The following is a 97,146-nucleotide window of genomic DNA, read 5'->3' as shown; positions in this document are numbered from 1 at the left end:
GGCCACCCGCTACGACAAACTCGCCCGCCACTACCAGGCCCTGGTCACCATCGCCTGCCTACAACTCTGGCTCCCCTGACATTGCGGACACGACCATGGCCGTCGGGGCTTACATCGCGCAACGCTGGCAGCGTCGCGTCTAGGTGTCCGTCTGTCCCGCCCCCGCCAGCGCCGCGACGCGCTCCACCCCGAACACGTAGCCCTGTACGCCGCAGCCCGCGATGACCCCGTCGGCTCGCAGCGAGACGTAGGAGTGGTGCCGGAACGACTCGCGCTTGTGGATGTTGGAGATGTGGACCTCCAGCACCGGCATGCCGTCACAGGTGTTGAGGGCGTCCAGGATGGCGACGGAGGTGTGCGAGTAGGCACCCGGGTTGATCACGATGCCGCAGTGGTTCAGCCGCGCCTCGTGGATCCAGTCCACCAGCTCGCCCTCGTGGTTGGACTGGCGGAAGTCGACCGTGCCGCCGTGCGCGGCCGCCGCCTTGGCGCACAGGGCCTCCACGTCGGCGAGGGTGTCGGAGCCGTAGATCTCCGGCTGACGCTGGCCGAGCAGGTTCAGATTGGGGCCGTTGAGGATCATGATCGGGGCGTTGGCCAGGGTGCGGGGCACGGTTCCTCCGGTCCGTTCAGGGTCGCGCGGCCCATGACGGACCGCTGCTCGCACCCGGTTTATCACGGTGCGCCGACAGCGCGCCGGGCCGTAGCCTCCCGGCATGACGAGCCTCTCCTATCCGCCCAAGCCGTCGCCCGGCGACCGTATCGCCGTGATCTCGCCCTCCTCCGGGCTGCCGGGGCTCTTCCCGCTCCCCTACGAGCTGGGGCTGGAACGGCTGCGCAAGGAGTTCGGGCTGGAGCCGGTCGAGTACCCGGCGACGCGCAGGATGGGCTCCTCACCCCGGGAACGGGCCGACGACATCCACGCCGCCTTCGCCGACCCGGACATCAAGGCGGTCATCGCGTCGATCGGCGGGGACGACCAGATCACCGTGCTGCCGCTGCTGGACCGGGAGTTGATCCGGGCGAATCCGAAGCCGTTCTTCGGAATGAGTGACAACACCAACCTGCTCGCGTTCCTGCGCAACAGCGGCATCGTCGGCTACCACGGCGGGAGCGTCATGTGCGAGCTGGGCCGTCCCGGTGCCATGCACCCGCAGACCGCCGACTCCCTGCGGGCGGCGCTGTTCACCTCCGGCCCGTACGAACTGAAGCCCGCCGAGCGGTGGCGTGACACCGACCGTGACTGGGCGGATCCGGCGACCTTCGACGCCGAACCGGAGACCCGGCCCGGGACCGGCTGGACCTGGCTCAACGCCGACCGGGTGGTGGAGGGCCGCAGTTGGGGCGGGTGCCTGGAGATCATCGGGTGGCTGCTGATGGCCGACCGCGAGATCGCGCACGACCCGTCCGAGTACGACGGCGGGGTGCTGCTGCTGGAGACCTCGGAGGACATGCCGAGTGCGATGGAGGTTTTCAGCACGCTGCGCAACATGGGCGAGCGGGGGCTGCTCCAACGCTTTCCGGCGCTGCTGATGGGCCGTCCGAAGACGTGGTCCTTCGAGCGGCCCAACACCCCGGAGGAGGCGGCTCGTTACGCCTCCGACCAGCGTGAGGCGGTCCTGCGCGCCATGCGCGCCTACGCTCCCGACACCACGATCGTCTTCGACGTGGACTTCGGGCACACGGATCCGCAACTGGTGATCCCCTACGGGGGCGCCGTGCGCGTGGACGGACCGGACCGGCGCATCACGGTCACCTACTGAGGGCCCCCGAACCTCCGCACGCCCCCGTAACCGGCCGTCACCGTGGGTAGTTGACGCGGCATGCACGACGTACGCACCGTAAGGGCACCCTCCATGCCGCGCCTCGCGGCCGCCTCGCTCGCCGGCACGGCCATCGAGTTCTACGACTTCTTCGTCTACGGGACCGCGGCGGCCCTCATCCTGGGGCCGCTGTTCTTCCCGACCTTCTCGCCGGTGGCGGGGACGCTGGCCGCCTTCGCGACGTTCGGCGTGGGCTTCGTGGCGCGGCCACTCGGGTCGGTGCTGTTCGGGCACATCGGCGACCGGCGCGGACGACGCCCGGTCCTCGTCGCCTCCCTGCTGCTGACCGGCGCCTCCACGGTCGCGGTCGGCTGTGTGCCCACGTACGACACGATCGGCGTGCTCGCTCCCCTGCTGCTCCTGGTGCTGCGCTTCCTGCAAGGGCTGGGGCTCGGCGGGGAGTGGGGCGGGGCGGTGCTGCTGACGGTGGAGCACGCGCCCGCCGGGCGGCGCGGGCTGTGGTCGAGCTTCCCGCAGGTCGGGCCCGCCGTGGGGTTCCTGCTCGCCAACGGTGTGGTGCTGGGGCTGTCGACGACGCTGTCCGAGGCGCAGTTCGCCGCGTGGGGATGGCGGGTGCCGTTCTGGGCGGCGGGGGTGCTGGCGATCGTGGGGCTGTGGCTGCGCTCGTCGCTCGCCGAGAGCCCCAGCTTCCTCGAACTCGACGACCACGCGCGCGTGCCGCTGGTCGAGGTCCTGCGCGACCACTGGCGCCTCCTCCTGCTGACCGGCGGGGCGCTCGCGATCGGCTACGCGATCTTCTACGCCGTGACGACCTGGTCCCTCGCCTACGGCACGGAACGGCTCGGGGTGAGCCGCAGCGTCATGCTGACCTGCATCATGGGCGCGGTGCTCGTGAAGGGCGCGCTCACACCCCTGGTGGCGATGCTCGGGGACCGCTACGGCCGCCGGCCCATGTGCCTGGCCGGGTGTGCGGCGGCCGCCCTGTGGATGTTCCCGATGGTCGCGCTCCTCGCCACCGGCAGACCGCTGCCGATGTTCCTCGGCTTCCTCGGGGCGATGCTCTCGTTCATCACGATGTTCGCCGTGATCGCCGCGTATCTGCCGGAGCTGTACGAGCCGCGGGTGCGCTGCACCGGCGCCGCCGTCGGCTACAACCTCGGCGGTGTCCTCGGGGGCGCGCTCACACCCATCGCGGCGACCGCGCTCGCCGAGCAGGGCGGGCGGGTGCCCTGGGGCGTGGCCGCCTATCTGACGGCGATCGCCCTGTTCAGCCTGGGGTGCTTCGCCCTGCTGCCGGAGACGCGTCCGGTGCCCGTGGAGTCGAAGGCTGGAGCGGAGATGGAGGCTGAGCCGTCTACGGGTTGACCGCCAGTTCCAGGTACGCCGCGAACAGCACCAGATGGACCCCGCCCTGGAGCGGTGTGGCCCGGCCCGGGACCACCGTCAGGGAGGCCACCACCACGGTCAGGGCGAGCAGCACCATGTGCGTGGCGCCGAGACCGAGCACGAGCGGGCCGGACAGCCACACGGACGCGAGCGCGACGGCGGGGATGGTCAGGCCGATGCTGGCCATGGCCGAGCCGAGGGCGAGGTTCAGACTGGTCTGCACACGGTCGCGGCGTGCGGAGCGCAGCGCGGCGATGGTCTCCGGGAGCAGTACCAGCAGCGCGATGATCACACCGACCACGGCCTGGTGCAGCCCGGCGGCCTCCACCCCGGACTCGATGGTGGGCGAGACGCCCTTGGCCAGGCCGACCACGCCGATCAGCGCCAGGCCCAGCAGCCCCAGGCTGATCAGGGCGGTGCGGGCGGTCGGGGCCGCCGCGTGCTCCTCGGCGGTGATCACGTCGCCCTGCCGGGTGATCGGCAGGAAGTAGTCACGGTGCCGCACGGTCTGCGTCGCGACGAAGAGGCCGTACAGGATCAGCGAGGAGAGCGCCGCGAAGGTCAGCTGGACGGTGGAGAACTCCGGGCCGGGCTTGCTCGTGGTGAACGTCGGCAGCACCAGGCTGAGCGTGGCCAGGGTCGCGACGGTCGCGAGTGCGGCGCCGGTGCCCTCGGGGTTGAAGACGGCCGTGCCGTGCCGCAGTGAGGCGGCCAGGAGGCACAGGCCGACGATGCCGTTGCAGGTGATCATCACGGCTGCGAAGACCGTGTCGCGGGCCAGTGTCGCGCTCTTGTCCCCGCCGTCGACCATCAGGGTGACGATGAGGGCGACCTCGATGATCGTGACGGCGACCGCGAGCACGAGGGAGCCGAACGGCTCACCGACCCGGTGTGCCACCACCTCGGCGTGGTGGACGGCGGACAGAACGGCTCCCGCCAGGACCAGCGTCACCAGCGCGACGACAGCGGCAGGCAGATCGCGCCCCCAGGTGAGGGCCAGCAGCACCGCCGCGAGCACGGGCACCAAGGTCGTCCACTGTGCCGTGAGCGGCCTGCGCCGAGCGATCATGCAGTGATCGTCGCAGAGGCACGGGGGCCCCGCACTCCGGTCGCGCGGGGCCCGTCCCGGGGGCTATTTGAGCTCGCTCGCGTCCAGGAGGTCGCAGTTGGTGTAGACCCGCTCGCCGATGCACAGCGCGCCCAGTCGCTCCGCCATCCTTCCGGTCTCCGGGTCCTCACTGTTGCGCATGGCCTCGTCGAACGACTCGAACTCGATCAGCGCGAGATAGCGGCGGGGGTTGTCGCGGTCCTTCAGGAGCGTGCGGTGCGTGGGGCCGCCCGTCCGACCGGCGGAGCGCCGCTCCGCGTCCTTGAAAATCTGCTCCATCTCGTCCAAGCGCTCGGTCTCGAAGTCGATGATCTGCACGAACTTCATGGCACCTCCAGCCGGCCCCGGCGCCCCCAGGCCGGGGAACGCGTTCAGAAACAAGCAAGCACCGTGACCGGCAGTCGGCAATTCGCCGACCACCGGTCCCGGTGATGGTTGTTACTGCGTCCGGCGCGGTCAGACGTCGATGCTGTCCTTCGGAGCACTACCGCTCTGCGCCTGCGCCGCCTCGGCCGCCGCCTGCTTCTTGGAAGCCCGCAGGCTGGTGATCGTGGTGACGATCAGGACGGAGCAGATCACACCGAGCGAGACCGGAATGCTGATCTCGGGGACGTGCACCCCGGACTCGTGCAGGGCGTGCAGCACCAGCTTCACGCCGATGAAGCCCAGGATGATCGACAAGCCGTAGCTCAGGTGGACCAGCTTCTTCAGCAGGCCGCCGATGAGGAAGTACAGCTGGCGCAGACCCATCAGGGCGAACGCGTTGGCCGTGAACACGATGTACGGGTCCTGGGTCAGGCCGAAGATCGCGGGGATGGAGTCGAGGGCGAACAGCACGTCGGTGGAGCCGATCGCGAGCATCACGACCAGCATCGGGGTCATGACCCGCTTGCCGTTCTCCTGGATCCACAGCTTGGTGCCGTGGTAGCGGTCGGCCACACCGAACCGGCGCTCGGCGGCCTTGAGCAGCTTGTTCTCCTCGAACTCCTCGTCCTCCTCGTCGGCCCGGGCCTCCTGGATGAGCTTCCAGGCGGTCCAGATCAGGAAGGCGCCGAAGATGTAGAACACCCACGAGAAGCTGGCGAGGATCGCCGCACCGGCCGCGATGAAGATGGCCCGCAGGACCAGGGCTATGAGGACGCCGATCAGAAGGACGCGCTGCTGGTACTGCGATGGCACCGCGAACTTCGCCATGATCAGGACGAAGACGAAGAGGTTGTCGACGCTCAGCGACTTCTCGGTGATGAACCCCGCGAAGAACTCACCGGCGGGCTGGCCGCCGCCGAACATCAGCAGACCGAGCCCGAAGAGCGCGGCAAGCACGATCCAGACGACCGTCCAGATCCCGGCTTCCTTGATCGACACGTCGTGCGGTTTGCGGCCGATGAAGAAGTCGACCGCGATCAGGGCGGCGAGGCCCACGATCGTCAGGACCCATAGGGTCACGGAAACATCCACTGCGCCTCCGGCAGTCGTTAACGGCAAATGTCAGCGTCGTCGCTGCCGGAGGTCTCTTCCACCCAAGGATGGGCCGACGCCCCGGGATCTGGCCTGATCCGTATTGACGGGTACGTCGCAGCAGACAGGGAGTACTCCCCTCCGTGCCGACAACAGTACCCTCATCACCAAGAAAAGGTAAAGCGCTTGGCAAAATTAGGATCAAAATCCCAGGTCAGAAGGCTTTACATCTACTTGGTACGGGTGGCCGCGACCTGGCTGAGCACCCGCTGGAGGACCTGGCTGCCGGTCGGCACGAGCGACGGCTCGTACGTCCAGGCGTGGCCGACCCACGGGTCGGCGAGGTGGTCGTCGGGCACCGGGGTCAGTCGCAGCAGCGAACGCCACAGCGGGTCGAGCAAAGGCCCGTATCCGGAGGACTCCTCGCGGTCGGCCACCATCATCAGGTGGACGCCGAAGGCGGGGCCCTCGTCGGCGAGGTAGCGCAGCTGGTTCACGGCACGGTCGTCGAAGCCGTGCGGGAAGTCGTTGACGATCAGCAGTTGCTGCGAGGTGTCGAAGCCGGACGGCAGGGAGTCTGCGGCGCCTCCCCGCACCGCCATCTGCACCAGGTCGACCCGCTGGGTGAGCCGCCCCAGCACGTCCGCCACCCCTGCGGCGCCGAGCGCGGGCGGGGCCGCGAGCACACCGCTCCGCACGAGAGGTGCCAGCGGCTGCGCCCCCGAGCCGGCCGGGTCGATGACATGAACGGTGAACTCACCCGCCGGATGGACGGCGAGCAGCCGGGCCGCGTGCCCGACCGCCGCCTCCATGGCGAGAAGTCCCATGGCGTGCGAGTCGGTGAACGAACCGTCGGACGATCCGGTGTGGCCGCTGTCGATCCACAGACCGCGCTCCAGCGGCAGCCGGACCAGCATCGGGATGCGGATCCGGTCGGCCTCCGGGAGATGGAGGTCGCCCAGCCGCAGCGCCATGGGGATCTCCATCGGCGGCCGGTAGGCATGCCACACGGGGTTGTCCCAGCGGGCGTACGCCGGTGGCAGGGCAGGTTCGACGATGTCGGCCTCGGCCGTGAGCTGGGCGATGTCCCGGTCGAGGGCCTCCCTGGCCTGGGCGACGAGCTGTTCGTGCCGGGCACGGGCCGCCTCGCGCGCGGCGTCCCCCTGCCCGCCGAGTCGGCTGCGCGGGTCGGACAGGACCTGCTCGAGCTCCTTGTCCATACGGGACTCGGCGAAGTCCACGGCGCTGCGGTAGGCGGCGGTGGTGCGGGCCAGGTCCTCGAACATGCCCCACACCTGGTTGTAGAGCCGCTCGTCCATGGACCAGCCGGTCGCGTCGCCCGCCACGGGCAAGGCGGGCTGCCCGGGCGCGGCGGGGGGTGCGGTGGGCGGAGGCGGGGGCGGGGCGGCGTTCCGGCGACCGGGGTGGCTGTAGTCGATCGGGCCGGCCGGGGCAGGCGCGGACGGCTGGGTGACGGAGGACGGGTCCGGCGCGGCGCCGGTGTACGCCGACGGCTGCGGTCCGGACTGCCCCGGCCCGCCCGGCGTCTGCCCACCGTACGGGGACATCGGTGGTACCGGCCCGGGCTGAGGCGCGGTGCCGCCCTGGTCCGGGCCCAGGGCCGGGGCCGCCGTCCGGCGGGAACGGTCGCCGTCCGCGCTGCGCGGCGGGGGCGCCTGCACCGAGCGGGCCAGTCCCTGGGACACCGCCTCGTCGATGCCGCCCGCGAGCTGCCGGGCCTGGGGCAGCCCCTGGTCGGTGAGGAGTTCGGCGAGGCCGCCCGCATAGCCCTGGCCGACCGCGCGCACCTTCCAGGCGCCCTGTCGGCGGTAGAGCTCCAGGGCGACCACGGCCGACTCGGTCTCCAGGCCGGTGAGGGTGTAACTGGCGATCTCGCCGCCGTCGAGGCCGGTGACGGCGACGAACGGGGCGGCGACGGCGCCGAAGCGGACCGGGCCCGCCCCTCCTGCGGGCAGGGCGAGCAGCACTCCGACGCGGTGGACGGCCTCCGGCAGGGCGTCCAGGTCCACCGCGAGGCGGTGGTCGGCGGCGGCCTGCCGGGAGACCTCGAGACCGGGCTGGGTGGGTGCGCCCGGATGGGCCACCCAATCCACGCCCTGGATCCTGCCGGTCTCGTCGCTGAGCGCGGCGGCGGCCACGATCGGCGTGCCGGCCGAGACCCGGATCTCGAGACGGGCCTGGGAGAGCGGGTGGTTCTGCCCCCGCACCAGCTCGGCCGTCATCGCCTTCGTCCCCCTGTGTCGTTGTGTGGTGTCGTGTGCCGCTCGCCGGCCCGCCCCGAGCGGTTGCCCTGTGGCCCTAGAGGACGGGCAGGATCGTCGGCATGAGGTCCTGGAAGGTACGGCCGTTGGCCGGGTTGCCCAGGGCCGTCATCGACCAGCCCGAGCCCGAGCGGTGCACCTTCGCCATGATCTGGGCCGTGTACTGGCCGCCGCCGGCCAGGGTGTAGCGGGCGAGTTCCTGGCCGTTGGTCTCGTCGACCAGGCGGCAGAACGCGTTCTGCACCTCCTGGAACGTCTGGCCCGTGAAGGAGTTCACGGTGAAGACGATCTGGTCGATGTGGACCGGGACGCGGGAGAGGTCGACGAGGATGGCCTCGTCGTCGCCGCCCTGGCCGACACCGCCGACGAGGTTGTCGCCGGTGTGGCGCACCGAGCCGTCGTCGCTCACCAGGTGGCGGAAGAAGACGACGTCGACCGGCTGCTTGTCCGCGAACAGGACGGCGGAGGCGTCGAGGTCGACCTCGCGCGTCCGGGAGCCGAACAGGCCGCGCCGGGGAGCCGCCTGCCAGCCGAGACCCATCCGCACCGCGGTCAGGCTGCCGCCGTCGTTCTTCTGCAGACTGATGGCCTGACCCTTGGTCATGTTGACGGTCACGCGCTGATTCCCCTCTCGAACGTCCCCTGTTGCCGCGCATTCGCGGTTGCCCAGAACCCTACGCAGGGGCGCTGACAGGGACGTACCCCCGTCGGCGCTTTGTGTCGGTCTTGCAACACTGCGCATACGCGGTCCGCTGTCAGGCCAGGCCCGCCTCCTTCATCTGGCGCAGTTCCTTCTTCATCTCGGAGACCTCGTCGCGCAGGCGGGCCGCGATCTCGAACTGGAGGTCCGCGGCGGCGGCCCGCATGCGCGTGGTGAGTTCCTCGATCTGCTCGGTGAGTTCGGCCGCGGGACGGTCGGTCGGCACCGTCTCCTTGGCCTTGCCCTTGCCCTTGGCGGGCTTGGCCCCGTCGGCGGCCTTGCCGCCCAGAGAGGGCACGGGCGCCTTGGCGCCCCCGCCGTCCTTGCGCCCCTTCCGGTAGCCCGAGCCGAGCAGCTGCTCGGTGTCGATGTCCTCGCGGGCGATCTGGGCGACGATGTCGTTGATCTTCTTGCGGAGGGGCTGGGGGTCGATGCCCTGTTCCGTGTTGTACGCGATCTGCTTCTCCCGGCGCCGGTTGGTCTCGTCGATGGCCTTCTCCATCGCCGGGGTGATCTTGTCGGCGTACATGTGGACCTGGCCCGAGACGTTTCGCGCGGCGCGGCCGATGGTCTGGATCAGGGAGGTGCCGGAGCGCAGGAAGCCCTCCTTGTCGGCGTCCAGGATCGCCACCAGGGACACCTCGGGCAGGTCGAGGCCCTCCCGCAGGAGGTTGATGCCGACGAGCACGTCGTACTCGCCGGAGCGCAGCTCACGCAGCAGCTCGACGCGGCGCAGGGTGTCGACGTCGCTGTGCAGATAGCGCACCTGGATGCCCAGCTCCAGGAAGTAGTCCGTGAGATCCTCGGCCATCTTCTTGGTGAGCGTGGTGACCAGGACGCGCTCGTCCTTCTCGGTGCGGGTCCGGATCTCGTGGACCAGGTCGTCGATCTGGCCCTCGGTGGGCTTGACGACGACCTCCGGGTCGACGAGGCCGGTGGGGCGGATGATCTGCTCGACGACGCCGTCGCCGCGGGAGAGCTCGTAGTTTCCGGGAGTGGCCGACAGGTAGACCGTCTGGCCGATGCGCTCCTGGAACTCCTCCCACTTCAGGGGGCGGTTGTCCAGGGCGGAGGGCAGCCGGAAGCCGTGGTCGACGAGGGTGCGCTTGCGGGAGGCGTCGCCTTCGTACATGGCGCCGATCTGGGGCACCGTGACGTGCGACTCGTCGATGACGAGGAGGAAGTCGTCCGGGAAGTAGTCCAGCAGGGTGTTGGGCGGGGAGCCGGGCAGGCGGCCGTCGAAGTGCATCGAGTAGTTCTCGACGCCGGAGCAGGAGCCGATCTGGCGGAGCATCTCGATGTCGTAGGTGGTTCGCATCCTGAGGCGCTGGGCCTCCAGGAGCTTGCCCTGCTTTTCCAGTTCCGAGAGGCGCTCGCCCAGCTCCTTCTCGATGTCGTTGACCGCCCGCTCGAGGCGCTCGGGCCCCGCGACGTAGTGGGAGGCCGGGAAGACGTACAGCTGCTGGTCGTCGCTGATGATCTCGCCGGTGAGCGGGTGGAGGGTGGAGAGCGCCTCGATCTCGTCGCCGAACATCTCGATGCGGACGGCCAGCTCCTCGTAGACCGGGAAGATCTCGATGGTGTCTCCGCGGACGCGGAAGGTGCCGCGGGTGAAGGCCATGTCGTTGCGCGTGTACTGGATGTCCACGAAGCGGCGCAGCAGCTCGTCCCGGTCGAACTCGTCGCCGACCCTGAGGGGGACCATGCGGTCCACGTACTCCTGCGGCGTACCGAGGCCGTAGATGCAGGAGACCGAGGCGACCACCACGACGTCGCGGCGGGTGAGCAGCGAGTTGGTCGCGGAGTGGCGCAGCCGCTCGACCTCCTCGTTGATCGAGGAGTCCTTCTCGATGTAGGTGTCCGACTGCGGGACGTACGCCTCGGGCTGGTAGTAGTCGTAGTACGAGACGAAGTACTCGACGGCGTTGTTCGGGAGCAGCTCGCGGAACTCGTTCGCCAGCTGGGCGGCCAGTGTCTTGTTCGGCGCCATCACGAGGGTGGGGCGCTGGAGCTTCTCGATCATCCACGCGGTGGTGGCGGACTTGCCGGTGCCGGTCGCGCCGAGCAGGACGACGTCCTTCTCGCCTGCCTGGACGCGCCGGGCGAGATCGGCGATGGCCGTCGGCTGGTCGCCGTTCGGCTGGTAGGGGCTGACGACCTCGAAGGGCGCCACCGTGCGTTCGATCTGGGAAACGGGCCGCATGGAATCCACCGTACGACCCCGCACTGACAACGGACTCCGATCAGCGATTCTGCGGGGTCCGGGAGCGGCCGTGCTCCACGGGGCGGCGGGGGCGGAACCGCAGCCGATGCGCGGAGTGCTGGACGGCGCTGTGGGTGTGCGCGGGGATGCCGGGCTTGTGCTCGACGGGCGCGACGGTGGGCTTCCCCATGACCATCAGCGGGTCGAACATCACCACGACACCCGCGAGCAGGAGGAAGGCGAGCGGGCCTATCAGCATGGGCGCGAGCAGGGCCGCCGGCGACTCTCCCGAGGTGGGTGCGGCGGTGCCGTGGAGGTGGACGTCGAGGGCGGCCATGCCGGTGTAGTGCATGCCGCTGACGGCAAGCCCCATGACGAGGCTGGCGCCCACGCTCCACAGGAACCCCCGGACCTGGCCGGCCGCCCACAGTGCCGCGGTGGCGGCACACATGGCGATCGCGACGGAGATGCCGACGGTGACGGTGTTGTACTCCAGCTTCCCGTCCAGGCGCATGCTGGCCATGCCGAGGTAGTGCATCGACGCGATGCCCAGACCGGTGATGGTGCCCCCGGTGAACAGGGCCGTTCCCCGGGCTCCCTTGTAGCCCACGATGAAGACGCCGATACCCACCATGACGATGGCCACGGCGAGGCTCGCGAAGGTCATCGACTTGTCGTAGCGGATCGGGGTCTCCTGGACCGTGAACCCCATCATCGCCACGAAGTGCATGGTCCATATGCCGGAGCCGATGGCGGCCGAGCCGAGGGCGAGCCAGCCGGGGCGCCACGACTGGGCGACCAGCATGGATCTGGTGGTGCACCGCAGCCCCAGGGCGCCGCCGAGGCAGGCCATGAGGTAGGCCACCAGGGGTGTGACCAGGCCGTAGCTGAATCCGTCGACCGTGCCCTGCATGCGCGGCTGCCCTTCCCGCCCTTTACGTCCCGGAATTCCCGATGTGCGCCCCCTCCCAGGACCGCACGAGCGGTCAGGGTTGACGCAGAGAGTATGACTCCCACCGGAATGGTCGAACGACTTTCCGGCAAAGAAACACGGCCTTACCCCAGTTGTGCGGCACCAGTGAGCGGAGTTGGGTCATCTGCGTTCAACCTGTGGCCATCCTGCACCCCTCTCGCGTTGACCCTCTGCTGTCACAGTTGATCTGTCTGTGATGACGCCGAACGCTCACGCGAGGAGTACGCATGCACGCGCGCGCTGTTGCCGCCTCCACCACCGCACTCCTGGGGACCGCCGCTCTCCTCGTCCCCGCCTCCCCCGCCGGGGCCGCCGACGCCGGTGTGGCGCCGCTGGTCATCGCCCACCGGGGCGCTTCCGCGTACGCGCCCGAGAACACGCTGGCCGCCGTGGACAAGGCGGCAGAGCTGGGCATCCCCTGGGTGGAGAACGACGTCCAGCAGACCAGGGACGGCGAGCTGGTCGTCGTCCACGACGACAACCTGCGGCGCACCACCGACGCCGAGGAGGTCTTCCCCGACCGGGCCCCCTGGAAGGTGAAGGACTTCACGGCCTCAGAGATCGCCCGCCTCGACGCGGGCAGTTGGTTCGGCGCCGACTACGCGGGTGCGCGCGTGCCGACGCTGGAGCAGTTCGTGGACCGAGTCGAGCGGCACCACCAGAAGCTTCTCCTGGAGATCAAGAACCCGGAGCTGTATCCGGGCATAGAGCGCCAGACGCTCAAGGTGCTCAGCAACGAAGGCTGGCTGGACCAGTCGCATCTGGCGGGCCGGCTGATCGTGCAGAGCTTCAGCGCGGACACCGTCCGGACGGTCCACGAGCTGAAGCCCGGCGTGAAGACCGGCTTCCTGGGGACGCCCCCGGTCCCGGAGCTGTCCGCCTACGCCGGCTTCGCCGACCAGATCAACCCGTCGCACGGCTCGCTCTCCACGGCGTACGTCTCCGCCGTCCAGGCGTTCGACGGACCGCACGGCAGGCCCTTGGAGGTCTTCACCTGGACGGTCGACGACGCGGCCACGGCCCAGCGGGTCGCCCGGTACGGCGTCGACGGGATCATCACGAACAAGCCGGATGTGGTGCGGGAGGCCGTGGGCGGGTGATCCGTCGCCCGAGCGGCGGGAGGGCCGGCAGCCGGTTGCCGCCTGTCGGCCTTCCCGCCGCGGCGGCGTTGTCAGTGGCGGGTCGTACGGTGGGCGCATGGACAGCCATGGGCAGGTCGAGCAGCGGGTCGTGTGGAGCGTCGTCGACAGCGGTATCGGTCCGCTGCTGCTGGCCGCTACCCGCGAGGGCCTGGTCAGCGTCGTGTTCCATGCCACGGACACGGTACGGGACCGGGCGGTCGAGCGGCTGGCGTCGCGCCTCGGCACCGAGCCCGTCGAGGATCCCGGCTCCCCGATGCTCGCCGAGGCGATACGTCAGATCGCGGCGTACTTCGCGGGTGAGCGACGCGACTTCGACCTGCCGCTGGACTGGTCGCTGATCTCCGGCTTCAACCGCGAGGTCCTGCGCGAACTGGCCTCGGGTGTGCCGTACGGCACGGTCGTGGGGTACGGCGATCTGGCCGGGCGGGTCGGCCAGCCGGGCGCCGCCCAGGCCGTGGGCATGGCGATGGGCGCCAACCCGCTGCCGGTGGTGGTGCCCTGCCACCGGGTCGTCGAGAGCGGCGGCGGCATCGGCGGCTTCGGGGGCGGCCTGGAGACCAAGCGGCGGTTGCTCGCCCTGGAAGGGGTGCTGCCCGAGCCTCTCTTCTGAGGTCCCGGGCCTGGTCAGTCGTAGTGCCGCGCCTCGAAGACGTTGCCGTCCGGGTCCCGGAAGTAGAAGCTGCGGGTGGCCTTGCCGCGAGCCCCGAAGGAGTCGTACGAGAGTTCGGACACTGGTACGGCGCGTTCCTCGAGCCGGCCGAGAAGGGCGTCGAAGTCGCCGCGGGGCAGGGACAGGCAGACGTGGTTGACGGGGTGGCCCGCACTGTCCGCGGCGCCGGGCAGCATGGTCATGCGTTCGGCGAAGTTCAGCGGCATGAGGTCGAGGATGGTCTCGTCGTTGACGCGCACGGAGGGGAACGGCACCTGGCCCGCGGCGAACTCGGTGAGCCTGAGCGGCTCCATGCCGACGGCCTTCTCGTAGAAGTCGGCGGCGGCGACCGGGTCGCGCACCCAGAGGACGACGTGGTCGAGACGTGCTGTGTGGTCCGTCATGCACTCCAGGCTCGTGACCTCCGTGACAGCCCGCAAGGGTTTGGCCCGGCGCGCCGCCCGCCAGAGATGAGGGAGGACCGACTGACAGGAGGCAGACGCGTGGTGCTGGTGATGTCGGAAGAGGTACGGACGGCGCTCGAAGCGCGGCAGCCCGTGGTGGCCCTGGAGTCCACGATCATCGCCCACGGGCTGCCTCGGCCGCGCAACCTCCAGGTGGCTCTGGAGCTGGAGGCGGTCGTGCGGCAGGATGGGGCCGTGCCCGCGACGATCGCCGTGCTGGACGGGCGGCCCCATGTCGGACTGGGCAAGGAGCAGCTGGAGCGGGTCGCCAACGAGGACCGGATGCGCAAGCTGGGCCATCGCGATCTGCCGCTCGCGGTGGCCTCCGGGGCCAGCGGGGCGACCACCGTCTCGGCCACCGCGCTGCTGGCGGCGCTGGCGGGGGTCCGGGTGTTCGCGACCGGCGGGCTCGGCGGGGTGCACCGGGAATGGACGGCGACGCAGGACGAGTCGGCCGATCTGGGGCTGCTGGCACGGAAGCGGATCACCGTGGTGTGTGCCGGGGTGAAGTCGATCCTGGATGTACCGGCGACCCTGCAACGGCTGGAGACGCTGGGGGTCGCGGTTGCCGGGTACGACACCGACCGGTTCCCGGGCTTCTATCTGTCCGACTCGGGGCATCCGGTGGACTGGACGCTGCGGACGCCGGAGCAGGTGGCGGACGTCATGCGGGCCCAGGACGCACTCGGCGAGCCGGAGTCGGCGCTGATCGTCGCCAACCCCGTCCCCGAGGAGGAGCAGCTCGATCCGGAGCTGCACGCGCGTGTGCTCGCGGACGCGCTGCACGCGTGCCAGGAGGAGGGGGTCACCGGCCAGGCGGTCACGCCGTTCCTGCTCGACCATCTGGTGCGGCACACCGACGGGGCCTCGCTGAGCGCCAATCTGGCGGCGGTCCGCGGCAATGTGCGCCTGGCGGCGCGGATCGCGACGGCCTGGGCCCGGGGGTGACCGGAGCCGGGGACGGGGCAGGGGCCGGGGGTCACCCCACGGGACGTGAGGAGCGGTCCGTGGAGGGTGCGGCGCTGCTGGTGGTCGGGGATGTCATCACCGATGTCGTCGCGCGGCACCGGGGGTCGCTGGCGGCGGGCACGGACACGGCTGCCTCGATCCGGACGGTGCCCGGCGGGGCGGGCGCCAATGTGGCGTGCTGGGCGGCACACCGGGGCGGGGCCGAGGTTCGGCTGTTCGGGCGCGTGGGCGCGGACGCGGCCGCCTGGCACGAGCGTGAACTGGCGGCCCACGGCGTGCGCCCGCGGCTCGTGATCGACGCACGGGCGCCGACCGGCATGGTGATCTGCCTGGTGGACCGGGACGCCTCGGCGGAGCGGACCTTCCTCACCGACAGCGGCGCCTCGTCGCGGCTCGAACCGGCCGACTGGTCGGACGCGCTGCTCGACGGGGTGGCCCGGCTGCATCTGTCGGGCTACCTCCTGTTCTCCGAGACGAGTCGCGCCCTTGCGGCGGTGGCTCTGAAGGCGGCACGCGCGCGGGGCGTACCGGTGAGTCTGGACCCGGCGTCGGCCGGGTTCCTCCCAGGGCTGGGCGTCGAGCGCTTCCTGACGCTCGTCGAGGGCGTGGATGTACTGCTGCCGAGCCGGGACGAGGCGTGCCTGCTGACGGGGCTGGCCGACGCGGCCGACGCCGCGGCCGAGCTGAGCCTGCGCATCCCGCTGGTCGTCGCCAAGCAGGGGCGCGAGGGGGCACTCGTGGCCCGCTCGGGGAAGGTGTGCGCCCGCGTTCCCGCCGCCCCCGCGACGCCGCGGGACACCACGGGCGCCGGTGACGCCTTCACTGGCACGTTCCTCAGCGCCCTGCTCGCGGGTGCCGGGCCGGAGGAGGCGGCGGAGGAGGGCTGCCGGGCGGGTGCGCTGGCGGTGGAGCGGGTGGGCGGGAGGCCGCCTCTGCCTGGCTGAGGCGGGGCAGACCTCCCTGCCCGGCGGAGGCGCTACTGCTTGCGTCCCCACGCCGAGATCATCGGTGGCGTCGTGAGGTCGAGCGCGCCGGACGTCACGTTCGTGAGGTGCCGCTGGATGTCCTGGTCCGTGGCGAGGCCCGCGGTGACCAGCTGGTCGCGGATCTGGCGGACCGTGGCGGACTCCAGGGCCGCACAGGCCGGTGAGGCGATGGGGAAGTAGGCGTCGGCCTGGACTCGGGTCAGGCCGGCCTCCCGGAGCAGGCGCGGGAGGGTTCGGCCGCAGGGGAGGTCGGTCCCGCGGTCGGCGAGCAGTTTGCGGAAGCTGTGCCGCAGCCGGTTCGCGAGCTGCTGCTCGGGGCCGTGCTCGTCGGGACAGAGCAGGGGCTGCAGGGCGGGGTCGACATCCTCGACGAGGAGGCGCCCACCGGGGCACAGAGAGTCGGCCATGGACCGCAACGCCCGTTTGCGGTCGGTGACATGGACCAGGGCGAGGCGGGCGTGCACCAGGTCGAAGCCCTCCCCCGGCGGGTCCTGGGCGCCGAGGTCGTGGACGCGGACCTCGACGGGCGGCCGGGCGCCCCGGGCGAGCCGTGCGGTGTCGGTGGTGGTCGCGACGACGCGTCCGGTCGGGCCGACCTTCTTGGCCAGCCAGGACACCACCGACGGACCGCCGGCGCCTACCTCCCAGCACCGCCAGCCGGATCCGACGCCGAGTGCTTCGAGATGCCGGAACGTCGTGGGGTCGAAGAGCGCGGCGAAGGCGCTGAAGTGCTCGGCCGCCTCGGTCCGCCGGTTGTCGAGGAGGTGCCCATCGGTTCGCGTCATGCCGCGATCATCCCATTTGTCTTACTTGTTCGTAATCGTCGACGCTCCGGTAAGTCGACGCTCCGGCGGTGAGAACCGCACCCGCGCCGGCCCGCGTCGATGTCTCGGAGCGGCGGCACCGGCGAGTCGTTCGTCCACAGCCGGGAACAAAGTGGAATGGGTCGTTTCCACAGGCTTACCCGCAGCTCACGTGGGCCTGGCAGACTGGCGCGCCAAGGCGCAGGAACGGCGCGAGGAGTTCCATACAAGGAGATCCGGATGTCCATGGCAGGGAATCTGCGGAAGGTCACGAGCCTCGGCGGGGTCGGTGGCCTTCGCAAGGTGGCTCGGCTGGCCAGGCGGCGCCCGCGCGTCGACCTGAGTCACCCGGCCCGCTCCCCGCTGGGCTCCTCGGTGGTGAACTGCGTGACGTACCGGGACGGTGTCCGCACCCCCACGCGCGGCGATCTGGTGGATGTCGTGGAGCGGGTGCGCAAGAGCCGGGAGGGTTTCGTCTGGCTCGGACTGCACGAGCCGACCGACCAGGAGTTCGCGGGCATCGCCGAGCTCTTCGACCTGCACCCGCTGGCCGTCGAGGACGCCGTCGAGGCCCACCAGCGCCCCAAGCTGGAGCGGTACGGAGAGACGCTCTTCGCGGTGTTCAAGACGGTCTGCTACGTCGAGCACGAGGAACTGACCGCCACGAGCGAGGTGGTGAACACCGGCGAGATCATGGTGTTCGTCGGCGGGGACTTCGTGATCACGGTCCGGCACGGCCGGCACGGCTCGCTGGGCCCGCTGCGCGAGGAGCTGGAGTCCGATCCCGGCCAGCTGGCCAAGGGCCCGTCCGCGGTGCTGCACGCGATCGCGGACCACGTGGTCGACGACTACCTGACCGTCACGGACTCGATGCAGGCGGACATCGACCATGTCGAGACCGATGTCTTCGCGGAGACCGGTGCGCGAGCGGACCCGGGACGCATCTACCAGCTCAAGCGCGAACTGCTCGAGCTGAAGCGGGCCGTGGTGCCGCTCAGCCGCCCGCTGGAGGATCTCGCCACCCGGCCGATCCGAGCGGTCGACCCGGAGATACAGGCGTACTTCCGCGACGTCTCGGACCATCTGCTGCGGGCGAAGGAGCAGATCGCCGCCTTCGACGAACTGCTCAACTCCATTCTGCAGGCCCACCTGGCGCAGGTCACGGTCGCGCAGAACGAGGACATGCGGAAGATCACGGCATGGGCCGCGATCATCGCCGTGCCCACGATGGTCTGCGGGGTGTACGGCATGAACTTCGAGCACATGCCGGAGCTGCACTGGCGGTACGGCTACGGCATGGTCCTCGGCGTCATATCCGTCGCGTGCGTGACGCTGTACCGGGCGTTCCGGCGCAGCGGCTGGCTCTGACCCGGGCCGTGACGCGCGGGGAGTGACCCACGGGGGTCAGCGGGTGGTGGTGGAGTAGACGCTCTCGGCCCAGGAGGCGATCTGGTCGTCCGCCAGGTGCCGGGCCAGGTCGGCTTCGCTGATCATGCCGACCAGGCGCTTGTCCTGGATCACGGGCAGCCTGCGGATCTGGTGCTCCCGCATCTCACGGAGCACTTCGCCGACATCGGCGTTCGCGTCGATCCAGCGCGGGGTGCCCTTGGCCATCTCACCCGCGGTGATCCTGGCGGGGTCGTGCCCCATGGCGACGCAGCCGACGACGATGTCGCGGTCGGTGAGGATGCCGCAGAGCCGCTCGTTCTCGTCGCTGATGGGCAGGGCGCCGACGTTCAGTTCGCGCATGAGCTGGGCGGCGCGGTCGAGGGTTTCGTGCGCGGGGATCCACCGGGCGCCGCGGTGCATGATGTCTCCGGCGGTGGTCATGGAGTACCTCCCGATGCCGGACGGCCGGCGCGGCGCGGGACGCACCGCGAGTCCCGACGCCCTTCATTCTCGCCGCGCCGCCGGATGCCCGCACACGGAAGCCCCATCCGCCGGATGCCCGCACACGGAAGCCGAAGCCGTCACGGGATGCCGAACCCGGCACCCTCCGCTCCCACGCAACCGCGAGCAGCCGCTCAACCGCTCCACGCCGGATGGCGCGGATCATCGGCCCGTACCAGGACGTCGGCCGTGCCGGCCGGGTCCGTCTCGTGCTCGTAGCGCTCGAAGGCCGGGAGGGTCCAGTGCTCGGTCTCGGGCGTGCGGCGGCGCAGGGCACCCGGGGAGAGCAGGACGTGAACACTCAGGTCGAAGGGGAACCAGTGCCGAAGGAGGAAGGGTCCGTGCAGCAACAGGGCACCACCGGGCGGGAGTTCGACGTAGGGGCTGCGTGTGGCGCGGTCGGCGGTTGGGTCCCACAGGTCAGGCAGGACGCGGCCGTCGCCGCCGGTTTCGAGAGGGCCGAACACCTCGCGCCACAGTGCGCCGGTGTCGTACCAGCCGTTGTAATAGGCCTCCACGTCCCGGTGGCCGTACTCCAGACGCACCGAGGCGGGGCGCAGGAAGCCCTCCGTACCCACGACGAGCGACGAGCGGCCTCGTACGCGCAGGGCCTCGGAGACACGCTGAGCGAGATCTCCCGGGCGGGCGGCCGGGGCGCCGTCGAAGGCGACGCGCGGCGAGGGAGCGCCGTCGGCGGGCTTCAGGTCGAGGAGGCGCTCGGCGAGCAGGTCGCCGAGCCGGTCCCAGGTGATCGCTTCGAGTCGCACACAGCCCATGATGCGTCAGGCCGGGGCAGGAGCTGTCGCGCCCGCGGGCTCCTCGGACACCGGGGAGGGGCAGGCCTCGGGAAGGCGGCGTCGAGACGGCCGGGGTCGGTCGTGGCGGGCGTAGTTCGTCCCGTCGTCAGGGGGAATGAACCACGTATGGTCCCGCGCGCGATGCTTCCGCCCCTCACCGGGCTCCTCGTCTTCCAGCCTCTCAAGGGCCGGTACTGCGCCGAGTGCCGGCGAGGGCCGCTGCCCCTGCTCACCTTGGAGGACCGTGCCCCGCGCTGCCTCGACTGTGCCGACCTCGGGCATCTGGTGTTCCTGCCGAGCGGCGACACGGCCCTGACGCGCAGATCGCGGGAGGAGAGCACCCTGTCGGCGGTGGTGGTGCGGTTCAACCGGCGCAAGAGCCGTTACGAACGGCAGGGCGTCCTGGTCGAGGAGGAGGCGCTGGTCAAGGCCGAGCAGCGATGTCTCGCGGACGCCGAGGCACGGCGGCGGCGCCGGGCGCGGGACGCGCGGCGGCGGGCGGCCCAGGACGAGCTGCTCGCTCTGGCGTTCACGGCGGAGATACGGCGGCTGTATCCCGGATGCCCCGCCGACCGGGCACAGGCCATCGCCGCACACGCCTCGGAGCGCGGCAGCGGACGGGTGGGCCGCAGTGCGGCGGGACGGGCGCTGACCGAGGGCGCGGTGGCCTCGGCGGTCGTGGCGTCCGTGCGGCATCTGGACACGCCGTACGACCGGCTGCTGATGAGCGGGGTGCCGCGACACGAGGCGCGACGGCGGATCGCGGCGGCGGTGGAGACGGTGCTGAGAGGGTGGGCCGAGGCGGGGCTCGGTTCCGCCGGGTGATCCGGCACCGCCGCGACGGCATGCCGCCACACGGCAGACGGCAGACGGCACTCGGCACTCGGCCCGGTGTCGTCCGGTGGGCACGGCCGTCCGGTGGATCGTGGACGATCGCTTACGGCCCCGCGCCGATCAGCCATGGTCACTGTGCTCGTACGGGAATTCACTTGTGGTGAGGAAGGGTGCCGGGCAGGATCCCGGCTGGACGGGCGGGAGAGGCTGACATGATCGACGGACCGTACTTCGTACTGACGGTGCTGGGTGTGCTCGGGACCGGCCTGGTGGCCGGGGTGTTCTGCGGCTTCTCGACCTTCGTCATGCGGGGCCTGGCCACGCTGCCGCCCATGCAGGGGGTCGCCGCGATGAACGCGATCAACGTGGCCGCTGTGACGCCGCCCTTCATGGTCGTGTTCCTCGGGTCGGCGGTGCTGTGCGCGGTGATCGCCGTGGTGACGTTCGTGCTGTGGCCGGAGGAGGGGACGGTGGAGCTGCTGGTGGGCAGCGCGCTGTATCTGTTCGGCTCGTTCGGGCTCACCATGGTCGCGAACGTGCCGCGCAACGACGCGCTGCTCAAGCTGGACCCGGGCACGTCGGAGGCGGCCGCGTACTGGCCGGCGTATGTGCGCGAGTGGACGATGTGGAACCACGTCCGCACGGCCGCTTCGGCCGGGGCGGCGCTGGCGTACGTGCTGGCGCTCACCTGACGGCCGTGGCGACGGGCAGCGCCCCGGAGGCGGACGTATCGTGGCCGGAGGAAGTACCGCCCGACGACGCACGGCCTGTCACACGCGCACGCAAGGAAGACGGCCATGGCCGATCCCAAGGGTTTCATGACCACCCCCCGCCAGGACTGGCCGCGGCGGCCGGTCGAGGAGCGGGTGCGGGACTGGGACGAGGTCTACGTCCCCGGGGCGCTGCTGCCGATCATCAGCAAGCAGGCGGATCGCTGCATGGACTGCGGCATCCCCTTCTGCCACGAGGCCTGCCCGCTGGGCAATCTGATCCCCGAGTGGAACGACCTGGTGTCGAGGGAGGACTGGCGGGCGGCCGCCGACCGGCTGCACGCCACGAACAATTTCCCGGAGTTCACCGGCCGGTTGTGCCCGGCGCCGTGCGAGGCGGGGTGTGTGCTGGCGATCAACCAGCCGGCCGTCACCATCAAGAACGTCGAGTGCGCGATCGCCGACCGGGTGTGGGAGGAGGGCTTCGCGCCGCCGAGGCCGCCGGAGCGGCTGTCCGGCAAGACGGTCGCGGTGATCGGTTCGGGGCCCACCGGGCTGGCCGCGGCCCAGCAGCTGACCCGGGCCGGGCACACGGTCGCGGTGTACGAGAAGGCCGACCGGCCCGGCGGGCTGATGCGGTACGGCATCCCCGAGTTCAAGATGGAGAAGCACCATCTGGAGCGGCGGCTGGAGCAGATGCGGGCCGAGGGGACCAAGTTCCGTACGTCGACGTCGGTCGGGCAGGACATCGGGGCCGCTGAGCTTCGGACACGCTACGACGCCGTGGTGCTCGCCACGGGGGCGACCGCGTGGCGTGAACTGACGGTACCGGGGCGGGAGCTGACGGGGGTGCACCAGGCGATGGAGTACCTGCCGCTTTCCAACCGGGTGTGCGCGGGCGATCTGGAGGCCTCCCCGCTGTCGGCCGCCGGGAAGCACGTCGTCATCGTCGGCGGCGGCGACACCGGGGCGGACTGCCTGGGCACGGCCGTCCGGGAGGGTGCCGCGTCGGTGACCCAGCTGGACATCTACGCGCTTCCGGAGGCGCAGCGCGACGAGGACGCCGAGCCCTGGCCGACGTATCCGATGCGGATCTACCGGCTGTCCGCCGCGCACGAGGAGGCCCGTGATCTGCGGACCGCTCCGGTCGCCGACGCGGACGCACGGCTGTTCGCGGCGTCCACGCTGCGCTTCGACGGCGACGCGGAGGGACATGTGCGGTCTTTGCACCTGGTCGAGGTGGACACGCGGCGCCGCCCGGTGGAGGGCACCGGGCGGACGCTCCCCGCCGACCTCGTGCTGCTCGCCCTCGGCTTCTCCGGGCCCGACCGGCAGGACGGGCTCGTCGACCAGCTGGGGCTGGCCATGGAGCCCCGCGGGACCGTCGCGCGCGACGCCGGTTTCGCCACGAACGTGCCCGGAGTGTTCGCCGCGGGCGACGCCGCCCGGGGGCAGTCGCTCATCGTCTGGGCGATCGCCGAGGGGCGGGCCGTGGCGGCCGCGGTCGACCGTCATCTGACGGGCAGTTCGCGGCTGCCGTCACCGATCGGGCCGTACGACCGGCCCATGGTGGTCTAGGACGACCGCTCCAGGGTGCTCCGGAACGACGACCGCTCCAGGGTGCTCCGGCAGGACGACCGCTCCAGGGTGGCCCGGAAGGACGACCGCTCGGAAGGCGGTCACCGCTGTCACCGCTCGTCAGTGCCCGCCACCTTCGCCGTGGACAGCGCCACCCGGTTCCAGGTGTTGATGGTGCAGATCAGGGCGATGACCTGGGCCAGTTCCCGTTCCTCGAAGAGGGACGCGGCCTGCGCGTAGACGTCGTCCGGGACGCCGGCGTCGGCGACGAGGGTCATCGCCTCCGTGAGAGCGAGGGCCGCCTGTTCCCGCTCGGTGAAGAAGTGGCGGGCCTCGCGCCAGACGGCGACCATGTGCAGCCGGTCCTCGCTCTCACCGGCCTTGCGGGCGTCGTTGGTGTGCATGTGGAGGCAGTACGCGCAGTGGTTGAGGTGCGAGGCACGGATCTGGATCAGTTCGACGAGGGCCGGGTCCAGGCCCTCGCGGGCGGCGGCGTCGAGGGCGATGAGGGCCCGGAAGGCCTTCGCAGCGGCCTTGGCGAACTCCAGCCGGGCTGTTCCCGTCGAGTGCGCCCGCGTCGTGTTCGTGATCGTGTTCGTCGTCATGTCCCTCAACCTACGAGGCACAAAGACCCGCTGTAGGGTGCATTTCCATGGCGAATTCGTGGGTCAATTCCGCGGAGCGGATCGGGTCCGACCTGCATCTGGAGATGTCCGGGCCGGGCGGCCGGCGCACGGCGCTGATCCGGGCGCTGCGCGAGGCCGTGCGCGACGGGCGGCTCGCTCCGGGCACGCGGCTGCCGCCGTACCGTTCGCTCGCGGCCGACCTCGGTGTCGCCCGCAACACGGTGGCCGACGCGTACGCGGAACTCGTCGCGGAGGGCTGGCTCACCGCCCGTCAGGGCTCGGGCACCCGGGTCGCGGAGCGTGCCGAGCCGCTGCGTCCTGCCGCTCGCGTGCCCAAGAGGGCACCTCCACGCGTGCGTGGCCCCCGGCACAATCTGCTGCAGGGCACGCCGGACGTCTCGGCGTTCCCGCGCGCTGCCTGGCTGGCCTCCTACCGGAGGGCGCTCCAGCAGGCGCCCAACGAGGTGTTCGGCCCAGGCGACCCTGCCGGCCGGGCCGAACTGCGGGAGGCGCTCGGGGAGTACCTGGCCCGCGCGCGGGGCGTGCGGACCGAGCCCGGCCGGATCGTGATCTGCTCCGGCTTCGCGCACGCGCTGCGGCTGCTGTTCGGAGGCGGCGTGTTGCGCGGGCCCCTGGCCGTGGAGGCGTACGGGCTCGGGTTCCACCGGGAGATCCTCGCGGACGCCGGGGTGCGTACCGTGCCGCTCCCCCTCGACGAACACGGCGCCCAAGTCGACCGGCTGGGGCGCGAGCGTGCCGTGCTGCTCACGCCGGCGCACCAGTTCCCGACCGGCGGGCCGCTGCACCCCGCGCGCCGGGCCGCCGTGATCGACTGGGCACGCGCGCGTAACGGGCTGGTTCTGGAGGACGACTACGACGGGGAGTTCCGCTACGACCGCCGGCCGGTCGGCGCCGTCCAGGGGCTCGACCCCGAGCGCGTGATCCACATCGGCTCGGTCAGCAAGAGCCTGTCACCGGCGGTGCGGCTGGGCTGGATGGTGCTACCGGCGCGGTACGTCGAGGACGTACTCGCCGTGAAGGGCGAGCGCGAGGCATGGGTGAGCGTCCTCGACCAGCTGAGCCTCGCCGACTTCATCGTCTCCGGGTCGTACGACCGTCATGTACGGCGGATGCGGCAGCGGTACCGGAGCCGCCGGGACCGGCTCGTCGCGGCGCTCGCCGAGCACGCGCCGCAGGTCGAGGTCACGGGCGTCGCGGCCGGGCTGCACGCGGTGCTGCGGCTGCCGCCGGGCACCGAGGCGTCCGCGGTCAAGGCCGCCGCCTGGCAGGGCATCGCCCTCGACGGCCTGGCCGCGTTCCGGCACCCTGACGCGGACATGGCGGTGAGTGACGGCCTCGTCGTGGGCTACGCGACCCCCTCGGAGCATGCCTACGGTCCCGCGGTGGAGGCGCTGTGCGGTGCGCTGCCGCCGCCGTCGACGGGGGATGCGAGGCCATGAGCGCCGAGCCCGCGTACGGCGACGGGCCCGGGCGCATGCGGCAGCAGGACCCCGTCACTTGGTCATCCGCGATTCCGCGAGCGGGTACGGAGGCGTACTGAGAGTCGTACCGCCGTCGCGGACCGGCCCACGTCCGCCGGCGGGCGGGTCGAGCCGTCAGGCGCTCGGCGGCGGCGAAGCTCGCAGGACATCGCGCCGACGCCCGGTGATTCGGGCGTTCCCCGAGAGTCGTACGCCGGGGAGCACGCAACCCGACCACTCCTGGGAAAGGGAGGATTCGCCTTGTCACGGGTTGCCGGGAACGGGATCCTGCTTGCTGTTCAAAACCGCGGGCCCACGGCGACAAGGGCGTCGGCCTGCGGCGTGTTCGGTCGTGAAGCCGGGGGGAACATCGGTGACGGACTTTGCTTTTGACCCGCCTGACCCGCCTGACCCGCCACCGCCACCGCCACCGCCACCGCCACCACCGCTACCTCCCCCTCCCCTGCCGGATCCTCCTCAGCCGACGCCCGCCCCGCTGCCGGAGCCGCCTCGGATGCCCGATCCGCCGCCCGTCGCGGACATCCCGTCTCCGGTCGGTGAACCGGCCGCCCCGGCCGTCGACACCTGGGAACCTCCGGACGTCTGGGAGCCTCCGGAGCAGGCGAAGGCTCCTGATCCGCCGCAACAGCCGGATCCGGGGGACAAGGCGGCGCTCGACGCGCGGGACGAGGCGCAACGAGTGGAGCAGCAACTGGGCGCGGCCGCAGGGCAGGGGGCCACCGCGGCCAATGAACTGGCCGCCGCGGCCCAGGCGGACAGGGCCGTCATCGAGGCCAACGCGACCGAGGACCTCTTGCAGCGACAGCGGCTGGACGACCAGGCCGCGGACCCGGCGCGCCGGCTGGACCTGGAAGTGGATCGCGCTTTCACCGAGTGGGACCAGAACGGAACGGCGGAGCAGTCCGCGTACGAGACCACTCAGCGGCTCGCCAAGGGACTGGCGGGAGAGAAGGCAGCCGCCGAGGCCTTGGCGTCCCAGGGATACGACGTTCTGTACTACAAACCTGATATCGCGGGCACGAATCAGGGAGGAATCGACATCGTCGTCCAGAAGGACGGACAGCTCTATCTGGTGGACAACAAAGCACTGGAGGGCTGGCGCAATGTCAGTTCCGTGAGCGCCCTGGACAAGAACCTGACGGCGAACACGCAGTCCATGGCCGAGCTTTTCGATACCTACGCGAACGATCCCGCGCGGCCGGCCGTCGAGCAGGAGATGTATGGCGCGGCGGCCGAAAAGCTCCGCAGCGGCGGCTACGAGAAAGTGGTCACGAACGCGAACCTGGCCGCCGTCTCCGGCTTTCCTCAGGATGTCTCCGGCCGGCTGGACGAACTCGGTTTCCAGATGTGGGATCTGATGGGAAAGGCGAGTCCGCACGACCCGGACGGCGGTGCGGCCGAGCCCGGAACGCGGCAATTCTGAAGCCCGGAAGAGGATCATGGCGACACATCGAAAGCACTCGCTGGGCGCTGCCTGGCGGGAAGCGCGCAAGCTGACGAGTGATGCCGTCTCGGCCGGGATGTCCCGTGCGGAGACGGCGAATCCGGAATACGTGCGGCGTGTGAAGGACGCACGCGCCAAGGCCGCTCATCGCGCCAAAGAGCTCGGCCGCACGGCTTCGCGGAAACGGGGCGAGTTGACGCTGCGCTTCGCCGCCACCTCGATGGGTACGGCCACCGGGCGCGGCGCGGCGAAACTGGGCAGCACCATGAGCACGCTTCCCGTGCTCTCTCTGCCCGCGGATGTCTTCAACGAGCGAAACGGCATCAATCGCCTCGCCGAGAGGTTGCAGGAATCTCCCGACGACCCCTTCGTCAATCTGGTCCTCGCTGAATCGATCTCCCGCATGCAGCGGGAGCTGCTGACCCTGACAGCCGTGCGCACCGCGGTCACCATGTCTCCCGTGGCCCTGCTGATGCGAGAAAGCATGAAGACCGCGAGCGCGTTGAACAAGGCGAACGAATTACCCCTGGTCGACAAGCTGCTGAAGCGGGCCTACGGCATGGCGATGACCCGACTGCGCACACACCCAGGCGAGCCGGCGTCGCTCCACATCATCTCCCGCGTCTACCTCGCGAAGCGCAATCCGCGGGGATGCCTGAAGCCGGCCCTGCTGGGAGTATGCCGAGACGACACCCCTGGGGAAAGCGGACCGATCTTCTACACGATGAGCAGGGCCTATCAGTCCCTGGGAGACAAGGAGAACGCGCGGTCCTCCGCCCAGGCCGCGATCGACGACGACTTCTCCCTCGGCTGGCTGACACTCAGCGACCTGATCTACGAGGACCCGGACCTGGCGACCGCCAAAGCACGCCACCATGCGTATCTGGAGGCTCTTTCCCGCGTCGCACAGGAAGACCTCGCCTGTTACGCCGGAATCGACCCGCAGACCAAGGAAATCGCCAAGAGTGTCTATGCGCTGCAGAAGACCAAGGCCCTCACCGCGTACGCCAACGCCAACCAGGCCGTGAAACGCGTCCACGAGAACGTGACGCAGCGTCTCTCGGCTGCCAGGCAGGTGACCGACAAGCCCCGGACCCCACCGTCCCTGCCTCCGGGCGGAGGCACCGATGGATGACATCTTCGCGATGCTCGACGAGCTGCTGCTCGATCTCGGTGACGCTGAATCAGTGTCGCCGGACATCGACTTCGGCCAGGAAGCGCACTGGGCACCTGTGGAGGTTCCCGCGCAACTCCCCACCGAACTCATGGACCTCCTGGAACTGTCCGACTCCCCGCCTCCCGCGGCCCCGGACACCGCTGCCGCCACGGCTGACGGAATCAGGTGGGTGACGTTCCCCAATCCCTTCCGCGACGCCGAGGGGTAGGCGGCCCCGGGCGCCAGGGGCCGGCCAGGAGATGGGGCACACGTCCACGCCGAGAGCTACGGTTTGCGCGCCACCGCCCCGTACCCCGGAATCACCCCGTCGTCCTGCCCCGGCACGGGCTCGCCCAGCTCGGGGTGCCAGTGGTGCGGCACCTCGACACCGGGTTCGACGAGGTCGAGGCCGTCGAAGAAGCGGGTGAACTCTTCGCGGGAGCGCAGGGCCAGGGTGACACCGGCGGCGCGGAGCTTCTCGGTCGCCGCCCTGGACTCCTCCGGTGTGAAGTCGGCCGTGGCGTGGGTGATCACCAGGTAGCTTCCGGAGGGCAGTTCGGCGAGCAGTCGGCGGACCAGCTCGTGCCCGCCGTCCTCGTCCGAGACGAAGTGCAGCAGCGCGATGAGCGACAGCGCGACGGGCCGGCTGAAGTCCAGGACCCTCCGCGCGCCCTCCAGGATGGCGTCCGGGTCGCGGACGTCAGCCTGGAGGTACTCGGTGGCGCCCTCGTCCGTGCCGCGCAGCAGGGCCGCCGCGTGGGCCAGGACGATGGGGTCGTTGTCGCAGTAGACGACCCGGGCGTCCGGGGCGATCTCCTGGGCGACCTGGTGGAGGTTGGGTTCGGTCGGTATGCCGGTGCCGATGTCCAGGAACTGCCGTACGCCGTTCCGGGCCAGCCAGCGGGTGGCCCGGTGCATGAAGGCTCGGTTGACGCGCGCCATCACCGGCACCCTCGGGTCGAGGGCCAGCATCTGACGGCCCATCTCCTCGTCGACCGGGTAGTTGTCCTTGCCGCCGAGGTACCAGTCGTACATCCGCGCGGGGTGGGGTCTGGTCGTGTCCATCTGGACGGACGTCGTGAGGTCCTGCCCGGTCATGAGGCACTCCGTAAGGCGCGAAGGGTGTTCAATTCAACATCAGCGTCAATAAGTGCAGCATCAGGAAGTGGAGCGGCGGAGATTCGAGCGGCAGAGAGCCGAGCAGCGGCAAAGGGCGATCACGTCAGGACAGCAGGAAGTCCGCCTTCCCCGCCTTCGCCCCCTCGATGAAGGCCGTCATCTCGTCGGGGGTGTAGATCAGCGCCGGACCGTCGGGGTCGGTCGACTGGCGGACGGCGATCCGGCCGTCGGCGAGCTTCATCGCCTCCAGGCAGTTTCCGCCGTTCCCGCCGCTCCACGGTTTGTGCCAGCCCTCGCTGCCCAAGTCACGCGCGGGCATGCCGTTGTAGACCTGTTTGCGCGGCTTGATGCGATCCATTCACAGCTCCTTGCGGAGATCCCGGAGGATCTCCTTCGTGCGATGTGCCGTAGCGGCCTGCGCCGCCATGCGGTCCATGACCTCGAGGTGGGTCGCCACCTCGGCGCGCGCGTCGAGATAGACCGCGCCGGTCAGGTACTCGCTGTAGACCATGTCCGGCAGTTCGGGCATGGCGAATCGGAACAGCACGAACGGCCCGTACGTGCCCGGGTGCGGCCCATTGGCGAACGGGGCGACCTGGAGCGTCACGTTGGGCAGCTTCGTGGCCTCGAGCAGCCTGTCGATCTGGGCACGCATCACCTCCGGGCCGCCGACCGGGCGCCGCAGCGCGGTCTCGTCCATCACGACCCACAGCCGGGGCGCGTCCTCGCGGGTGAGCAGGTCCTGGCGCTGCATGCGCAGGGCGACATGGCGCTCGATGTCGTCAGGCCTGGTCTGGCCGATGGCGCCGGAGCGGAGCACTCCGCGCGCGTAGTCCTCGGTCTGCAACAGGCCGGGGACGAAATGGGGTTCGTAGCTGCGGATGACGCCGGCCGCGCCTTCCAGGCTCACGTACATCGAGAACCAGCCGGGCAGGATGTCGTGGAAACGCTGCCACCAGCCGGGTCTGTTCGCGTCCTCGGCCAGCTGGACGAAGGCGTCGGCCTCCTCGTCGGAGATTGCGTAGGCCTTCAGGAGCAGTTGAAGGTACGGGATCTTGAGCGCGACCTCGGCCATCTCCATACGACGGACCGTGGCGGGGGCGACGCGGAGGATGCGGGCGGCCTCCTCGCGCTTCATCCCGGCGCGTTCCCGCAGGTCCAACAGGCGTCGGCCGAGGACGACCTGACCGACCGTCGGCGCGGACCGCGGTTCGCTCACGCTCCACCTCCATGAAGAGTTCTGACGAGCCGGCCATGAAAAGAACGCTGACAGCCCGGCGGCGCCATGCGAAGACCCTTTCGAAGAGCTGATCCGAACCGACGTTTCGAACGAATCTTCGACGATCTCAACTGGCGCCGCGCGGGGTGCTGTTGCGATGCAGTGTGCCACGGCCTTTCAGACCGTCACAGCGCACTCTGCAATTTTCAGAGTGACACTTGCCAAGTGTTCACGGCGGGGCGATAGTGGCAAGCGTGATTCCGTCCGCGCCCTTAGGAACAGACACCGCCGCAGGCCCTCTCGGCCTCGGTACCGCCGGAGTCGGCCCCGACGGGGCCGCTGCCGAGCGCCGGTTCCGTTTCGAGCTGGCCGCACATCCGGGTTCCCCCGCACAGGCCAGACGCCTGACGCGGGCCCGGCTGACCGGCTGGTCGGTGTGCGAGGACACGTGCGACAGCGCGGCCCTGGTGGTTTCCGAACTGGTCACCAACGCCATCGTGCACACGGCGAGCACGCACATAGTGTGCGAGTTGCACGACGGCGACGGCTTGGTGCGGATAGCGGTGCGTGACGAGGGCTGCGCCCCTGGCCAGCCCCACGCGGCCGGCCGGACGCGGCCCGAGGAGGAGCACGGGCGGGGACTGCTTCTCGTCGAGGCCCTCTGCGAAGCCTGGGGTTCCCATGAGCACGGCCCCGGGCTCCTGGTCTGGGCCGAGCTGCCGCGCACGGCGGACACCCCGCCTGCCCCGTCGGACCCCCGGAACGACCTGGGCTGGGGCGCCCGCCCGAAGCCGGGTCCTTCCGACGACTCGGACGACCGGGACGAAGCGCACCAGGCACGTCACACGAGGAGCGCGCCGGAGGTCCCCGCGCAGCGGCGACGCCGAGAGCAGGGGGCGGCATGACGTCCGCGCGCGGTGGCCGCGTCCTGAACCTGGACACCCTGGCCCGCCTCCGGCGCAGGCTGCGTACACCGCCGGGCCCTGCCCTGCGCCTGCCCGTGCCCGACGGCATGACCGCGCCGCTCGGCTGCGACGCGGTCGCGGTTCCCGTCCGTGTCGGCCGGCTGGTCATGCCCCGGCTGCCCCGCGCGGGCTGCGTCTACGCCGACGGGACGCACTGGTGGTGGCTGGTTCCGGCCGACTCCGACCACGCCCTGGAGTGGCCGACCCCCGCGCGGTACGCGCCGGGCGCGGTCCTCGCGGAGGCTCCGGAGCTCCCCGCACTGATCCACCGCCCGGACGGCAAGCTCCCGTACACCCCGCCGATACCTCTGTACCTGGCCCTGTGCCGTGTGACGGGGACGGCTCCGGCGTGGTCGCGGCCGGTCAGCGCGTAGGACTCGTCGAGCAGGGCCCGGACGGGGCCAAGCGGCACTCAGTCGGAGCGCAGCACTCGTCAGGCACGCCCCGGCCGGCGCGCAGGACCCGCCGAGCACGCCCCGGCCACCGCGCACGCCCAGCCCAGCACCCCCCGGCCGCCGCGCACACCCAGCCCAGCACCCCCCGGCCGCCGCGCACACCCAGCCCAGCACCCCCCGGCCGCCGCGCACACCCGGCCCAGCACGCCCGGCCCAGCACGCCCCGCCACCGCGCACGCCCCGGATGCTGCGCACACCCAGCCCAGCACCCCCCGGCCGCCGCGCACACCCGGCCCAGCACGCCCGGCCCAACACGCCCCGGCCACCGCGCACGCCCCGGATGCTGCGCACGCCCAGCCCTTCATGCCCCCTCCGGCGCGCAGGCCCCCCGAGCACATCCGAGCCGAGGCACACGCACCACCCCCGGCACCCCGCGCCGCCCCACACCTCCCCCGGTCCGGTCGTGCGCCCGCGCGCATCCGGCGCCCCGGGCTGCGCCCTGCCCGAGTGGGCTCCGCCCCCGAGATAGTGGCCGTTCGTTCACGAGCGGGCCTGAGCGGGGAGGTCGGTCGACGGTGGGGAAGAAGCGGACCGCGCCGGAGGTGTCCGAGTCGGAGCGGCTGCTCTTCGGCGGGCCGCTGCGCTACGACATGGGCTGGAGCCAGCACGCCGACGCGTTCCTGGAACTGAACTTCCGCGCCATGATCACCCGGTTGCCGTCCCTGCTGGCGTCCAGCCTCCGGCTCGCCCGGCAGGCCGACCGGAGCGCCGCGCGGATCGTACTGGCCTCCGAGGCGGGCCGGGGCGTCGCACAGGCGGTGAGTCTGCTCGCGGTCAACAGCGTCCTGGCCCGGCTGATGGGCGGCGGGCCGATCGACGACCGGCTGCGCGGAGCCGTCCCCGCGCTGGTCACGGTGGCCATCGTGATGCTGCTCGCGGCGCTGCTGCGGGCCGCGAGCACCTACGCCACCGGCCGCCTGGAGCCCAAAGTGGAGCGGGTGGCGACCGAGCGGTACCTGGAGCGGGCGGCGAGCGTGGAACTGGCCGCGATCGAGGACCACGCCTTCCACAAGCTGCTGGACACCGCGCAGTACGGCGCCGCCTCCGCCCGCCGGATGATCATGTACGGGACGCGTGTGATCAACGCGATGATCTCCCTGGTCGCGGCGGCCGGCGTGCTGACCGTGCTGCACCCGGCCCTGCTGCCCCTGCTGGTGACGATGACGCTGCCGAGCGCCTGGAGCGCGCTGACCGTGGCCCGGCGGCGCTACGAGTCCTTCCACGCCTGGGTGCAGCACGCCCGCGCGGGAAGGCTGCTGGGCAATCTGCTGATCGAACCCGAGGCGGCCCCGGAGATCCGGGTGCACGGAGTGGGCGCCTTCCTGCTGCGGCACTTCCGCGCGATGTCGGAGACGGCCGAGGCCGAGCAGGCCCGCCTGGCCGGGCTCGCCGCCCGCACCGGCCTGATCGCGGCGGCGTGGACGGGTCTGGCGACGGCGGCGACGTACGCGACGCTCGGCGGACTCCTGCTGGCGGGATCGATGGCGCTGTCGGTGGCGGGTACGGCCGTGATCGCGATCCGGACCGGTTCGCAGAGCCTCGACACCCTCGTGGTGGAGGTCAACGCACTGCACGAGGAGGCCCTCTTCGTCGGCGACCTGCAACGGCTGTACACGGAGGCGGCACAGCGCGCGATCCCTGCCGGCGGGCAGCCACTGCCGGAGGACCCGCGCGAGATCCGCTTCGAGAACATCACGTTCCGCTACCCGGGCGACTCGGCCCGCCCCGCTCTCGACGACGTGACGCTCGCCCTCCCGCTGGGCCGGATCGTGGCACTGGTCGGCGAGAACGGCTCCGGCAAGACGACCCTGGTCAAGCTGCTCGCCGGGCTGTACACCCCGGAGCGGGGGCGGATCCTGTGGGACGGCGTGGACGCGGCGACCGCCGACCGGCACCTGCTGGCCGAGCGGATCGCGATGGTGGCGCAGGACTTCAAGCGATGGCCGTTCACGGCCCGGGTGAACGTCGCCCTGGGGCGCACGTCGGCGCCCGTGTGCGAGGAGCGGCTGGCCGCGTCGATCGCCGAGGCCGGAGCGGAGACGGTGGTCGCGGATCTGCCGCGCGGCCTCGACACGCTGCTCGCCCGCAACTTCAGCGGCGGGCACGAACTGTCCGGCGGCCAGTGGCAGCGGCTCGGCATCGCCCGGGCGGCCTATCGCAAGGGCCGCATCCTGATCGTGGACGAGCCGACGGCGGCCCTGGACGCACGGGCCGAACTGGAGGTGTTCGAACGGATCCGCGCCCTGGCCGACAGCGGCCAGACGGTCGTACTGATCACGCACCGGCTGGCGTCCGTACGCCATGCCGACCTGGTGCACGTCCTGGACCAGGGCCGGCTCGTGGAGTCCGGGACGCCGGAGGAGTTGCTGGCCAACGGGGGGCTCTACGCCGAGCTGTACGCGCTCCAGGCGGAGCAGTTCACCAAGCCGCCCACGACGGTCGCGCCGCCCACGACGGTCGCGCCGTCCGCGACGGCTCCGCAGGTCGAGCCGGTCGCGAAGGTGCCGGCCCCGAAGGCGGGCTGAGCCACGACTTCCTCGGGGCGTCCGTCAGGCCGTGGCGTCGGCGCTGTCGCCGCTGCGCACGATCACCAGGAACATGTCCGTCGCGAGGTCCATGACAACCTCGGCGGGCAGGCCTTCCAGACGCCGCGCCTGCGCGAACTCCTCCGCAGGCCAGGAGCCACGCGGCCCACCGGCGGGAAAGCGCTCGAGCACCGTTCGCCCGTTCACCACCCTGCACCTCCATGTAGCGCTGTACTCGTAGAGTTAAACGCCAACGATGGGGTGAACGGCTCGCGAAGTGACGGTTCTGAGACGTAGTTGACACGCGTTCACCGCCATGTGTGACCAACCTCTCAGCCTCTTGGCGGATGTGCTCACTTTGCGTGTCAATCGTCGTACTCGTCGTGATAGCGGACCCGCTCGCTTCCCGCAGGCGCCCCAAGAGCCGACGAGCGCCCCTTGGGCTCCTCCCACGCCTCCTGCCTGCCCAGCGCTGTGAGGTCCAGCAGGCTGGTGGTCGAGCCGAGGCCGTCGAGGCCGCGCTCGTATGTCGAGTAGGTGTGGAAGACCCGGTCGCGGTCCCGCAGGAAGCAGCTGAGGCCGGGTCGCTCGGAGAGCTCCCCCTCATGCTCGAGCGTGACCTCGAAGTCGCGGTTGAAGTCGCTGCCGTAGGACGAGTACCAAGGCACCGTCCAGCCCATCCGGGCCTTGAAGGGCAGGATCTTCGGGAAAGGCGCCCGGGAGACGGCCGCGAACGACGTGTCACGGGCCTTGAGATGGGCGAGATGCCCTATTTGATCCAGGAATCCCGAGCAGCTTCGGCAGCCGGCGTCCCACTCGGGCGCGAACATGAAGTGGTAGACGACGAGCTGGAGCCGCCCCTCGAACAGGTCGAGCAGGGTGGCCTTGCCGTCCCCGCCCTCGAACACGTACTCCGCGTCGACCGCCACCATGGGCAGTCCGCGCCGCTCGGCGCTCAGCGCGTCCCGCGCGCGGGTGGCGGCCTTCTCCTTGACCAGCAGTTCCGCGCGCGCCGCGCGCCACTGCTCGCGCGAGGCGATCTCCGGTAGCGACATGAACCCCTCCTGTACAACGGTCCAACGGTCCCGTTCGAGTGGTGACCTCAGGGAGGGGCGGAACTCATCGGCGGCTCGCGAAGTTTTCCTGGGACTCAGGTGTCGTACTCCTGGATGCGCCGGCCGTGGCCGCGGTCCACCAGCGCGGGCAGGCGCTCTTCCAATTCCCCCGCCACCGCGGGCACATCGATGGTCAGCAGTTCCCGGTCGCGCATCAGGATCCGTCCGTCGACGATCGTGGTGCGGACATCGGCGGAGCGGGCGCTGTGCACGAGGGTGGCGGCGAGGTCGTGGACGGGCCGGGTGTGCGGGCCGGTGAGATCGACCAGGACGATGTCCGCCCTGCGGCCCGGCGCGATGCTGCCGACGCTGTCCCCCAGCCCCACGGCACGGGCGCTCTGCAGGGTGGCGTGGTGCAGGGCCTGGCGGGAGGTCAGCCGGCGGGGGTCGCCCTCGGCCTGCTTCTGGACGAGTGAGGTGAGGGCCATGGACTCCCACACGTCGAGGGAGTTGTTGGAGGCGGCGCCGTCGGTGGCGAGCCCGACGTCGACGCCGATGTCGCCCAGGGCGCGGACGGGTGTCGTGTCGGGCCAGGCGAACTTGAGGTAGCCGCGGGGCGCGGTGGCGACCGCCGTACGACCGCCCGCCAGCTCCAGGACCGGCAGGTCGCGGTCGGTGATGCCGGTGCCGTGGGCGAGGAGCACGTCCGTGTCGAGGATGCCGGTGCGGGCCAGGACCTCGATCGGGGTGACGCCGTGGCGGGCGAGGCTGGTGTCCGTCTGGCCGCGGTTCTCCGCGGCGTGCAGGTGCACGGGCAGGCCGTGCGCGCGGGCGAGCTCGGCGGTGGCGGCGAGGTCGGCGTCGTCGACGGTGTAGGGGGCGTGGGGCGCGAGAGCGGTGGTGATGCGGCCGTCCGCCGAGCCGCGGTGCCGCAGCGCGAACTCCAGTGACCGTTCCCGGCCCTGGGGGCCCTGCGAGGAGAAGTAGGCCTCGCCGAGCAGCGCCCGCATGCCGCACTCGGCGACCACCGCGGCGACCTCGTCCATGGCGAAGTAGTGGTCGGCGAAGCAGGTGACGCCGGCGCGGATCATCTCTGCGCAGGCGAGTCGCGCGCCCAGCTCGACGTCCTTCGCCGTGAGGTTGGACTCGACGGGCCAGACGACGTCGTTGAACCACTCCTCGGTGGGCAGGTCCTCGGCGAGGCCGCGCAGGGCGACCATCGGCGCGTGCGTGTGACAGTTGATCAGGCCGGGCAGCGCGACCTGGCCGCGGCCGTCGAGCCGCTCGGCGGCGGCCAGGTCCCGGGCCTCGGAGCTGCTCGTGACGGCCTCGACGATCCCGTTCCGTACGACGATCGCGGCGTCCTCCTGGAAGCCGATCCGCTCTTGATCGTCGTGCACGAGGACGGTGCACGCGCTGATGACGAGGTCGGCGGGACGGTCCGCGGCAGAAGGCGTCATCACGCCAACGTACGCCGGGGGCGCTATCCGGCGAGGGGTGTCCGGGGCAGTCGGAGCCCCACCCGTTCCCCGGGTCCGTTGAGTTCGTCGAGGACCGCGGCGAGGCGTTCCGTGTGGCGGGGGCCGATCCGGCCGGTGTCGTCGAGGTGCACGGCGCAGGCGGTCGTGGTGTCGACGAGGCGTTCGAGGAGGTCGGCCACCTCGTCCGCGCCCTCGGTGTGCCGGGCGAGGGCGGGCAGTTCGTGCGCGGAGAGGGAGATGGCCGTGCGGGCCTCGGCGAGGGTGCGGTAGGCCTCGCGGCGCAGGGTCCAGCGGGTGGCGCGGTGGTCGGAGGGGGTGCCGGAGCCGCCGATGCGCGGGGCGTCGGCCTCGTCGAGGACGTGGGTGAGATAGGCGTACGCGGCCCGGCTCGCCGCCGCGAGCCGCGCGCGCACTCCCCCGCCGCGCTGTCCGGGCATCGGCAGATGCCCGACGATCAGCACGATCGCGCAGGCCAGCAGCGTTTCGCCGATCCGGCCCGCGGAGGCCTGGGCCTCGCCGCCGACCATGACCAGGGCGAGGACGAGGACGGTGACGACGGCGGTCTGGGCGGCGAAGTGCCGGGTGGCGACGGGTATCAGCGCCCCGCTGAGGGCGACGAGCGCGATCAGCCCTTCCGGCCGGGGCAGGACGATGGCGAACCCGGCGAAGAGGAGAGCGCCGAGGACGGTCCCGGCGGCCCGGTTCAGCACCCGTGAGGCCAGCGGCCCGAGGTCGGGCTTGACGAGGAAGACAGCGGTGGCGGGCAGCCAGTACCAGTGCTCGTGCTCCCCGTACCACTGGCTCTGGTGCAGGGCCTGGGCGACCGCGGAACTGGCCCCGAAGCAGAGGGCGACGCGCAGTCCGTACTCGCGTCCGGCGGTACCGAAGGCGGCCCGCAGCCGGTCCCTGGCGGTACGGGGCCGGGTGTGCAGATCGCCGCCCCCGCCCTGGTCGAACACCTCGGCGGCCTGCAGCAGGGCGTCGTCGAGGGCGCGCAGGGCGGGCACCGAGCGGGAGGGTGCGGGCAGCGGCCCGGTGTGGGTGTTGTCGCGTACGGCGGCGGCGAGCCGCCGGGGGCCTTCGGAGGCCCGTTCGGAAACGGCCTCTTCGGCCCAGGCCAGCGCGGTGGCGGCCTCGGCGAGGGGCAGCGCGGCGGCGTACTGCGCGTGCAGCCGCCGCTCCGTGGAGGAGGAGGCGTACCGCCGCAGCCGGGGCCCGGCGAGGGCGTCCTGGGCGTGGTCGAGGGCGGCTGTGAGCGCGGCGCGGCGCCGGATGGCGTCCGGCCCGCCGACGGCGTCGAGCAACTCGGCGACCGCGTCGTACACACCGGCCACGGCCGCCCGCTCCCCGTCGAAGCGGAAGTCACCGGCCAGGGAGCCGGGCGTGGGCAGCACGAGCCGGAGCACGAGCAGCCAGCCGGCCCCGGCGAGGAAGGCGAGCGCGCGCTGCCACCCCGATTCGGGCAGGGGCATGCCCGCGCCGATCGCCGCGCCGACGAGCAACTGCGTACCGACGGCGGACGCCACGGGACCGATGGCACTGATGCCGCCCGCGACGAGCCCGACGAGCGTGAGGATCACGGTCAGCACGACCGCGCCGGTCTCGTCCCCGGCATACGTCCCGATCACCAGCCCGAGGGCACCGCCCAGCGCGGGCACCCCGAGCCGCTTGACCGAGACCCGCCTGCTCCCGGGCCGGTCGTTGATCCCGGCGAGCATGGCGGCGATGGCGGCGACGACACCGAGCGACGTGTGCCCCGTCTGCACGGCCACCAGCAGCAGCGGCCCGGCGGACAGGGCACCCCGGGTCACCGCGCTCCAGGGCACCGGTCCCCGCTGAGCGCGCAGGGCGTGCGCGAGCCAGGGCGGCAGCGCAAGGGACAAACGGTGGGACCGGGACACGGGGCTCCTGTCGTCTCATCGAGGGCAGGGGTGGGCCTTCGGGCGACGGTGGCCGGGGCGGGGTGTGGGTGTCCACGGTAAGCGGGGTTCCTGGAGGAAAGGTTTCCGGAACGTGACGGAGTGCGGGAGAGCCGGGTTCTTTATGAACGCAATCGTCAGGAGCGGGCCTCCTCCACGGCCTGTGCGAAGAGTGCCTCCGCGTCGCCGACCACGCGGGCCAGTGGGTCAGGTCCGGCGGTCATGCGCGTGACCAGTGCATCCGCTTCGCCCAGCCCGGCCCGTGCGACGAGCCCTTTCTCGTTGGTGACCCACTCCCCGCGCGCCGCCAGCACCGCGTGCGCCGTCTGCGTCGCGGCGAGGGCGATCGCGCCCGCGGTCTGGGTGACCGCGCCCTTCGGGGCGTGTCCCGCCTTGGCGTAGGCGAGGGTGGCGGCGGCCATGCCGTGCCAGTGCCCGGGGGCACGCTCGCGCAGGGCCCGCGGGTAGGAGGCGGGACGCGGCAGCTCGCCCCGCAGCACCTTGTTGATCGCCAGTTCGGCGACGAGCAGATACGTCGGGATGCCCGCCAGATGGAACATCAGCGGCTCGACGCGGAAGCGGCCCGCCTCGGCCTCCGCCCGCTCGTGTTCGACGACGTCCAGATCGCGGTAGTGGACGTCCACCCGCCTGCCCTCGATCGTCAGCCAGGCACCTCCGTTGAAAACACCGCCGCCCCACGCGCCGATCGCGGACACCTCGCCCTCCCAGCCGACCGCGCGGAGATCGGCCGGGTCGAAGGCGCCGCGGTAGTAGACGGCCAGGTCCCAGTCGCTGTCGGGCCGTTCGGTGCCCTGGGCCCGGGAGCCGCCGAGGGTGACGGCCTCGACGGCGGGGAGGGCGGCGAGGCGGTCGGCGGTGTGGTCGAGGAAGGCGGGCACGAGACGGCTCCTGGGCAGGCGGACGGCGCGGGGCTGGGGCAGCGTAGGGGAACCGTTCGGCCGTCGTGAAACGAAATACGGATGGTCGTGCAAGGAAATACGGGTGCGCTCGCCCGCCGGGGCCTCGCATGATCGGTGGGTTGTCCTGCCGCCGCCCGTAGATCGGAAGAATCCGTGATCCAGCGCGTCACCGTCCCGAGCCTGTTCCCGCCGCCCACCTACTCCCACGCGTCCGTCGTGGAAGCCGGCACCAAGCTGGCCTTTCTGGCGGGTGCCGTACCGCTGGATGCCAGGGGGGAGGTCGTCGGACCCGGGAATCCCGTGCGGCAGGCCGAGCAGGTGATCGCCAACCTGCGGGAGCAGCTGCGCGCCGTCGGCAGCGATCTGCCGCACGTCGTGGCGACCGACGTGTACGTCGTGAGCGGTGAGCCGGCCGTGCTGTCCACCGTCTGGGAGGTCGTCGAGGCGTCCGGGCTCAGTGCCGGTCCGCACTCGTCGACGCTGATCGGCGTGGCGTGCCTCGGGTACACGGGGCAGCTGGTGGAGATTACGGCGACAGCCGTCGTGCCCGACGGGGCGCCGACCTGAGGAGAACTCCATGCTGATCGAGCACCGCGGCCGGCGCCCCGTCGTCCCGCAGTCCGCGTACGTCGCTCCCACGGCCGTCCTGTGCGGGGCCGTCGTCCTCGGGGAGCGCAGCCGGGTGCTGCACGGGGCCGTGCTCACCGCCGAGGACGGGGAGGTGCGGGTGGGCTCGGACGTCGTGGTGATGGAGAACGCGCTGGTCCGGGGACGTGCCCGGCACCCCGCGGCGATCGGTGACGCCGTGCTCGTCGGCCCGCACGCCCATGTCAACGGGGCGACCCTGGAGGACGAGGTCTTCGTGGCCACCGGCGCCTGCGTCTTCCCCGGGGCCGTCGCGAGCACCGGCTCCGAGCTGCGGATCCACAGTGTGCTGCACGTCAATTCCGTACTGCCGCCCGGCACGGTCCTGCCCATCGGCTGGATCGCGGCGGGAGCACCCCGGGCCCGGCTCTTCGCCCCCGGCGAGCACGACGAACTGTGGCAGATCCAGGAGGCGCTGGACTTCCCCGGCACGGTGTACGGCATCCCGCGCGGCACGTCGATGCGGGAGGTCATGGCCCGCCAGACGGCGTTCTACGGGGCTCACAGCGACGACGCCACCCTCGACGGCCCGTCATGAGCTACCGCCGTTCGGTCCTCCCCCACACCCTCCGTTTCGGCAGCGCCTGCGCGTAGCTCCCCACCCGGCTCGTCGTCAGTCCCAGCGCCACCAGCGACTCCGCCAGTTTGACCGCCGCGGCGACCCCGTCCACGACCGGCAGGCCCAGCTTCTCCCCGACCGCCCGCTGCAAGCCGGTCATCCCGGCGCAGCCCAGCACCAGCACCTCCGCCCCGGCCGAGCGGGCCCGCTCGGCGGCGGCGAGGAACGCCGTCTCCGTGCGCTCCTCGTCGCCGAGGTCGAGCACGTTCAGGCCCGTGCCGACGACCGCGGCACAGTTCCGCGCCACACCCGCCGTCTCCAGGCTGTCCTCGATCTGGCCGCACGACCGCTCCAGTGTGGTGACGACGCCGTAGCGGCGGCCCAGCAGGCAGGCGAGATGCGCGGCGGCCTCGGTGATGTCGACGACGGGTACGTCCACCAGCTCCCGCACGCCCTCCCGCCCGTGCTCCCCGAATCCGGCCATGACCACGGCGTCGTACGGCGGTCCGTCGTACGTCCGCAGCGTGTCCAGGACGGCCGCGGCGGACAGGTAGCTGTCGAGCCAGCCCTCCGCGGACTCGGGCCCCCACGCGGGGGTCAGTCCGGTCACGGTGGTGCCCGGGCCTGCGGCGGCCCGGGCACCTCGTACGATCTCCTCGGTCATCTCCTGCGTGGTGTTGCAGTTGGTGACGACGATCCGCACGTCTCTCAGACCTCCGCGGTCGCACGCTCGGGGCGGCACAGGACCACGTAGAGTCCGGCCGCGAGTGCCGTGCCGATGAACCAGGAGTACGGCGCCACATCGCTGAAGGTCTTCACCAGCGCGAGGACGGCGGCGACACCGGCCGCGGGCAGGAACGCCCACAGCGCCCTGGGGTTGACGCCCTTGCGGTAGTAGAAGCGGGAGCCGGGCGTCGCGTCGAACAGTTCCGCCACGTTCACACGGCCGCGTTTGACCCAGTAGTAGTCGACCATGATCACGCCGAACAGCGGGCCGAGGAAGGCGCCGAGGCCCCCGAGGAAGTAGTTCACGACGGTCGGGTTGGAGAAGAGGTTCCAGGGGGTGACGAGCAGCGCCGCGACCGTGCTGATCATGCCGCCGACCTTGAAGGTGATCTTCTGCGGCCAGACGTTGGCGAGGTCGTACGCCGGTGAGACGAAGTTGGCGACGATGTTGACGCCCATGGTGGCGATGGCGAAGGTCAGCGCGCCCACCACGAGCACCCAGGTGTTGCCGATCTCGGCGACCAGGTAGGCCGGGTCGGTGATCTCCTTGCCGAAGACCTCGAAGGCGCCCGCGGTGACGATGACCGACACGATGACGAAGGCCGTGGAGTTGATGGGCAGGCCCCAGAAGTTGCCGCGCTTGACCGTCCTGTAGTCGGGCGAGAAGCGGGAGAAGTCGCAGAAGTTGAGCATCAGGGTGCCGTAGGTGGCGAGGACCAGGCCGATCGCGCCGAACCACTGCCGCCACTGCTCGCCGACGGAGACCGGGTGCGGGGTCGAGGTGAGCGAGATCGTCCAGCCGGCCTTGGCCAGGATCCACACGGCCAGCGCGATCATCACGAGCCAGATCGCCGGGCCGCAGAAGTCCTGGAACTTCCGGACCGATTCCATACCCCGGCTGATGATCGCCGCCTGCACCAGCCACAAGGCGATGAAGGAGACCCAGCCGAGCGCGTCGAGGCCCAGGAAGGAGCTGTGCGTCCACGACTCCAGGCCCGGCCAGGCCGCGAGCAGCATCACGTTGACGGCGACGGAGGCCAGGTAGGTCTGGATGCCGTACCACATGATGGCGATCACGGCCCTGATCAGCGCGGGGATGTTGGCGCCCCAGACGCCGAAGGCGATCCGGCTGACCACCGGGAAGGGAACGCCGTGGCGCTGCCCGATCTTTCCCATCCAGTTCATGCCGATGTAGATGATCACGAAGCCGACGAGCAGCGACGTGAAGATCTGCCAGACGTTCATGCCGAGGAAGAGCAGTCCGGCGGCGAAGGTGTAGTTGCCGAGGTTGTGGACGTCGGACATCCACATGGCGAAGAGGTCGAAGACCTTCCAGTTGCGCTTCTTCGCGGGCGCGAGGTCTTCGTTGGTGAGCCGGGGGTCGGGGACGAACGCTGGGGTGCCGGTGGTAGCGGCACGGTCGGCGAGGGACACGGGGGCCTCCATGAGCAAGGGGACGACGGAGGACTGCTCGATGGCAACGGTTCGGTGGGACTACTCAGCGCACGTTTGGTATACCAAACCGGGGTCATGGTCTCCCCGTCAACCGTTCCGACCGATGTCGCTGTTGTTAACGCTCCGTAAAAGACACCTCGCCTCGGCGAAGATGGGCTGCATGACGAAGATCGAACCCCTGGGCGCAGTGCGCGAACGCGTCACCTCCGAGCTGCGGCAGGAGATCATCGCGGGCAGTCTCCGCCCCGGCGACCGCCTGGTGGAACGCGAGCTGGCGGACCGTTTCGGCGTCTCGCGCGTGCCGGTCCGGGAGGCGATCCGGGCACTGGTCGCCGAGGGCTTCGTCCACTTCGAGACCCCGCGCCGTACGGTCGTACGCCGCCTCACCCCGACCGACGTCAAGGAACTGTTCGAACTGCGCGAGGCACTGGAGGTCTACGCCGCAGGACTCGCCGCGTCCCGCGCGACACCGGAAGACCTGGCCGCGGTCCAGGAGCTCCTCGACCGCGCCGCCGCCGCGACCGAGGCCGAGGACGCCGAGACGATCACGGACGTCAACAGCCGTCTGCACGACCGCATCGTGGCGATGGCGGGCAACAGCCTGCTGACCGAGGCCCTGGAACCGGTCGCCGGCCGGCTGCGCTGGATGACCCGGCGCAACGAGGAGTGGCCCCAGCTCCTCGTCGAGCACCGCGAGTTGTACGACGCGATCGCCTCGGGCGACCCGGACCGGGCCCGCGCGCACGCGCTCACGCACGTACGGACCAACTACCGCTCCACGGTGCGGCACCTCTTCGGGGACGAAGAACTCCCGTAGGGACTCACTCCGGCCGGGGCAGCCCCGCCGCCCCCGCGGCCGTCCGCAGTACGTCGCGCAGCATCGCGGGGGTGAGCCGGCCGGTGAAGGTGTTGCGCTGACTGACGTGGAAGCAGCCGAAGAGCTCCAGACCGTCGAGGTCGTAACGGGCCCCGTGGCCGAAGGCGGGGCGTGGCCGGGGCACGGACCAGCCCGCTTCGGCGAACGCCGGCAGCGCGGCCTGCCAGCCGAAGGCGCCGAGCACGACGACGGCCCGCAGGGTGGGACGCAGCAGTCCCAGTTCCCGCACGAGCCAGGGACGGCACGTGTCCCGCTCCTCGGGGGTCGGCTTGTTCGCGGGCGGGGCGCAGTGCACGGGCGAGGTGACTCGTACGCCGTACAGCTCCAGGCCGTCGTGGGTGTGCTCGGCGGCGGGCTGGGAGGCGAGGCCCACGTCGTACATCGCCTCGTACAGGACGTCCCCGGAGCGGTCACCGGTGAACATCCGGCCGGTGCGGTTGCCGCCGTGGGCTGCGGGGGCGAGCCCCACGATCAGCAGCCGGGCGTCCTCCGGCCCGAACCCCGGCACCGGCCGGCCCCAGTACGTCCAGTCCGCGTAGGCGGCCCGCTTGACCCGGGCCACCTCCTCGCGCCAGGAGACCAGCCGCGGACAGGCCCGGCAGTCCGCGATGCGCCGGTCGAGGAGGGGAAGGCCGCTGGCGTCCATCACTCCACGGTAGGGGCGGGGCGGGTGGTCGTGGCCTGCTCGGCCCGTTCCTCTCCGGGGCGGACCCACAGCAGCGCCCCGGCGAGCAGCACCGCACTCGTCAGGAGCCACGGCAGCGGGCCCGGCCGCATCACCCCGACGATCAGGCCGGTGAGCGCGCCGGCCAGCTGCAGGGCGAGGGACTGGACGGACAGGGCGGTGGCCCGCCCCGCGCTGGAGACGCGGCGGTGCAGCAGGGCGTTCTGGTTCGGGGTCACAGCGCCGATGCCGACGTAGAAGCCGCAGAAACCGGTGACCGCGACGGTGGCGGCGAGCAGATGGGTGGAGGAGGCGGTGACCGCGAGCAGCAGCAGGCCGGTCACCCCTGACCCGAGACAGATCAGCACGGCCCGCTCCCCGCCGCCCGCGACCCGGGCGGCGAACGGGGCGAGTTGGCTGCCGACACCGCAGCAGACGAAGCCCACGCAGGCGAGGGCGGCGTAGGCCAGTGCCCCGGAACCGCTCGCCCCGGTCAGCTCGACGGTACGGCCGGGTATGAGCAACTCGACGACGCCCAGGGCGCCTCCGGCGGCGGCCGCGCTGAGCATGAGCCGGCGGACCAGCGCGTCCCGTCCGCCCAGTCGCAGCCCGTCCAGGACGGTGACGGGGACGCCGCGCAGCACGGAACGCAGGGTGGCCCGGGGGCGCGGCGGCTCCCGCAGGACGGCCAGCACGTAGGCGACGAGCGCGACCCTGAGGGCGGCTCCCAGCAGCAAGGGCACGGACAGCGGCAGCACCACCCCGGACGTCGCCTCGCTCAGCCCGGCACCGAGGCCGCTGCCCGTGCCCGTGCCGAGCAGCCAGGGCAGGGCCCCGCCGAGCAGGAGGCCGGCCGCGAGGGCGGCGGAGGTCGCGGTGCCGCCCCGGGCCAGTCCCGTCCGCAGTTCGGCGTCGGGTCCCGCACTCGTCTGGACGGTGTCGACGTACCAGGCCTCGGCGCTGCCGCTGGCCAGCGCGCGGGACATCCCCATGAGGACCATGCCGGCGGCGAGCACCCAGACGGTGGTGCCGAGGCCGACCAGACAGCAGGCGACCATGTTGAGCGCACCGGCCGTGGCCAGGACCGGCCGCCGTCCGAGGACGTCGGACAGACCGCCCGTGGGGAGCTCCAGCGCGGCCACGGTCAGGGAGTGGGCGGCGAAGAGTCCCGCGATCGCGGCCAGGGACATGCCGCGCTCGCCGAGCAGCAGGACCATCGAGGCGAGGCCGAGGCCGGGCGGCAGCCATGAAAGGACGCAGATGACGACATAACGGCGGCGGACGGTCCGCATACCGGGCACCTCGTCCGCGTGGCACCGCATGTCCGTGCGGTTCTTCATGAGATGCCATCGCGGTCGGCGCCGTCACGGTCGCCGTCCTCGCGGTCGGCACCGTCGCGGCCGGCGCCCTCGCGATCACCGTCTTCGCGGTCGCGCGGCGCGAGCGGCAGGCCGGCGGTGAGCAGCACGACGTGCTCGGCACGCGGGTCACCGGCGTCCCGGGCGGTCAGCTCCTCCAGCTTCCCGGCGATCGTCTCCCAGAGTTCGTTGAGCGACCCGGGCGTCAGCCGGGGCATGAGATCGCTGATCCCGGACGCCTCCACCCACTCCTGACCGAGCCGCCCGCCGGCCATGTCCGCCTCGTGCCGGGCGAGGGACGACTCCAGGTGCTCCAGCTGCCGCCGCCGCGCCAGGCTGACGAAGGCCCGGCCCGCCGCGGAGGACTCCATCGCCTCGTTGCTCCAGGACGTCACGGTGTGCAGCGCCCGCCAGCGCCGCTCCCGCCCGTCACGATGCTCGGCCTCGGCGATGAAGGCGTACTTCGCCAGCACCCTCAGGTGGTAACTGGCCGACGCCGACGACTCCCCCGTCCGCACGGCGAGCTCGCTGGCCGTGGCGGGCCCGTCCTGCCGCAGCAGCCCGAGCAGCCGAATACGGAGCGGGTGGGTGAGGGCCTTCAGGGCGGCGGTGTCGTGCTCGGGGTCGAGTACGCGATTGTGCTCGTCGCTGTCCATGCCGGGAGGGTAGGCCGCCACGACCATTAAGCAAAAGACATTTTGCAAAACTTGTTTTGTAGATGCGGTCGGAGGGCGATTCCCCGCTCGATCGGACCACCCGGAGGACTAAGGTCGGGGACATGGCTTCACAAGGCACGGCAACCAACTCCGGCGACGGAGAGGCGAAGGCCCCCGACCCGGAGGCCCTCGACCCCAAGGTCGCCGAGGCGATCGCCGCCGCCGACGCGGCGGGGCCGCAGAGCGGCGAAACCGTCCGCGTCGACAGCTGGATCTGGTCCGTACGTCTCGTCAAGACCCGTTCCATGGGAGCCACCGCCTGCCGCGGCGGGCACGTCCGCGTCAACGGCGACCGCGTGAAACCCGCCCACGCCGTACGCGTCGGTGACGAGGTACGCCTGCGGCACGACGGCCGGGAACGAGTCGTCGTCGTCACGCGACTGATCCGCAAGCGGGTCGGCGCCCCCGTCGCCGCCCAGTGCTACATCGACAACTCCCCGCCGCCCCCGCCCCGCGAGGCCGTCGCCCCGGCCGGCATCCGCGACCGCGGCGCGGGCCGCCCGACCAAGCGGGACCGCCGCGAGATGGAACGCCTGCGCGGACTGCCGACCCCTGGCGCCGGCGACGGTCTCGGCAGCGACATCGCCAAGGACGTCGGCAGACCCACGCAGTGAGCAGACCGTAGCGACGGACAGGGACCTGAAGGACACGGACCCTGCCCCGGCAGACCAACTCCCCTGTGGCAAGCCCCGATGGGCGGCATGCTCCCGAGGGACAGCGCGAGCAGCGCCCGGGGGCGAGCCCCTCGGCCCGCCCGGACGCCGCCGGCATCGCACGCGACACGGTGTCACCCGGTCACGCCCGGCGCCGCAGCAGCCGCATCAGATCCGCGTTGTGCCCCCGCCGCGCCCAGGCTATGAGGGCGAGCGGCACGATCAGGATGAGCGGAGTCGCCGCGTACTGCCCGTCGAACACGGCTATCTGCACGACGAACGCACCCACCATCAACGCGCTCAGTGCCATCGCGGCCACCGACTGGAGCACCGGGATCAACAGGGCTACCGCTCCGGCCAGTTCGAGCACCCCGATGATGTACATCCCCGCGCTGCCCCAGCCGAGCTTCTCGAAGGACTCGGCGGCGGACGGGTGCGCGATCAGCTTGGGCAGGGCGCTCGGGATCGCGTAGAAGAGGGCGAGCAGCACCTGCAGACCGCGCAGGGCGATCCGGGCGCGCCGCCCGCGAGCGGTCGCCGACTCGGCGACGACGACGCCGGCAGGAGCGGAGGCGGCGGGGACGGGAGCGGTGGTCTCGGACATGAAGGTCTCCTGTGGGAAGCGGTCCGTGGTGGTGTCGAAGAGGTAGACCGGCGCCCGCCCTCGAACTCATCGCCGTCCAGCCGAATTTCCGTCCCTCCAGCTCGTCTTCCCCTGGCGGCCCGCTCCGCCTCGCCGTCACGGGCAGAGCCGCCGGAGCCTCTCCCCCGGGTACGGCGTCGTCCTGCTCACCCCCTGGAGTCGGCGGTAGAAGTCCGTCATCACGGCCGCGACCGGGGCGTTGCGGCTGAGTATCTCCGCCGCCCCCGGTGGCGCACCGGTGGGCTGTCGCCCTTCGGCCCATGCCTGTATCAGTCGCCCACGTTCCTCCCAGTCGCCCGGGTAGAGGGCGGTGATCAGCCAGTTCACGAGCCAACTGGCCGTGTAGCAACGGTCGTAGGCGCGGTGCCGGTAAAAGAAGTCGGCCCCGGCGCGCGAGAGGTCGAAGCGGGTGGACAGGGCAAGGCCGTAGTCGGCGAAGTACAGCCGCCGGCCGTCGGTCAGGATGTTCTCGAAGTGGGCGTCGAAGTGGAGCAGCCCGCGACTGCTCATGAAGGACGTGCCGGCCCGCAGCTCCCTCTCCACCAGGGAACACGCCCGGTCGAGCGCCTCGCCACCGGCTCGCACCTGCGCCGTCAGCCATGCGTGGAGCGTCTGTGGGACGTACTCCAGGAAGAGTGCGACACTCGCCGAGGACTGCCCCAGGGCCTCGACACGCCGCCGTACCTCCGCACTCCCTCCCCAATAGTCCACGACCTTGTCGACATCGGCGAGTTCCTCGGGCAGCCCGGGCTCCTCGTCCGGCAGGACGCGCCAGTGGTACATCAGGGGAAAGCCCTGGAACTGCCCGGAGAGCACCCAGTTCGTGGTCATGGTCTGGGCCGCGACCTCACGCCACGCCCCGAACCCGGGCCCGCCGACTCCGTACTGGCAGACCATCGGCAGCCCGAACAGGTTGGCCGTGGAGCGGATGTGTTCCGGGCGCCGCTCCAGGTCCGTCAGGGGCACCCGCTTCACGAAGACCGGCCTCCCGGACACGTCCAGCCGGGCCGACTTTCCCCCGATGCCGGTGCCCAGCGGCGTGGCCGTGTCGACCAGTCGGCGCAGTTCGGCGTCCCCGCACAGTGCGAGGGACGTCGAGACCGTGTCGTAGCCAGCCAGACGCCCGGCCGTCTCCGCCCCGTTCGCCGTCTCCCGCACCCCGGCGCCTAGGATGCCCGCACCGCCCTCACCCATGTCCCATCGTCCGTCAGACACCGGTCCACCTTCAGCCCCGCCTCCTCCAGCGCATCCTCGAACTGTTCCTCGGTCAGCGGTCGTGCCCGGAACGTCTGTGTCCAGACCGCGTCAGGGAACTCGTACTCCGCGCGCACCGAGTTGACCCCGTCGCCGACCGGCTCCGCCGACACGATCCGCACGGTGAAGCCGCTGGGGTCCACACGCTCGCGCGGCAGGTTGGTGTGGTAGTCCGCACCCTCCCGCTGGATCAGCACGCTGCCATCCTGCGCGACATGGCGTACGCAGGTGCGCAGCAGGCCCCGCCGCACCTCCACGTCCCCCGCGTGCACGAGGAACGACGCGAGCAGCACCACGTCGAAGGTCTCGCCCAGGTCCAGATCCTCGATGGGGCCGCATATCGTCCGCGCCCCGCGCACGCGCTCCAGCATCTCGGCGGACTCGTCCACCGCCGTGACCGTGAAACCGCGCTCCAGCAGGGCATGGGTCATGCGACCGACCCCACTGCCCAGCTCCAGAACGCGCGCGCCCTTGGGCACCGCCGCGGCGATGATGTCCGGCTCGTCCCCGACGGGCAGTCGCGAGTAGAGCTCCACCGCGCAGCCGTCCGGGGTGATGGCCCCGGGTCCCGTCCCCTCGTACCCCTCACGCATTTTGATCTCCATGCCGGTCCAACGGACCACGCCCGCACGCCAGTTCCTCTCCCGGCCCGCCTTCACCCGACCGAGTGAACCGTCGTTCCGCGCGGGGCCCGGCTTCGGCGCGTGCCGGTTCCGGCGCCCCTGGTGGTCCGCATCCGCGGCGGGGAGTACGTTGCAAGCAGGGAGTGGAGATCGCGATGCGTACAGGCAGTGAACCGACGACCGCGCGCAGTGCCCTGCGGGCGCGCTTCTGGCTGAGTGTGTGGGGGCTGGTCTGGGCGCTCTTCGGGACGGTCGCGTTCACGCTCGCCGGGCGGCCCGGCTGGGCCATCGGCTGCGGTGTACTGCTGCTGGTCGTCACGATCGACCTGGCCGTCGTCCTCAGGCACATCCGCCAGGGCCCGCACTGGCAGCCGGGTCCCGACATCCCGCCCTACCGGCCACCCGAGGACCACCCCTGAGGCAGCCGAGGCGCGCGGGGACTGCCGCTCACGAGTCGAAGCGCGCGGCCTTCTGGAACTGCGGGTTCGGGTCCAGCGCTGCCGCCAGACGGAAATGGCGTTTCGCCTGTTCAGGGCGGTTCTGCCGCTCATAGGTGCGGGCGAGCGCGAAGTGCGCGAACGCGTTGTCCGGCTCACGCTCCAGGACGATCGAGAACTCGAGCTCGGCCGGCCGCAGCTGCGCCGCCGCGAAGAAGGCACGCGCGCGCAGCAGTCGCGCGGCGGTGTTCTCCGGGTGCGCGGCGATGACTCCGTCGAGCAGCTTCACCGCGCCCCGCGGATCCCGCGCGGCGAGCAGTTGCTCGGCGGCGCGGAAGTCGATGACGTGCGTCTCCGGGGTACGTCCGGTGGAACCGCTGGTCTCGGGCACGGCAGAGTCCTTCCCTCACTGGAAGAGTTCAACGCCCCCTCGGGGTGCCGCTATTCCTGAGTGGCGGGCCGGTCCTGAGGGCCCGGCCGGGACGCGTGGGACCTGCGCGTCAGCTCGGCCCACACGTCCTTCACGCGGCGCCGCAGTTCCTCCAGCGGAACGTCGTTGTCGACGACGATGTCCGCGATCTTCCTGCGCTGCTCGCGCGTCGCCTGTGCGGCCATCCGCGCGTGTGCGTCCGCCTCGGTCATGCCGCGCAGCCGTACGAGCCGGTCGAGTTGGGTCTCGGGGGCCGCGTCGACGACGATGACGAGGTCGTACAGCGGGGCGAGGCCGTTCTCCGTGAGGAGCGGGACGTCGTGGACGACGACCGCGTCCTCGGCGGCGGCCTCCTCCAGCTCGCGGGAGCGGGCGCCCACCAGCGGGTGCACGATCGAGTTGAGGGTGGCGAGTTTCGCCGCGTCGGCGAAGACGATGGAGCCGAGCTTGGGTCGGTCGAGGCCGCCGTCGGGGGCGAGCACCTGCTCGCCGAAGGCCTCCACGACCGCGGCGAGACCCGGGGTCCCCGGTGCGACGACCTCCCGCGCGATGCGGTCCGCGTCGATCAGCACGGCCCCGCACTCGACGAGCAGCCGTGACACCTCACTCTTGCCGGCACCGATGCCGCCGGTCAGGCCCACCTTCAGCATGCCCCGCAGCCTAGACGGTCCGCTCGGGCCGTACGGACGGTGCGGGACGGTGGGGGCTTGTCGCGCGGTTCCCCGCGTCCCTTTCGGGGCGCACTCGCCCTGGTCAGTTGTCGCCTTCTCGTTCCGCCAGGAACTTTTCGAACTCCTTGCCGATCTCGTCGGCCGACGGGATGTCCACCGGCTCGGCGAGCATGTTGCCGCGGGTCTCGGCGCCCGCGACGGCGTCGTACTGGTGCTCAAGGCCCTCGATGAGCGCCGTGAGGTCGTCGTCGCCCTCGCGGATCTGCCGGTCGATCTCCGTCTGGGTGCGGTGGGCGTCGGTGCGCAGGGCGTGAGCGATACCGGGCAGCACCAGCCCGGTCGCCGCCGTGATGGCCTCCAGGACCGTCAGGGCCGCGTCCGGATACGGGGAGCGGGCGATGTAGTGCGGGACATGGGCGGCGACACCGAGGATGTCGTGCCCGGCCTGGAGCAGCCGGTACTCGATGAGGGACTCGGCACTGCCGGGCACCTGCGCCTCCTCGAACGGGCTGCGATGGCCCGGGACCAGGTCGGTGCGGTTGCCGTGCGGGGTGAGGCCGACGGGTCGGGTGTGCGGGACGCCCATGGGGATGCCGTGGAAGTTCACGGACAGGCGGACGCCGAGCCTCTCCACGATCTGCTTCACCGCCGCGGCGAAGCGCTCCCACTCCACATCCGGCTCGGGGCCGGACAGCAGCAGGAAGGGCGCTCCGGTGGCGTCCTGCACGAGCCGCACCTCGATGGCGGGGTCCTCGTAGTCGCTCCAGCGGTCACGCTTGAAGGTCAGCAGCGGGCGGCGGGCCCGGTAGTCCACGAGCCGGTCGTGGTCGAAGCGGGCCACGACCTGGTGGGGCAGCGAGTCGAGCACCCGCTCGACGATCTGGTCGCCCGCCTCCCCCGCGTCGATGTATCCGTCGAAGTGGTAGAGCATGACAAGACCGGCCGACTCCTGGGCGAGCGCCATGTCGACGACAGCCAGCCCCTTCGGCTCCCATGCGTACAAACCCTGCGGATCAAGCACAGTGACCGCTCCTCCTCGTGTTCATACGCCACAACGCCCTTACGGCCGTGGGCATTCCCGGAGGAGGGGAACATTGATCTTGGCAGCCGGGTCGACGCCCTTCCTGAGGGGCGCGGGGAACCGCGCGACAAGCCCCCACCGGCCCGCACCCGAAGGACGACCCGGAAACCAGGACGACCCGGAAACGCTGAGGGGCCGCACCTCGGAAGGTACGGCCCCTCAGTCAGGAGCTACAGCTCAGTGGGCGTTCAGCTCTGCCCACCGGCCAGCTTCTCGCGCAGCGCGGCCAGCGCCTCGTCCGAGGCCAGCGCACCGGAGTTGTCCGGGCCCTCGGAGGAGTACGAACCGCCACCGCTCGCGGCCGGAGCCGCACTCGCGGTGTCGCCGCCCTCGGCCGCGGCAGCGGCGTCGGCCTCGCGGGACTTGATGACCTGGGCCTGGTGCTGCTCGAAGCGCTGCTGCGCCTCGGCGTACTGGCCCTCCCAAGCCTCGCGCTGGGCCTCGTAGCCCTCGAGCCAGTCGTTGGTCTCGGGGTCGAAGCCCTCGGGGTAGATGTAGTTGCCCTGGTCGTCGTAGGACGCGGCCATGCCGTACAGGGTCGGGTCGAACTCGACCGTGGCCGGGTCGGCACCGAAGGCCTCGTTGGCCTGCTTCAGCGAGAGGCTGATGCGACGACGCTCGAGGTCGATGTCGATGACCTTGACGAAGATCTCGTCGTTGACCTGGACGACCTGCTCCGGGATCTCCACGTGGCGCTCGGCCAGCTCGGAGATGTGGACCAGACCCTCGATGCCCTCGTCCACGCGGACGAACGCACCGAACGGAACCAGCTTCGTGACCTTGCCGGGCACGACCTGGCCGATCTGGTGGGTGCGGGCGAACTGCTGCCACGGGTCTTCCTGCGTCGCCTTCAGCGACAGGGAGACACGCTCGCGGTCCATGTCGACGTCGAGGACCTCGACGGTGACCTCCTGGCCGACCTCGACAACCTCGGAGGGGTGGTCGATGTGCTTCCAGGACAGCTCGGAGACGTGGACCAGACCGTCGACGCCACCCAGGTCCACGAAGGCACCGAAGTTGACGATCGAGGAGACGACGCCGGAACGGACCTGACCCTTCTGGAGAGTCGTGAGGAACGTCTGGCGGACCTCGGACTGGGTCTGCTCCAGCCAGGCACGGCGGGACAGGACCACGTTGTTGCGGTTCTTGTCCAGCTCGATGATCTTCGCCTCGAGCTCCTTGCCCACGTAGGGCTGGAGGTCGCGGACGCGGCGCATCTCCACGAGGGAGGCCGGCAGGAAGCCACGGAGGCCGATGTCGAGGATGAGACCACCCTTGACGACCTCGATGACGGTACCGGTGACGATGCCGTCCTCTTCCTTGATCTTCTCGATGGTGCCCCAGGCACGCTCGTACTGGGCGCGCTTCTTCGAGAGGATCAGGCGGCCTTCCTTGTCCTCCTTCTGGAGAACAAGGGCTTCGATCTCGTCACCGACGGCGACGACCTCGTTGGGGTCGACGTCGTGCTTGATCGAGAGCTCGCGGCTCGGGATGACACCTTCGGTCTTGTAACCGATGTCGAGCAGGACCTCGTCCCGGTCGACCTTCACGATGACGCCGTCGACGATGTCGCCGTCGTTGAAGTACTTGATCGTCTCGTCGATCGCGGCGAGGAAGGCTTCCTCGTTACCGATGTCGTTGACCGCAACCTGCGGGGTCGTTGCGGTGGTCTCGGTGCTGCTCGTCATGTGGGAAAGGGCTCCGGTACGGACATTGAAGTCGTAGGTACTGCTACGCCGGAGCCCGTTTCGCTCTGCAGAAGCCGGACAGCCTAGGAAGCGCCACACGAACAACTGGTGGCGCCTCGACAACCGAGGGGACATACATACAGATGCGAGCGCAGCCTGCTACGTCTGAGGTGCGCAGGCCCGCAGCGCAACTTGTAGCATACGGGGGCAGCCGGGCAGGGTCAATGCGCGAAGCCGCCCACCGGGGGCAGATCGCCGCATAACCGGCACAAGTCCTGTCATCCGAGGCCACGCGCGCCGTGCGGCGCCCTTCGCGACGCCTTGCACGCCACCACCGGAACAGGCTGGACGGAAGAGTATGACGAGGGAGCCGATCATCCAAGAGTTCGAAGCGTCCGAACCCGAGGCGACCCGGCGTGCCGCCGGGGTCACGGAGAGCTCCCGCGCCAATCGTGGCTGGTGGGACCGGAACGCGGACGAGTACCAGGTCGAGCACGGCACGTTCCTCGGCGACGACCGTTTCGTGTGGGGGCCCGAGGGCCTCGACGAGGTGGAGGCCGAGCTGCTCGGCCCGCCGGAGGAGCTCAAGGGCAAGGACGTCCTGGAGATCGGCGCGGGCGCGGCCCAGTGCTCGCGCTGGCTGGCCGGCCAGGGTGCCCGGCCCGTCGCCCTGGACATCTCGCACCGGCAGCTGCAGCACGCGCTGCGCATCGGCGGACCGTTCCCACTGGTGTGCGCCGACGCCGGTGCGCTGCCGTTCGCGGACGGCTCGTTCGACCTCGTCTGCTCGGCGTACGGGGCGCTGCCCTTCGTAGCGGACCCGCGCCTGGTCCTGCGGGAGGTGCGCCGGGTGCTGCGGCCCGGGGGCCGGCTCGTCTTCTCGGTGACGCATCCGATCCGCTGGGCCTTCCCGGACGAGCCGGGTCCGGAGGGGCTGTCGGTGTCGGGTTCGTACTTCGACCGCACGCCCTATGTGGAACAGGACGAGGAGGGCCGCGCGGTGTACGTCGAGCACCACCGGACCCTCGGCGACCGGGTCCGGGACGTCGTGGCGTCGGGCTTGCGCCTGGTGGACCTGGTGGAGCCGGAGTGGCCGGCCTGGAACACCTCCGAGTGGGGCGGCTGGTCGCCCCTGCGCGGGAACCTGATTCCCGGGACGGCCGTCTTCGTCTGCGAGCGAAGCGAGATGGGGGCACCCCCGGCCGGAGGCTGGGGGAGGGACTGAGCGCGTGATCCGCTACGACGCCCTGGACGCCCTGCCCGTACGTGGTGCCCTGCCCGCCCTGGACGAGGCTCTGGAGGGGCACGGGACCGCCGTCCTCGTGGCGCCGCCCGGCACCGGCAAGACGACCCTGGTGCCGCTGGCCCTCGCGGGGCTGCTCGGTGAGGACCCCGAGCGGCGGGTGGTCGTGGCCGAGCCGCGGCGGATCGCGGCCCGGGCGGCGGCGCGGCGGATGGCCTGGCTGCTGGGCGAGAAGCCCGGCGGGAGCGTCGGCTACACCGTGCGCGGGGAGCGGGTCGTCGGGCGGCACACGCGCGTGGAGGTCGTCACGACCGGTGTGCTGGTGCAGCGGTTGCAGCGGGACCAGGAGCTGACCGGTGTCGACGTGGTGGTGTTGGACGAGTGCCACGAGCGTCATCTGGACGCGGACACGGCGGCGGCGTTCCTGTGGGACGTGCGGCAGACCCTGCGGCCCGAACTGCGGCTGGTGGCCGCTTCGGCGACGACCGACGCGCGGGGTTGGGCGGAGTTGCTGGGCGGGGCGCCCGTGGTGGAGGCCCGGGGCGCGGCGTATCCGGTGGAGGTGGTGTGGGCGCCTCCGGCGCGGCCCGTACGTCCGCCGCACGGGATGCGTGTCGATCCGGCGCTGCTGACGCATGTGGCGTCGGTGGTGCGGCGGGCGCTGGCCGAGCGGGACGGGGACGTGCTGTGTTTTCTGCCGGGCGTGGGCGAGATCGCCCGGGTCGCCGGGCAGCTGGGGGATCTCGCGGGCTCCGGGGACGTCGATGTGACGCAGGTGCACGGGCGGGCGCCGGCCGCCGTGCAGGACGCGGTGCTCGCCCCCGGTGACCGGCGGCGGGTGGTGCTGGCCACGTCCGTGGCGGAGTCCTCGTTGACGGTGCCGGGTGTGCGGGTCGTCGTGGACTCGGGGCTGGCGCGCGAGCCGCGGGTCGACCACGCGCGCGGGCTGAGCGCGCTGACGACGGTACGGGCGTCACAGGCGGCCGGGCGGCAGCGGGCGGGGCGGGCCGGGCGTGAGGCGCCGGGGGTGGTGTACCGCTGCTGGACGGAGGCCGAGGACGCGCGGCTGCCGCGTTTTCCCTCGCCGGAGATCAAGGTGGCCGACCTGACGGCGTTCGCGCTGCAGGTGGCGTGCTGGGGGGATCCTGAGGCGTCGGGGCTGGCGTTGCTGGACGCGCCGCCCTCCGGGGGTATGGCGGCGGCTCGGGATGTGCTGGGCGTTGTCGGGGCGGTCGACTCCGTCGGGCGGGCGACTGAGCGGGGAGTCGCCCTGTCGCGGCTGGGGCTGCATCCGCGGCTGGGGCGTGCGTTGCTCGACTCCGTGCCGTTCGTGGGGGTCGATCGGGCTTCGGAGGTGGTCGCCCTGCTGAGTGAGGAGGCGCCGCGGGAGTACGGCGATGATCTGGCGGGTGCGCTGCGTCGGGCTCGGCGTGGGGGTGACGCCCATGCCTCGCGGTGGCGTGGCGAAGTTCGGCGGCTGCGGGCCGTAGTCACCGGTGTTTCCCACACACCCACCCGTAACTGCCCTCCCATGGCGGAAGCCGAGGTTCAGGCGTGGGCGGATGCCTCGGAGGACCGGCAGGTCGGGCTCGTCGCCGCGCTCGCCTTTCCCGAGCGCGTCGCCAGGGCCGACAGCGGGTCGTGCCTCATGGTGTCCGGGACCCGGGCCGAGATGAGCGAGGGCAGCGCGCTGCGCGGGGCGGACTGGGTCGCCGTCGCCGTGGCGGACCGGCCCGTCGGCAAGGGGCACGCGCGCGTGCGGTCGGGGGCGGTGGTCGACGAGGGGATCGCCCGGCTCGCGGCGGGGGCGCTGCTGGACGAGCGGGACGAGGTGCGCTGGGACGGCGGGGACGTGGTGGCGCGGCGGGTGGAGCGGCTGGGTGCCGTTGAGTTGGCGGTGCGGTCGCTGAAGGACGCCGATCCCGGGCTCGTACGGGGCGCGCTGCTGGACGGGCTGCGACGGGAGGGGCTCGGGCTGCTGCGGTGGTCGGCGGATGCCGAGGTCCTTCGGGAGCGGCTCGCCTTTCTGCGGCTGCACCTCGGTGAGCCCTGGCCCGATGTCGGCGACGACGCGCTCCACGCGCGCGTGGCGGAGTGGCTGGAGCCCGAGCTGAGCCGGGCACGGCGGCGGGCCGATCTGGGACGGATCGACGCCGGTCAGGCGCTCGCCCGGCTGCTGCCCTGGGCCTCCGGGGAGGCCGGGCGGCTCGACGAGCTCGCCCCGGAGCGGGTGGCCGTGCCGAGCGGGTCGAGGATCCGCGTCGACTACTCCCGGCCCGAGCAGCCCGTCCTCGCGGTGAAGTTGCAGGAGATGTTCGGGCTGCGGGAGTCGCCCCGGGTCGCCGGGGTGCCGCTGCTCGTGCATCTGCTGTCCCCGGCGGGACGGCCGGCCGCCGTCACCGCCGACCTCGCCTCGTTCTGGCGGGACGGCTACAAGAGCGTACGGGCGGAGCTGCGCGGGCGGTATCCGAAGCATCCGTGGCCCGAGGACCCGGCGGGTGCCGAGCCGACCCGGCACACCAACGCCCGGCTCAGGCGCTGACCTGCGACGGCTCCTCCGCCGCTTTCGGCGCCGGGCCGGAGGGGCGGCGGCCGCGGGCCTCCAGATACAGCGCCAGGGCCAGCAGGAGGACTCCGAGGGTGAGGAAGCCCCACGGCAGGTAGGACGTCATCAGCAGGATGAGCAGGCGCTGGGACTTCACCAGGTCGACCGTGTGCGCGATGTAGTCCTCGCGCATCTTCACGTGGCCGGCGAACGCGGTGACCTTGTCGCGGTCGCCGAGGAGGGCGCCGCCGCGCAGTTCCTCCTTGTGGATCTCCTCGCCGTAGACGGGGGCGCCGGTGAGGGGCTCGACCCAGAACTTGCGGACCGTGGTGTACCAGCGGGTCGTGCCGGTCTGGGCGACCGACTCGGGGGTGAGGCCCTTCACGGGCAGTGTCTTGGGGATCTTCACCTTGGTCCAGGGGATGGTCTGCTCGAAGTAGTAGACCTCCAGGCCGCGGAAGGTGCGGGTGTCCTGGTAGTGGATGGGGGCGGTGACGCGGGCCTGGGCGTCGAAGTACTGATAGGCCCGTTTCTCCGTGAGGAAGGGCCATTTGAACTCGATGCCCTCGCGGCGCACCGGGTCGCCGTCGACCGACTCGCCGGTGGCGTGGACGGGTTCCTGGGTGTGGGCGTCGAAGATGTAGCGCTCGGGGATCTTGGACACCATCTCGCCGTCGGGGCCGACGACGTAGGACAGGCCGTCCCAGACGACGACGTCCCGGCCCGCCGACTCCTCGATCCGCTCGGAGGCCTCCACGTTGCCCTTGAGGGTCTGCACGATGGTGACCTTGGGGACCTTCTTCGCCCGCATGGTGCCGTAGTCCAGGAGGGTGGCGTCGCGGGCCTCCAGGACCATGTCCTGGTACTGGTTCGCGGGGACCTTGGCCAGGCGCGGGAAGGCGTACCAGCGCAGCAGCGGGGACAGTGCCGTGCAGAACACGGCGAGGGCGAGCAGGATCAGAGCGGCCTTGCGACGCATCTCGGCCTCCGTCCCGGGCGGGCGGTCAGGGGTGTGCGGGCACCGTCGTCAGCAGCGGCTTCGGGGACGTCCCGCCCGAGGGAGAGCCGAGGGCGGTCAGTGTCAGGACCACGGCGAACGCGACGGCGAGACCGGTGGCGACGGCGACGAGGGTGCGCATACGGAGAGCCTCCCCACGGTTGAGCTGATACACCGTCAGGTTTGTCCGCACCGTAGCAACGCGCGGCGGAGATGAGAACACGTTGCACACACAACGACGCCCCTCCTGTAAGAGGGGCGTCGTCCGTACTACCTGAGAACTACGCGCCGGGGCTCGTGGACGGGCTCGGCGAGGACGTCTCGGCCGCCGCCACGGTCAGTTCGACGGTGAGGGTCGCTCCGCCCGTGGTCGTGATGCGCAGCAGGAACGTGCCGGTGGTGTCGTCCGCGTACAACTTCGGCAGCTTCAGCAGGCCCTTCGCGTCCGTCTTCAGCGCCTTCAGGGTGCGGACGGCCTTGCCGTCGGCGTCCTTGAAGTAGGGGCCCTTGTCGGTGGCGGCCGGGTCGTCCGCCGACTTGACCAGCGTGGCGGTGGCCGCGACGCCGTCGGCGACGGCACCCTTGTACGTGGCCTTCACCTCGACCTGGTCGGCGAACTCGCCGCCCGGGGCGCAGGTCAGCGCGGCGTCACCGGTGCGGGCCAGGGCGTCGGCGGCGCGCTCGGTGACGGTGGCCGTGTAGTCGAGGCCGGCGACCGTGCGGCCCACGACGGTGGCGCGGACGGTGACCTCACCCGACTTCTCCCCCGCGTGGAGAGCGGGAGCGACGGCGACGCCGGAGCTGTTGGTGGCGACCGTGGCCACGTTCTCACCGCCGGTGAAGGTGGTGTCCGTGTCCCCGATGATCGTGAAGCGGACCCTGACCTTGGCGACGGCCTTGCCGGCCTTCGTCTCGGCGCGGGTGCTGATCCGCTTGGTGAACGCGTCGCCGGCCATGGCGGTGAGCTTCGCGGTTCCGGCGTCCTCCAGGTGGTCCACCGTGTCGGTGTTCGTGGGAGGCGTCGAGGGCGGCGGGGTCGGGGTGCTGCTGCCGGGGTCGGTGGGCGGCTTCGGGGTCGTCGGGCCGCCGCCGGGCTTCTCGGGCTTGGGGGGCTTGGGCTTCGAGCCGCCCGGAGCCGGCGTGGTCGGCGTGTTCGGTGTGGAGGGGGTGTTCGGCGTGGAGGGCGAGGGGCTCGCGCCGGCTCCGTCGTCGCTGCGGTTGCCGGGCAGTGTGCCGGTGCCGTCGGGGATCTCGTGCGTGCCCTTGCGGTAGTACTCCACCCAGCGCATGACCAGGTTCAGGTACTCCCGCGAGTTGTTGTAGCTGAGGATCGCGCGGTCGAGGTCGTCCTGGTCGGACAGGTCCCAGTCGAAGCGGCACAGGTAGTGCCCCGCGGCGAGCGCCGCGTCGTAGATGTTGTTGGGGTCCTTCTTGCCGTCGGCGTTGCCGTCGCGGCCGGCCCACTTCCAGGTGGACGGGATGAACTGCATGGGGCCGACGGCCTGGTCGTAGGAGCTGTTGCCGTCGTAGGCGCCGTCGTCGGTGTCCCGGATGAGGGCGAAGCCGTTGCCGTCGAGCTGCGGGCCGAGGATGGGCGAGATCGTCGTGCCGTCGGCGGCGACGCGGCCGCCGCGGGCCTGGCCCGACTCCACCTTGCCGATGGCGGCGAGGAGTTGCCAGGGCAGGTTGCAGCCCGGCTTGGCCTCGTTCAGGGCGGTCTCGGCCTTCTTGTAGGCGTCGAGGACGGTCGCGGGGATGCCGGCCTCGCTGGTGCCGGGGGCAGCGGGGCCGGTGCCGGTGCTCGGGGACGGGTTCGGGCTCTTGAGCGGCGGCAGGTCCGTGTAGTACGGCGAGTTGCCGGTGGCGCTGCCGTCGGAGGCACTCGCGTCGGGTGAGGGCGTGGCGTCCGCCGCGGTCTGTCTGCCGTGGTCGTTCACGCCCGGAGCCTGGGAGGCGGACAGTGCCGCGACCGCTACCGCGGCCACGGCGGTGGTTGCCGCCCCCTTGCGCAGCCTCCTGCCGAATTGCGCCGCCATAGAGTGAACCCCTCCCGTGGACGCCGCAGCGCCCGTCTCTGTCTGTCGCGCACTTCTGTTGCGTTCGCGCTCTTCTGTTGCGTTCGCGCTCTTCTGTTGCGTTCGCACTGTTGTGACGATCGACCGGCCCGTGTGGTTGCCCTCGAGGGGCCTGTCTGTCGCCCCCGGCACGGTGACCCTGGCGACCCTACGGCAACTTCCTTTGCTCGGGCACCCGTTCGTGCCCGGTTTTCACCGGTTGGTCATGTGGCGAGCAGGGCGGGCGTCCGGTGTTCGGCTTCCCGCATACTGGGCCGTCCGATCCTCCCGCAACGACCGTCACCTGGAGCAGAGTTGCCGTTCACGCTGAGCCACGCGGCAGCCGTACTGCCCGCCGTACGCACCGACGGGACCGGCCGGGGCCCGCTGGTGCCCGCCGTCCTCGTGGCGGGTTCCCTCGCGCCCGACATGACCTACTACGCGGCGAGTGCGCTGTCCGGGGCGATGGAGTTCGGTGACGTCACGCACGCGTTCTGGGGGGTGTTCACGGTCGATGTGCTCATCGCCTGGGCGCTGGTGGGGCTGTGGCTGCTGATGCGCGAGCCGCTGGTGGCGCTGCTGCCACGGGCTCGGCAGGGGCGGGTGGCGGCCCTGGTGCGATGCGGGACGCCACGCGCGCGCGTGACGCCCTCCCTGGTGGTGCGGTGGTACGTGTCTGCCGCACTCGGCGCGCTGACGCACGTCGTGTGGGACGCGTTCACCCATCTCGACCGGTGGGGCATGCGGCTGCTTCCGGTGCTGGGCCGTGAGGTGGCGGGCTCGCCGCTGTACTGGTACCTGCAGTACGGCGGTTCGGTGGTGGCCGCTGTGGTGATCGCCGTGTTCGTGGTGCGCGCGCTGCGGCGGATGCCCGTGCGCGAACCGGTGGGGGTCCCGGTGCTGGCGGCACGGGACCGCTGGGCGGCAGGTGCCGCGATCGGCGGTTTCGCGCTGGCGGGGGCGGTGCAGCGGGCGGCGCGATGGTGGGCCTACTGGGGGTCGGCCGCCAAGCCGTGGGAGATCATTCCGACGGTGTGCTTCGGCGCGGGGGCGGGACTCGTCCCTTCGCTGCTGCTGTACGCCGTGGTGGTCAGGGCGCGGCGCCCGGTTCCGGCCCCCGGCGGTCCTGACCGTGCCGGCGATACGGAGCCGAGCCGTCCGGCCGCTCGCTGAGGGGCTCGGCGGTCGCGATGTACACCGTGATGGTGGTGTGCGCGGGGCGTGGCCGCGGGAGCAGGGTGAGGACGAGGGTCAGGTAGCCGCGCGCCCGGTCGGACCAGGCCCGGCGGGGTGCGCCTCCGCCGGTTTCGCCGGGTGTCTCCGCAGGGCTGCCGGGCAGGTCGCCGGTCTGCGGGAGCGTGGGAGGCAGGCCGGCGGAGTCGGTGGGCCGGCGTCCGAAGGGCAGGCGGTCACGGAGATCCGCCGTCGTCCGGCGCAGGGCCGTGGCTACGGTCGCGGGGACGCGGAGCGTGCTTGCGTCGGCCGCGTACACCCGGACCGGCGGAAGTGCCACGCCTGGTGCCGTGCGGCCGAGGAGCGTGCGTATACCCATGCCCGCATCCTTGCGACGGTCGCGGGCGGAGGCGTCTTCTCGGGGGCCACGCGAGTGATGGTTTCGGTGCGGGTGGGCCCGGGGCGGGCCGGGCTCGGCCGGGGCGGGTGCCCGGATGGGACCGGGCCGGGAGGGCACCGGGCCGGGATGGCACCGGGCCGGGATGGCACCGGGCCGGGATGGGACCCGGCCGGTGGGGGACGGGCAAAAGCCGGTACCTCGGCGGAGGCGGGACGGAGCTGTGGCGGCTTTCTCCGGCCGCCCGACGAGCCCCGGCCCCGAGGCACCACCCCGCCCCTGCTCCCTGCCAGCCCGGCCTTGAACAGCCCAGCCCGGCCCAAGCCGCGCGGCGCCTAGTGCGCCGCCGACTCCCAGTCCGCCCCGGCGCCCACCGAGACGCCCAGCGGGACACGGAGGTGCACCGCGTCCGCCATCTCGCGTCGGACGAGTTCCTCGGCGGCCGCGCGCTCGCCCGGGGCGATCTCCAGCACGACTTCGTCGTGCACCTGGAGCAGCATCCGGGACTCCAGTCCGGCCTCCTTCAGCGCGCCGCCCACCTTGAGCATGGCGATCTTCACGATGTCGGCCGCCGTGCCCTGGATGGGCGCGTTGAGGGCCATCCGCTCCGCCGCCTCACGGCGCTGGCGGTTGTCGCTGTTGAGGTCGGGGAGGTAGCGGCGGCGTCCGAAGAGCGTCGCCGTGTAGCCCGTCGCCCGGGCCTCGTCGACCGCGCGGCGCAGATAGTCCCGTACGCCGCCGAACCGCTCGAAGTACGCGTCCATCAGGGCGCGGGCCTCCGCCGCCTCGATGTTCAGCTGCTGGGAGAGGCCGAAGGCGGACAGCCCGTAGGCCAGGCCGTACGACATGGCCTTGATCTTGCGGCGCATCTCGGCGTCCACGGCGGTCGGCTCGACGGCAAAGACCTGCGAGGCGGCCGTGGTGTGCAGGTCCTCGCCCGAGGTGAAGGCCTCGATCAGGCCCTCGTCCTCGGAGAGGTGAGCCATCACGCGCAGCTCGATCTGGCTGTAGTCGGCCGTCATCAGGGACTCGAAGCCCTCGCCGACGACGAAACCGCGGCGGATGGCGCGGCCCTCGTCGGTGCGGACCGGGATGTTCTGCAGGTTCGGGTCCGTCGAGGACAGCCGGCCGGTGGCGGCGACCGTCTGGTTGAAAGTGGTGTGGATCCGGCCGTCCGCGGCGATCGTCTTGATCAGGCCCTCGACTGTGACGCGGAGCTTGGCCTGCTCGCGGTGGCGGAGCATGATCACCGGCAGCTCGTTGTCCGTCTGGCCGGCGAGCCAGGCCAGGGCGTCGGCATCCGTGGTGTAGCCGGTCTTCGTCCGCTTGGTCTTGGGCAGGGCCAGCTCGCCGAAGAGGACTTCCTGGAGCTGCTTGGGCGAGCCGAGGTTGAACTCGTGCCCGGCCGCCGCGTGGGCCTCCTTCACCGCCTGCTGGACGGCGCCGGCGAACATCTGCTCCATGGCTTCCAGGTGGGCCCGGTCGGCCGCGATGCCGTGCCGCTCCATGCGGGCGAGCAGCGCGGACGTGGGCAGCTCCATGTCGCGCAGGAGTTCGGCGGCGCCGACCTCCTCCAGGCGGCCCTCGAAGGCCTGGCCCAGGTCGAGGACGGCGCGGGCCTGGATCATCAGGGCCTCGGCCTCGGCACCCTCGTCCGCGCCGAAGGCGAGCTGGCCGTCGGCAGCGGCGGCGGGGGTCAGCTCGCGGTGCAGGTACTCCAGGGACAGCGCGTCCAGGTCGAAGGAGCGGCGGCCCGGCTTGACCAGGTAGGCGGCGAGCGCGGTGTCCATGGTGACGCCCTCGACGCTCCAGCCGTGCTCGGCGAAGACCCGCATGGCGCTCTTGGCGTTGTGGAAGGTCTTGGGCCGGCCGGCGTCGGCGAGCCAGGACGCGAAGGCCGTCTCGTCGGCCTCGTCCAGCTGGGAGGGGTCGAACCAGGCGGCCGGTCCGCCGGGCGCGGCGAGCGCGATCTCGGCGACGGAGCCGGTGCCGAGCGCCCAGGTGTCGACCGTGGCGATACCGAGGGGCCCTGTGCCGTGCTCGGTGAGCCAGCCGGTCAGCTCGCCGGTGCCGAGCACCGTGCCGTCCAGCTGCACGCCCTCCGTGCTGACCGGGGTCGTCTCGGCCTCCTCGGCGCCGGGGTCGACGGCGAAGAGCCGCTCGCGCAGGGAGGGGTTGCGGATCTCCAGGGTGTCCAGGACCACCGCGACGGCCTTGCGGTCGTAGGCGGTCCGCTCCAGGTCGGCGACACCCTTGGGGAGCTCCACCTGCCGCTCCAGCTCGGTGAGCCGGCGGTTGAGCTTGACCGCTTCGAGGTGGTCGCGGAGGTTCTGGCCGGCCTTGCCCTTGACCTCCTCGACGCGCTCGACGAGGTCGGCGAAGGAGCCGAACTGGTTGATCCACTTCGCGGCGGTCTTCTCGCCGACGCCGGGGATTCCGGGGAGGTTGTCGGAGGGGTCGCCGCGCAGGGCGGCGAAGTCGGGGTACTGCGCGGGCGTCAACCCGTACTTCTCGAACACCTTCTCCGGCGTGAAGCGGGTCAGCTCCGAGACGCCCTTGGTCGGATACAGCACGGTGGTGTGCTCGCTGACCAGCTGGAAGGAGTCACGGTCGCCCGTGACGATCAGCACCTCGAAGCCCTCGGCCTCGGCCTGGGTGGCGAGGGTGGCGATGACGTCGTCCGCCTCGAAGCCGTCCACCGCGAAGCGGGCGGCGCCCATCGCGTCGAGGAGCTCGCCGATCAGCTCCACCTGGCCCTTGAACTCGTCCGGGGTCTTGGAGCGGTTCGCCTTGTACTCCGTGAACTCCTGGGACCGCCAGGTCTTGCGGGAGACGTCGAAGGCGACCGCGAAGTGCGTGGGCTCCTCGTCGCGCAGCGTGTTGGCCAGCATCGACGCGAAGCCGTAGATCGCGTTCGTCGGCTGGCCCGTCGCGGTGGTGAAGTTCTCCGCGGGCAGCGCGAAGAACGCGCGGTAGGCCAGCGAGTGCCCGTCCATGAGCATCAGTCGCGGGCGGCTGCCGCCGGAGGTCTTGTCGGTCGTCTTCGATGCTGTCTCTGCCACGCCCCCGATCCTGCCACGCCCCACTGACACTCGGCCCCGCCCCCGACCGCGCGGGCTCCGGGGCGGGGCGTCGGCCCGAGCCCGCCCTCACCCGATGTCACCACCGCGTGGGAGGATCGGAGAGGTAGCTCACAGCGCAGTGGAAGGGGAGCGCGCGATGGCCACGAAGCCGCCCAAGAGTGATCCGGTTCAGGACGCGCCGCAGGTCGCCGGGCCGAAGCACGCCGCAGCGGGCCTCCCCGCGATCGGGCACACCCTGCGCATGGCCCATCAGCAGATGGGCGTGAAGCGCACCGCGCTGACGCTGCTGAGCGTGAACCAGAGGGAGGGCTTCGACTGCCCGGGCTGCGCCTGGCCCGAGCCGGAGCACCGGCACAAGGCGGAGTTCTGCGAGAACGGCGCGAAGGCGGTCGCCGAGGAGGCCACGCTGCGCCGGGTCACGCCCGAGTTCTTCGCCGCGCACCCGGTCTCCGATCTCGCCGGCCGCAGCGGCTACTGGCTGGGACAGCAGGGGCGCCTCACCCACCCCATGTACCTCCCGGAAGGGGGCACGCACTACGAGCCGGTCACCTGGGAGCGTGCCTTCGGCATCATCGCCGAGGAGGTCGCCGCCCTCGCCTCCCCGGACGAGGCCGTCTTCTACACCTCCGGGCGCACCAGCAACGAGGCCGCGTTCCTGTACCAGCTGTTCGCCCGCGAGCTCGGCACGAACAACCTGCCCGACTGCTCGAACATGTGCCACGAGTCGTCCGGCTCGGCCCTGTCGGAAACGATCGGCATCGGCAAGGGCAGCGTCCTGCTGGAGGACCTGTACAAGGCCGACCTGATCATCGTCGCCGGCCAGAACCCGGGGACGAACCACCCGCGCATGCTGTCCGCGCTGGAGAAGGCCAAGACCGACGGCGCGAAGATCATCAGCGTCAACCCGCTGCCCGAGGCGGGCCTGGAACGCTTCAAGAACCCGCAGACCGCGCAGGGCATGCTCAAGGGCGCCTCCCTCACCGACCTGTTCCTCCAGATCCGCATCGGCGGAGACCAGGCCCTCTTCCGCCTCCTCAACAAGCTGATCCTCGAAAGGGAGGGCGCGGTCGACGAGGCGTTCGTCCGGGAGCACACGCACGGCTACGAGGAGTTCGCCGAGGCCGCCCGCGCCGCCGACTGGGACGAGACGCTCGCGGCCACCGGGCTGACCCGGAAGGAGATCGAGGACGCCCTGCGCATGATCCTCGCCTCCGAACGCACCATCGTGTGCTGGGCGATGGGCCTCACGCAGCACAAGCACTCGGTCCCCACGATCAGGGAAGTCGTCAACTTCCTCCTCCTGCGCGGCAACATCGGCCGCCCGGGCGCCGGCGTCTGCCCGGTGCGCGGCCATTCGAACGTGCAGGGCGACCGCACGATGGGCATCTTCGAGCGCCCCGCCCCGGCGTTCCTGGACGCCCTGGAGAAGGAGTTCGGCTTCGCCCCGCCGCGCGAGCACGGCTACGACGTCGTACGGGCCATCCGCGCCCTGCGCGACGGCGAGGCGAAGGTCTTCTTCGCCATGGGCGGCAACTTCGTCTCGGCGTCCCCCGACACGGAGGTCACCGAGGCGGCGATGCGGCGGGCCCGGCTGACCGTGCACGTGTCGACGAAGCTGAACCGCTCGCACGTCATCACGGGCGCGCGCGCCCTGATCCTCCCGACGCTCGGCCGTACCGAACGCGATCTCCAGGGCAGCGGCGAGCAGTTCGTGACGGTCGAGGACTCGATGGGCATGGTGCACGCCTCCCGGGGCCGGCTGGAGCCCGCGAGCACGCACCTGCTGTCCGAGCCGGCCATCGTCTGCCGCCTGGCCCGCGGTGTGCTGGGCGAGAACAGCTCCACGCCGTGGGAGGAGTTCGAGAAGGACTACGCGACGATCCGGGACCGGATCGCCCGCGTGATCCCCGGCTTCGAGGACTTCAACGCGCGCGTGACGGGACCCGCCGGCGGCTTCGCCCTCCCCCATGCCCCGCGGGACGAGCGCCGCTTCAACACCGCCACCGGCAAGGCCAACTTCACCGCCGCGCCCGTGGAGTTCCCGGAGCTGCCCGAGGGCCGCCTGCTGCTCCAGACGCTGCGCTCGCACGACCAGTACAACACCACGATCTACGGCCTCGACGACCGCTACCGGGGCATCAAGAACGGCCGCCGGGTGGTGCTGGTCAACCCCGAGGACGCGCGGACGCTGCAGCTGGCGGACGGCTCCTACGTCGACCTGGTCAGCGAGTGGAAGGACGGCGTGGAGCGCCGGGCGCCGGGCTTCCGGGTCGTGCACTATCCGACGGCCCGGGGCTGTGCCGCCGCGTACTACCCGGAGACCAACGTACTGGTGCCGCTGGACGCCACGGCGGACACCAGCAACACCCCGGCCAGCAAGTCCGTCGTGGTGCGTCTGGAACAATCGGCCACCGACTGAGCGTTTGCTCAGTCACAGAGGTAGCCGTAGTGACCAGGACGAACGGAGCCCGGCCCCATGGGTGAGCAGCAGCATGTGAAGTTCCCGCAAGAGGTCATCGACGAGTACGCCGCGCTCGGCGTGGACCTCCTGGCCCTGTTCTCCGCGGGCCACCTCGGGACCCGGATGGGCGTCCAGATCCTCGAGGCGTCGGCGGACCGGGTCGTCGGGACGATGCCGGTGGAGGGCAACACCCAGCCCTACGGACTGCTGCACGGCGGGGCCTCCGCGGTGCTGGCCGAGACGCTCGGCTCGGTCGGGTCCATGCTGCACGGCGGCAGCTCCAAGATCGCCGTGGGCGTCGACCTGAACTGCACCCACCACCGCGGGGCCCGCTCCGGCCTCGTCACCGGCGTGGCCACACCCGTGCACCGGGGACGCTCGACCGCCACCTACGAAATCATCATCACGGACGAAAACGACAAAAGGGTGTGTACCGCCCGACTCACCTGCATGCTGCGCGACGTGAACCCGGGCGACGAGGAACTGATCCGCGCCGCGCGCTGATCCGGCCGCCCTACACATTCCGGCTCGACGCCGCCGCGAGGGAACACCCGAGCGGCGGCGTCCGCGCGTGGACACATAACCGGACGACTCAACTCCCCCGTCGAAACAGGCAGGTTCCGGTTCACCGTGGCATCACGGTGGAATTAACTGTTTCCAATTGTTCGGAACTCCCCCTGGAAACGGGCCGCCCCTTTCTCGGCGTAACGCTCCGTAACGCGCGCGCAATACAACACCCCGACCCCCTCTTCGGCCGCGCCCGCTCCCGGGACCTTTCCGATCCCGCCCTCCCCGCCTGCGCCACGTCGACCGCACGATCTCGGCCATGGCCAACCGGAAGTGCGGGTTCTCAGAATGCGGACTTCGGAGAAAAACGGTCAAATCCGCCGAGATGACCCACCGGAGAAGCCGGGCATCCACCGCGTCATAACAAGAAAGTCACAAGCCGTCCCACGCCGCTGACCCTGCCTCCACACCGGGCTTAGAGTCACGGCCAGTCACCGCTCCATCGGGAGTTCGGTACCAGCGCGGCACTACCCCCCGACCAAGGGCGGGCCTGCCTGTGAAAGGACTGATCGTGCGACAGCGTTCCTTGGTGATTCTTACCTCCGTTCTGACGACCGGAGCTCTGACTCTCACCGCCTGCGGGTCCCGAGACGACAGCGGCGACAAGAGCGGAGACAGCGGCGGCACCACGCTGACCATCGGCGTCGACGCCCCCCTGTCCGGCGAGAACTCCACCACCGGCCTCGGCATCCAGTACGGCGCCCAGATCGCCGTCGACGACGCCAACAAGAACAACTGGGTCCCCGGCGTCAAGTTCAAGCTCAAAGCCCTGGACGACAAGGCGCAGCCCGCCACCGGCCAGTCCAACGCCACCAGCATCGTCGGCGACAAGACCGCCGTCGGCGCCGTCGGCCCCCTGAACTCCGGCGTCGCCCAGACGATGCAGCAGGTGTTCGCCTCCGCCAACATGGTCCAGATCTCCCCGGCCAACACCAACCCCGAGCTGACCCAGGGCAAGAACTGGCAGACGGACAAGAAGCGTCCCTACAAGACGTACTTCCGCACCGCCACCACCGACGAACTGCAGGGCAGCTTCGCCGCCGGCTACGCGTACAACGGCATGAAGAAGAAGAAGGCCTTCGTCGTCGACGACAAGCAGACCTACGGCGCCGGCCTCGCGAAGATCTTCGCCGAGCAGTACAAGAAGATGGGCGGCAAGGTCGTCGCCACCGACCACGTCAACACCGGTGACAAGGACTTCGGTTCACTCGCCACGAAGATCAAGAACTCCGGTGCCGACCTGGTCTACTACGGCGGCCAGTACGACGAGTCCGCGCTGATCACCAAGCAGCTCAAGGACACCGGCGCCAAGATCCCGCTGTTCGGCGGCGACGGCATGTTCGCCTCCACCTACATCGAGGCCGCCGGCAAGTCCTCCGAGGGCGACCTCGCCACCGCGATCGGCGTCCCCGCCGACACCCTGCCCGCCGCCAAGCAGTTCATCCAGACGTACAAGGACAAGGGCTACAAGGGCGACTACGGCGCCTACGGCGCCTACGCCTACGACGCCACCACCGCCATCATCAAGGCCGTCAAGGCCGCGGCCGACGCCAACGGCGGCAAGGTGCCCACCGACATCAACGACCTGCGCTCCAAGGTCGTCGACGGTGTCCAGAAGTCCGACTTCGAAGGCCTCACCGGCAAGATCTCCTTCGACGAGTACGGCGACACCACCAACAAGCAGCTGACGGTCTACCAGGTCGAGAAGGGTGCCTGGAAGGACGTGGAGACCGGCACCGCCGACCTGAAGTAGTCGGCCCGCCACAACGCCGCACCACGGGCCGCGCGGAAGGAAGACCCCGACCGCGCGGCCCGTTTCCACACCCCCCACAGCACACGACCACGCACACATCCAGTGCACACGACCACCAGCGACATGGAGGCCATGCGGTGAACACCCTGCCGCAGCAGCTGGCCAACGGGCTGCTCCTCGGCTCGATGTACGGGCTGATCGCCATCGGCTACACGATGGTGTACGGCATCGTCCAGCTCATCAACTTCGCGCACGGCGAGATCTTCATGACCGGGGCCTTCGGCGCCCTCACGGTCTACTTCTACATCCTGCCCGACGGCACCTCGATGGCCATCGCCGTACCGCTCATGCTCCTCGGCGGCGCCCTCGTGGCCATCCTCATCGCCGTCGGAGCGGAACGATTCGCCTACCGGCCACTGCGCGGAGCACCACGCCTGGCACCGCTCATCACCGCCATCGGCCTCTCCCTGGCCCTCCAGGAAGTCGTCCGCAACTTCTACCCCGGCGCCGACCGCGCCCGCGCCTTCCCCGGCCTCGACGCCACCCACGACATCGGCTCCATCACCATCAAGGACGCCGACATCTTCCTCATCCTCGCCGCCGTCGTCTGCATGGCCGCCCTCGCGATCTTCGTACGCCGCAGCCGCACCGGCCGCGCCATGCAAGCCACCGCGCAGGACCCCGACACCGCACAGCTCATGGGCATCGACACCAACCGCATCATCGTCATCGCCTTCGCCATCGGCGGCTTCTTCGCCGCCGTCGCCGCCGTCGCCTACGGACTCAAGTACGGCAACGTCGACTACCGCATGGGCTTCCTCATGGGCCTCAAGGCCTTCACCGCGGCCGTCCTCGGCGGCATCGGCAACATCTACGGCGCCATGCTCGGCGGCGTCGTCCTCGGCATCGCCGAAACCCTCGCCTCCGCCTACATCGACGAGATCCCCGGCATGCAGCAGCTCGGCGGACAAAGCTGGGCCAACGTCTGGGCCTTCTGCCTCCTCATCCTCGTGCTCCTCTTCAGGCCACAAGGCCTGCTCGGCGAGCGCGTCGCGGACAGGGCGTGACGACATGACCGAGACGACCAAAACCCCCGCCCCGGACGCCGCCCCCACCCCGACGCCCGCACCGCGCGGCCTCGTACCCCTGCCCGCAGCCGCCGCCCGCGCCCTCCTGCTCACCGGCGGCATCGCCACCACCGCCTCCGCATACCTCGCCTGGACCTGGACCGACGAGTTCCCCGGCGACCTCACCGTCAACGGCTACCCCGGCGGCCTGCAATGGCTCACCTTCACCGCCGGCATCCTCACCGCCCTCTTCGCCCTCGCCTCCTACGGCATCCGCGGCCTCGGCTGGCTCCTGCCCGCCCGCAACAACGCACCGCTCGTCCTCACCGCACTCGGCGGCTTCACCGTCACCTGGTTCACCGTCATCGCCATCAGCGCCAAGCTCGGCGGCGTCGTCAACCTCGAACCCGGCGGCTGGATCGCGGCCATAGCCTCCCTCCTGCCCGTCCTCGGCGCCTTCGCCCTCCCCCAGGAGCGCACCGCCACCGACGGCACCAAGGCAGCCCTCAAGGCCTACATCGCCAAGCCCGACCACATCCCCGCCCCCCAAGCCACCGCGCCCTGGATCCAGCGGGCCGTCATCACGGTCGTCACGATCATCGGCCTCGGCGTCTTCACCTACGGCATCGACACCGAATACGGCGAACTGTTCATCGGCTACCTCTTCGTGGTCACCTTCGCCATGTGGGCCGCGCACACCGCCGGCCTCATGGACCGGTTCTCCCACCTGGTCGCCGGCAACCGCAGCTTCACCCTCGCCATGGGCTTCGCCGCCGCCATCGCCTTCCCCTTCACCCAGACCGACGACCACTACGCCAACATCGGCGTCAACATCCTGATCTTCGGGACCGTCGCCCTCGGCCTCAACATCGTCGTCGGCCTCGCCGGACTCCTCGACCTCGGATACGTCGCCTTCCTCGGCGTCGGCGCCTACACCGCCGCCCTCGTCTCCGGCTCCGAGTTCTCCACCATCTCCGGCGTCCACCTGCCGTTCTGGGCCTCCGCCCTGGCCGGCGCCGCCGCCTCCCTGGTCTTCGGCGTCCTCATCGGCGCCCCGACCCTCCGCCTGCGCGGCGACTACCTGGCGATCGTGACGCTGGGCTTCGGAGAGATCTTCCGCATCGCCGTCAACAACATGGACGGCGACTCCGGACCCGACGTCACCAACGGCCCCAACGGCATCCCCGCCATCCCCGACCTGAACCTCTTCGGATTCAACTTCGGCCAGGCCCACGACATCGGCGGATTCACCCTCGGCCGCTTCGCCAACTACTACCTGCTCATGGTGCTGATCATGGCCATCGTGGTCCTGGTCTACACACGAGCGGCAGACTCCCGCATCGGCCGCTCCTGGATCGCCATCCGAGAAGACGAGACCGCCGCCACCGCCATGGGCATCAACGGCTTCCGCGTCAAACTCATCGCCTTCGCCCTCGGCGCCGCCCTGGCCGGCCTCGCCGGCACAGTCAGCGCCCACGTCACCTACAGCGTGGTCCCCACCCCGTACCAGTTCGCCGGCTCCACCCCGCCCAACTCCGCGTTCCTCCTGGCCGCCGTCGTCCTCGGCGGCATGGGCACCGTCGCCGGCCCCCTCCTCGGCGCCGCCCTGCTCTACCTGCTGCCCGAGAAGCTGGTGTTCCTCCAGGACAAGTCGCTCCTCGCCTTCGGTGTCGCGCTCATCCTCCTGATGCGCTTCCGCCCCGAAGGCATCATCGCCAACCGCCGGCGCCAGCTCGAATTCCACGAGACCGGCCAACTCGACGTACCAAAACAGACCACGCTGACCGACGAACCGGCCGTCACCAAGGCGGGGGCGTAACAACCATGACCACACCTGTACTCGAAGCACGCGACGTCACCATGCGCTTCGGCGGCCTCACCGCCGTCCGCTCCGTCGACTTCACCGTCAACGCCGGCGAGATCGTCGGACTCATCGGCCCCAACGGCGCCGGCAAAACCACCTTCTTCAACTGCCTCACCGGCCTCTACGTCCCCACGGAAGGCACCGTCTCCTACAAGGGCACGGTCCTGCCGCCCAAGCCCCACCTGGTCACCCAGGCCGGCATCGCCCGCACCTTCCAGAACATCCGCCTGTTCTCCAACATGACGGTCCTGGAAAACGTCCTCGTCGGCCGCCACACGCGCACGAAGGAGGGCCTCTGGTCCGCCCTGCTGCGCGGACCCGGCTTCAAGAAAGCCGAACGCGCCAGCGAGGAACGAGCCATGGAACTCCTCGAGTTCATCGGCCTCGCCCACAAGCGCGACCACCTGGCACGCAACCTCCCCTACGGCGAACAGCGCAAACTGGAGATCGCCCGGGCCATGGCAAGCGAGCCGGGCCTGCTCCTGCTCGACGAGCCGACCGCCGGCATGAACCCCCAGGAGACCCGGGCCACCGAAGAACTGGTCTTCGCCATCCGCGACAAGGGCATCGCCGTCCTCCTCATCGAGCACGACATGCGCTTCGTCTTCAACCTCAGCGACCGCGTCGCCGTCCTCGTCCAAGGCGAAAAGCTCGTCGAAGGCACCTCCGAGGTCGTCCAGGCCGACGAACGCGTCATCGCCGCCTACCTCGGCGAACCCTTCGAAGGCGACCCCGGCGAAGCCGAAGTCGCCGAGGTCGAAGCCGCAGAAGCCGCCGCGGAAGCAGCACCCAGCACCACCAGCAGCACCAAGGGAGAAGCCCAGTGACCGCACTCCTCGAGGTCGAAGACCTCCGGGTCTCCTACGGCAAGATCGAAGCCGTCAAAGGCATCTCCTTCAGCGTCGAAGCCGGCCAAGTCGTCACCCTCATCGGCACCAACGGCGCCGGAAAGACCACCACACTGCGCACCCTCTCCGGCCTGCTGAAGCCGACATCCGGAAAGGTCCTCTTCGACGGCAAGCCGTTGAGCGGAGTCCCCGCCCACAAGATCGTCGCCCTCGGCCTCGCCCACTCCCCCGAAGGCCGGCACATCTTCCCCCGCCTCACCATCGCGGAAAACCTCCAGCTCGGAGCGTTCCTCCGCAAGGACAAAGAAGGCATCGAGAAGGACATCCAGCGCGCCTACGACCTCTTCCCCATCCTCGGGGAACGCCGCAAGCAGGCCGCCGGAACCCTCTCCGGCGGCGAACAGCAGATGCTCGCCATGGGCCGCGCCCTGATGTCCCAGCCGAAACTGCTCATGCTCGACGAGCCCTCCATGGGCCTCTCCCCGATCATGATGCAAAAGATCATGGCGACGATCTCCGAGCTCAAGTCCCAGGGCACGACGATCCTCCTCGTCGAACAGAACGCCCAGGCGGCGCTCTCCCTGGCCGACCACGGCCATGTCATGGAGGTCGGCAACATCGTCCTCTCCGGCACCGGGCAGGACCTGCTGCACGACGAGTCCGTCCGCAAGGCCTACCTCGGCGAGGACTGACAAGCCGGACACGCGACGAGGCCCGCACCCCGGATGGGGTGCGGGCCTCGTGTGCTGCGCGGGGTTGATCAGCCCTTGTTCGACTTCTTCTCCTCGGCGTCCTCGATGACCGCCTCCGCGACCTGCTGCATCGACATGCGCCGGTCCATCGACGTCTTCTGAATCCACCGGAAGGCGTTCGGCTCCGTCAGCCCGTACTCCGTCTGAAGAATCGACTTCGCCCGGTCCACCAGCTTCCGCGTCTCCAGCCGAAGCGTGAGGTCAGCGACCTCCTTCTCCAGCTCCCTCAGCTCCGTGAACCGCGACACGGCCATCTCGATCGCCGGCACGACATCCGTCTTGCTGAACGGCTTCACCAGGTAGGCCATGGCACCCGCGTCCCGGGCCCGCTCCACGAGGTCACGCTGCGAGAACGCCGTCAGCATCAGCACCGGCGCGATGCTCTCCTCGGCGATCTTCTCGGCCGCGGAGATACCGTCCATCTTCGGCATCTTCACGTCCAGAATCACCAGGTCCGGGCGATGCTCGCGGGCCAGCTCCACGGCCTGCTCACCGTCCCCGGCCTCACCGACGACGGTGTACCCCTCCTCCTCCAGCATCTCCTTGAGATCGAGCCGGATCAGGGCCTCGTCCTCGGCGATGACGACACGGGTCGTCAGCGGAGGCACGTGCGACTTGTCGTCATCGGGCACGTCAACAGGCTGGGGCGACTCGGGGGCGCTCACGTGGGCTCCTCGTTACGGGGCAGGGCCGTTCTGCTCCCAAGAGCGTACCTAGCTGCAGCGTCATGCGGTCACCCGGTACACTTCCCACAGTTCCACAGCCTGCCCGGTTGGAGGAATCTGGTCAGACTCGCGGTGCTCAAACCACCGTGCCTTCGGGCATGTGGGTTCGAATCCCACACCGGGCACAACATCAAAAAGCGGAGGATCACGTTCGCGTGGTTCTCCGCTTTTTGCTACCCAGGGTCGCGTTTGGTGACACAGAGTGTCTGCATGTTCCCTCATGGCACTGAAGTACGACAGAAGGCCCTTACACAGCTGCGCGGCGGCGCGAGGAACGCGGACGTGGCCCGCGACCTCAGAGTGCCGCTGGGCACGATCGGCTACTGGAAGCACCTGGACCGGGCGCAGCGCGGCGAGTGCCCCGGCAGGCACGACCCAAGATGCCCCCGATGCGACGGACGGGAACTCGACGAGCCCGCCTACTCCTATCTGCTCGCCCTTTACCTCGGCGATGGCCATGTCAGCCACTACTCAGAGCACCGCGTACCCAACCTCATGATCACCTGCACGGAGTCATGGCCCGGCCTCATGGACGAATGCGAACGGGCCATGCGTACGGTCTTCCCCGAGAACTCCGTCTGCCGCGTCCGCAAGACCGGCTGCCGCAACGTGAAGGTCTACTCGAAGCACCTGCATTGCCTCTTCCCGCAGCACGGCCCCGGCAAGAAGCACGAACGCCTCATTGCCCTCGAACCCTGGCAGCAAGCCATTGTCGACGCCCACCCCTGGCAGTTCATCCGAGGGCTCATCCACTCCGACGGCTGCCGGATCACCAACTGGACGACCCGCATGGTCGCCGGCGAGCGCAAGCGCTACGAGTATCCCCGGTACTTCTTCACCAACGTCTCCGACGACATCCGGCGGCTCTACACCGACACCCTGGACAAGCTCGGTGTCGAGTGGACGCACTGCACCCGCAACGGCAACCCGTTCAACATCTCTGTCGCCCGCAAAGCCTCCGTAGCCCTCATGGACGCCCACATCGGCCCCAAATACTGACGGCTACTCGGCGATGTGGTGCACCCGGACCAGGTTCGTCGAGCCGGAGACGCCGGGAGGGGAGCCTGCCGTGATGACGACCGTGTCGCCCTTGCGGCAGCGGCCGTAGCGCAGAAGGAGTTCGTCGACCTGGTCGACCATCGCGTCCGTGGAGTCGACGCAGGGGCCGAGGAACGTTTCCACGCCCCAGGTGAGGCTGAGCTGGGAGCGGGTGGCCTGGTCGGGGGTGAAGGCGAGGAGGGGGATCGGGGAGCGGTAGCGGGAGAGGCGGCGGGCGGTGTCGCCGGACTGGGTGAAGGCGACCAGGAATTTCGCGCCGAGGAAGTCGCCCATCTCCGCTGCGGCTCGGGCTACGGCGCCGCCTTGGGTGCGGGGTTTGTTGCGTTCGGTGAGCGGCGGGAGGCCTTTTGCCAGGATGTCTTCTTCGGCCGCTTCGACGATGCGGGCCATGGTGCGGACCGTTTCGATGGGGTGTTTGCCGACGCTGGTCTCGCCGGAGAGCATCACGGCGTCGGTGCCGTCGATGACGGCGTTGGCGACGTCGGAGGCTTCTGCTCGGGTGGGGCGGGCGTTGTCGATCATCGAGTCGAGCATCTGGGTGGCGACGATGACGGGTTTGGCGTTGCGCCTGGCGAGTTTGATGGCGCGTTTCTGGACGATGGGGACCTGTTCGAGTGGCATTTCGACGCCGAGGTCTCCGCGGGCGACCATGATGCCGTCGAATGCGGCGACGATTTCTTCGATGTTCTCGACGGCCTGGGGTTTTTCGATTTTGGCGATGACGGGGAGGCGGCGGCCTTCTTCGTCCATGATGCGGTGGACGTTTTGGATGTCGCGGCCGGTGCGGACGAAGGAGAGGGCGATGATGTCGGCGCCGGTGCGCAGGGCCCAGCGGAGGTCGTCTTCGTCTTTTTTGGAGAGGGCGGGGACGGAGACGGCGACGCCGGGGAGGTTGAGGCCCTTGTGGTCGGAGATGACGCCGCCTTCTACGACCTTCGTGTGGACGCGGGGGCCGTCGGTTTCGGTGACTTCGAGGCAGACCTTGCCGTCGTCGACGAGGATGCGTTCGCCGGGGGTGACGTCGGTGGCGAGGCCGGCGTAGGTGGTGCCGCAGATGTGGCCGTTGCCTTCGATGCCTTCTTCGACGGTGATGGTGAAGGTGTCGCCGCGTTCAAGGAGTACGGGGCCTTCGGTGAAGTGGCCGAGTCGGATTTTCGGGCCTTGAAGGTCGGCGAGGACGCCGACGCTGCGGCCGGTCTCGTCGGCGGCTTTGCGTACCCGGTGGTAGCGCTCCTCGTGTTCGGCGTGGTCGCCGTGGCTGAGGTTGAATCGGGCTACGTCCATTCCTGCGTCGACCAGGTCTTTGATCTGGTCGTAGGAGTCGGTGGCGGGGCCCAGTGTGCAGACGATCTTTGCTCGGCGCATAGGGGTGAGCCTATGAGTTACCGGCCGGTAGAGAATTGGTCGTGAGTGACTACTCAACAGACTTTGAATGAAGCGCTATGGCCAAGTGTTGAATTGTGCGGCGGGGTGCTCTGATGAGCGCCAGGAATCTCTGCGGCAGGAATCTCTCGGTCGCGTTTTCGAAATGACCCCCGGGAATCCGGCTACAGCCGCGGTGGCACCATCGTGAAGCGGGCGTTGATCTGGGCGTGGACGCGCTGGCGTTGAGGTTCGAGGTCGAGGGGTGCCGCGGCGGTGTCCTCGGTGCCGGCGTAGGCGGCGGAGCGCATGCGGCCGGGGGCCTGGGGGTAGGCCGGCGGGGCGTTCTCGGCGCCGATGTCGGCGAGTTCGACGAGGGCGGAGAGGGTGGTGTCGAGTGCTTCGGCGTATTCGCGGGCGCGCTGGACGGCTTCTCGTACGGCCTTTTTCCTGGCTTCGCGGTGAGCGGGTGAGTCGGGGCGCAGGGCCCACCAGGGGCCGTCGACGCGGGTGAGTTCGAGGTCGGCGAGGCGGGTGGTGAGTTCGCCGAGGGCGGTGAAGTCGGTGAGTTCGGCGGTGACGTGGACGCGGCCGTGGTAGGTGCGGATGCGTTCGCCGCGTCCGTGTTTGGTGAGTTCGGGTGTGATGGAGAAGGCGCCGGTCTCCAGGCGTTCGACGGCGTCGCCGTAGGACTTGACGAGGTCGAGGACGCCTGTGTTGCGGCGGGTGAGGTCGTCGAGGGCGGAGCGCCGGTCGCGGCCGCGGGCGGCGACGGTGATGCCGATGCGGGCGATTTCCGGGTCGACTTCGAGGCGGGCTTCGCCGCAGACGGCGATGCGGGGGGCGTCGGGTGTGCCGTAGGGGACGGCGGGCTGGGGGGCGTCTTCGGTGGGGGCGGTCATACGCCCCACTCTGTCATGTTGTGGCTGGCCGGAGGCGTGGAGTTGGTGGGCTGAGTCATCTAATCGCAACCTGGCGGGGCTGTTGCGGCCGGTCATGACCGGGTCAGAATCTACGCGCGTTATCTACGCGCGTCGTTCAAGATTCCGCAGTCGTTCACAGATTCCGCAAGGGGAGCCAGACATGCCGTTGAACCGCCGGAAGTTCCTGGGGAAGTCCGCCGTGACCGGGGCGGGGGTGGCGCTGGCCGGTGCGGTGTCGGCGCCGGGTGCGCAGGCGGCCGAGGGGCGCGGCGGTAAGCAGCGCGAGAAGCGGTACGCGTTCACCGTGATGGGGACGACGGACCTGCACGGCAATGTCTTCAACTGGGACTACTTCACGGACAAGGAGTTCGACGACAAGGACCACAACGACATCGGTCTGGCGAAGGTCTCCACCCTGGTGAACCAGGTCCGTGAGGAGAAGGGCCGCCGCAACACGCTGCTCATCGACGCGGGCGACACGATCCAGGGCACGCAACTGTCGTACTACTACGCGAAGGTCGACCCGATCACGGCCAAGGGCGGCCCGGTGCACCCGATGGCGCAGGCCATGAACGCCATGGACTACGACGCGGCGGCGCTCGGCAACCATGAGTTCAACTACGGCATTCCGGTGCTGCGGAAGTTCGAGCAGCAGTGCCGTTTCCCGCTGCTGGGTGCGAACGCGCTGGACGCGAAGACGCTGCGGCCGGCGTTCGCGCCGTACAGCATGCACCGGTTGCGTACGCCGTTCGGGCGGGATGTGAAGGTGGCGGTGCTGGGGCTGACCAACCCGGGGATCGCGATCTGGGACAAGGCGAACGTGCAGGGGAAGATGACGTTTCCGGGTCTGGAGGAGCAGGCGGCGAAGTGGGTGCCGAGGCTGCGGTCGATGGGTGCGGACGTGGTGATCGTGTCGGCGCACAGTGGTTCGTCGGGGACGTCTTCGTACGGTGATCAGTTGCCGTACATCGAGAACGCGGCGGGGCTCGTCGCCGAGCAGGTTCCCGGCATCGACGCGATTCTGGTCGGGCACGCGCACACGGAGATCTCGGAGTACTTCGTCACGAACAAGAAGACCGGTAAGCAGGTGGTGCTGTCGGAGCCGTTGAAGTGGGGGCAGCGGCTGACGCTGTTCGACTTCGAGCTGGTGTGGGCGAAGGGCTGCTGGAAGGTCGAGAAGGTGGGCGCGAAGGTCCTGAACTCCAACATGGTGGAGGAGGACCCGAAGATCACGAGGCTGCTCACCGACGAGCACGAGAAGGTCGTGGCGTACGTCAACCAGGTCATCGGTACGAACGCGGCGGAGATGACGTCGGCCGAGGCGCCGTTCAAGGATGTGCCGATCATCGATCTGATCAACCACATCCAGGCGGACACGGTGAAGCAGGCGCTGGCGGGTACGGAGCATGCCTCGTTGCCGGTGCTGTCGCAGGCGGCGTGTTTCTCGCGCAGTGCGCGGATCCCGGCGGGTGAGGTGACGATCCGGGACGTGGCGGGTCTGTATGTCTTCGAGAACACGCTGGAGGCGCGTCTGATGACGGGTGCGCAGATGAAGGCGTATCTGGAGTTCTCGGCGAACTATTTCGTGCAGACGGCGCCGGATGCGCAGGTGGATCCGGCGAAGCTGACGAACGCGAACGGTACGCCGGACTACAACTACGACGTGGTGAGCGGTCTTGCGTATGAGATCGATATCGCGAAGCCGGCGGGTTCGCGGGTGACGAATGTGCGGTTCGGGGGGCAGCCGCTCGCGGATGACGCGAAGTTCGTGTTCGCGGTGAACAACTACCGGGCCAACGGTGGCGGGAACTTCCCGCATGTCGCCGCGTCGAAGCTGCTGTGGTCGAACTCGGACGAGATCCGCAACACCATGATCGCCTGGGTGAAGGCGAAGGGGTCGGTCGATCCGGCCGAGTTCGCGGCGGTGGACTGGAAGCTCACGCGGAACGGCACGCCTGTCTTCTAGGGCCTTTCAGGGGCTGTGTCACCTTCGGTCCACCAGCGGGGTCAGTGCCGGTGCCTCTCGGGCCGGCGGGACCTGCTGCCGTTGTGTGAGGCCGAAGGTTGTGAAGGCGGTGCGGCGCGGCAGGGCGTACGCCTCCCTGCCGGTCAGGGAGTTGAGGATGATGGCGCTGCGCCAGGCGGCGAGGCCGAGGTCGGGGGCGCCGACGCCGTGGGTGTGGGTCTCGGCGTTCTGGACGTATGCGGTGCCGGTGACGGACGGGTCGAGGACGAGGCGGTAGTCCTCGTCGATGCGGGGGCGTTCGCGGTTGTCGCGGCGCAGGTAGGGGTCGAGTCCGGCGAGGACGCGGTCGAGGGGGCGTTCGCGGTAGCCGGTGGCGAGGACGACGGCGTCGGTGGTGAGGCGGGAGCGGCTGTCCTGCCGGCCGTGTTCGAGGTGGAGTTCCACCTGGGTGGTCGCGACGCGGCCGGCGGTGCGGACGTTCACGCCGGGGGTGAGGACGGCGTCGGGCCAGCCGCCGTGGAGGGTGCGGCGGTAGAGCTCGTCGTGGATGGCGGCGACGGTGGCGGTGTCGATGCCTTTGTGGAGCTGCCACTGGCCGGTGAGGAGCCGGTCGCGGGTGTTTTCGGGCAGGGCGTGGAAGTAGCGGGTGTGGTCGGGGGTGAAGTGCTCCAGGCCGAGCTTGGAGTACTCCATGGGCGCGAAGGCCTCGGTGCGGCCGAGCCAGTGGAGTTTCTCCTGGCCGGCGGGTTTGTTGCGGAGGAGGTCGAGGAAGATCTCGGCGCCGGACTGTCCGATGCCGACGACGGTGACGTGTTCGGCGGCGAGGAGGGTGGCGCGGTGGTCGAGGTAGTCGGCGGCGTGGACGACGGGGACGCCGGGTGCTTGGGCGAGGGGCTTGAGGGGTTCGGGGACGTACGGTTCGGTGCCGATGCCGAGGACGACGTTGCGGGCGTAGGTGCGGCCGAGGGCTTCGGCTTCTCCGTCGGTGTCGAGTTGGGTGAAGTCGATTTCGAAGAGGTCGCGTTCGGGGTTCCAGCGGACGGCGTCGACCTGGTGGCCGAAGTGGAGGCCGGGGAGGCTTTCGCCGACCCAGCGGCAGTAGGCGTCGTATTCGGCGCGCTGGATGTGGAAGCGTTCGGCGAAGTAGAAGGGGAAGAGTCGCTCGCGGGACCTGAGGTAGTTGAGGAAGGTCCAGGGGCTGGTGGGGTCGGCGAGGCTCACGAGGTCGGCGAGGAAGGGGACCTGGATGGTGGCGCCCTCGATGAGCAGGCCGGAGTGCCAGCCGAAGGCGGGGCGCTGGTCGTAGAAGACGGTGTCGAGTTCGCCGAGCGGGTGGGCGAGGGCGGCGAGGGAGAGGTTGGCGGGGCCGATGCCGATGCCGACGAGGTCGCGGGGTGTGTGGGGCTCGTGGTGCGGGTGGGGCGTCGGGGCGGGGTCGGGGGTGTGTGCGGGGTTCATCGGGGGGTGTTTCCTTCCACGAGGGTGGCTCGGCGTGTTGCCACGAGGTGCAGCAGGGCGGCCAGGTCGTCGGGCCCGGTGGCGGGGTTGAGGAGGGTGGCCTTGAGCCAGAGCCGGCCGTCGAGGCGGGTTCGGCCGAGGACGGCGCGGCCTTCGGTGAGGAGTGCGCGGCGTAGGGCGGCGACGGTGGTGTCGGTGGCGCCCTCGGGTCGGAACAGCACGGTGCTGATGACGGGCGGGGCGTGGAGTTCGAAGCCGGGGTGGTCGTGGACGAGGGCGGCGAACTCGCGGGCTCGGGCGCAGACCTGGTCGACGAGGGTGCCGAGGCCGGCGCGGCCGAGGGTTTTGAGGGTGACGGCGAGTTTGAGGACGTCGGGGCGGCGGGTGGTGCGCAGGGACCGGTCGAGCAGGTCCGGGAGGCCGGCCTCGGTGTCGTCGGGGGCGTTGAGGTAGTCGGCGCGCTGCCGCAGGGCGGTGAGGTCGCGGGGGTCCTTGACGGCGAGGAGGCCTGCGGCGATGGGTTGCCAGCCGAGTTTGTGCAGGTCGAGGGTGATGGTGTGGGCGGCGTCGAGTCCGGTGAGCGCGGTGCGGTGCCGGGTGCTGAACAGGAGGCCTCCGCCGTAGGCGGCGTCGATGTGCAGCCGGGCGCCGCGGGCCGCGCAGCGGGTGGCGATCTCGGGCAGTGGGTCGATGAGGCCGGCGTCGGTGGTGCCGGCGGTGGCGGCGACGAGCAGCGGGCCGGGGAGGCGGGTGAGGGTCTGGTCGAGCGCGGCGGGGTCGAGGGTCCCGGCCGGGGCGGGTACGACGACGGGCCGGGGCAGTCCGAGCAGCCAGGCGGCTCGCGTGAGTGAGTGGTGGGCGTTGGCCCCGCACACCAGCCGTACGGTGCCGCCGTGCGCCTCCCGGGCGAGGAGCAGGGCGAGTTGGTTGGACTCGGTGCCGCCGGTGGTGATGAGGGAGTCGGGGGTCGCGTCGCGCCGGTAGATCTCCCGGGCCAGCGCTCCCGTCACGAGCGTTTCCAGCTCCGATGCCGCCGGGGCCTGGTCCCAGGAGTCGAGGGACGGGTTGAGGGCGGAGGCGGCGAGGTCGGCTGCCGCGGCGACGGCGAGGGACGGGCAGTGGAGGTGGGCGGCGCACAGGGGGTGTGCGGGGTCGGCGGCGCCTTCGGCGAAGGCATGGACCAGGGCGCGCAGGGCGTGTGGGTCGCCCTGGTCGGGGAGGATCTCTCCCGCCGTTTCGCGCACGTGGGCCGCGACCGCCTGCGGTCCGCCAGCCGGCAAGGGTCCGCCGCGCGCCCGGGCGCCGGCGTCCAGCGCTTCGAGGACGGTGTCGAGCAACGGCCGCAGGGCGGGTGGGCCTTCGGGGCCTGAGGCGAGGGGCGGCGTGCTCATGGGCATCCTCCGGGGAGCGGGGCGTCGCGCCCGTGAAGCCCAACGACCGGACCCGGGTGGAGGTACTTCCGTACGGGAGAACCTGTTGGGGTCCGGCCGTCTCAACCCCTGGGAGGAGTGCGGCGCCAGGGACGTGCCCGGCGCCGGCCGTCCTACGGTCGCGGGACCTGCCGCACCCGCAATGCCCGCTTCAGGTCGTCCAGTTGGTCGACGAGCTTGCGGTGCAGGGCCGGGATCGGTTCGGCGTCGCGCAGGCGCTCCTGGCCCAGGCGGAGGTGGTCGGCGTCGACCGCGTGGGCGGGGAAGGCCGAGCGGCCGACGGCGGTGGCGATGGCGGGGCCGCGGCGTTCGGCGACGGCCACCGCGTCGGTGTAGTAGCGCGGCACGTAATCGCGTACCAGGTCGGCCTGTTCGGGCTGCCAGAAGCCGGCGGCGGTGGCGGTGAAGAGGTAGTTGGACAGGTCGTCGGTGCCGAACATCGTCTGCCAGGCGCGGGCCTTGGCCTCCGGGTCGGGCAGGGCGGCCCGGCAGTGGGCGGCGCCTTCCTGGCCGGTGGCGCTGGGGTCGCGTTCCAGTTCGGCGGTGATGGCGGCCTCGTCGGTGGCGCCGAGGACGGCGAGCCGGGCGAGGACGCGCCAGCGCAGTTCGGGGTCGAGTTCCGGGCCGCCGGGGACGGTGCCGTCGGCGAGCCAGGCGGCGATGGTGTCGGGGTGGGCCGCGACGTCGATGCGGTGGCGTACGGCGATCAGGCGCAGGCCGGGGTTGTCGCCGTCCTCGGTGCGGCGGATGAGGTCGCGGCACAGGTCGGAGAGGGTGGCGAGCGCGGCGGGGCGTTCCTCGGGGGTGAGGTAGTGGTCGGTGATGTACGTGGACGCGAAGGCGAGGACGCCTTGGACGACGGCGAGGTCGGTCTCGAGCGGGAGGTGGGCCCTGGCGGTCTCCAGGTAGGCGGCGGGGGCCAGTTCGCCGTCGCGGACGGCGTCGCGCAGGGCGTTCCAGACGACCGCGCGGGTGAGCGGTTCGGGCAGGCCGGACAGCTCCTTGCGGATCGTCTCGAAGGACTCGGGGTCGAAGCGGACCTTGGCGTAGGTCAGGTCGCCGTCGTTGAGGAGGAGCAGGGCCGGGCGCTTGCCGAGGGGGTGGGCGTCGTCGCGCGGCAGGTCCAGGTGAAGGCGTTCGCGCAGGGCGAGGTGGCCGCCGTCGTCGCCGAGGTCCCGGTCGTAGAGGCCGACGGCGATGTGGTGGGGGCGGCTGCCGGCGTGGTCGACGGTGAGGGCGCAGGTGCCGTTTTCGCCGGGGGCGATCTGGGGGGTGAGGGTGTCGACGCCGGTGGTGCGCAGCCAGGCGTCGGCCCAGGCGTGGACGTCGCGCTCGGTGGCGCCGGCGAGGGAGTCGATGAAGTCGGCGAGGGTGGCGTTGCCGAACTTGTGCCGGGCGAAGTGGGTGTTGATGCCGGCGAGGAAGTCCTTCTCGCCGAGCCAGGCGACCAGTTGCCGCAGGGCGCTGGCGCCCTTGGCGTAGGAGATGCCGTCGAAGTTGAGGAGTGCGGAGGCGGTGTCGTCGACGGCTTCGGGGGCGACGGGGTGGGTGGAGGGGCGCTGGTCGGCGTCGTAGCCCCAGGACTTGCGGGTGACGCCGAAGTCGGTCCAGGTGTCGGCGTAGCGGGTGGCTTCGGTGAGGGTCTGGTAGCCCATGTACTCGGCGAAGGACTCGTTCAGCCAGATGTCGTCCCACCACTTGAGGGTGACGAGGTCGCCGAACCACATGTGGGCCATCTCGTGGGCGATGACCATGGCGCGGGTCTGGCGTTCGGTGTCGGTGACGGCGGAGCGGTAGACGAACTCGTCGCGGAAGGTGACGAGGCCGGGGTTCTCCATGGCGCCGGCGTTGAACTCGGGGACGAAGGCCTGGTCGTAGGAGTCGAAGGGGTAGGGCTCGTCGAACTTCTCGTGGTAGCGGTCGTAGCAGGCGCGTGTGACGTCGAGGAGTTCGTCGGCGTCGGCGTCCAGGTAGGGGGCGAGGGAGCGGCGGCAGTGCAGGCCGAAGGGCAGGCCGCGGTGTTCGGTGCGTACGGAGTGCCAGGGGCCGGCGGCGACGGCGACGAGGTAGGTGGAGATCAGTGGTGTGGGGGCGGCCTTCCATACGCCGTCGGTGTGTTCGGTGATGCCGTTGGCGAGGACGGTCCAGCCGTCGGGGGCCTGGACGGACAGTTCGAAGACGGCTTTGAGGTCGGGCTGGTCGAAGGCGGCGAAGACGCGCTGGACGTCGTCGAGGAAGAGCTGGGTGTAGACGTAGGTCTCGCCGTCGGTGGGGTCGGTGAAGCGGTGCATGCCCTCGCCGGTGCGGGAGTAGCGCATGAGGGCGTGTACGCGCAGTTCGTGCTCGCCGGGGGTGAGGTTCTTCAGGGGGAGCCGGTTGCCGTCGAGGGTTTCCGGGTCCAGGGGGTGTCCGTCGAGGGTGACGGAGCGCAGCTCGTCCGGCCTGACCTCGACGAAGGTGTCTCCGTCGGTGCGGGCGCTGAACCTGATCAGGGTGCGGGAGTCGAAGGTCTCGTCGCCGGTGGTCAGGTCGAGTTCGATCGTGTAGCGGTGCACGTCGAGGAGCTCTGCTCGGGTCTGCGCTTCGTCGCGCGTCAGTACGGACATGCGTGACATGCTGCCTGATGGCACCGGCAAGGCACAGGGGCGGATCGGTACGTGCCCAATGTCCGGTCTAGGTGCGGTCTTTTTCCAGCTCCCCGGCGTGCGCCCCCACGGGCCGTTGGGTCGGTACGCGCGCGTCGGGATGCGGCAGGGCGGGGCGCGCGGGGTGCGCTACGGCCTCGGTGTGCTCCTGTGCGAGGGCGCGCAGCCGGCGCACTTCCCGTTCCAGGGCGAGGTGGCGTTGCTGGGCGTCGTAGAGGTAGCGGACCTTGGTGCGCAGGGCCCAGGGGTCCACGGGTTTCATGACGAGGTCGGCGACGCCGAGGCGGAAGGCGGTGGTGGTCAGTTCGTGGTCGGCGCCGAAGCCGGTCAGCAGGATCACCGGGATGTGCTGGGTCTGTTCGACGCGCCGCATGTAGCGCACGACTTCCAGGCCGCTGACGCCGGGCATGCGCACGTCGAGCAGCAGCAGGCCGACCTGGCCGCGGAGCACCTGCTTGAGCGCCTCGTCGCCGCTGGTGGCCCGGCCGAGCAGATAGCCCAGCGGGGCCAGGGCGCTCTCCAGTGCGTAGAGCGTGTCCTCGTGGTCGTCGACGATGAGGATCCTGGTATCCGACGGCATGGCCCGACGCCCCTCCCTCGTGGAGGACCAGAGTAAGTCCGGGACACTGACGCGCAGTGCTCGTCATTTGACATGCTGTGCACAGCGCAGCATGCCCGGCGCGGGCCGCCGTGTCACTCCCCCCGGGGGAGATGCCGAGGTCAGTGGCCGCCGGGCGCCGAGCCGTTGAGGGTCTCGTCGGCGATGCGCTCGTGATGGCGGATGACCTCGGCGACGATGAAGTTCAGGAACTTCTCAGCGAAGGCCGGGTCCAGTTTGGCGTTCTCGGCGAGGGTGCGCAGCCGGTCGATCTGGCGGGCCTCGCGGGCCGGGTCGGCGGGCGGCAGCTGGTGCCTGGCCTTGAGGTGGCCGACCTGCTGGGTGCACTTGAAGCGCTCGGCGAGCATGTGGACGACGGCCGCGTCGATGTTGTCGATGCTGTCGCGCAGCCGGGCGAGCTCCTCGCGGACGGCGGCGTCGACGTCACCGGTGCCGGTGTTGCTGGTGGTCATAGGGCGTCAGCCTACGGGGATCACTCCGGACGGCCGTATGTCGTCTCACCCTTCGGCTGGGCTGATCCGTTTGTGGAAGTAGACGTCCTCGTGTCCGCCGGGCACGCCCTGGATGCGGGCCCGTTCCCGGTAGCCGAGCCGGGGGTAGAAGCCGGGCGCCTGGAAGCTGTAGGTGGAGACGATCATGTCGGTGCAGCCGCGCCGGGCCGCCTCGGTCTCCGCCGCGCGCATCAGCCGGCCGCCCCAGCCGGCGTGCCGCTGGTCCTCCCGCACCCAGAGCATGTCCACGGAGCAGAGGCTGCCCCAGGTCCAGGCGGTGAGGCCGCCGATCAGCTCGTCTCTCTCGTCGGTGACGCGGACGGAGAGGGGCTCGGTGACGGCGCCGTCGGCGGAGGCGGTGTTGAAGGCGGTCAGTTCCTCGTCGAGCCGCTCTTCGAGGTCGTCGTCCTGGCCGCCCACCCGGAGCTCGGCGGCGACGGTGCGCTGTTCGCTGGTCACGGCCGGGATTCTGCCGGCGGGGTACGGGCGGGACGACCGGTTTTCGCGGCGGCGGCGCAGGCCCGGGGCGTCACACTTTCGTACAGTGGAACCGGGTTCTGGGGCGTCTTGGGGGTGAGGCGTGGCGAACGACGGGCCGGTCGAGCACGGCTACCCGCATCTGGAGACGGTGCGGGCCGCCATCACGGCGTTGTACAAGCGTCTGTCGTACGACACGATCCAGACGTTCGAGACCAGCGTGGTCCCGGCCGATGTGGCGTTCTGCGACACCGACGACCTGTATCTGGGGGCGCAGCGGGTGGCGCAGGAGCTGGTGCGGCACTACCGGCTTCCGGACGCCCGGCTGATCGTGAGCTTCCGGGAGATGCGGCACGCGGCGAACGTCGAGCTCGCGGCCGGGCCGGAGTACTTCGTGGAGCTGAACGACCGGTTCCGTACACATCGCAGGGACATCGGGGCGGCCCTCGCGCACGAGGTGATGCATGTGTACCTGCACCGCCTGGACCTGTCCTTCCCGGGCGTCCGGGACAACGAGATCCTGACGGACACGGCGACGACGTATCTGGGGGCGGGCTGGCTGCTGCTGGACGCGTTCCGGGAGGACGGGGCGTCGTCGCAGAAACTGGGGTATCTGACGCCGGAGGAGTTCGGGTACGTGCTGGCCAAGCGGGCACTGGTCTTCGGGGAGGACCCGTCGGTGTGGTTCACCAGCGCTCAGGCGTACACGGCGTATGTGAAGGGGATGGAGCTGGCCCGGCGCGATGAGCGGCAGCCGCCGTTGACGGCGGCGGGGTGGGCGGGGCGGCGGCGGTATGCCCGGGACCGGCGGCATGCGGCGGGGGCCGGGGGGACGGGGCCGGGGGTGCGGTACGCGTTCTCCCCTGACGGGGGTGGGCGGTTGCGGGTGTCGTTTCCCTGTCCGACCTGTCACCAGCGGATCAGGGTGCCAGTGCGGGGGCGGGTTCGGGCGCGGTGTGCGTTGTGCCGGAGTGTGCTGGAGTGCGACACGTAGGTGTGTGCGGGTGGGCGGGTGCGCGGGTGTGTGCGGGTGCGCGGGTGTGTGCGGGTGCGCGGGTGTGTGCGGGGGGGGCTCCGCCCCCAGACCCCCGGCTATGCCCACCCGCCGCCCGAATCGGTTGGGAAAGAGGTGCCCTCGCGCCCCCCTACGCCCCGTAGACGGCCCCGGGCTCTCCCGCCTCCGCCAGCAGCTTCCGTGCCGCCTCCCCCGCCTCCGCCGGGCTCCACCGCCCGCCCCTGTCCGTGCTCGGCCCCGGCCGCCACCCCTCCATCACCGTGATCCGGCCCCCCTCCGCCTCGAAGACGCGGCCCGTCACGCCGGCGCTCGCGGCCGAGCCGAGCCAGACGACCAGGGGGGAGACGTTCTCCGGGGCCATCGTGTCGAAGCCCGAGTCGGGTGCCGCCATGGTGTCGGCGAAGGTGTGCTCCGTCATCCGGGTCCGGGCGGCGGGGGCGATCGCGTTGGCCTGGACGCCGTAGCGGTGCAGTTCGGCCGCCGCGACGAGTGTCAGGGCGACGATCCCGGCCTTCGCGGCGCTGTAGTTGCCCTGTCCGACGGAGCCCAGCAGACCGGCGCCGCTGCTGGTGTTGACGACGCGGGCCTCGGGCCGGCGGCCCGCCTTGACCTCGGCCCGCCAGTGCGCGGCGGCGTGCCGCAGGGGCAGGAAGTGGCCCTTGAGGTGGACGCGTATGACGGCGTCGAAGTCGTCCTCGTCGAGGTTGACCAGCATCCGGTCGCGCAGGAAGCCCGCGTTGTTGACGAGCGTGTCGAGCCGCCCGTACGTCTCCAGGGCGGTCCGGATCAGGGAGGCGGCGCCCTCGGTCGTGGCGATGTCGCCGGAGTGCTGCACGGCCTCGCCGCCCGCCGCGCGGATCTCCTGGGCGACCAGGGCTGCCGGGCTGCCGGGGCCGGTTGTGTCCTGGGCTCCGGATGTGCCGTCGAGGCCGACGCCGAGGTCGTTGACGACGAGCCGGGCGCCCTCGGCGGCGTACGCGAGTGCGTGCGCGCGGCCGAGCCCCCGTCCGGCGCCGGTGATGACGACGACCCGGCCGTCGCAGAGTGCGCTCATGTCACAGCTCCTTGTTCGCGGTCGCGGCGTCCAGGAAGGCGGGGCGCTCCCCGCCCCCGTGGACGAACAGGCTCGCGCCGCTGATGTAGGCGGCCGCGTCGGAGGCGAGGAACACCGCGGCCGCGCCGACATCGGACGGCTCGGCGAGACGGCCGAGCGGGACGGTGCGGGAGACGGCGGCGACGCCGTCCCGGTCGCCGTAGTGGAGGTCGGACAGCTCGGTGCGGACCATGCCCACGACGAGGGTGTTGACCCGGATGCCGGGCGCCCACTCCACGGCCATCGAGCGGGCGAGGCTCTCCAGGCCCGCCTTGGCGGCACCGTAGGCGGCGGTGCCGGGCGAGGGGCGGCTCCCGCTGACACTGCCGATCATGACGATCGAGCCCTTGGCGCGCCGCAGGTGGTCGTACGCGGCGAGGGACACGGTCAGGGGGGCGACCAGGTTGAGCTCCACCACGCGCGCGTGCCGCTCGGCGTCGGCCGCGGTGAGCAGCCGGTGCGGTGCGCCGCCCGCGTTGTTGACCAGGACGTCCATGCGGGGCAGGCCGGCGAGGACGCGGCGGACCGCCTCGGGGTCACGGACGTCCAGCGGCACGAACTCGGTCCCGGGCTGCGGCACTTCCGGGGGCCGGCGGGCGCAGACCACGACCTTCGCACCGGCCCGCACGAAGGCGCGCGCGATGCCGGCGCCCACGCCCCGGGTGCCGCCCGTGACGACGGCGACCTTCCCGTCCAGCTCCATGCGCTGCTACCTTTCCACCTAACAAACGTTTGGTGGAAAGGTAGCTGATGCGGCCATGGGTGTCTCCACCTCGTGCGTGGAAAAAGGCATAGCCGTTGTCACGGTCGGCTTCCCTCCGGTGAACGCGCTGCCGGTGGCCGGCTGGTTCGCGCTGGCCGAGGCCGTGCGGGCGGCCGGACGCGACCCGGAGGTGCGGTGCGTGGTGCTGACGGCCGAGGGGCGCGGGTTCAACGCGGGTGTGGACATCAAGGAGATACAGCGGGACGGGAACAGCGCGTTGATCGGCGCCAACCGCGCCTGCGCCGAGGCCTTCGCGGCCGTGTACGACTGCGCGGTGCCGGTCGTGGCGGCGGTACGGGGCTTCTGCCTGGGCGGCGGCATCGGCCTCGTGGGGAACGCGGACGCGATCGTGGCGAGCGAGGACGCGGTGTTCGGGCTGCCCGAGCTGGACCGGGGCGCCCTGGGCGCGGCCACGCATCTGGCCCGGCTGGTCCCGCAGCACCTGATGCGTGCCCTGTACTACACCTCGCGCACGGTGGGCGCGGCCGAGCTGCACGCGCACGGCTCGGTGTGGCGGGTCGTACCGCGCGAGGAACTGACGGCCGCCGCACTGGAGCTGGCGCGCGAGATCGCCGCGAAGGACGGGCAGCTGCTGCGCCTGGCCAAGGCGGCCATCAACGGCATCGATCCGGTCGACGTGCGCCGCAGCTACCGCTTCGAGCAGGGTTTCACCTTCGAGGCGAACCTCAGCGGCGTGGCCGACCGGGTGCGGGCCGGCTTCGGGAAGGAGAAGGAGGGTGGGTAGGTGAGCGACAAGACGATGACCGCCGACGAGGTCGTCTCCCGTCTGCACAGCGGCATGACCCTCGGCATCGGCGGCTGGGGCTCGCGCCGCAAGCCGATGGCCCTGGTCAGAGCGCTGCTGAGGTCGGAGATCACCGATCTCACCGTCGTCTCGTACGGCGGCCCGGACGTGGGCGTGCTGGCCGCCGCCGGGCGCGTCCGGAAGCTGGTCGCGGCCTTCGTCACCCTCGACTCGATCCCCCTGGAGCCGCACTACCGCGCGGCCCGCGAGCGGGGGGCCTTCGAACTGACGGAGGTCGACGAGGCGATGTTCATGTGGGGGCTGCGCGCGGCGGCGAACCGGCTGCCGTTCCTGCCGGTGCGCGCCGGGCTCGGTTCGGACGTGATGCGGGTCAACCCGGACCTGCGGACGGTCACTTCGCCCTACGAGGACGGGGAGACGTTCGTCGCGATGCCCGCCCTGCGGCTCGACGCGGCCCTGGTGCACGTCAACCGCGCGGACCGGTCGGGCAACGGCCAGTACCTGGGCCCCGACCCCTACTTCGACGACCTGTTCTGCGAGGCGGCGGACACGGCGTACGTCAGCTGCGAACGGATCGTCGACACGGCCGAGCTGACGAAGGCGGGCCCGCCTCAGACCCTGCTGATCAAGCGTCACACGGTCACCGGTGTCGTCGAAGCTCCGAACGGGGCTCACTTCACGTCCTGCGCGCCCGACTACGGCCGGGACGAGGCCTTCCAGAAGACCTACGCGACCACTCCCTGGCCGGAGTTCGCGGCCCGGTTCCTCGCCGCGGACGAGCAGGCGTACCAGTCGGCCGTACGGGAGGGGACATGACCGGACCCACCCGCGCCGAGTACTGCGTGATCGCCTGTGCCGAGGCCTGGCGGGGAGACGGCGAGGTGCTCGCCAGTCCCATGGGGCTGATCCCCTCCGTCGGCGCCCGGCTCGCCCGGCTCACCTTCGCGCCCGACCTGCTGCTGACCGACGGCGAGGCGGCGCTGGTCCGCCCGGACGGGACAGCGGAGGGCTGGCTGCCGTACCGGCAGCATCTGGCCTGGGTCACCGGCGGGCGGCGGCACGTGATGATGGGCGCGAGCCAGATCGACCGGTTCGGCAACCAGAACATCTCCTGCATCGGGGAATGGGAGCGGCCGAGGCGGCAGTTGCTCGGGGTGCGCGGCGCGCCGGTCAACACGCTCAACAACCCGACGAGTTACTGGATCCCGAGGCACTCCCGGCGGGTCTTCGTCGAGCGGGTCGACATGGTCTGCGGGGTGGGCTACGACCGTGCGGCCGGGGCGCGGCACCACCGCATCCCGCGGGTCGTCTCCGACCTGGGCGTCTTCGACTTCGCCACCCTCGACCGCTCGATGCGGCTGGCCTCGCTGCACCCGGGGGTCACGGTGGCCGAGGTCAGGGAGGCGACGGGCTTCGAGCTGGCCGTCCCGGACGAGGTGGCCACGACCCGTGCGCCGAGCGCCGAGGAACTGCGGCTGATCCGTGAGGTCGTCGACCCGGCCGGGACCCGTGCCCGGGAGGTCGCCTCGTGAGGGAGACGGCGCTGACCCGGCTGACCGGTGTCCGTCACCCCGTCGTGCAGACCGGGATGGGCTGGGTGGCGGGCCCGCGTCTGGTCAGCGCCACGGCGAACGCCGGTGCCCTCGGCATCCTGGCCTCCGCGACGATGACGCCCGACCAGCTGCGCGCGGCCGTACGGGAGGTCCGGGCCCGCACCGAGGCGCCGTTCGGGGTGAATCTGCGCGCCGACGCGGCGGACGCCGGGGACCGTGTCCGGATCCTGGTCGAGGAGGGCGTACGGGTCGCCTCCTTCGCCCTGGCCCCGTCCCGGGAGCTGATCGGCGAGCTCAAGGAGGCCGGCGTGGTCGTCATGCCGACCGTGGGGGCGCGGCGGCACGCCGAGAAGGTCGCGGCGTGGGGCGCGGACGCGGTGCTCGTGCAGGGCGCGGAGGGCGGCGGGCACACCGGTGAGGTGGCGACGACGGTGCTGCTGCCGCAGGTGGTGGACGCCGTGGACATACCGGTCGTGGCGGCGGGCGGGTTCTTCGACGGACGCGGGCTGGTCGCGGCCCTGGCCTACGGGGCGGCGGGCATCGCCATGGGCACACGGTTCCTGCTCACCTCGGACTCGACCGTGCCGGACGCGGTGAAGGCGCGGTATCTGGCCGCGACGGTGCGGGATGTGACGGTGACGAGAGCCGTCGACGGGCTGCCGCACCGCATGCTGCGGACGGAGTTCGTCGGTGCCCTGGAGCGGGCGGGGCGGACACGCGCGTTGCTGCGGGCGCTGCGCCACGCGTCCGGATTCCGTCGGCTGTCGGGCACGACCTGGCGCGGGATGCTGAGGGACGGCCTCGCCCTGAGGCACGGCAAGGACCTGTCGTGGAGTCAGGTGCTGCTCGCCGCGAACACGCCGATGCTGCTGAGGGCCGCGATGGTCGACGGCCGTACGGACCTGGGAGTGATGGCGTCCGGGCAGGTCGCCGGGGTGGTCGACGACCTGCCGTCGTGCGCGGAGCTGGTGGAGCGGATCATGGAGGAGGCGGACGAGACGCTGACGCGGCTCAGAGCCGCTCGATGATCGTCACATTGGCCTGTCCGCCGCCCTCGCACATGGTCTGCAGGCCGAACCGGCCGCAGGTGCGCTCCAGTTCGTGCAGCAGGGTGGTCATCAGCTTCACGCCGGTCGCGCCGAGCGGATGGCCCAGGGCGATGGCCCCGCCGTTGACGTTGACCCTGTCCGGGTCGGCGCCGGTCTCCTTCTGCCAGGCCAGGACGACCGGGGCGAAGGCCTCGTTGATCTCGACGAGGTCGATGTCGTCGATGGTCATGCCGGTCTTCTTCAGGGCGTGGGCGGTGGCCGGGATCGGGGCGGTGAGCATGCGGATCGGGTCCTCGCCGCGCACCGAGAGATGGTGCACGCGCGCGCGTGGGGTGAGCCCGTGGTCGCGCACGGCCTGCTCGGAGGCCAGCAGCATCGCCGCCGCCCCGTCGGAGACCTGCGAGGAGCAGGCGGCGGTGATCGTGCCGCCGTCGAGGACGGGTTTGAGTCCGGCCATCTTCTCCAGGGAGGTGTCCCGGCGGGGGCCCTCGTCGGTCGTCATCTGCTCATATGGCACGGTCTCGCGGTCGAAGCGGCCCTCGTCGATCGCCCGGACCGCCCGCTGGTGGGAGCGCAGGGCGAACTCCTCCTGGTCGCGGCGGCTGATCCCCCACTTCGCGGCGATCATCTCGGCGCCCACGAACTGGTTCACGGGCTTGTCCCCGTACCGCGCCCGCCAGCCGAGGCTGCCGGCGAACGGCCCCTGCGTCAGCCCCAGGGGTTCGGCGGCCTGCCGGGTGGCGAAGGCGATGGGGATCATCGACATGTTCTGCACTCCGCCGGCGACCACCAGGTCCTGGGTGCCGGACAGCACGGCCTGTGCCGCGAAGTGCACGGCCTGCTGCGAGGAGCCGCACTGCCGGTCGACGGTCACGCCCGGCACCTCCTCGGGCAGTCCGGCCGCCAGCCAGCAGGTCCGGGCGATGTCCCCGGCCTGCGGGCCCACGGCGTCCAGACAGCCGAGCACGACGTCCTCCACGGCGGCCGGGTCGACGCCCGAGCGGCGCATCAGCTCGCCCAGGGCGTGCGCGCCGAGGTCGGCCGGATGGACCGCGCTCAGCCCTCCCCCGCGCCGCCCGACGGGCGTCCGCACCGCTTCGACGATGTAGGCCTCGGCCATGACAACTCCCTCGCAGTCAAGGACCCCTCAGGGCTGTTCGCGTACGGCGATCCCGTCCAGCACCATCGACAGGTACTGCCGGGCGATCTCCTCCGGGCTGTGCTGTCCGCCCGGGCGGTACCAGGACGCGGCGACCCACACCGTGTCGCGCACGAACCGGTAGGTGAGCCTCACGTCGAGGTCGGCGCGGAAGGCCCGCTCGGCGACGCCGCGCTCCAGGGTGGACAGCCACGCCTTCTCGAACCTGCGCTGTGACTCGGCGAGGAACGCGAACCGCTCCTGCGCCACGAGCTGCTTGCTCTCCTTCTGGTAGATCGCGACGGCCGGGCGGTGCCGGTCGATCTCCCGGAACGACTCGGTGACCAGGGCCTGAAGCGTCTCGCGGGGGCCGAGCCCGGCGTCCAGGACGGCGTCGTAGCCGTCCCAGAGCTCGTCGAGGAAGGTGCGCAGGATCTCCTCCAGCATCGACTCCTTGGAGTCGAAGTGGTAGTAGAGGCTGCCCGCGAGCATGCCCGCGTGGTCCGCGATCTTGCGGACGGTGGTGGCGTTGTAGCCCTGTTCGGCGAAGACCTCGGCGGCGGTGCCGAGGAGTTCGCTGCGACGGGCCGGGGCTGCGGTCACCTGGGGCTTCTTCTTCGTAGGAGGCACGGGTCCATTGTCGTCCCAGACCCCTGCTAGGCATGCCGGCTGCTGACGGACACCACTTCTCCCGTCATGTACGAGGAGTAGCCGGAGGCCAGGAACACGATCACGTTGGCCACCTCCCAGGGCTCGGCGTACCGCCCGTAGGCCTCGCGTTCGGTCAGCTCGGCGAGGAGTTCGGGTGTGGTGACCTTCACCAGGTGCGGATGCAGGGCGAGGCTGGGTGCCACGGCGTTGACCCGGACCCCGTAGCCGGCCGCCTCGACGGCCGCGCAGCGGGTCAGTGCCATCACGCCGGCCTTGGCGGCGGCGTAGTGGGCCTGTCCGGCCTGGGCGCGCCAGCCGACGACGGAGGCGTTGTTGACGATCACGCCGCCGCGGGCCTCCTTCATGTGGCGCAGGGCGGCCCGTACGCACCGGAAGGTGCCGTTCAGTGTGACGTCCAGGACGCGGGACCACTGGTCGTCGGTCATGTCGACGAGCTGCGCGGTGCCGCCGAGACCGGCGTTGTTGACCACCACGTCGAGGCGTCCGTGCTCCCGTACGGCCGTCTCGAAGAGCGTGCGCACCTGTGTCTCGTCGGTGACGTCGCAGGGCACGGCGGCGACCGACGCCGTGCCGAACTCGGCGGCCAGCTCCGCCTCGTGCTCCTTGAGCCGCCGCACGTGCGCGTCGCTGATCAGCACGCGTGCGCCCTCCTCCAGGAGGCGCCGTGCGGTGGCCCCGCCGATCCCCGCGCCGGCCGCCGCGGTGACGACGGCGGTCCGGCCTGTCAGCAGGCCGTGACCGGGCACGTACGTCGGGCTCTCGACGTCTGTCATGGGCTCACGCTAACCTACCAAACACTTGTTAGGGAAGGAGGGCGGTCATGGACCTCGCGTTGTCCCCGGCGGACGAGGAGTTCCGCACCGAGGTGCGGGAGTGGCTGCACGCGCACGTGCCGCGCGAGCCGCTGCCCTCGCTGGAGACGGCGGAGGGTTTCGCCGCGCACCGCGCCTGGGAGGCGGAGCTGGCGGCGGACCGCTGGTCGGTGGTCAACTGGCCGTCGGCGTACGGCGGGCGGGACTCCGGGCTGCTGCGGTGGCTGCTCTTCGAGGAGGAGTACTACGCGGCGGACGCCCCGGGGCGCGTCAGCCAGAACGGCATCCATCTGCTCGCCCCGACCCTCCTCGACCACGGCACGGAGGAGCAGCGGGCCCGGGTGCTGCCCGCGATGGCCTCCGGCGAGGTGATCTGGGCGCAGGCCTGGTCGGAGCCCGAGGCCGGTTCGGACCTGGCGTCGCTGCGGGCGAAGGCCGTGCGCACGGACGGCGGCTGGCTGCTGAGCGGCCAGAAGACCTGGTCCTCGCGTGCCGCGTTCGCCGACCGCGCGTTCGGCCTGTTCCGCAGCGACCCGGAGGCCCCGAAACCCCACCAGGGCCTGACGTATCTCATGTTCGGCCTGCGCGCCCCCGGCGTCACGGTCCGCCCGATCGCCCGTCTCGACGGCAAGCCGGCCTTCGCGGAGCTGTTCCTGGACGAGGTCTTCGTGCCCGACGAGGACGTGATCGGCGCCCCCGGCCAGGGCTGGCGGATCGCCATGTCGACGGCGGGCAACGAACGCG

The 97,146-nt window shown here is 71.0% G+C and carries 92 protein-coding genes, 1 tRNA gene and 1 pseudogene (1 of these 94 cut by a window edge); 42 read left to right on the top strand and 52 right to left on the bottom strand.

Annotated elements, in window-relative coordinates; genetic code table 11:
- Window positions 1-79 (top strand): annotated as a pseudogene (locus ACFZBT_RS20430) (IS5/IS1182 family transposase); the annotation flags it as partial.
- Window positions 80-139: 60 nt separating this feature from the next.
- Here the strand turns inward: ACFZBT_RS20430 and aroQ are convergent.
- Window positions 140-613 (bottom strand): type II 3-dehydroquinate dehydratase, encoded by a 474-nt coding sequence (aroQ, locus tag ACFZBT_RS20425; RefSeq protein WP_391105322.1) that lies wholly within the window; start codon window positions 611-613, stop codon window positions 140-142.
- 103 nt (window positions 614-716) lie between these two features.
- On the opposite strand from aroQ, the gene ACFZBT_RS20420 reads away from it, so the two are divergent.
- Window positions 717-1,763: an LD-carboxypeptidase gene (locus tag ACFZBT_RS20420; protein ID WP_391105320.1), complete on the top strand. Its 1,047-nt coding sequence runs from the start codon at window positions 717-719 to the stop codon at window positions 1,761-1,763.
- 93 nt (window positions 1,764-1,856) lie between these two features.
- Window positions 1,857-3,149, top strand: a complete 1,293-nt coding sequence (locus ACFZBT_RS20415) for an MFS transporter (RefSeq protein ID WP_391105318.1) — start codon at window positions 1,857-1,859, stop codon at window positions 3,147-3,149.
- Here the strand turns inward: ACFZBT_RS20415 and ACFZBT_RS20410 are convergent.
- The 7 genes from ACFZBT_RS20410 to ACFZBT_RS20380 all read right to left on the bottom strand — a co-directional run bounded on the left by ACFZBT_RS20410 (window position 3,139) and on the right by ACFZBT_RS20380 (window position 11,834).
- The gene (locus ACFZBT_RS20410) at window positions 3,139-4,239 is read right to left on the bottom strand and encodes a calcium:proton antiporter (RefSeq protein WP_391105316.1); all 1,101 of its coding nucleotides are present in this window, start codon (window positions 4,237-4,239) and stop codon (window positions 3,139-3,141) included. The genes ACFZBT_RS20415 and ACFZBT_RS20410 overlap by 11 nt on opposite strands.
- A gap of 63 nt (window positions 4,240-4,302) precedes the next feature.
- Window positions 4,303-4,605: a hypothetical protein gene (locus ACFZBT_RS20405; RefSeq protein WP_391105314.1), complete on the bottom strand. Its 303-nt coding sequence runs from the start codon at window positions 4,603-4,605 to the stop codon at window positions 4,303-4,305.
- A gap of 129 nt (window positions 4,606-4,734) precedes the next feature.
- Window positions 4,735-5,736: a TerC/Alx family metal homeostasis membrane protein gene (locus ACFZBT_RS20400; RefSeq protein ID WP_391105312.1), complete on the bottom strand. Its 1,002-nt coding sequence runs from the start codon at window positions 5,734-5,736 to the stop codon at window positions 4,735-4,737.
- 230 nt (window positions 5,737-5,966) lie between these two features.
- Window positions 5,967-7,979: a TerD family protein gene (locus ACFZBT_RS20395; protein ID WP_391105310.1), complete on the bottom strand. Its 2,013-nt coding sequence runs from the start codon at window positions 7,977-7,979 to the stop codon at window positions 5,967-5,969.
- Between the two features lie 76 nt (window positions 7,980-8,055).
- Window positions 8,056-8,634: a TerD family protein gene (locus tag ACFZBT_RS20390; protein ID WP_215122167.1), complete on the bottom strand. Its 579-nt coding sequence runs from the start codon at window positions 8,632-8,634 to the stop codon at window positions 8,056-8,058.
- Window positions 8,635-8,773: 139 nt separating this feature from the next.
- Window positions 8,774-10,921, bottom strand: coding sequence for an excinuclease ABC subunit UvrB (uvrB, locus tag ACFZBT_RS20385; RefSeq protein ID WP_391105308.1), 2,148 nt, complete (start codon window positions 10,919-10,921; stop codon window positions 8,774-8,776).
- Window positions 10,922-10,961: 40 nt separating this feature from the next.
- Entirely contained in the window at window positions 10,962-11,834 is an 873-nt protein-coding gene (locus ACFZBT_RS20380) for an MHYT domain-containing protein (RefSeq protein ID WP_391105306.1), read from the bottom strand.
- A 287-nt stretch (window positions 11,835-12,121) separates the two neighbouring features.
- Here ACFZBT_RS20380 and ACFZBT_RS20375 point away from each other — a divergent pair, with 287 nt between their 5' ends.
- Both ACFZBT_RS20375 and ACFZBT_RS20370 read left to right on the top strand, forming a co-directional pair.
- Window positions 12,122-12,994 carry a glycerophosphodiester phosphodiesterase family protein gene (locus ACFZBT_RS20375; protein ID WP_391105304.1) on the top strand — a complete coding sequence of 291 codons (873 nt, stop codon included), beginning with the start codon at window positions 12,122-12,124 and terminating at the stop codon, window positions 12,992-12,994.
- Window positions 12,995-13,091: 97 nt separating this feature from the next.
- Window positions 13,092-13,646: a methylated-DNA--[protein]-cysteine S-methyltransferase gene (locus ACFZBT_RS20370; RefSeq protein WP_391105302.1), complete on the top strand. Its 555-nt coding sequence runs from the start codon at window positions 13,092-13,094 to the stop codon at window positions 13,644-13,646.
- A 14-nt stretch (window positions 13,647-13,660) separates the two neighbouring features.
- Here ACFZBT_RS20370 and ACFZBT_RS20365 read toward each other — a convergent pair whose 3' ends face one another.
- Complete coding sequence (locus ACFZBT_RS20365; RefSeq protein WP_391105300.1) at window positions 13,661-14,089, bottom strand: VOC family protein; 429 nt, start codon at window positions 14,087-14,089, stop codon at window positions 13,661-13,663.
- A gap of 102 nt (window positions 14,090-14,191) precedes the next feature.
- Here ACFZBT_RS20365 and ACFZBT_RS20360 point away from each other — a divergent pair, with 102 nt between their 5' ends.
- Together ACFZBT_RS20360 and ACFZBT_RS20355 are read left to right on the top strand one after the other, a co-directional pair.
- Window positions 14,192-15,097 carry a pseudouridine-5'-phosphate glycosidase gene (locus ACFZBT_RS20360; RefSeq protein ID WP_391105333.1) on the top strand — a complete coding sequence of 302 codons (906 nt, stop codon included), beginning with the start codon at window positions 14,192-14,194 and terminating at the stop codon, window positions 15,095-15,097.
- 59 nt (window positions 15,098-15,156) lie between these two features.
- A complete protein-coding gene (locus ACFZBT_RS20355) occupies window positions 15,157-16,062 on the top strand; it encodes a PfkB family carbohydrate kinase (protein ID WP_391105298.1) in 906 nt (301 codons plus the stop codon).
- 32 nt (window positions 16,063-16,094) lie between these two features.
- On the opposite strand, the gene ACFZBT_RS20350 is transcribed toward ACFZBT_RS20355, so the two are convergent.
- Window positions 16,095-16,889 carry a methyltransferase domain-containing protein gene (locus ACFZBT_RS20350; RefSeq protein ID WP_391105296.1) on the bottom strand — a complete coding sequence of 265 codons (795 nt, stop codon included), beginning with the start codon at window positions 16,887-16,889 and terminating at the stop codon, window positions 16,095-16,097.
- 258 nt (window positions 16,890-17,147) lie between these two features.
- On the opposite strand from ACFZBT_RS20350, the gene ACFZBT_RS20345 reads away from it, so the two are divergent.
- On the top strand, window positions 17,148-18,275 hold the full coding sequence (locus tag ACFZBT_RS20345) for a CorA family divalent cation transporter (protein ID WP_391105294.1): 1,128 nt from the start codon (window positions 17,148-17,150) through the stop codon (window positions 18,273-18,275).
- A gap of 36 nt (window positions 18,276-18,311) precedes the next feature.
- Here the strand turns inward: ACFZBT_RS20345 and ACFZBT_RS20340 are convergent, their stop codons facing one another.
- Both ACFZBT_RS20340 and ACFZBT_RS20335 read right to left on the bottom strand, forming a co-directional pair.
- Window positions 18,312-18,737, bottom strand: a complete 426-nt coding sequence (locus tag ACFZBT_RS20340) for a CBS domain-containing protein (protein ID WP_391105292.1) — start codon at window positions 18,735-18,737, stop codon at window positions 18,312-18,314.
- A gap of 194 nt (window positions 18,738-18,931) precedes the next feature.
- On the bottom strand, window positions 18,932-19,564 hold the full coding sequence (locus tag ACFZBT_RS20335) for a uridine kinase (protein ID WP_391105290.1): 633 nt from the start codon (window positions 19,562-19,564) through the stop codon (window positions 18,932-18,934).
- Window positions 19,565-19,735: 171 nt separating this feature from the next.
- Between ACFZBT_RS20335 and ACFZBT_RS20330 the strand changes: the two genes are divergently transcribed.
- From ACFZBT_RS20330 to ACFZBT_RS20320, 3 genes are all read left to right on the top strand, one after another.
- Window positions 19,736-20,419: a DUF2293 domain-containing protein gene (locus ACFZBT_RS20330; RefSeq protein WP_391105288.1), complete on the top strand. Its 684-nt coding sequence runs from the start codon at window positions 19,736-19,738 to the stop codon at window positions 20,417-20,419.
- 221 nt (window positions 20,420-20,640) lie between these two features.
- A complete protein-coding gene (locus tag ACFZBT_RS20325) occupies window positions 20,641-21,120 on the top strand; it encodes an anthrone oxygenase family protein (protein ID WP_391105286.1) in 480 nt (159 codons plus the stop codon).
- 105 nt (window positions 21,121-21,225) lie between these two features.
- A complete protein-coding gene (locus tag ACFZBT_RS20320) occupies window positions 21,226-22,716 on the top strand; it encodes a glutamate synthase small subunit (protein ID WP_391105284.1) in 1,491 nt (496 codons plus the stop codon).
- A 110-nt stretch (window positions 22,717-22,826) separates the two neighbouring features.
- On the opposite strand, the gene ACFZBT_RS20315 is transcribed toward ACFZBT_RS20320, so the two are convergent.
- Window positions 22,827-23,321 (bottom strand): carboxymuconolactone decarboxylase family protein, encoded by a 495-nt coding sequence (locus ACFZBT_RS20315; protein WP_391105282.1) that lies wholly within the window; start codon window positions 23,319-23,321, stop codon window positions 22,827-22,829.
- A gap of 47 nt (window positions 23,322-23,368) precedes the next feature.
- On the opposite strand from ACFZBT_RS20315, the gene ACFZBT_RS20310 reads away from it, so the two are divergent.
- The 4 genes from ACFZBT_RS20310 (at window position 23,369) to ACFZBT_RS20295 (ending at window position 27,673) form a co-directional block, all read left to right on the top strand.
- Window positions 23,369-24,802 (top strand): aminotransferase class I/II-fold pyridoxal phosphate-dependent enzyme, encoded by a 1,434-nt coding sequence (locus ACFZBT_RS20310; protein ID WP_391105280.1) that lies wholly within the window; start codon window positions 23,369-23,371, stop codon window positions 24,800-24,802.
- 535 nt (window positions 24,803-25,337) lie between these two features.
- Complete coding sequence (locus ACFZBT_RS20305; RefSeq protein WP_391105278.1) at window positions 25,338-26,267, top strand: hypothetical protein; 930 nt, start codon at window positions 25,338-25,340, stop codon at window positions 26,265-26,267.
- A gap of 16 nt (window positions 26,268-26,283) precedes the next feature.
- Window positions 26,284-27,423 carry a hypothetical protein gene (locus ACFZBT_RS20300; RefSeq protein ID WP_391105276.1) on the top strand — a complete coding sequence of 380 codons (1,140 nt, stop codon included), beginning with the start codon at window positions 26,284-26,286 and terminating at the stop codon, window positions 27,421-27,423.
- Window positions 27,416-27,673 (top strand): hypothetical protein, encoded by a 258-nt coding sequence (locus ACFZBT_RS20295; protein WP_391105274.1) that lies wholly within the window; start codon window positions 27,416-27,418, stop codon window positions 27,671-27,673. The genes ACFZBT_RS20300 and ACFZBT_RS20295 overlap by 8 nt, the downstream gene beginning before the upstream one ends.
- A gap of 56 nt (window positions 27,674-27,729) precedes the next feature.
- Here ACFZBT_RS20295 and ACFZBT_RS20290 read toward each other — a convergent pair whose 3' ends face one another.
- From ACFZBT_RS20290 to ACFZBT_RS20280, 3 genes are all read right to left on the bottom strand, one after another.
- Window positions 27,730-28,542, bottom strand: a complete 813-nt coding sequence (locus ACFZBT_RS20290) for an SAM-dependent methyltransferase (protein ID WP_391105272.1) — start codon at window positions 28,540-28,542, stop codon at window positions 27,730-27,732.
- A 124-nt stretch (window positions 28,543-28,666) separates the two neighbouring features.
- Window positions 28,667-28,921, bottom strand: coding sequence for a DUF397 domain-containing protein (locus ACFZBT_RS20285; protein ID WP_391105270.1), 255 nt, complete (start codon window positions 28,919-28,921; stop codon window positions 28,667-28,669).
- A complete protein-coding gene (locus tag ACFZBT_RS20280) occupies window positions 28,922-29,782 on the bottom strand; it encodes a Scr1 family TA system antitoxin-like transcriptional regulator (RefSeq protein WP_391105268.1) in 861 nt (286 codons plus the stop codon).
- A gap of 245 nt (window positions 29,783-30,027) precedes the next feature.
- Between ACFZBT_RS20280 and ACFZBT_RS20275 the strand changes: the two genes are divergently transcribed.
- The 3 genes from ACFZBT_RS20275 to ACFZBT_RS20265 all read left to right on the top strand — a co-directional run bounded on the left by ACFZBT_RS20275 (window position 30,028) and on the right by ACFZBT_RS20265 (window position 33,727).
- Window positions 30,028-30,687: an ATP-binding protein gene (locus ACFZBT_RS20275; protein ID WP_391105266.1), complete on the top strand. Its 660-nt coding sequence runs from the start codon at window positions 30,028-30,030 to the stop codon at window positions 30,685-30,687.
- A complete protein-coding gene (locus ACFZBT_RS20270) occupies window positions 30,684-31,121 on the top strand; it encodes a hypothetical protein (RefSeq protein WP_391105264.1) in 438 nt (145 codons plus the stop codon). Before ACFZBT_RS20275 ends, ACFZBT_RS20270 begins: the two co-directional genes overlap by 4 nt.
- Before the next feature lie 596 nt (window positions 31,122-31,717).
- Window positions 31,718-33,727 (top strand): ATP-binding cassette domain-containing protein, encoded by a 2,010-nt coding sequence (locus tag ACFZBT_RS20265; protein WP_391105262.1) that lies wholly within the window; start codon window positions 31,718-31,720, stop codon window positions 33,725-33,727.
- 24 nt (window positions 33,728-33,751) lie between these two features.
- Here the strand turns inward: ACFZBT_RS20265 and ACFZBT_RS20260 are convergent, their stop codons facing one another.
- From ACFZBT_RS20260 to ACFZBT_RS20240, 5 genes are all read right to left on the bottom strand, one after another.
- The gene (locus tag ACFZBT_RS20260; protein ID WP_189728827.1) at window positions 33,752-33,934 is read right to left on the bottom strand and encodes a hypothetical protein; all 183 of its coding nucleotides are present in this window, start codon (window positions 33,932-33,934) and stop codon (window positions 33,752-33,754) included.
- A 158-nt stretch (window positions 33,935-34,092) separates the two neighbouring features.
- Window positions 34,093-34,782, bottom strand: a complete 690-nt coding sequence (locus tag ACFZBT_RS20255; protein ID WP_391105259.1) for a DUF899 family protein — start codon at window positions 34,780-34,782, stop codon at window positions 34,093-34,095.
- Between the two features lie 95 nt (window positions 34,783-34,877).
- Window positions 34,878-36,242, bottom strand: a complete 1,365-nt coding sequence (locus ACFZBT_RS20250; RefSeq protein ID WP_391105257.1) for an amidohydrolase family protein — start codon at window positions 36,240-36,242, stop codon at window positions 34,878-34,880.
- Window positions 36,243-36,265: 23 nt separating this feature from the next.
- On the bottom strand, window positions 36,266-38,164 hold the full coding sequence (locus ACFZBT_RS20245) for an FUSC family protein (protein WP_391105255.1): 1,899 nt from the start codon (window positions 38,162-38,164) through the stop codon (window positions 36,266-36,268).
- Between the two features lie 155 nt (window positions 38,165-38,319).
- Entirely contained in the window at window positions 38,320-39,099 is a 780-nt protein-coding gene (locus ACFZBT_RS20240) for a nucleotidyltransferase domain-containing protein (RefSeq protein WP_391105331.1), read from the bottom strand.
- 156 nt (window positions 39,100-39,255) lie between these two features.
- Between ACFZBT_RS20240 and ACFZBT_RS20235 the strand changes: the two genes are divergently transcribed.
- Both ACFZBT_RS20235 and ACFZBT_RS20230 read left to right on the top strand, forming a co-directional pair.
- Window positions 39,256-39,669, top strand: a complete 414-nt coding sequence (locus tag ACFZBT_RS20235) for a Rid family hydrolase (protein ID WP_391105253.1) — start codon at window positions 39,256-39,258, stop codon at window positions 39,667-39,669.
- A gap of 10 nt (window positions 39,670-39,679) precedes the next feature.
- Entirely contained in the window at window positions 39,680-40,285 is a 606-nt protein-coding gene (locus ACFZBT_RS20230; RefSeq protein ID WP_391105251.1) for a gamma carbonic anhydrase family protein, read from the top strand.
- Window position 40,286: 1 nt separating this feature from the next.
- Here ACFZBT_RS20230 and ACFZBT_RS20225 read toward each other — a convergent pair whose 3' ends face one another.
- Together ACFZBT_RS20225 and ACFZBT_RS20220 are read right to left on the bottom strand one after the other, a co-directional pair.
- Window positions 40,287-41,009 (bottom strand): aspartate/glutamate racemase family protein, encoded by a 723-nt coding sequence (locus ACFZBT_RS20225; RefSeq protein ID WP_391105249.1) that lies wholly within the window; start codon window positions 41,007-41,009, stop codon window positions 40,287-40,289.
- A gap of 5 nt (window positions 41,010-41,014) precedes the next feature.
- Entirely contained in the window at window positions 41,015-42,466 is a 1,452-nt protein-coding gene (locus ACFZBT_RS20220) for a cytosine permease (RefSeq protein WP_391105247.1), read from the bottom strand.
- A gap of 181 nt (window positions 42,467-42,647) precedes the next feature.
- Here ACFZBT_RS20220 and ACFZBT_RS20215 point away from each other — a divergent pair, with 181 nt between their 5' ends.
- A complete protein-coding gene (locus tag ACFZBT_RS20215) occupies window positions 42,648-43,304 on the top strand; it encodes an FCD domain-containing protein (protein ID WP_391105245.1) in 657 nt (218 codons plus the stop codon).
- A gap of 4 nt (window positions 43,305-43,308) precedes the next feature.
- On the opposite strand, the gene ACFZBT_RS20210 is transcribed toward ACFZBT_RS20215, so the two are convergent.
- Genes ACFZBT_RS20210 through ACFZBT_RS20200 form a run of 3 tightly spaced genes read right to left on the bottom strand, consistent with a single transcriptional unit; the run spans window position 43,309 to window position 46,042 of the window.
- Window positions 43,309-44,010: a uracil-DNA glycosylase family protein gene (locus ACFZBT_RS20210; protein WP_391105243.1), complete on the bottom strand. Its 702-nt coding sequence runs from the start codon at window positions 44,008-44,010 to the stop codon at window positions 43,309-43,311.
- Window positions 44,010-45,368, bottom strand: a complete 1,359-nt coding sequence (locus tag ACFZBT_RS20205; RefSeq protein ID WP_391105241.1) for an MFS transporter — start codon at window positions 45,366-45,368, stop codon at window positions 44,010-44,012. The genes ACFZBT_RS20210 and ACFZBT_RS20205 overlap by 1 nt, the downstream gene beginning before the upstream one ends.
- Entirely contained in the window at window positions 45,365-46,042 is a 678-nt protein-coding gene (locus ACFZBT_RS20200) for a helix-turn-helix domain-containing protein (protein ID WP_391105239.1), read from the bottom strand. The genes ACFZBT_RS20205 and ACFZBT_RS20200 overlap by 4 nt, the downstream gene beginning before the upstream one ends.
- Before the next feature lie 122 nt (window positions 46,043-46,164).
- Here ACFZBT_RS20200 and ACFZBT_RS20195 point away from each other — a divergent pair, with 122 nt between their 5' ends.
- Complete coding sequence (locus tag ACFZBT_RS20195) at window positions 46,165-46,716, top strand: S4 domain-containing protein (protein WP_391105237.1); 552 nt, start codon at window positions 46,165-46,167, stop codon at window positions 46,714-46,716.
- 181 nt (window positions 46,717-46,897) lie between these two features.
- Here ACFZBT_RS20195 and ACFZBT_RS20190 read toward each other — a convergent pair whose 3' ends face one another.
- The 3 genes from ACFZBT_RS20190 to ACFZBT_RS20180 form a co-directional block, all read right to left on the bottom strand.
- The gene (locus tag ACFZBT_RS20190) at window positions 46,898-47,359 is read right to left on the bottom strand and encodes a DoxX family protein (RefSeq protein WP_391105235.1); all 462 of its coding nucleotides are present in this window, start codon (window positions 47,357-47,359) and stop codon (window positions 46,898-46,900) included.
- 135 nt (window positions 47,360-47,494) lie between these two features.
- Entirely contained in the window at window positions 47,495-48,613 is a 1,119-nt protein-coding gene (locus ACFZBT_RS20185) for a protein kinase family protein (RefSeq protein WP_391105233.1), read from the bottom strand.
- Window positions 48,565-49,245 carry a methyltransferase domain-containing protein gene (locus ACFZBT_RS20180; RefSeq protein WP_391105231.1) on the bottom strand — a complete coding sequence of 227 codons (681 nt, stop codon included), beginning with the start codon at window positions 49,243-49,245 and terminating at the stop codon, window positions 48,565-48,567. The genes ACFZBT_RS20185 and ACFZBT_RS20180 overlap by 49 nt, the downstream gene beginning before the upstream one ends.
- A 185-nt stretch (window positions 49,246-49,430) precedes the next feature.
- Between ACFZBT_RS20180 and ACFZBT_RS20175 the strand changes: the two genes are divergently transcribed.
- The gene (locus ACFZBT_RS20175; protein WP_391105229.1) at window positions 49,431-49,694 is read left to right on the top strand and encodes a DUF6343 family protein; all 264 of its coding nucleotides are present in this window, start codon (window positions 49,431-49,433) and stop codon (window positions 49,692-49,694) included.
- Between the two features lie 28 nt (window positions 49,695-49,722).
- Here the strand turns inward: ACFZBT_RS20175 and ACFZBT_RS20170 are convergent, their stop codons facing one another.
- From ACFZBT_RS20170 to rpsA, 4 genes are all read right to left on the bottom strand, one after another.
- Window positions 49,723-50,103, bottom strand: coding sequence for a tetratricopeptide repeat protein (locus ACFZBT_RS20170; RefSeq protein WP_391105227.1), 381 nt, complete (start codon window positions 50,101-50,103; stop codon window positions 49,723-49,725).
- A 50-nt stretch (window positions 50,104-50,153) separates the two neighbouring features.
- Window positions 50,154-50,792 carry a dephospho-CoA kinase gene (gene coaE, locus ACFZBT_RS20165; protein ID WP_391105225.1) on the bottom strand — a complete coding sequence of 213 codons (639 nt, stop codon included), beginning with the start codon at window positions 50,790-50,792 and terminating at the stop codon, window positions 50,154-50,156.
- Window positions 50,793-50,895: 103 nt separating this feature from the next.
- The gene (locus ACFZBT_RS20160; protein WP_391105223.1) at window positions 50,896-51,834 is read right to left on the bottom strand and encodes a PAC2 family protein; all 939 of its coding nucleotides are present in this window, start codon (window positions 51,832-51,834) and stop codon (window positions 50,896-50,898) included.
- Window positions 51,835-52,082: 248 nt separating this feature from the next.
- On the bottom strand, window positions 52,083-53,582 hold the full coding sequence (gene rpsA / locus ACFZBT_RS20155) for a 30S ribosomal protein S1 (protein WP_391105221.1): 1,500 nt from the start codon (window positions 53,580-53,582) through the stop codon (window positions 52,083-52,085).
- Between the two features lie 358 nt (window positions 53,583-53,940).
- Here rpsA and ACFZBT_RS20150 point away from each other — a divergent pair, with 358 nt between their 5' ends.
- A complete protein-coding gene (locus tag ACFZBT_RS20150) occupies window positions 53,941-54,807 on the top strand; it encodes a methyltransferase domain-containing protein (RefSeq protein WP_391105219.1) in 867 nt (288 codons plus the stop codon).
- Window positions 54,808-54,811: 4 nt separating this feature from the next.
- Window positions 54,812-57,367 (top strand): ATP-dependent helicase HrpB, encoded by a 2,556-nt coding sequence (hrpB, locus tag ACFZBT_RS20145; RefSeq protein ID WP_391105217.1) that lies wholly within the window; start codon window positions 54,812-54,814, stop codon window positions 57,365-57,367.
- Here hrpB and ACFZBT_RS20140 read toward each other — a convergent pair.
- From ACFZBT_RS20140 to ACFZBT_RS20130, 3 genes are all read right to left on the bottom strand, one after another.
- A complete protein-coding gene (locus ACFZBT_RS20140) occupies window positions 57,357-58,349 on the bottom strand; it encodes a porin PorA family protein (protein ID WP_391105215.1) in 993 nt (330 codons plus the stop codon). The genes hrpB and ACFZBT_RS20140 overlap by 11 nt on opposite strands.
- A 25-nt stretch (window positions 58,350-58,374) precedes the next feature.
- A complete protein-coding gene (locus ACFZBT_RS20135; RefSeq protein ID WP_391105213.1) occupies window positions 58,375-58,509 on the bottom strand; it encodes an SPW_0924 family protein in 135 nt (44 codons plus the stop codon).
- A 139-nt stretch (window positions 58,510-58,648) separates the two neighbouring features.
- Window positions 58,649-60,403 carry a lytic murein transglycosylase gene (locus tag ACFZBT_RS20130; RefSeq protein ID WP_391105211.1) on the bottom strand — a complete coding sequence of 585 codons (1,755 nt, stop codon included), beginning with the start codon at window positions 60,401-60,403 and terminating at the stop codon, window positions 58,649-58,651.
- A gap of 333 nt (window positions 60,404-60,736) precedes the next feature.
- Between ACFZBT_RS20130 and ACFZBT_RS20125 the strand changes: the two genes are divergently transcribed.
- Window positions 60,737-61,594 (top strand): DUF4184 family protein, encoded by an 858-nt coding sequence (locus tag ACFZBT_RS20125; protein WP_391105209.1) that lies wholly within the window; start codon window positions 60,737-60,739, stop codon window positions 61,592-61,594.
- Here ACFZBT_RS20125 and ACFZBT_RS20120 read toward each other — a convergent pair.
- Together ACFZBT_RS20120 and polA are read right to left on the bottom strand one after the other, a co-directional pair.
- A complete protein-coding gene (locus tag ACFZBT_RS20120; protein ID WP_391105207.1) occupies window positions 61,512-61,973 on the bottom strand; it encodes a hypothetical protein in 462 nt (153 codons plus the stop codon). The two genes, ACFZBT_RS20125 and ACFZBT_RS20120, sit on opposite strands and share 83 nt — an antisense overlap.
- 353 nt (window positions 61,974-62,326) lie before the next feature.
- Window positions 62,327-65,053, bottom strand: a complete 2,727-nt coding sequence (gene polA / locus ACFZBT_RS20115; protein WP_391105205.1) for a DNA polymerase I — start codon at window positions 65,051-65,053, stop codon at window positions 62,327-62,329.
- 157 nt (window positions 65,054-65,210) lie between these two features.
- On the opposite strand from polA, the gene ACFZBT_RS20110 reads away from it, so the two are divergent.
- The 7 genes from ACFZBT_RS20110 to ACFZBT_RS20080 all read left to right on the top strand — a co-directional run bounded on the left by ACFZBT_RS20110 (window position 65,211) and on the right by ACFZBT_RS20080 (window position 74,326).
- The gene (locus ACFZBT_RS20110; protein ID WP_391105202.1) at window positions 65,211-67,493 is read left to right on the top strand and encodes an FdhF/YdeP family oxidoreductase; all 2,283 of its coding nucleotides are present in this window, start codon (window positions 65,211-65,213) and stop codon (window positions 67,491-67,493) included.
- Between the two features lie 57 nt (window positions 67,494-67,550).
- Window positions 67,551-68,039, top strand: a complete 489-nt coding sequence (locus ACFZBT_RS20105; RefSeq protein WP_391105200.1) for a hotdog fold thioesterase — start codon at window positions 67,551-67,553, stop codon at window positions 68,037-68,039.
- A 589-nt stretch (window positions 68,040-68,628) separates the two neighbouring features.
- Window positions 68,629-69,855, top strand: a complete 1,227-nt coding sequence (locus ACFZBT_RS20100; RefSeq protein WP_391105329.1) for an ABC transporter substrate-binding protein — start codon at window positions 68,629-68,631, stop codon at window positions 69,853-69,855.
- Window positions 69,856-69,992: 137 nt separating this feature from the next.
- The gene (locus ACFZBT_RS20095) at window positions 69,993-70,922 is read left to right on the top strand and encodes a branched-chain amino acid ABC transporter permease (protein ID WP_391105198.1); all 930 of its coding nucleotides are present in this window, start codon (window positions 69,993-69,995) and stop codon (window positions 70,920-70,922) included.
- 4 nt (window positions 70,923-70,926) lie between these two features.
- Window positions 70,927-72,741 carry a branched-chain amino acid ABC transporter permease gene (locus tag ACFZBT_RS20090; protein ID WP_391105196.1) on the top strand — a complete coding sequence of 605 codons (1,815 nt, stop codon included), beginning with the start codon at window positions 70,927-70,929 and terminating at the stop codon, window positions 72,739-72,741.
- A gap of 5 nt (window positions 72,742-72,746) precedes the next feature.
- On the top strand, window positions 72,747-73,613 hold the full coding sequence (locus tag ACFZBT_RS20085; protein WP_391105194.1) for an ATP-binding cassette domain-containing protein: 867 nt from the start codon (window positions 72,747-72,749) through the stop codon (window positions 73,611-73,613).
- The gene (locus tag ACFZBT_RS20080) at window positions 73,610-74,326 is read left to right on the top strand and encodes an ATP-binding cassette domain-containing protein (RefSeq protein WP_391105192.1); all 717 of its coding nucleotides are present in this window, start codon (window positions 73,610-73,612) and stop codon (window positions 74,324-74,326) included. The genes ACFZBT_RS20085 and ACFZBT_RS20080 overlap by 4 nt, the downstream gene beginning before the upstream one ends.
- A gap of 68 nt (window positions 74,327-74,394) precedes the next feature.
- Here the strand turns inward: ACFZBT_RS20080 and ACFZBT_RS20075 are convergent, their stop codons facing one another.
- Window positions 74,395-75,051, bottom strand: coding sequence for a response regulator (locus ACFZBT_RS20075; RefSeq protein ID WP_391105190.1), 657 nt, complete (start codon window positions 75,049-75,051; stop codon window positions 74,395-74,397).
- Window positions 75,052-75,152: 101 nt separating this feature from the next.
- On the opposite strand from ACFZBT_RS20075, the gene ACFZBT_RS20070 reads away from it, so the two are divergent.
- Together ACFZBT_RS20070 and ACFZBT_RS20065 are read left to right on the top strand one after the other, a co-directional pair.
- Window positions 75,153-75,236 (top strand) — tRNA-Leu (locus ACFZBT_RS20070).
- A gap of 85 nt (window positions 75,237-75,321) precedes the next feature.
- Window positions 75,322-76,110, top strand: a complete 789-nt coding sequence (locus ACFZBT_RS20065) for a helix-turn-helix domain-containing protein (protein WP_391105188.1) — start codon at window positions 75,322-75,324, stop codon at window positions 76,108-76,110.
- A 3-nt stretch (window positions 76,111-76,113) separates the two neighbouring features.
- Here the strand turns inward: ACFZBT_RS20065 and pyk are convergent, their stop codons facing one another.
- Window positions 76,114-77,535: a pyruvate kinase gene (gene pyk / locus ACFZBT_RS20060; RefSeq protein ID WP_391105186.1), complete on the bottom strand. Its 1,422-nt coding sequence runs from the start codon at window positions 77,533-77,535 to the stop codon at window positions 76,114-76,116.
- 182 nt (window positions 77,536-77,717) lie between these two features.
- Window positions 77,718-78,434, bottom strand: a complete 717-nt coding sequence (locus tag ACFZBT_RS20055; RefSeq protein ID WP_391105184.1) for an SIMPL domain-containing protein — start codon at window positions 78,432-78,434, stop codon at window positions 77,718-77,720.
- Between the two features lie 181 nt (window positions 78,435-78,615).
- Between ACFZBT_RS20055 and ACFZBT_RS20050 the strand changes: the two genes are divergently transcribed.
- A complete protein-coding gene (locus ACFZBT_RS20050) occupies window positions 78,616-80,421 on the top strand; it encodes a 5'-nucleotidase C-terminal domain-containing protein (protein WP_391105182.1) in 1,806 nt (601 codons plus the stop codon).
- Between the two features lie 18 nt (window positions 80,422-80,439).
- Here the strand turns inward: ACFZBT_RS20050 and ACFZBT_RS20045 are convergent, their stop codons facing one another.
- The 6 genes from ACFZBT_RS20045 to ACFZBT_RS20020 form a co-directional block, all read right to left on the bottom strand.
- Entirely contained in the window at window positions 80,440-81,879 is a 1,440-nt protein-coding gene (locus ACFZBT_RS20045; RefSeq protein ID WP_391105180.1) for a SidA/IucD/PvdA family monooxygenase, read from the bottom strand.
- Window positions 81,876-83,270 carry an aminotransferase class V-fold PLP-dependent enzyme gene (locus ACFZBT_RS20040; protein WP_391105178.1) on the bottom strand — a complete coding sequence of 465 codons (1,395 nt, stop codon included), beginning with the start codon at window positions 83,268-83,270 and terminating at the stop codon, window positions 81,876-81,878. The genes ACFZBT_RS20045 and ACFZBT_RS20040 overlap by 4 nt, the downstream gene beginning before the upstream one ends.
- A 152-nt stretch (window positions 83,271-83,422) precedes the next feature.
- Window positions 83,423-85,915 carry an aminopeptidase N gene (gene pepN / locus ACFZBT_RS20035; RefSeq protein WP_391105176.1) on the bottom strand — a complete coding sequence of 831 codons (2,493 nt, stop codon included), beginning with the start codon at window positions 85,913-85,915 and terminating at the stop codon, window positions 83,423-83,425.
- A gap of 67 nt (window positions 85,916-85,982) precedes the next feature.
- Window positions 85,983-86,534, bottom strand: coding sequence for a response regulator (locus ACFZBT_RS20030; RefSeq protein WP_391105174.1), 552 nt, complete (start codon window positions 86,532-86,534; stop codon window positions 85,983-85,985).
- Window positions 86,535-86,674: 140 nt separating this feature from the next.
- Window positions 86,675-87,025: a chorismate mutase gene (locus ACFZBT_RS20025; protein WP_391105172.1), complete on the bottom strand. Its 351-nt coding sequence runs from the start codon at window positions 87,023-87,025 to the stop codon at window positions 86,675-86,677.
- Between the two features lie 45 nt (window positions 87,026-87,070).
- Window positions 87,071-87,523: a GNAT family N-acetyltransferase gene (locus ACFZBT_RS20020; protein ID WP_391105170.1), complete on the bottom strand. Its 453-nt coding sequence runs from the start codon at window positions 87,521-87,523 to the stop codon at window positions 87,071-87,073.
- A 121-nt stretch (window positions 87,524-87,644) separates the two neighbouring features.
- Here ACFZBT_RS20020 and ACFZBT_RS20015 point away from each other — a divergent pair, with 121 nt between their 5' ends.
- The gene (locus tag ACFZBT_RS20015) at window positions 87,645-88,535 is read left to right on the top strand and encodes a hypothetical protein (protein WP_391105168.1); all 891 of its coding nucleotides are present in this window, start codon (window positions 87,645-87,647) and stop codon (window positions 88,533-88,535) included.
- Window positions 88,536-88,686: 151 nt separating this feature from the next.
- On the opposite strand, the gene ACFZBT_RS20010 is transcribed toward ACFZBT_RS20015, so the two are convergent.
- Window positions 88,687-89,610 (bottom strand): SDR family oxidoreductase, encoded by a 924-nt coding sequence (locus tag ACFZBT_RS20010; protein ID WP_391105166.1) that lies wholly within the window; start codon window positions 89,608-89,610, stop codon window positions 88,687-88,689.
- 1 nt (window position 89,611) lies between these two features.
- Complete coding sequence (locus tag ACFZBT_RS20005; protein ID WP_391105164.1) at window positions 89,612-90,352, bottom strand: SDR family oxidoreductase; 741 nt, start codon at window positions 90,350-90,352, stop codon at window positions 89,612-89,614.
- 55 nt (window positions 90,353-90,407) lie between these two features.
- Between ACFZBT_RS20005 and ACFZBT_RS20000 the strand changes: the two genes are divergently transcribed.
- The 4 genes from ACFZBT_RS20000 to ACFZBT_RS19985 are packed head-to-tail and all read left to right on the top strand — an operon-like array spanning window position 90,408 to window position 93,759.
- Window positions 90,408-91,157, top strand: a complete 750-nt coding sequence (locus ACFZBT_RS20000; protein ID WP_391105162.1) for an enoyl-CoA hydratase family protein — start codon at window positions 90,408-90,410, stop codon at window positions 91,155-91,157.
- Window positions 91,158-91,994 (top strand): CoA-transferase, encoded by an 837-nt coding sequence (locus ACFZBT_RS19995; RefSeq protein ID WP_391105160.1) that lies wholly within the window; start codon window positions 91,158-91,160, stop codon window positions 91,992-91,994. It begins immediately after the preceding gene.
- On the top strand, window positions 91,991-92,710 hold the full coding sequence (locus ACFZBT_RS19990) for a CoA-transferase (RefSeq protein ID WP_391105158.1): 720 nt from the start codon (window positions 91,991-91,993) through the stop codon (window positions 92,708-92,710). The genes ACFZBT_RS19995 and ACFZBT_RS19990 overlap by 4 nt, the downstream gene beginning before the upstream one ends.
- Window positions 92,707-93,759 carry a nitronate monooxygenase gene (locus ACFZBT_RS19985; protein WP_391105156.1) on the top strand — a complete coding sequence of 351 codons (1,053 nt, stop codon included), beginning with the start codon at window positions 92,707-92,709 and terminating at the stop codon, window positions 93,757-93,759. Before ACFZBT_RS19990 ends, ACFZBT_RS19985 begins: the two co-directional genes overlap by 4 nt.
- On the opposite strand, the gene ACFZBT_RS19980 is transcribed toward ACFZBT_RS19985, so the two are convergent.
- Genes ACFZBT_RS19980 through ACFZBT_RS19970 form a run of 3 tightly spaced genes read right to left on the bottom strand, consistent with a single transcriptional unit; the run spans window position 93,743 to window position 96,363 of the window.
- Window positions 93,743-94,900, bottom strand: a complete 1,158-nt coding sequence (locus ACFZBT_RS19980; RefSeq protein ID WP_391105154.1) for an acetyl-CoA C-acetyltransferase — start codon at window positions 94,898-94,900, stop codon at window positions 93,743-93,745. The genes ACFZBT_RS19985 and ACFZBT_RS19980 overlap by 17 nt on opposite strands.
- A 27-nt stretch (window positions 94,901-94,927) precedes the next feature.
- Window positions 94,928-95,548, bottom strand: coding sequence for a TetR family transcriptional regulator (locus ACFZBT_RS19975; protein WP_391105152.1), 621 nt, complete (start codon window positions 95,546-95,548; stop codon window positions 94,928-94,930).
- A 26-nt stretch (window positions 95,549-95,574) separates the two neighbouring features.
- Window positions 95,575-96,363, bottom strand: a complete 789-nt coding sequence (locus ACFZBT_RS19970) for an SDR family oxidoreductase (protein ID WP_391105150.1) — start codon at window positions 96,361-96,363, stop codon at window positions 95,575-95,577.
- A 47-nt stretch (window positions 96,364-96,410) separates the two neighbouring features.
- Between ACFZBT_RS19970 and ACFZBT_RS19965 the strand changes: the two genes are divergently transcribed.
- Window positions 96,411-97,146 carry the 5' portion of an acyl-CoA dehydrogenase family protein gene (locus ACFZBT_RS19965; protein ID WP_391105148.1) on the top strand. 404 nt of this gene lie beyond the right edge of the window, so 736 of the gene's 1,140 nt are visible here — the first part of the coding sequence; its start codon is at window positions 96,411-96,413; its stop codon lies off the right edge, out of view.

The sequence above is a fragment of the Streptomyces sp. NPDC008137 genome (genome assembly GCF_042957035.1).
In the GTDB taxonomy this organism is placed as follows: domain Bacteria; phylum Actinomycetota; class Actinomycetes; order Streptomycetales; family Streptomycetaceae; genus Streptomyces.
This window is presented reverse-complemented; position numbering and strand designations above follow the sequence as displayed.

What these genes read in the sequence shown, in the direction of transcription:
- ACFZBT_RS20420 (WP_391105320.1), top strand. Translation starts at nt 717, where the DNA reads ATGACGAGCCTCTCCTATCCGCCCAAGCCGTCGCCCGGCGACCGTATC.
- ACFZBT_RS20415 (WP_391105318.1), top strand. Translation starts at nt 1,857, where the DNA reads ATGCCGCGCCTCGCGGCCGCCTCGCTCGCCGGCACGGCCATCGAGTTC.
- ACFZBT_RS20410 (WP_391105316.1), bottom strand. Translation starts at nt 4,239, where the DNA reads ATGATCGCTCGGCGCAGGCCGCTCACGGCACAGTGGACGACCTTGGTG.
- ACFZBT_RS20405 (WP_391105314.1), bottom strand. Translation starts at nt 4,605, where the DNA reads ATGAAGTTCGTGCAGATCATCGACTTCGAGACCGAGCGCTTGGACGAG.
- ACFZBT_RS20395 (WP_391105310.1), bottom strand. Translation starts at nt 7,979, where the DNA reads ATGACGGCCGAGCTGGTGCGGGGGCAGAACCACCCGCTCTCCCAGGCC.
- uvrB (WP_391105308.1), bottom strand. Translation starts at nt 10,921, where the DNA reads ATGCGGCCCGTTTCCCAGATCGAACGCACGGTGGCGCCCTTCGAGGTC.
- ACFZBT_RS20380 (WP_391105306.1), bottom strand. Translation starts at nt 11,834, where the DNA reads ATGCAGGGCACGGTCGACGGATTCAGCTACGGCCTGGTCACACCCCTG.
- ACFZBT_RS20375 (WP_391105304.1), top strand. Translation starts at nt 12,122, where the DNA reads ATGCACGCGCGCGCTGTTGCCGCCTCCACCACCGCACTCCTGGGGACC.
- ACFZBT_RS20370 (WP_391105302.1), top strand. Translation starts at nt 13,092, where the DNA reads ATGGACAGCCATGGGCAGGTCGAGCAGCGGGTCGTGTGGAGCGTCGTC.
- ACFZBT_RS20365 (WP_391105300.1), bottom strand. Translation starts at nt 14,089, where the DNA reads ATGACGGACCACACAGCACGTCTCGACCACGTCGTCCTCTGGGTGCGC.
- ACFZBT_RS20350 (WP_391105296.1), bottom strand. Translation starts at nt 16,889, where the DNA reads ATGACGCGAACCGATGGGCACCTCCTCGACAACCGGCGGACCGAGGCG.
- ACFZBT_RS20345 (WP_391105294.1), top strand. Translation starts at nt 17,148, where the DNA reads ATGTCCATGGCAGGGAATCTGCGGAAGGTCACGAGCCTCGGCGGGGTC.
- ACFZBT_RS20340 (WP_391105292.1), bottom strand. Translation starts at nt 18,737, where the DNA reads ATGACCACCGCCGGAGACATCATGCACCGCGGCGCCCGGTGGATCCCC.
- ACFZBT_RS20330 (WP_391105288.1), top strand. Translation starts at nt 19,736, where the DNA reads ATGCTTCCGCCCCTCACCGGGCTCCTCGTCTTCCAGCCTCTCAAGGGC.
- ACFZBT_RS20325 (WP_391105286.1), top strand. Translation starts at nt 20,641, where the DNA reads ATGATCGACGGACCGTACTTCGTACTGACGGTGCTGGGTGTGCTCGGG.
- ACFZBT_RS20320 (WP_391105284.1), top strand. Translation starts at nt 21,226, where the DNA reads ATGGCCGATCCCAAGGGTTTCATGACCACCCCCCGCCAGGACTGGCCG.
- ACFZBT_RS20315 (WP_391105282.1), bottom strand. Translation starts at nt 23,321, where the DNA reads ATGACGACGAACACGATCACGAACACGACGCGGGCGCACTCGACGGGA.
- ACFZBT_RS20310 (WP_391105280.1), top strand. Translation starts at nt 23,369, where the DNA reads ATGGCGAATTCGTGGGTCAATTCCGCGGAGCGGATCGGGTCCGACCTG.
- ACFZBT_RS20305 (WP_391105278.1), top strand. Translation starts at nt 25,338, where the DNA reads ATGCCCGATCCGCCGCCCGTCGCGGACATCCCGTCTCCGGTCGGTGAA.
- ACFZBT_RS20300 (WP_391105276.1), top strand. Translation starts at nt 26,284, where the DNA reads ATGGCGACACATCGAAAGCACTCGCTGGGCGCTGCCTGGCGGGAAGCG.
- ACFZBT_RS20295 (WP_391105274.1), top strand. Translation starts at nt 27,416, where the DNA reads ATGGATGACATCTTCGCGATGCTCGACGAGCTGCTGCTCGATCTCGGT.
- ACFZBT_RS20290 (WP_391105272.1), bottom strand. Translation starts at nt 28,542, where the DNA reads ATGACCGGGCAGGACCTCACGACGTCCGTCCAGATGGACACGACCAGA.
- ACFZBT_RS20285 (WP_391105270.1), bottom strand. Translation starts at nt 28,921, where the DNA reads ATGGATCGCATCAAGCCGCGCAAACAGGTCTACAACGGCATGCCCGCG.
- ACFZBT_RS20270 (WP_391105264.1), top strand. Translation starts at nt 30,684, where the DNA reads ATGACGTCCGCGCGCGGTGGCCGCGTCCTGAACCTGGACACCCTGGCC.
- ACFZBT_RS20255 (WP_391105259.1), bottom strand. Translation starts at nt 34,782, where the DNA reads ATGTCGCTACCGGAGATCGCCTCGCGCGAGCAGTGGCGCGCGGCGCGC.
- ACFZBT_RS20250 (WP_391105257.1), bottom strand. Translation starts at nt 36,242, where the DNA reads ATGACGCCTTCTGCCGCGGACCGTCCCGCCGACCTCGTCATCAGCGCG.
- ACFZBT_RS20230 (WP_391105251.1), top strand. Translation starts at nt 39,680, where the DNA reads ATGCTGATCGAGCACCGCGGCCGGCGCCCCGTCGTCCCGCAGTCCGCG.
- ACFZBT_RS20215 (WP_391105245.1), top strand. Translation starts at nt 42,648, where the DNA reads ATGACGAAGATCGAACCCCTGGGCGCAGTGCGCGAACGCGTCACCTCC.
- ACFZBT_RS20210 (WP_391105243.1), bottom strand. Translation starts at nt 44,010, where the DNA reads ATGGACGCCAGCGGCCTTCCCCTCCTCGACCGGCGCATCGCGGACTGC.
- ACFZBT_RS20205 (WP_391105241.1), bottom strand. Translation starts at nt 45,368, where the DNA reads ATGAAGAACCGCACGGACATGCGGTGCCACGCGGACGAGGTGCCCGGT.
- ACFZBT_RS20200 (WP_391105239.1), bottom strand. Translation starts at nt 46,042, where the DNA reads ATGGACAGCGACGAGCACAATCGCGTACTCGACCCCGAGCACGACACC.
- ACFZBT_RS20195 (WP_391105237.1), top strand. Translation starts at nt 46,165, where the DNA reads ATGGCTTCACAAGGCACGGCAACCAACTCCGGCGACGGAGAGGCGAAG.
- ACFZBT_RS20190 (WP_391105235.1), bottom strand. Translation starts at nt 47,359, where the DNA reads ATGTCCGAGACCACCGCTCCCGTCCCCGCCGCCTCCGCTCCTGCCGGC.
- ACFZBT_RS20180 (WP_391105231.1), bottom strand. Translation starts at nt 49,245, where the DNA reads ATGCGTGAGGGGTACGAGGGGACGGGACCCGGGGCCATCACCCCGGAC.
- ACFZBT_RS20175 (WP_391105229.1), top strand. Translation starts at nt 49,431, where the DNA reads ATGCGTACAGGCAGTGAACCGACGACCGCGCGCAGTGCCCTGCGGGCG.
- coaE (WP_391105225.1), bottom strand. Translation starts at nt 50,792, where the DNA reads ATGCTGAAGGTGGGCCTGACCGGCGGCATCGGTGCCGGCAAGAGTGAG.
- rpsA (WP_391105221.1), bottom strand. Translation starts at nt 53,582, where the DNA reads ATGACGAGCAGCACCGAGACCACCGCAACGACCCCGCAGGTTGCGGTC.
- ACFZBT_RS20150 (WP_391105219.1), top strand. Translation starts at nt 53,941, where the DNA reads ATGACGAGGGAGCCGATCATCCAAGAGTTCGAAGCGTCCGAACCCGAG.
- ACFZBT_RS20140 (WP_391105215.1), bottom strand. Translation starts at nt 58,349, where the DNA reads ATGCGTCGCAAGGCCGCTCTGATCCTGCTCGCCCTCGCCGTGTTCTGC.
- ACFZBT_RS20135 (WP_391105213.1), bottom strand. Translation starts at nt 58,509, where the DNA reads ATGCGCACCCTCGTCGCCGTCGCCACCGGTCTCGCCGTCGCGTTCGCC.
- ACFZBT_RS20130 (WP_391105211.1), bottom strand. Translation starts at nt 60,403, where the DNA reads ATGGCGGCGCAATTCGGCAGGAGGCTGCGCAAGGGGGCGGCAACCACC.
- ACFZBT_RS20120 (WP_391105207.1), bottom strand. Translation starts at nt 61,973, where the DNA reads ATGGGTATACGCACGCTCCTCGGCCGCACGGCACCAGGCGTGGCACTT.
- ACFZBT_RS20110 (WP_391105202.1), top strand. Translation starts at nt 65,211, where the DNA reads ATGGCCACGAAGCCGCCCAAGAGTGATCCGGTTCAGGACGCGCCGCAG.
- ACFZBT_RS20105 (WP_391105200.1), top strand. Translation starts at nt 67,551, where the DNA reads ATGGGTGAGCAGCAGCATGTGAAGTTCCCGCAAGAGGTCATCGACGAG.
- ACFZBT_RS20090 (WP_391105196.1), top strand. Translation starts at nt 70,927, where the DNA reads ATGACCGAGACGACCAAAACCCCCGCCCCGGACGCCGCCCCCACCCCG.
- ACFZBT_RS20085 (WP_391105194.1), top strand. Translation starts at nt 72,747, where the DNA reads ATGACCACACCTGTACTCGAAGCACGCGACGTCACCATGCGCTTCGGC.
- ACFZBT_RS20065 (WP_391105188.1), top strand. Translation starts at nt 75,322, where the DNA reads ATGTTCCCTCATGGCACTGAAGTACGACAGAAGGCCCTTACACAGCTG.
- pyk (WP_391105186.1), bottom strand. Translation starts at nt 77,535, where the DNA reads ATGCGCCGAGCAAAGATCGTCTGCACACTGGGCCCCGCCACCGACTCC.
- ACFZBT_RS20055 (WP_391105184.1), bottom strand. Translation starts at nt 78,434, where the DNA reads ATGACCGCCCCCACCGAAGACGCCCCCCAGCCCGCCGTCCCCTACGGC.
- ACFZBT_RS20050 (WP_391105182.1), top strand. Translation starts at nt 78,616, where the DNA reads ATGCCGTTGAACCGCCGGAAGTTCCTGGGGAAGTCCGCCGTGACCGGG.
- ACFZBT_RS20045 (WP_391105180.1), bottom strand. Translation starts at nt 81,879, where the DNA reads ATGAACCCCGCACACACCCCCGACCCCGCCCCGACGCCCCACCCGCAC.
- ACFZBT_RS20040 (WP_391105178.1), bottom strand. Translation starts at nt 83,270, where the DNA reads ATGAGCACGCCGCCCCTCGCCTCAGGCCCCGAAGGCCCACCCGCCCTG.
- pepN (WP_391105176.1), bottom strand. Translation starts at nt 85,915, where the DNA reads ATGTCCGTACTGACGCGCGACGAAGCGCAGACCCGAGCAGAGCTCCTC.
- ACFZBT_RS20030 (WP_391105174.1), bottom strand. Translation starts at nt 86,534, where the DNA reads ATGCCGTCGGATACCAGGATCCTCATCGTCGACGACCACGAGGACACG.
- ACFZBT_RS20025 (WP_391105172.1), bottom strand. Translation starts at nt 87,025, where the DNA reads ATGACCACCAGCAACACCGGCACCGGTGACGTCGACGCCGCCGTCCGC.
- ACFZBT_RS20010 (WP_391105166.1), bottom strand. Translation starts at nt 89,610, where the DNA reads ATGAGCGCACTCTGCGACGGCCGGGTCGTCGTCATCACCGGCGCCGGA.
- ACFZBT_RS20005 (WP_391105164.1), bottom strand. Translation starts at nt 90,352, where the DNA reads ATGGAGCTGGACGGGAAGGTCGCCGTCGTCACGGGCGGCACCCGGGGC.
- ACFZBT_RS20000 (WP_391105162.1), top strand. Translation starts at nt 90,408, where the DNA reads ATGGGTGTCTCCACCTCGTGCGTGGAAAAAGGCATAGCCGTTGTCACG.
- ACFZBT_RS19990 (WP_391105158.1), top strand. Translation starts at nt 91,991, where the DNA reads ATGACCGGACCCACCCGCGCCGAGTACTGCGTGATCGCCTGTGCCGAG.
- ACFZBT_RS19980 (WP_391105154.1), bottom strand. Translation starts at nt 94,900, where the DNA reads ATGGCCGAGGCCTACATCGTCGAAGCGGTGCGGACGCCCGTCGGGCGG.
- ACFZBT_RS19970 (WP_391105150.1), bottom strand. Translation starts at nt 96,363, where the DNA reads ATGACAGACGTCGAGAGCCCGACGTACGTGCCCGGTCACGGCCTGCTG.